The following is a 115343-nucleotide window of genomic DNA, read 5'->3' as shown; positions in this document are numbered from 1 at the left end:
GCGATGCCGGAAAGGGTTTTGCTGTCGTCGCCCAGGAAGTACGTGAGCTTGCCCAGCGTTCTGCCAGTGCCGCCAAAGAGATCAAAACATTAATCAATGCATCCAACGGCCAGGTACAGGAAGGTGTCCAGCTTGTTGATGAGACAGGCCGCGCGCTTGAGACTATCGTTTCGGAGGTGCAGGAGATCAATCGACACGTCAGTGCAATTGTTGATGCCGCACAGGAGCAGTCTTCAGGTCTTCAACAAATCAACACCGCCATTAACGAAATGGATCAGAACACGCAGAAAAACGCGGCCATGGTCGAGGAGACAACCGCTGCGACCCACAGCCTGTCGCGCGAGGTAGCTTCGCTCAACGAGCTCCTGAGACTTTTCAAACTCTCGGGACCAACACATGTGCGAGCTGCCGTTCACCCTTCGGCAGCAGTTGAGAAAGCAGTTGCCTCACCGGCGAGGGCTATTGTCCGCAAGGTCGCCAGTGCTTTTGCGGGGAATGCCGCCCTCAAGCAGGACAACTGGGAGGAGTTCTGATGAATGAACAGTATAGCGCTGCGGGCGGGGTTTGGAGGCCGTCGCCCTCCCGCCTGGCCAGCACTCTCCGTTCGACCAGATCGCGAGGGGCCGGGTAGATCACGATCGTTGAAACAACCCGCCATGCAAATAGAGCGCCAGTGCCATGCAAAGTAGTCCTGAAATCGCCACAGTCGAAACCGCCGGCAAGACCGCTCTGCACAAGCTGCTCATGGCTGGCATCGATCAAGGACATGTGTGGCCGGCCTTTCAACCGATCGTGGATATTCGATCTGGCAACGTCGCTGGCTTTGAAATCCTGGCCCGCTGGGGCGAACCGAGTACCGCTGAAATAAGCCCCATGACCTTCATCCCGCGTCTGGAGCAATATGGGCTGATAGATATCCTTTCGGATGCCCTTATAAGCCGTGCCTGCCGCGAGGCCATCGGCTGGCCAGGCCAATTCTCGCTTGCCTTCAATATCTCGCCGCTTCAACTCACAAACGAGGATTTTCCGCACCGTCTTTCCGAAATCATCGCTACCACTGGTTTCCCGATGAATCGGGTAGAGCTGGAAGTCACCGAAGGGTCGTTGCTCTCCGACGATGATCAGGCTTATAGAACCCTGCATAAACTGAACGCCCTCGGCGTAAAGATCGGCATTGATGATTTCGGGACTGGCTATTCCAGCCTTGCTCGCCTGGAATCCTTCCCCTTTCATAAGCTGAAGATCGACAAACGTTTCGTGAGCACTCTCGACATCGAACCGAGCAAGCGCCGGATCGCGGCGGCAGTGATCGGCCTTGGCCAAAGCCTGGGCATGACCGTTGTTGCCGAAGGAGTCGAAACTGCGGACGAGGAATCCATTTTGCGCAATCTCGGTTGCGATCTTGCGCAGGGATGGCTTTACAGCAAGGGCTTGCCGGCTCACGAAGCACTCTGCAAGCTCAATCGCCGGGGTGTCGTCGACGCAAGCGGCCGATCCTTAGATATCTCGCCGTTCCAGCAATTCCACCAACTTGCCAGCCTCTATGAGCAAGCACCGGTCGGGCTGTGTTTCCTGGACATGGACTTTAGGCACGTCCGCGTCAATGATCGCTTTGGCAGCATACTGGGTCTGACCGGCGTGGAAATTGAAGGCAAGACGATCTATGACCTCTTGGAAGGTGAAGTGCTGGAATCAGTCATCACGGTGCTGATGGAAGCAGCGGCAACAGGTGAACCGGTCATTCGGGAATATGTTGTCGGAACCCGCGACATTCAAGTCATTAATACCAGGGTTCTCGACCTCGGCGGCAAGGAGATCGGCTATTCGATAGTCTCGATCGACGTTACCGAAGAAAATCGGCTCAAGGCAAACCTTATCTAGTCTGAATCGTCCAAGGCCGGCCTTAAACGACAAGGCGAACCACACCGGGTTTGCCGGAGGCCATTTGGTTTAAGTCATGCAGCCATGGCTGGCGCGTCCAGAATGACGTCATGCTACGTTTCGGCTCCGGGGCTCCGGCTGACGGTATGTTTTCGGTGGGCTCCAGGAGGCGTCGGTGGTTGAACCAGCCGCTCTGTTCCAAAATGGCGAATTCCATCGCTTCGAAGTTCCTCCACGGCCCGCGCCAATGGATGACCTGGCCTTAGAGAGACCGTTGGCCGAAACGCCATAGGTTCCCCGGGCATCACGTCGTCCGATGCCGCCGTTTCGGCTATCCGGGCAGGCTGCAACATGAATGGTGTCGAATGCCGTCGATATGGACCTCGGGACTTCGTGAGCCTTCTCCAATTGAGGCCCGGAAGGACGAACCTTAGCCGCCGGGCGGATACCCAGCGGCCGCGTTGCTGTTCATTGGCGGCTAGCTGTGTGTGATCTTGGTACCCAGCACGTTCAGGCATTCGCGCATGAATGCGGCAAGCCCGGTCCAGCCCTTGGCCGAAACCAGGTTCCCGTCGACATGGGCTTCGGTGGGCTTCACGTCGATATAGATGCCACCGACGGCCGTCACCTCAGGCTCGCAGGCGCCGAGACCCGCGACCTTCCGACCCTTGAGCACGCCCGGCACGGCCATCAGGATCTGCACGCCATGGCAGATGGTGAAGATCGGTTTTCCGGTCTCGTGAAAATGGCGAACCATGGCCTGAATGCGCTTGTCGGTGCGGATATATTCCGGACCGCGACCGCCGGCGGCATAGACCGCATCATAATCCTCGACCCGGACTTCGGAAAATGTCTTGTTGATATCGGCATAGTGGCCGAGTTTTTCCGTATAGGTCTGGTCGCCCTCGAAATCGTGCAGCGAGGTCTTGATGCGGTCACCGGCCTTCTTGTCGGGGCAGATGACGTGGACTGTATGGCCCACTGCTTCCATCCCCTGCTGAAACACGAAGATTTCATATTCCTCGGTGAACTCGCCTGTCAGCATGAGGATTTTCTTGCCACTCATGTCATGTCTCCTGTTGTCATTGATTTTGGGTGGTGCCCGGAGCCGGCCGGGCACCGTTTCGGATCAGAATGGGGAATTGGGGAAATAGAACTGATCGGCATTTTCCGGCGTGATCAGCGGCGCTCCGAGCAGGAACGAACCCCGCACCGGTGCCTGTCCGTTGAACTGCGCGGCCGTCATATATATTGCCGACTTGATCATCGATGGCGGGTAAGGTGTCGAGATCGGCGTGCGCACGTTCTTCTCCTTCACCATCTCGATGACCTGCTTCATGCCGTTGCCGCCGAGAGCATATTTGATGTCCTTGCGTCCGGCATTGTCGACAGCCTCGAGAACGCCGAGTAGCATGTCGTCGTCATTGGCCCAGACGGCATCGATCTTCGGATATTTGGCCAGATAATCCTGCATCAGCTTGAAGGCTTCGTCCTGGTTCCAGTTGGCATACTGGATGTCGAGGGTCTTGATATTGCTCTTGTTGACGACGTCAGAAAAGCCCTTGATGCGCTCGTCGTCGATGACAGTCGGGATGCCGCGCAACACAACGATCTGGCCCTCGCCACCCAGCTTGTCTACGAGCCAGTGGGCCGTGTTGGCGCCGACCGCGATGTTGTCGCCGGCGACATAAAGATCCTGCACGCTCGGATCGGTCAGACCACGGTCAACGACGGAAATGAAGGTGCCCTTCTGTTTGATCTGCTCTACCGGGCCGGTCAGTTCCTCGGACGTGAAGGGCAGGATGACGAGCGCATCGAGTTTGCGGCTTGCCGAAAGATCCTCAAGCGCCGAGACCTGCGCGGTGGCCGAAGCCGCCGTCGACAGCACCACGTCGATGTTCGGGAAGGCGGCCTCGATTTCCTTTTCGGCCTGTTCGGCATGGTAGACGACTCCCCCCGTCCATCCATGCGTCGCCGCCGGGATCGACACGGCGATCGTCACCTTCTTGTCTTCGGCCTGAGCGCCGCCAAGCGGCAGGACCAGGGCCAATGCGGCAGTTGATAACAACAGTCCGGCTTTCTGGATAATAGACTTCATTTTCTCCTCCTTTTGAAGTCAGTGCTGTTTTCAGCGGTTGGCAGTAAAGCGGTGCGCCAGCATGGCGATGATGATGATCGCACCCTGTACGGCGGCGACGAGGTATTCCGAGACCATGTCCGAGAGGACCATGACGTTGGCGATGACCTCGAGAATGAGCGCACCGGCCACGGTGCCGCCGATGCGCCCGCGTCCGCCGCGAAGAAGCGTGCCGCCGATCACGACAGCGGTGATGACCTGCAGCTCCCAAAGCTGTCCGGTCGTCGGCGTCGCCGCGCCAAGACGCGGCACGTAACAGATGGCCGCAATCGCCACGCAGACACCTTGAATGACGTAGGCGCCGGTGCGCACCGCCGCGACGTTGACGCCGGAAAAGCGCGCGACCTCGACATTGGAGCCGGCCGATGTCAGGCGGCGGCCATACTTGGTTTTGTAAAGCAGGAACGCGCCGATCATCACGACGACGAAGGTAATGAGCACCGGATAGGGAATGCCGAAAATGCTGCCGAAATAGACCGGCCGGTAGGCGTCGCGCAGACCGCGGTCGATGGGCAGCGAACCGCCATTCGTCATGAAGGTGATGAAGGCGCGGAAAATCCCCATTGTGCCCAGCGTCACGATGAAGGGCTCGATGCGCCCCACCGTCACGATCAGGCCATTGAAAAGCCCGCAGAGCGCACCGACCACCAGCGCCACGCCCGCTCCCATCGGGATGGCCCAGCCGCCGAAAGACGGGGCGAGATGGTTCATCACCATGATCATGGTGCCGGTGACGAAGGCCATCATGGAGCCGACCGACAGGTCTAGCCCGCCCGACGAGATCACAAAGGTCGCTCCGACGGCGATGATGGCGACGAAGGCGCTGCGTGTAACCACATTGATCAGATTGGCCGACGCTACGAAATTGGAATTCACCAGCGCGCCGATGAGGACGATGACGGCAAGCGCTATGAAGGGTGCGAGGTCCGCCCAGCGGATGCGGTTGCCCTCGTCAACGGGTATGATTGTCGTTGTTGCTGTCGCTGCGGTCATATTCGTCCTCCCCGACGACGTCGCGTCCACCGACCGTGGCGGCGTAGACGACATTTTCCTCATTGATTTCAGTGCCGAAAAGCTCGGCGACGATCCTGCCGGCCCGCATCACGAGAACGCGGTCGGCGAGCCCCACCAGCTCCGACATTTCCGACGAGATGACGATGCAGGCCTTGCCTCCCCGCACCATCGCGTCGATGAATTCGTAGATCTGGCTCTTGTTGCCGATGTCGATGCCGCGCGTCGGTTCGTCGATGATCACCACCGAAGGGTCGGTGAGCATGACCTTGGCGAGCAGCAGCTTCTGCTGGTTGCCACCGGAAAGCTTTCCCGCCTCCAGCCGCAGCGAACGGACGCGGATATCGTAATCCGCCACAGCCTCCTCAAGCCGTGAACGCTCGCCCCGCCTGTCGAGAACGGCGCGCGGATTGACGGTGTCCAGCGCCTGAAGCGTCAGGTTAGGGCCAAGCTTCTCCTCCAGAAGCAGGCCCTTTCCCTTTCGATCCTCGGTCAGGTAGACAAGGCCGGCCTCCATCATTGTTCGGACCGAGCGCTGTTTGATGTCCTTGCCGTTGAGGATGACGCTGCCCGCCCGTGACGGACGAAGGCCCATCAGCCCTTCGATAAGCTCGGTACGCCCGGCGCCAATCATGCCGCCGATGCCGAGCACCTCCCCGGGACGGACGCTGAAGCTCGCGGTTTCTGCGCCGTGATCGACTGCCAGATCCGTGACCGAGAGAATGGGTGCGCCTTCCGCAGGCGGGCGTTTGTGGGGATAAAGCATCTCCAGTTCCCGCCCGACCATGAGTTCGGCCATTTCACGCTGGCTGAGGCCGGCGGCCGGCCAGGTGCCGATCATGCAGCCGTCCCGCAGCACGGTGATGCGGTCGGCAAGCGCCTGCACCTCATCCAGGCGATGGGAAATATAAATAACTGCCACACCGTGATCGCGCAGTCTCCTGACGATATCGAGCAGCGCCGCAACCTCGTCATTGGCCAGAACCGCCGTCGGCTCGTCGAGAATGACGACCTTGCGATCGTCGAGAAGTGCACGCGCAATCTGCACAAGCTGGCGCTGGGCAAGCGGTAGTTCGCCGACACGATCGCGCGGGCGGGCCGTTGAACCAACCCTTTCCAGCATTTCGGCCGTGCGGCGGTTCATCGCCCGGTCATCGACCATCGGCCCCCGGCCGACTTCACGCCCGAGAAACAGGTTTTCCGCAACCGTAAGGTCCGCGGCGAGCAGGATTTCCTGATGCACCAGCACGATGCCGGCATTTTCCGCTTCCACCGCGTTGCGAAACTCTACCGGCTGGCCATCCATGAACAGTTGGCCTTCCGTCGGCGCGACGTGACCGGACAACAGCTTCATCAGCGTCGATTTGCCGGCGCCGTTTTCACCGATGATGGCGTGAACCTCTCCGGCGCGGACATCGAGCGTCAGATCCGACAGGACGGTGATCGGGCCATAGGCTTTACAAAGCCCATCGGCCCGAAGGATTGCGACCGCCGAACTTTCCGGCGCCGCCAGGGGTTGGGGAGACAGGACCGCGTTCATTCGAAAGCCGAAAGCAACCGGTCGCGCGAACGTTCGATATGGATGCGCATGGCGTCGACCGCCGCCTGCGGATCACCAGACCGAAATGCCGCAAGCAAATTCTCGTGTTCCTCAAGAGCCTCCTGCGTCACGCGTGTGTGAAACATCAGCCGGAAGATGTGCAGATGGACATGCTGGTTCGACAGCGTACTGCGGATCACATCGTTTCCGGCAATCTTGAGAATCTTGTCGTGGAACTGCGCGTCCGCACGGGCAAAGCGCGAATATCGCGTGTTGCGGTCAACCGGCGCCTCGCCATTGCCCATATCCGCTGCGGAATTTTCAAGCTGCCGCATCGCCTCGGGGGTCATGTTGAGGGTTGCGAGCCTTGCGGCTTCCGGCTCGACCAGGAGACGGAAGGCATAAAGATCCTCGAACTGCTTTTTCGTCCATTGCGGCGCCGCGCTGTAACCGACCAGATGCTCCTTGCGCACAAGCCCCTCACGCTCCAGACGGCTCAGGGCCTCGCGGATCGGCGTTTGCGAGACGCCGATTTCGCGGGCCAGCACATCGATCGGAATACGCGCGCCGGGCGCAATCTCCAGGGACATCAGCCGATGGTAGATGTTGTCGTAAACGCCATCGACCACGCTGCTCGGGCGAAGGCTTGCCGCTTTTGCCTCCCGTTCCGCCGTAAAAGCCACTTTCACTCTCCAATTGCTTCTTGACACGTCGGCATTTGTTACAAATAAGATATCGTATGTCAAATACAATATCGTATATGATCTGATATAGGATTTTAAGATGAAGCTGCAACCGGAACGGCTACGGCGTCTGGCGACGGCCCTGCTCGAAGGGCGGGGCGTCCCGCCCGACAGTGCTCGCCTCCAGGCCGATCTGCTTATCGAGGCTGAATTGCGCGGGTTGCCTTCGCATGGCCTGCAACGGCTGCCGCTCATCCTTTGCCGGCTGGAAAAGGGAATTGCAGACGCGCGGACACACGGGACCGCGACATGGCGCAGGAAATCCTTTCTCAGCGTCGACGGCGAGCGTGGCCTCGGACCCGTCGTCGTAATGCATACGATGCAGGCCATGCGAAGCGTGCTGGGCGAGACGGGAATTGCTGTCGCTGCCATCCGCAACGCCAATCACATCGGCATGCTCGCCTATTATGCGGAGGCCGCCGCAAGGGACGGCCTGATCGGCATCGTCATGTCGACCAGCGAGGCGCTCGTGCATCCCTTCGGCGGCACGCAGGCGATGCTCGGTACCAACCCCATTGCGATCGGTATTCCCTCCGGCGACCGGCCTTTCCTGCTCGATCTCGCCACCAGTGTCGTTTCCATGGGCAAGATCAACAATCACGCCATGCGCGGAGTGCCGATCCCGTCCGGCTGGGCTATGGATGCGGAAGGCCACCCGACCACCGACCCGCGGGCGGCGAAGACCGGGGCGATAGCGCCGTTCGGTGACGCCAAAGGTTACGGGCTAGGCCTCGCGATCGAACTTCTGGTCGCGGCGCTCGCCGGTTCCGATCTCGCGCCCGACGTCCATGGAACGCTCGACGATGTTCATCCGGCCAACAAGGGCGATCTTCTCATTCTTATCGATAGGGCAGCGGGAGATGGCAGCGTCCGGTCGCTCGCGGCCTATCTCGACCGTTTGCGCCTGTCCCGCCCGGCCGATCCCGCCAGTCCGGTCGCAATTCCGGGTGATGGCGCGCGTGAGCGCCGCGCTGAGACGCAACGTGCGGGAATAGAGCTGCCGCGACCGCTTTTAGATCAGCTTATGGCGCTCGAGGCCGCCTGAATTATCGGAGGAGACACGGAATGAACCTTTTCGGCACATTGAGGGCGCCGCGCGAACTGCTTTTCGGCGCCGGGCAGCGTCATGCCCTCGGCAGCATCGCCGCCAGGCTCGGCAAGCGGGCGCTGATCGTCACGGACACGCGCCTCGCGACGGATGACGATTTCCTCCTGCTTGTGCGGCAACTTGAAGATGCCGGTCTTGCAATCATGGTCGACAGTTCCACCCTTCCGGACGTTCCCGTCGATTCTGCCGCAAGCAGCGCCGTGCGTGCCCGTGGCTTCGCACCCGACCTCGTTATCGGCATCGGCGGCGGGTCATGCCTGGACATGGCCAAATGCCTGGCTCTGCTTCTCACCCATGGCGGCAGGCCGCAGGACTATTACGGCGAGCACACCGTGCCGGGGGTCGTGATGCCGTTGATCGCCATTCCCACCACCGCCGGCACAGGCTCTGAGGTGACGCCCGTCGCCGTGCTTTCCGATGTCGAGCGCAGCCTGAAGGTCGGTATTTCGAGCCCCCATCTGATCCCGACCGTCTCCATCTGCGACCCGGAACTCACCCTGTCCTGTCCTCCGGGACTGACGGCAATTGCCGGTGCTGATGCGCTCACGCATGCGATCGAGGCCTTCACGGCGATCCGGCGCGACCCGGTTCCAGGCATCGCGCAGCAGCGTGTCTTCGTCGGCAAGAACGAAATGTCGGATCACTTCGCACTCAGTGCCATAACATTGCTGTGGCAGGGCCTTGAAGCCGCCTGCCGAGACGGCGCTGACCAGGCGGCGCGCGAGAAGGTAATGCTGGGCGCAACGCTTGCGGGGCTCGCCTTCGGCGTGGCCGGAACCGCGGCCGCCCACGCCATCCAGTACCCTGTCGGTGCGCTTACCCACACGGCCCACGGCCTCGGCGTCGCCTGCCTCATGCCCTATGTCATGACGTGGAACGCGCCGGTCATCCGAACCGAGCTTGCAAGGATAGCGCAGGCAGCCGGTCTCGACGGGCCGGAAGATGTCATTCCCGAACTCCTGTCGCTGTTTGCGCGGATCGGCATTCCGTCGACGCTCTGCGAGCTCGGTCTTGAGGAGAACCGGATCGGCTGGGTGGCGGAACAAAGTATCGGCATTACCCGTCTCATACAGAACAATCCACGGCCCCTGAACTCTCAAGAAATGCACACCCTCGTCGCCGCCGCCTATAATGGCGACCGGTCACGCCTGAACTGAATTAACAAGGATCTCCGCCATGACGCTCCACACCAAGATCACCGGTTATGCCGATCCCGCCCTTCATGCCGAGGGCCTTTATATCGGTGGCAAATGGCACAAGGGCGGCTGCATCGCCGTGATGGATCCATCGACGGGTAACAGGCTCGCCGACGTGGCTGATGCCTCCGTCGAAGACGCCATGCGCGCCGTTGATGCGGCGGAGGCGGCCGCCTCCGCATGGCGTGCCACCCCAGCCCGGCAGCGCTCGGAAATCCTGCGCCGCTGGTTCCAGTTGATGACGCAGCACGCCGAGGAGCTCGCCACGCTCATCGCGCTGGAAAATGGCAAGGCGCTGCCCGATGCACGCGGCGAAGTGGCCTATGCTGCCGAATTTTTCCGCTGGTATGCGGAAGAGGCAACGCGTATTCCCGGCGAATTCCGGCACACTCCTTCCGGTTCGCACCACATCCTCGTCGACCACGAGCCGATCGGCATCGCCGTCCTGATTACGCCGTGGAATTTTCCGGCCGCCATGGCGACCCGCAAGATCGGTCCGGCACTTGCCGCAGGCTGCACGGTCATCCTGAAGCCCGCCTCCGAGACGCCGCTCACGGCCTATGCCATGGCCCGGCTAGGCGAGGAGGCAGGTGTGCCGGCCGGCGTCGTCAACGTACTGACCACCAGCAATCCGAGCGGGGTGACGAATGCCATGCTCGCCGATCCGCGTGTACGCAAACTATCCTTCACCGGCTCCACCGGCGTCGGCCGCACGCTTCTCGCTGAAGCCGCCAAGTCGGTGGTCAGTTGTTCGATGGAACTTGGCGGCAACGCACCCTTTCTCGTGTTCGACGATGCCGATCTGGAAGCCGCTCTCGATGGCGCGATGATTGCCAAGATGCGCAATGCCGGCGAGGCCTGCACTGCCGCCAACCGCTTTTATGTTCAGGCGGGCATACATGATGCCTTCGTTGCCGGTCTGACGGCCCGCATGTCGGCGCTCAAGATCGGTCCGGGCTACGATCCGGCGACACAATGTGGCCCGATGATCACCACCAATGCGGTGCGCAAGATCGACAGACTCGTGACGGATGCGATCGCTTTGGGCGCGCGCGCGACGACCGGCGGCAAACCGCTTGCGGAAAACGGCTATTTCTATCCGCCGACCGTGCTCGAAAACGTTCCGACGGATGCCGCAATCGCCCGCGAGGAAATCTTCGGCCCCGTCGCGCCGGTCTACAAATTCGAGAGCGAGGACGATGCCGTTCGTCTGGCGAACAATACCGAATATGGCCTCGCCGCCTATATCTACAGCCGCGACCTCAAACGCGCTTTGGCGGTGGGCAAGCGCCTGGAAACCGGTATGCTCGGCATCAACAGGGGCCTGATGTCCGATCCGGCCGCACCCTTTGGCGGCGTCAAGCAGAGCGGCCTTGGCCGGGAAGGCGGCGTTACCGGCATACTGGAATTCATGGAGGCAAAGTATTACGCAGTGGATTATTGATCGTGCAGGAACAGACGATGACGCCACAGGACCTCTACCGGATTCGTGACTTCGTACCTGACTTTGACGCAATTGCGGCCGAATTCGCGGCGCGCAGCCGGGAGCTTTCGGCCAGGGCGGAGGTGCGGGCCGACATACGATATGGTCCCGGCAGCCGGGAGGTTATTGACATCATCCTGCCGGAGCGGCCGAGCGCCAAAGCACCTCTGCACGTCTTTGTCCACGGCGGGTACTGGCGTTCGGGCGAAAAGGAAAACTATCGCTTTGTGGCAGCGCCCATTCTTGCTGCCGGCGGCGTTGCGGCGCTGATCGAATACGACCTCATGCCCGGCGCGCGGCTCCAGGTGCTGGTCGATCAGGTGCGACGGGGTGTTTCCTGGCTGCAGCGGCACGCCGGCGATTTCGGCGCCGATCCCCGACGCCTCACCGTCAGCGGCCATTCCGCGGGTGCGCATCTCGCCTCGTTCCTGGCGGCGAGAGGCCCGAGGGAGGTGGAAACGGCACCGTTGCCGGCCTTGCAGGGTCTTCTCCTGCTCAGCGGCATCTACGACCTCTCGGGAATACCCGACAGTTTCCTGCGCGACGAGGCGAGGATGACGCCTGCGGAGGCGGAGGCATGGTCGCCGTTGTCTGCGATCCCAGTCGAATGCCCGATGCGGCTCATCGCATTCGGGGCCGATGAAACATCACCCTTCCTCGATCAGGCCGCCAGCCTTCACACGATGCTGCGGGACCAAAGCCAGTCTGCAAGGATCATGGATGTGCCCCACCGCAACCACATGAGCGTCGTGCTCGAACTCGGCGACCCAACTTCGGTGCTCGGCAAGTGTCTCGCCGATATGATCGCGGGTGCCTAGCTCGGGCCTCATTACCAGGCTGTCTCTCCATCTGCCGTCACTCTCGATATTGTAGCGCAGCGAGGCAGGTCGAGAGTGGTGTGGTGAGCAGTCGGTCTACTCGTTAAAGTCGTTCCGTTGCCAGGAATTGACTGAACCGTGCGGACGTCGGAGATGCAAACATCTGCGCGGGTTCGCCTTCTTCCTCGATTTGCCCCTTGTGGAGGAAAACGACCTTGTTGGAAACCTCGCGTGCGAAAGCCATTTCGTGCGTCACCACCAACATGGTCCGTCCTTCTTCAGCGAGTGAGCGCATGACTTTCAGGACTTCGCCGACGAGTTCGGGATCGAGCGCCGATGTCGGCTCATCGAACAGCATCACCCTTGGCCGCTGGGCGAGCGCACGGGCGATTGCAGCGCGCTGCTGTTGGCCGCCGGAGAGATGGCCGGGATAGGCATGCCGCTTGTCGGCAATCCCCACCCTTTCGAGCAGGGCTTCCGCTTCCGCGATACATTCGCCGCGGTCACGGCCCTGCACGTGGATCGGCGCCTCGATCACGTTTTCCAGAATGGTCATGTGTGACCAGAGATTGAAGCTCTGGAAAACCATGCTGACATGTTGCCTGATACGGTCCACCTGCCGTCTGTCCGCGGGCACCGCCTTGTTGCCGCGCTTTTTCATTCTGATGGTTTCACCGGCGATGATGATGTCGCCGCTGTCGGGCGTCTCAAGCATGTTCACGCAGCGAAGCATGGTCGATTTTCCGGAGCCGGACGAACCGAGAATGGAGATCACGTCTCCTTCCCGCGCCTCGAGGTTGATGCCCTTGAGGACCTCGACCGGGCCAAACGACTTGTGGAGATTGCGCACCGAGACAGCGGCCACATTCTTTTCTTCGACGGCGACGGAGTTCAGCTTTGTGCTGGACATTATTCCCTCCTTCATGCGGCTTGCGCCGGTTGCAGACGCAGGTGCGGTGAAAGTCCGTATTCGACAATTGCGACGATGCGTGTGAGTATCAGGTTGATTGCCAGATAGATCGCACCAGCGACGCAGAACACTTCAAAGGCCCTGAAGCTGTCGGCAATCAGCTTTCCGGCCAGTCCCGTTACTTCCATGATCGTGATAACAGAGGCGAGTGCCGTCGCCTTGACCATGAGGACGATCTCGTTGCCGTAACCGGGCAGTGCCTGCCGGAAGGCAATCGGGAAGATGATGCGCCTGAAAAGCAGGAGGCCGGACATTCCGCAGGCGCGTGCCGCTTCCACCTGCTGTGCCGGAACCGATTGCAACGCACCGCGGAAAATCTCGCCGGAATAGGCCGTGGTGTTGAGCGTCAGCGCAATGACGGCGCACCAATAGGGTTCGCGCAGGATCGTCCAGAGACCCCATGCCTGTAACGTCGGGCGAAACTGTCCCAGTCCATAATAGATGAGGAATATCTGCACCAGAAGAGGCGAGCCGCGGAATACGAACACGTAGGCGCTGGCGAATCTCTTGCCGGCCACGCCGCCGAAAACGGCAAGGACAGCGAGGCCTGTTGCCAGCAGCGTTCCCGCCGATATCGAAATCGCCGCCATGCTCAAAGTCAGCGGCAATCCCTTGATAAGTGTCTCGAAGGTCTCCAGAAGGAAGGTGATTTCCATCAGATTGCCCTCCTGAAGCCGCGCATGGTCCGGTTTTCCAATCGCCCGAACAGGATCGAGGAGACCCAGGTGATCACCAGATAAAGGACAAGTGCCGTGAGGTAGAATTCGAACGGTTTGCGTGTCGAGCCGGCGGCTATCTGCGATTGACGCAGGATTTCAACGAGACCTGTGACGGATATCAGCGCCGATTCCTTCAGCACCAGTTGCCAGGTGTTGCCAAGCCCGGGTGTGGCGTAACGCAGCACAAGCGGAACAACGATGCGGCGAAATTTCCGCCATGGCCGCATGCCGACCGAATCCGCCGCTTCGAGTTCTCCGCGTGAAACCGCGCGATAGGCGCCGCGCAGGACTTCTGCCTGATAGGCTGCCGAGACAATGCCGAGGGCAATCGTTCCCGTGAGGAAGGCCGGCATGCCGATGTAACCATCATAGCCGGCAAAGGCGCCGATGTAGCTGAGCAGCGCACCGCCGCCGAAATAGAAGAGATAGACCACGAGAAGATCGGGCACGCCACGCAGCACGGTCGTGTAACAGCCGCCGATCCAGCGCAGCGGGGCGATCGATGAGAGCTTCATGCCGGCAACGATCGTGCCGAGCACCGATCCGGTTAGAAAACCGCACACGGATACGGCGATCGTCACCATCATTGCCGAGGCCAGAAGGCCGCCCCATCCTCCCTGTCCGAAGCCGACAAGCGCGACATAGTTTTTGATTGCATCCATTGGTTCCCCTTTTTTTATAATTCAGGCCAGCCCGGATAGTCGCCGGTGCTGCCATATCCTCTCAAGCTTCGACATGTTCTTGAGGGAGCTTTGTATGTGCGCGCTGGCCGCCTTGGCGGCCGCTTCCGGGTCACGGGCGATAATGGCGTCCGCAATTGCCCGGTGCTCGTCGAGGTCGGTATGTTCGAGATCCACCCAGAGAACTTCGAGCCACAGCGCCAGCCGAAGTTGCTGGTAAATCTGGTCCGTTACCCGGACGAGTGCATCGTTCTTCGTTGCCTCGGCAATGACACGGTGGATGTGGAGGCCGAGGTGAAGGTTCTCCGCCGCTGCCGAGGGCGCCATGGTGTCGGTATCCTTCAGCGCCACCATCTGGTCGATGACGTCCCGCAGGCGGTCCAGATCCTCGTCGGTCGCCTTCTCGCAGGCCAGTTTCGCCGCACACACGTCAATTGCCTCGCGCACGACGAGAAGGTTGCAGAAGCCGGTTATATCGAGATCCGCGACGGTATAGCCGAGATTGCGCTGGCCGATGATCAGGCCTTCTTCTTCCAGCTTCATCAGGGCCTCGCGAAGGGGGGTCCGGCTCACGCCGAAACGCTTGGCGAGCGTGTTTTCCGAAAGGCGCTCCGATGGGCGAAGCTGCCCGTTGAGGATCAGATCCTTCAACTGGCTATATGTCGCTTCCCGGAGCGAAACTTTGGGCTCGTTAACTTTTGCGGACACCGTCGCCTCATTTCTCTCGCCACTGGCGAAGCTTTCCGTCGCTTGCTCTGGTTCGTTTCGGCAAGGCCGGTTCAAATTTCGAGCTTGCATCCAAATTGATGTACAAATATGTATACAACATTGAGCACATCAATCAATCATCTTTTCTCGGTCTTGAGAGATGAAAGTTGCGGCGCTCGTTCGGATGCTGAAAGACGAGTTTCGGGAGGGTAAATGACGGAAATTCTGGACATGGACGCGCTTCGCGCCCGCTTCGGCAAAGCATCCGGCGGGGATGTCTTCGATCCTGAATTCGCGCAGGTGGCCAGGCTCGTTTTTGGTGAGGGCGATAGCCGGCAGGCACCCTATTGCGGGTTGCCGTCGCTGCTGCGCGCGCCCTATCGTCCGGATCTCGCGCCTTCATTCGAAGGGCTGGATGTGGCGCTTCTGGGTGTGCCGATGGACCTCGGTGTCACCAACCGTCCAGGTGCGCGGTTCGGGCCAAGAGCGGTCCGCAATGTCGAGCGCGTCGGTCCCTACGAACATGTTCTGAGGGCGGTGCCGACGGCCCATGTCCGTGTTGCCGATATCGGCGATGTGCCATTTTGCAGCCGTTTCGATCTTGCCTCGTCACATGAAGATATCGAGCACTTCATAGGTTCGATCGTTGCTGCCGGGGTGGTGCCACTGTCCGTCGGCGGCGATCATTCTATGGGATTGCCGATTTTGCGCGCCATCGGGCGCGACAGGCCGGTCGGCATGATCCATATCGATGCCCATTGCGATACGGGCGGCTCCTTCGAAGGGTGCAAATTCCACCATGGCGGCCCGTTTCGGCAGGCCGTGCTGGACGGCGTTCTCGATCCGCGACGGACGATCCAGATCGGCATTCGCGGTAATTCCGAATATCTCTGGGAGTTTTCCTACGCTTCGGGAATGACAGTCATCCACGCCGAGGAAGTGGATGAAATGGGGCTGAAGGCCGTGATCGCCAAGGCGCGTGAAATCGCCGGCGACGGCCCCACTTACGTCAGCTTCGATGTGGATTCGCTCGATCCGGCGTTTGCGCCGGGAACCGGAACGCCGGAGGTGGGTGGCCTCACCTCTGCGCAGGCGCTCGGAATTCTTCGCGGTCTCAAGGGTCTCGATATTGTCGGCGGCGATGTGGTCGAGATAGCGCCGCAATACGATCCCACGACGAACACCGCGCAGGTTGCCGCACAGGTCCTGTTCGAACTGCTTTGCCTGACGGCGGAGGCTTTCACAATCAGAAAAGCACCAGGGAGAAATACCTGAACATTTGAAATTCAACCGCCGAGCATCGATGCGAGGCCAACAAAGGGGAATGATAATGAAAAAAATGAAACTCATCTCTGCCGCGATGCTGCTTGCAGCAACCGGCGCCCATGCACAGTCGGCACCCAAAGAAATCACCATCGCGACGGAAGGTGCTTACGAGCCATGGAACTTCACCGGGCCTGACGGCAAGCTGGCCGGCTTCGAAGTTGATCTCGCCAACGACCTCTGCGCCAAAATGAAGGTCAAGTGCACCATCGTTGCCCAGGACTGGGATGGATTGATCCCGTCGCTCAACGCCAAGAAGTTCGACGCGATCATGGCGTCGATGATCGTCACGCCGAAACGACTCGAAGTTATTTCCTTCAGCAAGCCCTATGCGTCCACTGCTGCGACCTTCATGGTGCAGAAGGATGGACCACTGGCAAAGCTGCCGGGAACCGGCACAACGGTCGATCTGAACGGCGACGCCGCTGCCGTCGATGCCGCCCTGAAGCCGGTGCGCGATGCCATCAAGGGCAGCAGCGTCGGAGCCCAGGTCTCGACCGCCAACGTCGCATTCCTCGACAAATATCTGAAGGATGCGGTGACGACCCGCGAATACAAGACGACCGAACAGCACGATCTCGACCTTCAGTCCGGGCGTATCGACGCCGTCGTTGCCCAGAAGACGGCTTTGAGTGCAACGCTCGGGAAAGCCGAATTCAAGGACTACACGCTGGCCGGCCCGACATTTACCGGCGGCGTCTTCGGCCAGGGCATCGGCGTTGGTCTGCGCAAGGACGACGCGGCACTGAAGTCGATGTTCGACACGGCGATCGACGCGGCAAAGGCCGACGGGACGATCGACAGGCTTGCCCAGAAATGGATCAAGACGACCGTCAACTAAAGCGGGAACGACCTTAACCACGATAAAGGCCCGGCAGGCACCTCAGGAGATTGCCGGGCTGACCGAATGCGCGCCTGCGCCTTGAACGACCGATGGAGAAACCGACGTGACGGCTCTGCTAAATTCACTGGAAGCACGCGATACCGCCTTTGTGCTTCATCCATATACCAATGCCTCCCAACACCTGAAGGATGGCCCGATGGTCATTGCCAAGGGTGAAGGCGTTTATGTCATCGACAATGATGGCAACCGGTACATCGAGGCGCTGGGTGGATTGTTTTGCGCGTCGCTGGGTTTCAGCGAAGCGCGCCTCGTTGACGCTGCCTATCGGCAGATGAAGGAATTGCCCTTCTACCATAGTTTCGGCGGCAAATCGCATGAAACGGCGATTGAACTGGCTGAGCGCCTGATCAAGCTCTCGCCCGTGCCGATGTCGAAGGTGTTTTTCGCCAATTCCGGTTCGGAAGCCAACGACACGGCGATGAAGCTGGTGTGGTATTATCACAATGCAATCGGCAAGCCGGAGAAGAAGAAGATCATCTCGCGGCAGAGGGCCTATCACGGCGTCACGATCGCTTCCGCAAGCCTGACGGGCCTTGCCAACAATCACCGCGACTTCGACCTGCCGATAGACCGGATTCTCCATACGGATTGCCCTGAATTTTACCGTTATGGCCATGAAGGGGAAACCGAAGAGGAATTTGCCAGCCGATGTGCCGCATCGCTCGAGCAGTTGATCCTCAAGGAAGGTCCGGAAACGATCGGTGGCTTTTTCGCCGAGCCTCTGATGGCATCGGGCGGCTGCATTGTACCGCCTGCGACCTATTACGAAAAAATCCAGGCCATCCTGTCGCGTTATGACATCCTGCTTGTCGCCGACGAGGTGATCTGTGGTTTTGGCCGGCTGGGCACCATGTTTGGTTCCGAAAGCTTCGGCATGAAGCCTGATATCATCACCATGGCCAAGCAATTGTCGGCGGCCTATCAGCCGATTTCTGCCGTCATGATCAATGGCAGGGTGCACGAGGCGGTGGTAGCCGAAAGCCAGAAGATCGGCACCTTCGGACACGGCTTCACCTATAGTGGCCACCCGGTTGCGACGGCCGTCGCGCTGGAAACGCTGAAGATCTATGAAGAGCGGGACATATTGGGCCACGTCAATTCCGTCATCCCGCTGTTTCAGCGACGGCTGCACGAGCTTCGAGATCACCCGCTGGTTGGTGATGTGCGCGGGCGCGGCATGATCGGTACGCTGGAACTTGTTCGTGACAAGGCGACCAAGGAGGCGTTCAAGCCCACTGATGGTGTTGCGATCTATGCCGGCAAGCGCGCGCAGGCGCACGGCGTCATCACACGCGCGCTCGGCGACAACTTCTCCTTCTGCCCGCCACTGATCATGACCGAAGCGGAGATCGACGACATGTTCGATCGTTCGACCAAAGCGCTCGACGAAACATATGACTGGGCAAAGACCAGCAATCTCATCTGACGGGGAAAACCATGCGGAACTTTGAACAGCCTGGACGTTCGCTTGTCGTTGCACGCAACGGCATGGCTGCCACCTCTCATCCCCTGGCGACGCTCGCCGCGATTGAAATCCTGAAGGCGGGCGGTGCCGCAATCGACGCGGCGGTCGCAGCCTGTGCCGTTCAATGCGTGGTCGAAGCCGGATCGACGGGTATCGGCGGCGATTGTTTCGCCCTTCTGGCGGCAAACGGCGGCGACAGGATAACGGCCTTCAACGGTTCCGGCCGCACACCGGCGGCGGCCGAGCTCTCCTGGTACAGGCAAAATGGCATTCAGGCGATCGACCGTTCTTCCCCGCATGCCGTGACCATTCCGGGGGCGGTCGATGCCTGGACGCGGCTTGTCGCCGACCATGGGCGCATGTCGATGTCCGAAATCCTGTCGCAGGCGATCGCACTTGCACGGGGCGGATACGCCATCACGCCGCGTGTCGCGTCGGACCTTTCGCACCAGAAGGCCATGCTTCTGCGTGAACCTGCAACGCGCCGCACATTCCTTGTCGGCGACGAGGTGCCTCAGGTCGGAGCCGTGCAGTATCAGCCCGAACTCGCCGACACGCTCGAAGCGCTCGGCCGGCATGGACGCGACGCTTTTTATCGCGGTTCCGTTGCCGAGGAGATGGTTTCTTATCTGCGCGAGAAGGGCGGACTTCACACGAAAGAGGATTTCGCCGAGGCAGCGGGCGAATATGTGACACCGATCAGCGCGGAGTATCGCGGCTGGACGGTGCATGAATGCCCGCCGAACGGGCAGGGCATCATCGCCTTGATGATCCTTAAAATTCTGGAACGGCACAGGCCGGCTGGAGACCCGCTTGATGCCGATAATCTGATGCGGGAAGTGGAGGCGACGCGGCTTGCCTATGCCGCCCGTGACCGGTGGCTTGCCGACCCTGCATCATCGGGCGTACCTACGGATTTCTTGCTGTCGGATGCGCTCGCCGACGAGCTGGCCTCGAAGATCGATCTCAAGCGCCCGGTCGATGCAAGGACGATAGTCGGCGGGGTTGCCCACTCAGACACGGTCTATATTTCGGTCATCGATAAGGATCGCAATTGCGTGAGCTTTATCAACTCCATCTTCCACCCTTACGGCAGCGGCCTGATGGCCCCCAAATCCGGCGTGCTTTTCCATAATCGCGGCCAGAGCTTCGTTGTGGAGGAGGGGCATCCGAATGCGATCGGCGCTCGCAAGCGGCCGATGCATACGATCATTCCAGGCATGGTGACGAAAGACGGCAGGAGCGTGCTGTCCTTCGGGGTCATGGGTGGCCACTACCAGGCCATGGGCCACGCCCAGTTCCTGTCGAAATTGTTCGATTACGGCATGGACATGCAGGCGGCAATCGAGTTGCCGCGTCTGTTTCCGCTGCCGGGAACGGCGAAGGTGGAGATGGAGGAAAATATTCGCCTCAAGGTCGGGGATGTCTTCACGCAGCGTGGTTTCAGCGTACAGCCGCCCAATTGGGCAATTGGCGGCGCGCAGGCAATCTGGATCGATTGGGCTAACGGGTCTTTGCTCGGCGCATCCGACCACCGCAAGGATGGTTGTGCGATCGGTTATTGACCGGCGCTAACCCGCTGGCGGCACGCAAGAACAGACGCGGGCGACGAGAAAAAGCGCCTGCCCAACACTCACAGGTCAATTGGAGGAACAGCAATGTCGAATTCGGCTATAGCCGCCCGCAGGGCCGACGCGATTTCGCGTGGTGTCGGCGTTACCACCCAAATCTATGCCGACAAGGCGCAGAACGCTGAAATCTGGGATGTCGAGGGTCGGCGTTACATCGATTTTGCGGCTGGCATCGCCGTCGTCAACACCGGCCATCGGCACCCGAAAGTCATCGCTGCGGTGAAGGATCAGCTCGATCATTTCACCCACACCTGCCATCAGGTCGTGCCTTACGAAAATTACGTGCGTCTGGCCGAGCGCCTTAATCAGGCCGTTCCCGGCAATTTCAGGAAGAAGACGATTTTCGTCACCACCGGTGCCGAGGCGGTGGAAAACGCCGTCAAGATTGCCCGTGCCGCGACCAACCGTTCCGCGGTCATCGCCTTCAGCGGCGCATTCCACGGCCGCACCTTCATGGGCATGACGCTGACCGGCAAGGTCGTTCCGTATAAGGCCGGTTTCGGCGCCATGATGCCCGATGTCTTTCACGTTCCGTTTCCCGTCGAACTGCATGGCCAGACGGTGGAGGCCTCGCTTTCGGTTCTCGACAAGCTGTTCAAGGCGGATGTCGATCCCAGTCGTGTTGCGGCCTTCATCATCGAGCCGGTTCAGGGGGAGGGCGGCTTTTACGAAGTGCCGCGCGCCTTCATGCAGAAGCTGCGCGAAATCGCCGACAAACATGGTATCCTGCTGATTGCCGATGAGGTTCAGACCGGTTTTGCCCGTACGGGCAAGCTTTTTGCCATGGAGCATTTCGGCGTGGTTGCCGATATCACCACCATGGCCAAGGGGCTTGGCGGAGGGTTTCCGATTGCGGCTGTTACCGGTCGCGCCGAGATCATGGATGCGCCGGGGCCGGGTGGTCTGGGTGGAACCTATGGCGGTAACCCGATCGGCGTCGCTGCCGGCAATGCCGTGCTGGATGTGATCGAAGAAGAAGGGTTGAGCGAGCGGGCAACGCAACTCGGCAACCGGTTGAAACAGAGACTGCAGTCGCTGACCGACACCGTTCCGCAGATAGCCGATGTTCGCGGTCCGGGTTTCATGAATGCCGTCGAGTTCAATGTCCCCGGCTCGGCAGCGCCCAACCCGGATTTCGCCAACAGGGTGCGGGAGAAGGCACTGGAGAATGGTCTGATCCTGTTGACCTGCGGGGTTTATGGAAACGTCATCCGTTTCCTGGCGCCGATCACCATCGAGGACGGGATTTTCAACGAAGCGCTCGGCGTTCTCGAAACGACATTGCGGCAATGTGCTGCGGAGGCCTGACCCATGACCATTTCCGAAAAGCTTCTGTCAAAACTGAAGGACCCGTCGCTTGCAACGGCCAGGGCGCTCATCGGTGACGCGTGGGTCGGTGCCAGTGATGACGGAAAGACCTTCGAGGTGACCAACCCATCCACCGGTGAGGTCATCGCAACGCTGCCAGATATGAGCAGCGCTGAGGCGGCACGCGCCATAGACGCGGCCTATCAGGCTCAGAAGCAATGGGCGAAAAAGACCGGCAAAGAGCGGGCGATGGTGTTGCGCAAGCTCTATGATCTGCTTGTGGCCAATGCCGACGATCTCGCAACGATCCTCACCATGGAAATGGGTAAGCCCTTCGCCGAAGCAAAGGGCGAAATTCTCTCCGGCGCCGCTTATGTCGAATGGTTCGGTGAGGAAGCCAAGCGGGTTTACGGGGATACCATCCCCGGACATCAGCAGGATAAGCGCCTCATCGTCATCAAACAGCCGGTTGGTGTCGTTGCGGCAATCACGCCGTGGAATTTTCCGAATTCCATGCTGTGCCGCAAACTTGCCCCCGCAGTGGCGGCTGGTTGCGCCGTGGTGTCGAAGCCGGCGGCAGAAACGCCACTTTCGGCGCTGTCGCTTGCCGTGCTTGCCGAACGCGCAGGCCTGCCTGCCGGCGTCTTTAATGTCATCACCTCGCAGGATGCGGTGGCGATCGGCAAGGAATTTACTGCCAACGACAAGGTGCGCAAGCTGACCTTTACCGGTTCGACCAATGTCGGGAAGATATTGATGCGCCAGGGGGCCGACCAGGTCATGAAACTGGGGCTGGAACTCGGCGGCAACGCCCCGTTCATCGTTTTCGATGACGCCGATCTGGATGCCGCAGTCGAAGGCGCCATGGTTTCGAAATACCGAAACAACGGTCAGACCTGCATCTGCGCCAACCGGATTTATGTCCAGGCGGGGGTCTACGAGGCATTTGCAGAAAAGCTTGCCGCGAAGGTATCGGCGCTGAAGGTCGGCGATGGTTTCGCGCCGGACGTCAGTACCGGTCCTCTCATTACCGAGAAGGCCATGGCCAAAGTGGAGGAGCATATTGCCGATGCCCTCGGCAAGGGTGCCTCCGTTTCCGTTGGCGGAAGGCGGGATGTGCTCGGTGGCCTGTTTTTCCAGCCGACAGTTCTAACCGGCGTGAATGCCGGCATGAGGATCGCGCGGGAAGAAACATTTGGTCCCATCGCCCCGCTCTTCCGTTTTGAAACTGAGGAGGAGGTTATCTCCATGGCGAACAATACGGAATTCGGCCTGGGCTCCTATTTCTATTCCAGAGACCTCTCAAGAGTGTTTCGCGTGGCGGAAGCGTTGGAATACGGAATGGTCGGCATCAATACCGGGTTGATTACGACAGAAGTCGCGCCTTTTGGCGGTGTCAAGCAATCCGGGCAGGGGCGCGAAGGCTCGAGATACGGCCTCGATGATTACACGGAGATTAAATATCTGTGTTTGAGCATATGAGTCTGGATGTCGGTGATGTTTGGTTTGGTACGAAAACTATCAAAAGCAAGGACGACACCGGAAAGGGCAAACGACAAAAATCGTCCTGTTGGCCATGGTCGTTGAGGCGGGTCCTACAGGTTGTCTAGGGCCACACTACTGGCGCACCCCCTGGCTTAAGAAGCTATTGTTTTTCCCGGGGTTTATCCTTTTCAGCTTCCGCCTCTTTAATTTTGGGACTGCCGGTAAGGAACTTCCTGAAGTCGAAACCTTCAGGAAGATTTCCTGCCGGACTGAAAAGGCTCAATCCTTTGGATATCGTCATATCCAGGATCGAGCGAAAGAGCAGGCGCAGTTTATCTGTGCCATTGCCTCTCGTGGCAGAGGCGCTATCATGACCATGCTGTAGGACGGTGAGCTTTGGGAGGAGTGATACGTGAGACGGATGTGGCCAGACGAATTTGCCTTTCTGCTGGATGATGCGGAAGAGGTTGACCTGCATATTCCATCGGCAGAACATGACGATGGTTCGCCGGGGAAAATGATATCCAGAAAGGCCTTGAAGGCCCGTATCAGCCAGCAGGATTTTGAGAAAATCTGGCCTCTCGCGGAGGCTCGCTATCGGCTGAGCGGCAGGTTTTCAGGCAAGGCGATCACGTTGATCGCCAACAACCCGCATTACCAGAAATGGCATCCCTCCGATGGCGGCAGCGTCGAGAGCGTTTCTGATAGCGGTCAGAAATATACGACGCGCTATGTGGTGGTATATTTTCTTCTGGATGATGTTCGCGAACCTGCCGACGCCTGAAGTCGGCAAGGCCGGTTCCCGCCAATGACATTAAAAGGGCCGCGCAACCCACTTGTTGCGCGGCCCTTTTCTATCTGCTGGTGTGAAGACCCCGCTTATCTCCGATGCGCATCGTTCAGAAGGCGGGCTTTTCCTTCTCCACATTCGCCTTCGTCACAACCGTCAGCGGAATGGGCAGGCGGGCGTCGATCGTCTTGCCGTTCAGCACATCCGCCATGGCGTTGATCGCCAGCAGGCCATCCTCGATCGGGGACTGCACGATGGTGGCGTACATTTCGCCGTTCCGGATAGACTCGAAGGCGTCCTTCTGGCCGTTGATGCCAACAATGGGCGGCGTGGCCTTGCCGGGTTTGGCTTCTTTCCAGGCGTCGATGAAGCCGCGTGCCATGGTGTCGTCATTGGCGTAGACGCCGGTGATCTTGTCGCCGAAGCGGGTGATCAGGTCGCGGCTGGCGACGAGCGCCTTCTGCTGGTCGAAATCCGCATTGACGGTATCGAGAACCTCGATCTTGCTGCCGAGCGCCTTCAGCTTGGCGTTGAAGCCGTCGACGCGGCCGATGGTGGTGCCGTTGCCGGCCTGGCCGGCGATGATGACGATGGAACCCTTGCCGTCCAGTGCCTTCTGAAGCGCTTCGGCCGCCATTTCACCTTCGGAATGGACATCCGGGCCGGTGAAGGAGGTGACGAAAGGTTTGGCTGCGTCATTCATCGGCGAGTTGATGAGATTGACGGGAATGCCGGCCGCCTTGGCCTTTGCAAGACCTGGAATATAGGCCTGCGGATCGAGCGGCCATAAAATGATGCCGGTGGCCTTGCGGGCGATGCAGGTATTGATCTGCTGCACGCCGGTCTGAACGTCGAAATTCTGGCTGAGGCTGAGAACCTCTACCCCGAGTTCCTTGGCCCGCGCATCGATGGCCTTGTTGGCCGGCGTGACATAGGCGTGGGAATCAGCGGCCGTGACGTAACACACCGTCTTGGCCTCGGCGAAGCCGGCCGAGGCGATAAGCGCTGCCATACCGGCAAACAGGGTCTTTTTATTCATGATCACAAACTCCTCCTTAAGTGACATGTCCGGTTAAAGGGATTTCAGTATCGGCATTGCCGGGCGCGGCCTTGCGCGCACGGTGCGGTCGAGCACGACCAGCAGGATCAGGATCAGGCCGTTGACGATCTGCTGGACATAGGCGGGTACGGACTGGAACTCCATTGCCGTGGTCAGCGCTGCAATCGTCAGAACCCCGCCGAGCGTGCCAAGCGCTGAACCGCGGCCGCCTTCCAGCCGGGTGCCTCCCACCACTACGGCGGCAATGATGACGACGGTGATTTCCGCACCGAAGACCGGCGAACCCGTATTGGTCGTCAGGCTTTCGAAAACGCCGGCGAGCCCGGCCAGAGCGCCAGCAAAAACGAAGCTCAGGAACAGCGTCCTGCCGGATGGTATGCCGCTCGCCTCGGCGGCGATGGGGTTCGATCCGACCGCGAACAGGTTGCGGCCTGAAACGGTGCACCTCAGCCAGAAATCGAGCAGCACGATGCCGGCCAGAAACAGGGCGCTGCGGGCCGTGAAGAACTCCGCATAGACCTGCGAAAGCGTGACGGCGAAGGTGATATCGGTGCCCGAGACCGGCTGGCTGCCGGTCACCCAATGCGCCAGGGAGCGGAAAATCAGCATGCTGGCGAGCGTCGCCACCAGCGCGTTAATCTTCAACCCGACGGTGAGAATGCCGTTGAAGACACCCGCGGCGACGCCCGTCAGCACGCCAAGCGCGGCCGCCGGCCATATGCCAAGCTCAGCCTGCAGGGAAATAGCCACGATGCCGGAGAGGGCAAAAACCGCACCGACGGAAAGATCGATCTGGCCGGCGATGAGCAGCACCGTCAGGCCGATGGCGACGATGCCGATCGACGCGCCGCGATCGAGACCGAGGCTTGCGGTGGTGAGGCTGACAAAGCCGGGCACGGTGAACGCCGCGATGACCAGCGTCGCGCCCAATATGATCGCCACCCGATAGCGCGACAGTGCAGACAATAATTCGTTCATGCCACGGCCCTCCGGCGAAGCGCGACGTCGAGCGCAACCGCGAAGGCGATGAGCAGCCCGAGGACGAAGCCCTGAATGGGGGTGGGAACGCCCTGCAGCACCATGACATTGGTCAAGAGCTGGACGAGGATAAGGCCGGCGATGGCGCGCGGCACGGAGCCGAAGCCGCCCATGATCGAGATGCCGCCAACCACGACGGCGGTGATGGCGCTGAACTCATAACCTGTTCCGACCAGTGGACGCGCGCTTTGCAGCGTAAGGCCTAGCAGGCCGCCGCTGAGGCCGGACACCAGCCCGGTGATGACGAAAGCCCCGGCCTTGACCGCCCTGACCGGCACGGTGCTGGCCCGCGCCGCCCGGTAACTGCCGCCGGTGGCGAGTGTCCATCGGCCCCAGATGGTGCTCGACAGGACGAAATGGCCGGCCGCCGCGACGGCGAGAAATACCAGCACGACAAGCGGAATGCCGAGGATGCGACTTTTGACGAAGGCGGCGATAGCAGGATCGGTCCCATAAACGATGACACCGCCGACCGCCGCCTGCACGATGCCGAGAATGATGGTGCCGAGGCCGAGGGTGGCGATGATGGGATTGACGCCGACATAACCGATCAGCAATCCGTTGATGAGACCGCAGGCACCGGCAAGTGCGATGGCCACCAGGAAGGCCGGAACGGCGCCGATCTCCGGCTGCAACGCCAGAGACAGGATCGCGCCGCAGGCGATGGTCGCCGGCACGGATAGATCCGCGAGCCCACCGGTGACGAGGACGAAGGTCATACCGACGACCACGATGCCGACGATCGCCATGGATGTCAGGATATTGATGAAATTGCCCGTCGTGAAGAAAACCGGGCTTGAAAACGAGCCGTACAGTATCACGAGAAGAATGGCCAGCAGGAGGCCACCTCTGGCGAACAGGCCCGCCAGTCGCCCGCCGCGATGAAAACGCGGGGCGACATTGTGCTTTTCGGTGATGGCGGTGATGTCGCTCACGCTGGTTCTTCCCCTGTTGCAAGCGCCATGATGCGCTCTTCCGTCAAGTCTCCGCGTGTCAGCGGGGCGGAGGCGCGTCCGTCGCGCATCACCACCACCCGGTCGCAGACCCCCATCACCTCAGGCAGTTCCGACGAGATCATCACCACCGCCATGCCGCCGGCCACGAGTTCGCCGATGATGCGGTGGATTTCCGCCTTCGCGCCGACATCGACGCCGCGTGTCGGCTCGTCAAGGATCAGCACCTTCGGCCCCGCCGCCAGCCAGCGCGAAATAATCGCCTTCTGCTGGTTGCCGCCCGAAAGCAGGTTGATGCGCCGCTCCGGATCGGGCGGGACGATGGAAAAATCGCGCGTATATTTCGCCGCGAGTCCCCGATCCCTACTCATGCCGATGCGGCCAAGACGACTCAGACGCCGCAGCACCGGCAGGCTGATGTTTTCGCGCACGCTCATGGACGGCACGATGCCGTCGCCTTTTCGGTCTTCGGGAACATAGGCTATGCCGGCCTTGACGGCTGCCGCCGGCGAACCGACGGTAACGGCCTTGCCGTCTATCTCGATGCGGCCTGCCATCAATGGCGCAAGGCCGAAAATCGCCTGGGCGACCTCGGTGCGACCGGCCCCTACCAGGCCGGTCAGCCCAAGGATTTCACCCGATCGAACATCGAAACCGACATCGTGGAATTTGTCGCCGTCGCTCAGTCCCGTGACCTTGAAGGCCACCGGGCCGATCTTCGATGGCGTTTTGGGAAAGACATTGGCAACTTCGCGGCCGACCATGAGGCGGATCATTTCGGCGGCGGTGATGCCGGCGGCCGGTCGGGTGTCGATCATGCTGCCATCACGCAGGATGGTCACGTCGTCGGCGATATCAAGCACTTCCTTCAGCCGATGGCTGATGTAGATGATGGCGATGCCCTGGCTTTTCATCTTGCGCAAAATGGAAAACAGCGCCGCGGTCTCATGCTCGCTCAGGCTGGACGTCGGCTCGTCAAGGACGATGATACGCGGATCGGCGGAATAGGATTTGGCAATCTCGACGAGCTGCTGCTGGCTGATCGGCAGATCACCGAGCCGTGCCTTCGGGTCGATTGCCGCCTCCAGTTCCTTCAGAACCGCAGCCGCCTTGCGCAGCATGGCCTGTCTGTCGACCAGAAAGCGGCGGCGCGGCATGCGTCCGAGATAGATATTTTCCGCAACGGTAAGGTCCGGGACGAGGTTCAGTTCCTGATGTACCATGCGGATGCCGAGTTTCTGGGCGTCGGCCGGCCGGCGCATATGCACCTCCACGCCGGCAATTTCCGTCGTGCCGGTCGTTGGCACGTAGCTGCCACTCAGAATTTTCATCAGCGTCGATTTACCCGCGCCGTTTTCACCGACGACGGCATGAATGCGTCCGTATTCGACCGTGAAATTGACGTTGGACAGCGCCTTCACGCCGGGAAAAATCTTGCTGATCCCCCGCATGCGCAGCGCACTCGCCGTTGCCGCCATGTTCTCCTCCCAGAGCATTCCAAGCTTTGTTACATTAATATAATAGTTATGGCAAGCGGACGCCCGCGTGCCGCCGGAACTTATTTCCGCGCGCCGTTCAGACGGTAGAATCGCGCAGCGTTGCCTCCCAGAACGCCGGCCATCTCGTCATGGGAAATATGGTTCTGCAAAACCGCGCGCAGCGCATTGATGACTTCCGCATAGGAGCCGGCAAGCAGGCAGACCGGCCAGTCGCTGCCGAACATCAGCCGTTTTGCCCCGAACACCGAGACGGCATGTGCGACGAAGGGCGCAAGGTCGTCCGGCGACCAGCTGTCACGGCAGGCCTCGGTGATCATTCCCGACAGTTTGCAGAACACATTGGGATGCTGCGCGACACGGTGCAGGTCATCCGCCCAGCCCTGCGTCATCTCGGTCGCGATAGGCGGCTTCGACAGGTGGTCGATGACGGCGCGGAGGTCAGGCACCGCCTCCAGCGCCTTGGCCACATGGGCAAGATGGCGCGGATAGGTCAGGAAATCGAAAGCGATGTTACGGTCGCGGATCGCGCTGAGACTGGAAAGCACCGCCGGACGCAGAATATAGGCATCATCATCGATATCTTGCAGCATCGGGCGCAGTCCGACGAATTTCGGGTGGGCCGCGAGTGCGTCCAGCTTGGTGGCAAAGGCCGGGTCTTCCATGTCGAGCCAGCCGACGACACCGGCGATGAAATCTTCGCTGGCGGCCAGATCGAGAAGAAAAGCCGTTTCCGCCTCGGTCGCTGCCGCCTGCACGACGATGGTGCGGTGGACGCCGGCGCGCCGCAGAAGTGGGGTGAGATCGCTCGGCAGATAATCCCGATAGAGCGGCTCACCCATCGCCGGCGACATCCAGCCGTAATCGCCGCGTGCGATCCGCCAGAAATGCTGATGGGAATCGATGACGGCGGCATCCATGCGCTTGCCCTTCAAATATCGGCTCGGACACGCTGGATCTGCGTGCCAAGCCCTTCGATCCCGAGTTCCACGATATCGCCGGGCTTCAGCCAGCGCTGCGGCGTCATGCCCATGCCGACACCCGGCGGCGTGCCGGTGGAAATGATATCGCCGGGATGCAGGCTCATGAACTGGCTGAGATAGGAGACCAGAAAGGAAACGCCATAGACCATGGTGCGCGTCGATCCGTTCTGCATCGTCTCACCATTGACCTTCAGCCAAAGCCTAAGATTTTGCGGATCGGCGATCTCGTCTTTCGTCACCAGCCATGGCCCGACCGGCCCGAACGTGTCGCAGGATTTACCCTTGGTCCATTGCCCGGAACGTTCGGTCTGGAACGACCTTTCGGAGACGTCGTGCAAAACGCAATAACCGGCGACGTGGTCGAGCGCCTCGGCCTCGCTCACATATTTGGTGGTCTTGCCGATGATGACGCCGAGTTCGACTTCCCAGTCGGTTTTGGCCGAATTGCGGGGAATAAGAACATCGTCGTTCGGACCGACAATCGCCGAGGTCGCCTTCATGAAAATGACAGGCTCGGGCGGCACCGCCATGCCGGACTCTTCGGCGTGATCGGCATAATTCAGGCCGATGCAGATGAATTTGCCGGTGCCCGCAACACAGGGGCCGAAACGCGGTGTACCCTCCACCGGTGGCAGCTGGTCGGCGGGAATGGCGGCAAGCTGTGCCAGTTTTTCCGGGGCAAGCGTTTCTCCGGCGATATCCCCGACATGATCTGAGAGATCGCGCAGAATGCCGGTCTCATCGATCAGGCCGGGTCTTTCGGCGCCGGCTGTGCCATATCGGACGAGTTTCATGACATCTCCTGCTTAATGGGCTTACATCGTCGCGCCGATGGACCAGGGAACGAACTCGCTGTCGCCATAGCCGAGAAGCTCCGATTTCGTGCGTTCGCCGGAGGCGACGGCCAGTATTCGGGCGAAGATTTCCTCGCCCTTCTGCTGCAAGGTCGTGCCGTCCAGCACGTCACCGCAATTGATGTCCATATCTTCCCCCATCTTGTCGAAGATGTAGGAATTGGAGGCGAGCTTGATCGAGGGGGTGGGCTTGCAGCCGAAAGCGGAGCCCCGCCCGGTGGTGAAGCATAGGATATTGGCCCCGCCCGCCACCTGGCCGGTCGCTGAAACGGGATCGTAACCGGGCGTATCCATGAAGACCAGTCCTTTGGCGTCTACCGGTTCGGCATAGTTGAACACCGCCGTCAGATTGCTCGAGCCGCCCTTCATCGCCGCTCCCAGCGATTTTTCGAGAATGGTCGTCAGGCCGCCCGCCTTGTTGCCGGGAGAGGGATTGTTGTTCATCTCCATATCGTGCCGTCGGGTGTAGTTCTCCCACCAGCGGATGCGTTCGGCCAGCCTCTCGCCCACCTCCGGCCGCTCCGCCCGGCGGATCAAAAGATGCTCCGCGCCATAGATCTCCGGGGTTTCCGAGAGAATCGCGGTGCCGCCTTCGGCGACCAATATATCGGCGGCAATGCCAAGCGCCGGATTGGCCGTGATGCCGGAATAACCGTCTGAGCCACCGCATTGCAGCGCAAGCATCAGTTCCGAAGCGGGGGCGGGAACCCGGCTGACAAGATTGACCATTGGCAGCATCTCGCGGATGGCCGCGACGCCCGCCTCCACCGTCCTGCGCGTGCCGCCGAGTTCCTGAATGGTGAACGTGCGGAAGGTCTCGCTTTCTTTGACGCCGAAAGCATCCATCCAGCGCGGGATCTGAAACGCCTCGCAGCCCAGCCCCACCATCAGCACGCCGCCAATATTCGGGTTCTGCGCCACACCCCATTGGGTACGCTTCAGCAATTCATAGGCCTCGCCATGAATATCCAGCCCGCATCCGGTGCCGTGAACGAGCGATATGACGCCGTCCACATTCGGGAACTGGCCGAGAATGCCCGAGCGATTGATCTCGTCGGCAATGAAGCGCGAGGCGGTGGCGGAACAGTTCACCGAGGTGAGGACGGCGATGTAATTGCGGGTGCCGAAGCGCCCGCTAGCACGCCGGAAGCCATCGAAGCTGCGTCGCTTTTCCGGCTCGACATAACGCGTGGGCTTTGCTTCCTCACCGCTCGCATAACCGCGTTCGAAGCTCTGCATCGTCACGTTATGTTCGTGGACCCATTGCCCCGGCTCGATATCCTGCGTGGCGAAGCCGATGATCTGGCCATATTTGATGATGGGCGCACGGCTTGCGATTGCCCGCACAGCCATTTTGTGACCCCGCGGAATACGATCACGAACGGCAATCTCCGCCGCGGTCTCGCCCGGCGCGATCGGTTCTACGGCGACGATGATGTTATCGGTCTCAGTCAGTTGGATGTAGCGAGCCATGATTTCTCTGCATGAAACAGGCGGAAACCGGAAATTCGATCTTCGCTGTATATTGGAATACTAGTATAATGCAGCATGGTCAAGAGGTGCCTGCAAGGGGTGACGCAAGCATTTTCAGTACGTGAAAACGGGCGCTACACCTGCATCGGCGGCTTCCTCCAAAGAATCTTGATTTCATATTATATTAGTGTAACGATCCGCCAATGCACAGGAGATTGCGATGCGGGCAGGGGATAAACGACGTCTGGGAGCCACGAAGCTTTCCGTAACGGCACTCAGCATGGGCTGCGCGTCGCTTGGCGGGCTTTATACGCCGGTGAGTGCCGCCGATGCGCTGGCGACGCTTCAGGCGGCATGGAATAGCGGCATCCGTTATTTCGATGTGGCGCCCATGTATGGGCTCACCCGGGCGGAGCATCTGCTCGGGCAGTTTTTGCGCGAGGAACCGCAGCGCGATGAGGCGGTCGTCAGCACCAAGGTCGGCAGGCTTTTCGCCAACGACCGGCCAGGTCGCCACCTGCCACCGGAGCCGCCGAAAAATCCGCTGGATCCGGGCTGGCAGAATGGGCTGCCGTTTCGCGAAATCTTTGATTACAGCTATGACGGCATCATGCGCAGCTTTGACGACAGCCAGCAGCGCATGGGTACCGATCATCTCGATATTCTCTTTATCCACGACATTGGCGTCCTCACCCACGGTGAAAGAAATGCCGCGCTCTGGCGGCAATTGACGTCGGGCGGTTTCAGGGCACTCTCGGAATTGCGTGAGGCGGGCTTGATCGCCGGCTTCGGGCTCGGCGTCAACGAGGCGGAGGTGATCGCCGCCGCCATGGATGAGGTTCACCTCGATTGCTGCCTCCTGGCCGGCCGGCACAGCCTGCTGGAACAGGATGCGATGCCGTTGCTTGATCGCGCCCGGCGGCAGGGCACGGCCATCGTCATTGGCGGGGTCTTCAATTCCGGCATTCTGGCGACGGGCACAGCGGCCAACGCCAAGTTCAACTACAAGGATGCGCCTGCCGAGATCGTCCGGCGCACGGAGGAACTGGCGCGGGTCTGTGCCGCTTTTAATGTGCCGCTGGGGGCGGCGGCGGTGCAGTTCCCGCTGTTTCATCCCGCGGTCGCTTCGGTGCTGGTGGGGGCCAAACATCCCGATAAGCTGTTGCAATCGGTCGGATGGTTCGAGACGGACATACCGGAAGAATTGTGGCAGGCCTTGCAGGAAAACGGCCTGCTGGCGCCGATGCCGGTCTTGACCGAAACATGAGGAGCATCGACGCAGGACTGCCATGACGGGACCGGGCACTTCCAAGAGGATGGCGGTGAAAATCAAAAGCCGCCGGGTTCATCGTGTCTTCTTCCATGCACGGCTTGCTTCGAAATCATGAGGGAGGTTGGTTGCGGGCCAGAAACCGGCTAAAGAAATTTCTGCCGGTGAGTCCGGTTTTTGATGGGAGAATACGGACGTGTCAAAAGAAGAGGCGAATGCCGGCCGTTCCTTGCAGGACAAATCCGATTTGACCGGGTTCCTCAATGGCGTGACGATCACGCGGAATATGCCGCTTCGCGACCAGATATACCAGCTCGTTCGCCGCGCCATCGTGACCGGCAGGCTTGCGCCCGGTTCACCGGTCAATGAAATAGAGATTGCCGAGCGTCTCGGCACGTCGCGCACGCCGGTACGCGAGGCCGTGAAACGTGTCGAAGATGAGGGGCTGATCGACGTCCGTGCCCAGGCCGGAACCTTCGTCAGACCCATCAGCCGCGGGCAGGTGCAGGAAGCTTATATCATCCGCATAGCGCTGGAGCGGGAAAGCGTTCGCCGTGCGGCGGAAACCATCAGCGCGGATGCGGTGCAGCGCCTGCGCGACATTATCGATCTCCACGCCCTTTCGGTCAAAAGAGGTCGCTTCGAGGATGCGATCGATCACGATGATGCCTTTCACCGGGTCATTGCGGAGGTCAACGGTTATTCCATGCTGTGGCGCGTGGTGGACATTACCAAGGCGCAGATGGATCGTTGCCGCCTTCTGTCGCTGCCTTCGCCGGGAGCCGGTGAAACGACGATCGAGCAACACAGCGCCATTGTTGACGCCCTGGAGGCGCATGACCCGGAAGCGGCCGAAAGGGCGATCAAGGAACATCTGGAGACCTCGCTCAGCAATACGCTGAAACTGCTCGGCAGTATTGAAGCCAGTGGTCTTGCTGGCGTCTGAAACGCGCCCGGAAGATGACGGTGCCGTGGTCAATCCATGTGGAAGACCTCGGTCATCTGCGTCCACCATTCTTCCGGCCGACGCGTTGGGAATGGCAATTGCAGAGGCTCGCAGATCGCCCACCATTCCTGCATCCGTTGGCCCTTCGCCATCTCCGCCATATCGGCGGAGAAATCATCTCCCGTATATTCCCAATAGCCGAAGAGCAGGTTCTCCGGTTCTTTCAGAAAAATCGAATAATTTGTGATATTGGCGCGGGTGATGGCCTCCAGTACCTCCGGCCATACATTGGCGTGGAGCCTCTTATATTCCTCGACCGTACCGGGCCTGAGGTTGAGGCAAAATCCCATGCGCGTCATCGGAGGTTCCTCAATAGGTCGTCCGGCCGCCGGAAAGGTCAAAAACCGAGGCGGTGGTGAAGCTGTTTTCGCGGCTCACCAGCCATGCGACCATTGCGGCAGCCTCTTCGACCTCCAGAAAGCGACCACGCGGAATTCGCGTCAGCATGTAATCGATGAATTCCGGCGTCAGCGTTTCGAGAATCCGGGTGCGTGCCGTTGCCGGCGTGATCGCGTTGACAGCAATATCGTGTCCGGCAAGTTCCTTGCCGAGAGATTTGGTCAGGCCGATCACGCCAGCCTTGGCTGCGGAATAGGCTGAGAGCTTGGGATTGCCCTCCTTGCCGGCGACCGAAGAAATATTGACGATCCTGCCGTAATTCCTGGCCTTCATGGAAGGGATCACGGTCTTGTTGACATAAAAGGTGCCGTTCAGGTTCACCTCGACGACATGCCGCCATTCCTCGATGTCATAGTCCTCAAGGGTCGCATTGCCCCCGGCAATTCCGGCGGAGTTGACGAGGATCGACACGGGACCGGTCTCGGCTTCGACCTCGGCATGAACGCGTGCAAGGTCGGCAAAATCGGTGACATCAACGACCTTGCCGCTGGCGCTTTCCCCAAGCACGCCGCAGGCCTGCTCGATCGCTGCCTCGCTCATATCCCAAAGGCTGACCTTCGCCCCGGATTCGATAAGTCGCCTTGCAATGGCAAGGCCAATTCCCTGTGCGCCGCCGGTCACCACGGCAACCTGTCCGTCGAGATCAATCCTGTTCATGTCATCCTCCACCTGACTGTGAGAGGAACTATTATACTAGTATTTTGAATTTAAAAAGAGGAAATCACGCTCTCGCTCTGACGTGCGATCAGGGATGGTCTTGCCGGAGGGTGGGCGTGGAAAACTGCCGAGGGCGCGGCCTGACGCAACGTGGCGGCGCAGACAGGTTTCGCTTTATCGAGCAAACGGGGCTTGATCCGGCACCACGGGATGGGCGGTGTCCGGCGTGACTGCGCTTCAGAATCCGTTTGCGGAGAGAAATGCCCTGCTGGCCGCCAGATCGGCAAGAACGCCGCCGGCGTTACGCGGATCGCGCTCCTGCTCGATGGTGATGTAGCCGCCATAGCCAAGTTCCGTCAGGAGGCTGCGGATAGCCGGATAATCGATCGAACCGCGGCCGATCGGGCACATGACGCCCTTGGCGCAGGCGTCGAAGAAGCGGATGTGTTCTCCCGTCACCTCTTCAAAAACCGCGGCGTCGATATCCTTGAAATGAATATAGTCGACACGGCCCCAATAGCGGCGAAGCGTGGCGGCGGGGTCCATTCCGGAATAGGTCATATGGCCGGTATCGAGGCAGAGGCCCGCAAGATCGGCGGGAATATCCTCGATGATCCGTTGCAGCTCGTCTGCAAATTCGATGTAGCCGCCGGCATGCGGATGGATCGTGGCGCGCACGCCATATTTGTCACGCGCGAGCGTTGCGATGGCGCGGATGTTTTCGACCATGCCGTTCCATGCGGCTTCATCGAGGCGCGGCGCGCGGTCTGAATGGCCGGCGGCATAATCGCGTTCTTCATGGCCCCAGTCCATCACTGTCAGGTAGGGGGCAGGAAAACGCTGGCAGGCATGGGTTTCCGGTTTCGGCAGGCGGGTAATCAGTGCGCAGATCTCGTCGGTCTGGCGCAGCAGGTTGTTGCGGTTTTCCGGTGAGACCAGATCATCGAAGATCGTGCCGGCGACGATCTTCAGGCCACGCTCGTCCAGCGCCTGCGAAACGCGGCTGAGATCGAGCGGCAGATAGCCGTAGGGACCAAGTTCCAGCCCGCCGAAGCCGGCGGCCTTTGCCTCGTCCAGCACTTTTTCCCAATCGGGCAGATGGGGGTTCTTGACGTCGTCGACGCCCCAGCAGCAGGGAGCGGTGGTGATGGTGATCGGGTTGGTCATGGCGTCCTCGTGGCGCGATCGGTATCGAGCCGCATTTCTGCGGCCCGGAGCGGGTCTCAGCGGCTGATGGTGGCCTGAAGGGCATCGATGGAGGACTGGATGCCCGCCTCGGTGGACATGGTGAAATCTTCCATTTCCAGGCTGACCCAGCCGTTGTAACCGGCCATGCGCACCACGGAGAAGAACTCCTTCCACCATTGCAGGTCGCGGCCGGCGCCCACCGCCACATAATTCCAGCTGCGGTTGGCGACATCAGTCACCTCTTTCAGCTCCAAGAGGCCGTTGACATCCGCCAACCCGCGTTCGATGCGGGTGTCCTTGCCGTGGCAATGATGGATTGCGCCGCCGAGTGCACGGGCAGAGGCGATGGGATCGGCCCCCATCCACATCAGATGCGACGGATCGAGATTCATGCCGACCGTCGGGCCGACCTCGTTGCGCAGGCGAAACAGGGTTTCCGGGTTCCAGACGAGCATGGCCGAGAAATTCTCGAGTGCATATTTCTCGACGCCGGCTTCCTTGGCGAGCTTCACGAGCCCATGCCAGAGCGGGAAGGCGCGATCTTCCCATTGGTAACGGTCGCGCTCAGGCATCTCGTTCGGCCAGCTTCTGGTGTAGACGAGCCAGTTCGGCACCGTATCGCCAGGCGCTGCCTCCGGCAGGCCGGACATGGTGACGATCTTCGTCACGCCGATTTCGCCCGCCAGCCGGATGGTGTCCTGCATTTCCTTCAGGTGGCGCTTGCCCATATCGCCGGGATCAAGCGGGTTGGCCGAGCAATTCAGCGCAGCGATTTCGAGGCCGCGAGCCTCGATTTCCTTCAGCCTGGACCTGAGAAGCCCCTTGTCCGCCAGAAGTTCGTCGGCGCGGAAATGCGGGCCACTGGACCAGCCGCCACCGGTCATCTCGATGCCTTCGACGCCAAGCGCGACGCATTTGTCGAGCATCTCGGTGAAGGGCAGGTTTGCCATGACATCAGTACAAATCGCGAGTTTCATCGTGTCGTCTTTCTGAAAAAAATGGGGACACGCTTGAGGAGGAGGACGGGAGAGTTGTCCGGCGCGTCCCCAAGCCGATTATGCGAAGTCGATCCAGGCGGCGCCGGCATCGGCCGAGCGGACGCAGTTTTCCAACCAGCGAACACCTTCGGTACCAGCCGTGATGCCGGGATAATGGTGGGTCTTCAGAAAGGCCTTGTCGCCGCGATTGGCCGCGTCGATCGCCTGGGCGATCCAGAGATAGATGTTCGACCAGCTGTCGCCGAGACCTTCGGTATGCAGCGCACCCATACGATCGATGGCGAGGCTTTCCTGTTCCAGATAGGGCATGCCGTGGTGCAGGATGCGGCCGGGCTCCCCCTGAACCTCGTAGATCAGCTGGTCGGGATGGGAATCGGACCATTCAAGCGAGGCCTTGGAGCCGACGAAACGGTAACGCTGTGATCCCATATTGCCGGCATTGATGGAGGAGACCCAGAGGCGACCGCGTGCGCCGTTGTCATAATGCATCAGAACGGTGGCGTGGTCTTCCAGCGGCGCGCGGGTGGGGATGAAGGCCTTGCGGTCGCAGAGCAGGCGTTCCACCCGCATATGGGGCAGGACGACTTCCGAGAGATAATAGAGATGCGTGCCGATATCGCCCAAAACGAAGGTCGGGCCGGCGGTGCGGGGATTGGTGCGCCATTTGACGGCCTCGCCCGCGCCCACATCGTCACCGGCGTTGAAGCCGTGGGTATATTGCAGGTCGATGATGCGGATGTCGCCCAGCATTCCCTTTTTCACCATGGCCGCCATCTGGTGGACGAGCGGATGCCCGGTAAAGCCATAGGTAACGCCAACGATCAGGCCCTTCTGTTCGGCGAGCCGCGCCACCTCGTCGCATTCGGCCACGGTGAAGAACAGCGGTTTTTCGCAGATGACATGCAGCCCGGCCTCAAGGCAGGCCTTGGTGATTTCGTAATGGGTGAAATTGGGAGTGGCGATGGATACGACGTCCACGCCGTCTTCGCGTGCCGTTTCGCCGGCAATCAGCGCCTTGTAATCCTGATAGCAGCGTTCCGCCGCCACGCCGAGATTGACGCCGAAATCGAGGCCCCTTTCGGCATCGAGATCGAAGGCGCCTGCAACGAGCTGGTAGTTGCCATCACGAAGCGCGCCGGTGCGGTGTTTATAGCCCACCTGTCCCGTGCGTCCGCCGCCCACCATGGCCCAGCGCAGCGGGCGCGAAATCAGTCTTTCTCCATTGATCATGTCAGTCGCCTTTTGATTGGATGTTCCGAATGGCCCGTGGCCGCAGGCAAGCTCCGCCTCGGCATCGGTGCCGGTTTGCCGCGCTATTTCTTGAAATAGAGGTCGATATAGTCCTGCATCTTGCTTCGCATGAACCGGCTCGATTCATCTGCCCTGTCCTCCCAGGCGAAAACGCAGGAGGTCATGATGCCGTCGAAGCCGATTTCGGAAAGCGTGCCGAAGAAGTCGTCCCATGGCACTTCGCCCTGGCCGATATTGAGATGCTGATGCACCCGCGCCTGCGTGCCGGGCGGATTGAGAATGTAACGCAGCCCGGAACTGGCCTTATGGTTGAAGGTATCGCCCACATGTACATGGGCGAGCACATCCTTCGCCTCGCGCAGCATCGCCTTGGTGTCGTCGCCGAAATAGAAGGTATGCGGGGCGCAATAGAGGAACTTGACGTTCTTCGAATTGACGGTGCGGATGATATCGAGCGCCGGCTGCAGCGTTTCGCACCAGTCTTCGGGATGCGGCTCGACATGCAGATTGATGCCTTCGCGCTCGAAGATCGGCACCAGTTCTTCCATCGAGCGCCACCAGGCGTCTTCGCAGGCCTCGATCATCGAGCCGGTATGGCAGCAGTAACATGATCCCTTGTCGGGATGTGGTCCGCGGCCGAATTCGGAGTTCATCGTGTCGACCTCGAGTTCGATGGCGATCTCGATGGCGCGTTTCCAGTGCTTTACCGCTGCCTGGCGTTCGGTCTCGTCATTGGAAGCCCAGCGATACATGGGCAGCAGCGAGGCGATGCCGACATCGGCGTCTTTCAGCGCCTTCCTGAACGACCGGATGCGCTCGGGAAAGACGCGCGGCGCCTTGAACCATTCAAGGAAATCGGCGCGTGGGCTGAGTTCGATCCAGTCGTAGCCGAGTTCCTTCACCTTGGCGGGCAGCTCATCGAGGCTGGTGAAACGGTGCATGTGGGGGTCGATGGCGATTTTCATCGGTCTTGATCCTTCTCTACGTCTTAATTGGATGGCTGCTGCGGCGGGTGGCCGTCATGGCTGGCCATGTAATTTTCCACCTCGGCGCCGAGATCGGCGAGCGCCTCGCCGCCGGCCATCAGATCGGTGATTTCCTCGCGGGATTTTTCGCCCTTGCGGAAATTGGCAGCGACCGCACCGCGGATGAGCACGGCGAAATGATCGCCGACGGCGATGGCGTGGGTGACCTGATGGGTGATGAAGATCACCGCGATGCCGCGCTTGCGCGCTTCCAGCACGATGCGCAGAACGTGGGACGCCTGTTTCACGCCAAGTGCCGCCGTCGGTTCATCGAGAATCAGAACACGGGCGCCAAAATGTACGGCGCGGGCTATGGCAAGTGATTGCCGTTCGCCGCCGGAAAGCCCGCCGATCAGCCGGTCGCCATCATCGATGCGGGTGATGCCGAATTCCTGCACCGCCTTGACGGCGATTTCATTGGCCTTCTTGCGGTCGTAGACCCGGAAAGGCCAGAAGCCTTTGGTGGGTTCAGCGCCGACGAAGAAGGAGCGGCCGATGCTCATCAGCGGAAAGGTTCCGCCGAACTGGTGTACGGTGGAAATGCCCATGCGCTGCGCATCGCGCGGCCCGTCGAAATGAACCGGCTTGCCATCCATCAGCACTTCGCCGGAACTGGGCTGGTAGACGCCGGCGAGCGTCTTGATGAGCGTGGATTTGCCCGCGCCATTGTCTCCCAGCAGGCAGAGCACTTCGCCTGCCCGCACCTTCAGCGAGATATCGTGAAGCACATCGATGGGGCCGAAGGATTTGTTGACGTTTCTGAGTTCGAGAATGGGTGTCGTCATGGGCGGGCCTCACTTCTTCTTCGGTGAATAGGTGAGCGCCATGACGCGGAAGGTGTTGTTCATCAGCACCGCCAAAAGCAGCATGACGCCGATGATGAGGCTCGACCAGTTGCGGTCAAACGAGGTGAAATAAATGCCCTGATTGACGATGGCGAAGGTGATGGTGCCGAGAAATATGCCGATGACCGAACCGAAGCCGCCGGTCAGCAACACCCCGCCCACGACGACCGCGATGATGGAGTTGAAGATGAAGGTCATGCCGGCCGAAACCTGGGCGACATTGAACAATATGGCCTGGCAGACGCCGACGAAGGCGGCGCTGACGGAGGAAAGGACAAAAAGCGTGACCGTCAGCTTGTCGGTGGGGATGCCGGCGTTGCGGGCGCTCACCCGGTCGCCGCCCATGGCGAATATCCAGTTTCCGAAGGGCGAATAGTGGACATAGAAGATATAGATCGCCGTTAGCAGCAGCCACCAGACGATGCTGACCTGAAAACTGCCGCCGATGAATTGGCCGAACAGGAATTTGGCAATCGGGCCGGACTGGGCGGGGCTCAACGCCACGCTGGTCGTGCCGGTCAGCAGCACGGAAAAACCGAGGATCAGCCCCTGCACCGCAAAGAGCGTGCCGAGCGTGACGATCAAGGATGGCACCACGGTCCGTATCACCAGAAAGCCGTTGATCAGCCCGACAAGCACCCCAAGGCCAAGCGCGCCGATGATGCCGAGCCAGATCGGCATGCCGTAATAACCGGTGATGATGGCGACGGTCAGAGCGCCGGCCGGGATCATCGCGCCGATGGAAATATCCAGTTCGCCTGAAATCATCAGCAGCCCGACGGGAATGGCGACGATACCGAGATTGGCGGCGACATTCAGCCAGCTTGCGGCACCTGCGGGCTTGAGGAATTCAATGCTGCCGAAGACAACGAAGAAGACAAGAACAAAAACAAGGCCAAGAAAGGCGCCGGATTCCGGGCGGCGCAGAAGGTCGCCCAAAGAGAGATTTTTCACGTCGTTCACTCCACTATTGATGCTGGGGTTTGCTGCGATGTCCCTGCCGCCTTGCCCCGAGCCCGAATTCGGGATCGGGACAGGGCGTGGGTCATCGCTCAGCGCGCACCCTTGGCGACGCCGGCAAGCGTGGCTTCGATGTTGGATTTGTCGACGATTTTGGGTCCGGTCAGGATCGGCGCGGTTGGTAGGTCGGTGCCGAAATCGATGGCCGAGGCAAGCAGCGTCACGGCGAGCAGGGATTGCAGATAGGGCTGCTGGTCGATTGCAAAACCCTGCGTGCCGTCCTTGATGCGGTCGAGGCCGGACTGGTTGAGGTCGAAAGTGCCGAGCAGGGCGGCTTCGGTCTTCCCGGCCTGCATGACGCCGATGGCGGCGGAATCCGCGTCGCCTGCCGAAATGGTGAGAACGCCATCGATCTTGCCGTCCTGAAGCAAGGTTGCCTTGATCGCCTCGGCCACAGCGGTAGCATCGCCGAAACTGGTGGCGGGAAGCGGCAGTTGCTTGCCGGCGCCGCCGGCTTTGGTAATGCCGTCGATGACACCTTTGCAACGCGCCTCCTGATTGGCGGCTCCCGGAACGGTGTTGACGCAGATGACGTTCTTTTTGCCCTGTTTCGCGAAATATTCGCCGCCTGCGACGCCGGCAATATATTCATCGGAGCCGACATAGTTGATCGCGCCGAGTTCCCTGGCCTTCTCGTGTCCTCCGGCATTCATGAGAATGACCTTGATGCCGGCACTGATGGCCTCCCGTATCGCCGGGTCCTCACCTTCCGGGACCCAGTTCGGAATGACGAGACCGTCGACCTTCTGGCTGATGGCGGTCTGGATCAGTTGCACCACATCGGGCGCAAAATTGTCATAGGTCTGCAGGCGCAGGTAATTGACCTTGCCGCCGTTCGCCTCGACCACGAGGCGCGCGTCATCCAGACCTTTTTTGATGAGGTTCCAGAACGCATCGTCATTTTTGCCGCCAACGACGGCGATATTGGCCGCAGATACGCCGGATGCCAGCGCCAGCGATGCGGCGCCCGCTATGAGAAATTTCCTGAAAAATGCCATTGTTTCCTCCCTGTCCGTTCTCCCGACGGACGAAAATGACAGGATGATTTATATCTTTCATTCCTTCGGAAATGGAATTTATATTTCATTTGATGTTGCATTTAATATCATTTCATGTCATTCACGAATGATACGATTGTGAGGCCAGATGAATCGACCGACCATTGCCGATCTTGCCAAAGCCGCCGGCGTCAGCATTTCCACGGTGAACCGGGTGCTGCACGGTTCGAGCGCCGTGCGTGAGGATACGATCGACCAGATATTGCAGGCGGCGGAGGAGATCGGTTTTTATGGTCTTGGCACCATCAGGGACCGGCGCCGCGAGGCCATGCCCCATTTCCGGCTAGGTTTCCTGTTGCAGCAATCCCATCGGCCGCTTTATCGGTTGTGGGCGGAAGGCATTGTTACGGCGGCGCGCCAGAGGACGGACAGTGTCATAGAGCCGGATGTCGTTTTCGAAGATGATCTCTCACCGGAGGCGGTTTCCGCCAATCTTCTGAAGATGGGGCAATCCTGCAGCGCGATTGCGGTCATCACGGCCGATCACCCGCTCGTCAGCCAGGCGATTGACGAGCTACGGAGCAGGAGCGTTCCGGTGGTCACCTATGTGTCCGATCTGTCGGCGGCGAGCCGTGCGGGGTTTGTGGGAACCGACAGCTGGAAACGCGGCCGCACGGCGGCATGGTTTCTCAGCCAGACGGTGAAGGGGGAGGGAGTGGTGGTGCCGCTGATCGGCAGCAACCGCTATCAGACCCAGGATGTCTCGGACGCAAGCTTCCGCTCCTATATGCGCGAAAACACGCCCGAACTTCAGGTGGCCGAAACGCTGCTGACCCACGAGGAGCCGGAAAACGCCTATGTCATCATCCGGGACATGATTGCTGCCGAACCCGGCCTCAGAGGGATTTATGTCAATGGCGGCGGCATATCGGGGGTCCTGCGTGCGCTCCGGGAACTGCCGGCCGAGAAACAGCGCGGCATCAAGATCGTCTGCAACGATATCGGTCCGGAAACGCGCAAGGGCCTGAACGAAGGGCTGATCACCGCCGCGCTTCCACTTCCCCTCGACAAGATGCCGCATCAATTGATCGACGTGATGTTACGGCGTATCGAAAACGGAGATTCGTCCTCCGTCGAACAGCGGATCGTTCCTTTCGAGATACTGACGCCCGAAAGTATCTGGACATAGGAACGCGCTGCCCGCTGTTGGAACAGGGTGAGAGCGATGATGCCTTCAGTTGAAGGCTTCAGTCGCACGGGTTTCTTGCAGCAGGTCACGAACGGCGGTCACCATATCGTTGAGCGGACGGTCGTCACGGTAGAACGGCACCGTCATCCGAACACGCCGGTAGAGCGCATCCGTGCCGGGTGCTCGGCCATCCCGGTCGGGCTGCATATCGTAAGCCTGTGCCGCACACATGATCTCGATCGCGAGAATGGTTTCCAGATTGCCGATAATCGAAAGCGTCTTGTCGGCAGCGGCTGTGGCGTGCGTCAATATATCCTCCTGCAATGCGGAGGTGATGCCGCCATCGAGGCTGGCGGGCGCAGCGAGGCGGCGGTTTTCCGCGGCAAGCGCTGCAGCGGTATACTGGATGATCATGAAACCGGAGCAGACACCGTCACCATCCGCGAGAAAGGCCGGTAGACCGCTCACGAGTGGATTGACGAGCCGGTCGATGCGACGCTCGGAAATCGCCGCAAGTTCGGCCGTCGCCGTTGCCAGCCCATCCATGGCGAGGCCAAGGGCTGCACCCACGGCATGGGCCTGGGAGTGGACTTCAGGCGCCTCCGATGTGCCGGCGACGACAGGGTTGTCGGTGACGCTTGCGAGTTCTCGGTTCACGACGTCGGCGATCTGCGCCACGCTGTCGCGTACGGCGCCATGCACCTGCGGCACGGCGCGCAGGCTCAGCGGATCCTGCGTGCGGGAACCGGCCGACCGGGCGAGAAGCGGGCTTGCCGCCAAAAGACGGCGCAGGTTTTCGCCGACGGCCTGGATGCCGGGCGAGATACGCAAGGCGAGCGGTCCCGCAGCGAAGGGGTCTGCCTGTGCGCCCAGATTTTCATAGCTCATGGCCGCTGCCGCATCGGCCCAGTCAAGCAGGCGGGTGGTGCGGGCAAGCGCGAGGCTGGCAAGGCCCGTGGCGCAGGGTGTGCCGTTGACGAGGCTGAGGCCTTCTTTCGCCCGCAGAACCATGGGTGCCAGGCCAAGCGCTTCAAGCCCCTGCCTGCCGCTGATCAATTCGCCCCGGTGGTGGGCCCGGCCTTCGCCGATCAGCACAAGGCCAATGGCTGCGGCATGGGTGAGATAACCCACCGAACCCTTCGAGGGGATGAGGGGAAGGATATCGCAGTTCAGCAGGGCCAGCAGCGTTTTCACTGTCTCCACCTGCACGCCGGAATAACCATGCGCGAAGTTGTTGATCTGGGCGGCCATGATGGCGCGTGTTTCTTCGCGTCCGAGCGGCTCTCCGACGCCGCAGGAATGGCTGAGCAGGATGTTGCGGGAGAGCGCCTGCTGCTGGGGAATATCCACGATCACATCGCAGAGCGCACCCACACCGGTATTGATGCCATAACCGCGCACGCGCTTTTCGACGAGCGCATCAACGATGGCGCGCGCGCGGGCAATGCGTTGCCAGGCATCATCCGACAGGTGAAGCGTCGCACCCTTTGCGACAGCGGCGATCTGCTGCCAGGTGAGAGGGCGATCGATGGTGATTGTCTCAGCCATGCTGGCTTTCTCCCGCCGCACCCGCGCGGCGTTCCACGAAACGGGCGACGTAGTCGTTTGCGGGGCTGTTGAGGATCTGGTCCGGGGTTCCGACCTGAACCAGCTTGCCATCCTTCAGGATCGCGATCTGCGCACCGATACGAAGCGCCTCGTCGAGATCGTGGGTAATGAAGACGATGGTCTTGTGCAGGTTCTTTTCAAGCTGCAGCAGCTGGTCCTGCATGTCGGCGCGGATCAACGGGTCGAGCGCCGAAAAGGCCTCGTCCATCAGGATGACATCGGTATCGGCTGCGAGCGCCCGGGCGAGACCGACACGCTGTTTCATGCCGCCGGAAAGCTGGTGCGGAAACTTGTCCTCATAGCCCGAAAGTCCAACGGTCTCGATCCACTTCATGCCGATGGGCCGTGCATCCGCCTTGGTCAGCCCGCGTACGCGCTGGCCATAAACCACGTTCTGCAACACGGTGCGGTGCGGCATCAGGCCGAAATTCTGGAATACCATGCTGACGCGACGGTTGCGGAAATCCCGCAGCTCCTTCGCCTTGAGGGCGAGAACATTGTCTCCACCGACGAGAATCTCGCCGCTTGTCGGTTCGATCAGGCGGTTGATGTGGCGCACCAGCGTCGACTTGCCGGAGCCGGAAAGACCCATGATCACGAAAATGCGGCCGGCTTCGATGTCGAGGCTGACATTGTCGAGGCCGACACTGCATCCCGTCTTTGCCAGGATTTTGCTTTTCTCTGCGCCCTGCTGGGCCATGCTCAGCGCAGCTTTCCAGTTGCCGCCGAATATCTTGGACACGTTGCGGATATGGATATCAGTCATTGCCCATTTCCTTCCGGCTGGATCGGCCAAAACCCTGGGTGATGCGATCGAGCACGATTGCGAGAATAACGATGCCGAGACCTGCTTCCAGACCCTTGCCGACATCGAGCGTCTGGATGCCGTTCAGCACCTGCTCGCCAAGGCCGCGCGCGCCGATCATCGAGGCGACGACGACCATGGAGAGTGCCATCATGATCGTCTGGTTGAGACCGGCCATGATGGTCGGTGTGGCAAGCGGCAATTCGACACCGAAAAGGATCTGTCTCGGGCTGCCACCGAAAGCGGTCGCCGCCTCCACCACTTCCCGGTCCACCTGCCGGATGCCGAGATCGGTCAGGCGGATCAGCGGCGGCACGGCATAAATGATGGTGGCAAGCACGGCCGGAACCTTGCCGAGGCCGAACAGCATGATGGCGGGGATGAGATAAACGAAGCTCGGCATGGTCTGCATGACATCGAGGATCGGCAGGGTGATGCGCCGCGCCCATTCGCTTTTCGCAAGCAGGATGCCCATGGGCACGCCGATGACGATGGAGATGAGGCTGGCAATCAGCATCAGCGCCAGTGTCTGCATCGTCAGGTCCCAGAGACCGAGCGCGCCAACGATGAACAGCATGACGGCGACCATGATGACCAGCGAAATCTTTTTCGCGGCAAACCAGGCGAGCATCAGAAAGACCAGAAAAATGGCCCACCACGGCAGCCCGCGCAGGGCCCATTCCACGAAGAGGATCGCCTGCAGGATCGTCTGCGAGATCGCCTTGAAAACGTAGCCGTAGTTCACCACCAGCGAGCGCACGATTTCATTGATCGGGCCGCGGATGGAAATATGGAAAACTTCAGGAAACATCGGTGTAGTCCTCGCGCCTGCCGACTCCGATCTGCGGAGCCGACCCCTGTCCTGACGGGAAAATGCGCGCCGGAAGCCCGGCGCGCCTGCCATCCTTACTTGACGGCGGCTTCGATACGCGCCTTGGCGTCGGCCGAAACCCAGCCACCCCAGATATCGGCCTTGGTCTGCAGGAAGGTCTTGGCAGCGGCGGTCGCATCGACCTGCTTGTCCGTCATATAGGCCAGGCTGGCGTTGATTTCCGCCAGCGGGAAAGTCGCCTTTTCAAGGATCGCCATGATTTCCGGCGCGTCCTTCGCAAAGGTGCTGTTCACGCCATAGGCCACCTCGACGGAGGGGAATGCGCAGCCGGCATCGCGCTTTCCGTCCGCGCTTGTCAGTTCCTTCCAGCAGGCGTTGCTATAGGCGGGCTCCTGCAGCTGGATGAGCTTGTATTTGCCCATGATCGCCGTCGGGCTCCAGTAATAGAACAGCATCGGCTCGCCCTGAAGGTAGCCGGCGGCAATTGCGGCATCAAGCGCGGTGCCGGTGCCGGGACGGAAGTTCACATAGTTTCCTTCGAGCTTGTAGGCCTGAAGCTTGGCGGTGTTGACGCCTTCGCAGGTCCAGCCCGACGGGCAGTTGAGGAACCGACCCTTGGTCGGCTCTTCCGGGTCCTTGAACAATTCGACGATCTTCGGATCGGAAAGCTGGTCGACGCTCTTCAGATCGGGAGCCTTCGCTTCGATGCCTTTTGCGGGGTCGCCCTTGACCAGATATTCCGGCACGAACCAGCCTTCGGCGGCGCCGACAAAGGTCTTGCCGACCGACTTCACCTGGCCGGCTTCGGCGGCCTTGTTCCAGACATCGGAACGGCCAATCCATTCTTCGGCGAAGATCTGCACGTCGTTATTGGCGGTCGCCTGTTCGAGCGTCACGGAATTGCCGGGGATGGAATCGACCTTGCAATCATAGCCCTTGGACAGGATTTCCTTCATGACCTCGGTGATGAAGGCGCCGCTTTCCCAGTCGATACCGGCGAAGGTGATGGTCTTTCCGGCGCTGCAATAGCCTTCCGCCCTGGCGGCGCCGGCATATGCTCCCATGACAAGCGCGGTCGTGGCCAGCGCGATTTTCAGTTTTGAATTCAGCATTGCATTCCCCTTTTGGTTTGATGATTGGCAACTTGCTGGCATGCGTTTTTCAGGTTCGGCCGGGCGCTCCGTTCAAGTGATAAGCCTTGGGGCCGGTTGTCATCGAATCGCTGTGGAAGTCGATGCTCGCCGTAAATCGGCTTGTTGAAAGTTCACTATACAACTTTGAAATATTCGCATGGCGCGGATGCTTTGGAAATATTGTGGCCGCGGCGCATGCGGTGGGCTGGTTTTGGGAAGAATGATCTTGCGGTGGGCAACGAACTGGTTTGGTCGCCCATGCGGCGGCAGCTTTGCCAGGGTGGTTCCCGCCATGGTGCCGGGTGGGCATGCGGCTCTCGCCTCGAACGCCGGCGGCTGACTTGCGGCTGCTAGAGATCGTGTCCTCGCTCGCCATTATTTTTCCCTCAAGTTGTATATGTAACTTCACACATTTACAAAAGACAAGCAAGATAGGATGTGATAATTTTGTGCTCGTACGGATTCTGGCTGCGTTTTGTGCAGTCGCCCGATTTTTAGGAGTTTCAATGCTGCCCGTCACCGAAAGCGAGTTTTCTGTCCCGGGTGATCGCTCCTCCCTGCCGCTCTATGAGCGTGTGAAAGAACAGATCAAGGAAAAGATCGCCAGCGGAGAGTGGTTGACGAACCACAGGATACCTTCTGAAAACGAGATGGTCGACATGCTGGGTGTCAGCCGCATGACGGCAAACCGTGCCCTGCGGGAACTGGCAACCGAGGGTGTGATCGTGCGCGTGCAGGGGCGCGGATCCTTCGTCGCCCCGAAAAAGCGAAGCGCCGGCATGATGGGCGTGCGAAACATCGCTGACGAGATCAAGGAGCGCGGTTCGACGCATCGGCCGAGCCTGATTTTGGCTCAGACGGAGGTCTGCGGGCCGGATCTCGCAACCGCGCTGGAGATCGCTGTGGGAGCGAAGGTGTTTCATTCCATCATCGTCCACCATGAGGATGATGTGCCGATCCAATTGGAGGATCGTTTCGTTAATGCGGAGATTGCGCCGGATTATCTGATGCAGGATTTCAATACGCTCACGCCGAATGCCTATCTGACGGCGGCGGCACCCATTTCCCGGACGGAGCAATTCATCGAGGCCGCATCGCCCCAGCCATGGGAATGTAAATTGATGGCCATCAGCCGGAACGAGCCTTGCCTTCTCGTGCGCCGCCGAACCTGGTCGGCAAGCCGTGCCGTCACATCCGTGCGGCTGTTATATCCCGGTTCGCGATACCGGCTCGAAAGCCAGGAATAGCCCTTAGTCTTGCTAAAATGCTGCGGCGCCTTTGACGATCAGGCCAGTAGCCCGCGCATGATCAGATCCAGATGAATCGACAGGACGGCCCGCCTGTCCAGGCTGCGCCGGTCATCGAAGATCAGCCGGAACACCAATGTTCCCACCATGGGGGACATCACCACCTTGGCGAGTTCAGGGGGGTTGGCCCTGAATCTTTTCTTCGCCACGCCCTCATCCAGGATCGTATCGATGCGCGCGAAGACCGGCACCATCAGCGTGTCATGGTGCTGGTCGATGAGTTCAGGGAATTTTGCGCCTTCCGCGACGATCAGGCGGAACAGTTCGCGCATTTTTCGGTTGTCGACCAAGGCGTCGAACAGGAATTCGAGCAGCGAGCGAAGCTCCTCGACGGGATCGTCGGATTTATGCGTATAGGCCTTGAAGGCCTCCTGAAACGGCAACGAGGCATGTTTGACCATCGCCTCGAATAGCGCCTCCTTGGTCTCGAAATAGACATAGACCGTGCCCTTGGTCACTCCCACCCGTTCGGCGATGTCCTCCACCCGCGTCGCCGTGAATCCCCTTTTGGTGAATTCCTCGAATGCGGCGTCGAGAATTTGCAGCGGACGTTGTATCTTCTGTTCAGCGCGTGTCAGTTTTTCTTTCGCCATGGCCCCGGATCCTTCTTTGTTTTTGGCGCGTGCCCCTTTTGTCCGTCGCGATTGGCGGAAACGAGTGATGGTTGCCTATAGCACCGGCGCAAAAACCGGAATGGATTTTTGTGAAGGCGCACGCATGGTTCAATATGCCGGAACATCGCCGATGCGCCCGCAGGGACGTGCCGGACGACGGGAAATGATCATTCGGGAAGCTGGCCCGATATCCGGCCAAATCCCCAATCAGCGGCATGAGAATTTCATTGACTATTCGGTTAGTCAAATATTATAGGATGAGGCGAAGATCAAGAGGTCACCATGAAAACCATCCTTATCGCGGCGGCGCTTGGCGGCATTTTCGCCCTGTCGTCCTGCAGTAATGAAGAACCGCCCGCCGAAAAGCCGCTTCGCACCGTCGATGTGGTGGCGGTCCAGAAAAAGCCCGTCGATCGCGGCAGCGTCATAACCGGAGAAGTGCGGGCAAGGGTCCAGACGGATCTGTCGTTCCGGGTCAGCGGCAAGATAACCGAGCGGCTGGTGGATGTGGGGGCGCGGGTGAAGACTGGGCAATTGCTCGCCCGCATCGACCCCGAAGAACAGAAGGCCGACATCGATGTTGCCCTGGCTAACCTGCAATCGGCCGAAGCGCAGCAGACGCAGGCGCAGCTTACGTTCGACCGCCAGCAGAGCCTGTTCAGGACGCAGGTGACCTCGCGCTCGGCGGTCGACAAGGCCCAGGAAACCCTGCTCACCACACAAGGGGCGGTGAGATCGGCGCAGGCGCAGCTCGATACGGCGCGCGATGCGCTGTCCTATACCGAGCTCAAAGCCGATGCGGATGGCGTGATCACGGCGCGCAATGTCGAGGTTGGCCAGGTGGCACAGGCCGCCCAGCTCGTCTTCACGCTGGCGCATGACGGGCCACGCGATGCGGTCTTCGATGTCTACGAATCCCTCTTTCTCGAGCGCGATATCGACAATATCGTCAATGTCAGTCTCCTTTCGGATCCTGGCCAAACCGTTGCGGCGCCGGTGCGCGAAATTTCCCCGACGATCGATCCGGATAATGGAACGATCCGGGTCAAGGTCGGGCTGAACGGCAACATGACCATGCCGCTCGGCGCGCCCGTATCCGGCCATTTTCGCTTCAAGCAGGTCGATGCGATCGAGCTTCCGTGGTCGGCAATGACCTCTCAGGATGGTCTCCCCGCCGTCTGGCTGGTCGATCCACGGTCCTCGGAAGTCGCGATGCGCCCGGTTCAGGTCGCCGATTATGAGACCGGTCAATTCGTTGTCACGGAAGGGCTCAATCCCGGTGATCTCGTCGTCACTGTCGGTACCAAATTTCTCCGCACCGGTGAAAAGGTCGCCTATGAAAAGGGGCAGGCAAAATAATGTTCAGGATAAACAGAAGCTTGTTTTTGCTCATTCCGGCCATTGCGCTCTCGTCCTGCCAGGAAAAGCAGGAAGCGGCCGCTGAAGCGCCACGCCCGGTGCTCTCCGTTGTCGTGGAGGAAAAGTCGGCGGATGCGCTTCGGCTGACGGGCACGGTGGAATCACGCATTCAGACCGATCTTGGTTTTCGCGTTCTCGGCCGCATCATCGCCCGCAATGTCGATGTGGCCGATCTGGTGAAGAAAGGCGACGTTGTGGCGTCGATCGATCCGTTAGCACTGGAACTTTCGGTAAAAAGCGCGCAATCCGATCTTTCCAATGCAGAGGCGCAGCTCGCCAATGCGGTGACGACCGAACAGCGCCAGCGTGTGCTGGCAGAAGCCCGCAGCGGCACGGAAGCGGCACTTGAAGAGGCGGAGCAGGCCACACGCACGGCCAACGCTTCCGTCGCCAAGGCCCGCGCCAATCTGGACAAGGCCGAGGAGCAGCTGGGTTATGCGCAGCTGCGTGCGGAATTTGACGGCGTGGTAACCGCCACATCAGGTGAAATCGGTCAGGTCGTTTCCGCCGGCCAGACGGTGGTGACCATCGCTCGCCCGGAAGTGCGCGACGTGGTGGTGGATGTTCCGCAATTTGCGGCACAGCGGCTGGAAATCGGCTCCACCTTCGAGATCGCCCTGCAGCTCGATCCGAAAATCCGCACCACCGGCGTGGTACGCGAGATCGCTCCGGAAGCCGAAACGGCAACCCGTACCCGCCGCACGAAAATCAGCTTGCAGGATGCCCCGCCGACCTTCCGGCTGGGCTCCGTCGTCACGGCGCTCGCGCTTGCCGCCTCCGAACCGCAAATCACGCTTCCCGCGTCAGCACTGTTGAAAACCGAGAATGGCTGGGGCGTCTGGATCGTCAACACAGATACGGCGACGGTGACCTACCGCCCGGTCACGATAGAAGGCGAACCCGCCGAGGGCGGCAGCGTGCGCATCACCGGCGGCGTCAAGCCTGGCGAACGTGTCGCCAGCGCCGGTGTTCACAAGCTCAAGGATGGACAAGCCATCAGGATCGATCAGGAGGTCCGTCAGTGAAGAAATTCAACCTTTCCGACTGGGCGCTCGAACACCGTTCGCTCATCTGGTATTTCATGCTGGTTTTCCTTCTCGCCGGCGTTTTCTCTTATCTCAACCTCGGCCGTGAGGAAGATCCGAACTTCACCATCAAGACCATGGTGATCAGCGCGCAATGGCCGGGCGCTTCGGCGGAAGAAGTGGCCCGCCAGGTGACCGACAGGATCGAGAAGAAGCTCGAGGAACTCGACAATCTCGATTATCTGCGCAGCCAGACGGTGGCCGGCCGCACGACCATCTTCGTGGAGCTGGTGCCGGAAACCAAGGCGCGCAATGTCGAGCCCACCTGGGTTCGGGTGCGCAACATGATCGGCGACATCAAGGGAGAGTTTCCCTCGGGCGTCGTCGGCCCCTTCTTCAATGACCGTTTCGGCGATGTCTATGGCAATATCTATGCCTTCACCAGCGATGGCCTCAGCCAGCGGCAATTGCGCGACCTGGTGGAAGATGCGCGTGCGAAGGTGCTGACCGTCGACAATATCGGCAAGGTCGATGTCATCGGCGCGCAGGATGAGGCGATCTATCTGGAATTTTCCACGCGGCAGATCGCGGCGCTCGGCATCGATCAGCAATCGATCATCAAGACGCTGCAATCGCAGAACGCCGTCACCCAGTCCGGTTTCGTTAATGCCGGGCCGGAGCGCGTGGCGTTGCGCGTCAGCGGCCAGTTCACCTCGGAAGACAGCCTGCGATCCATCAATCTGCGCGTCAACAACCGCTTCTTCCCGCTGACGGAAGTGGCGACGATCCGGCGCGGTTATGCCGATCCACCATCCTCGCTGTTCCGTTTTAACGGCCAGCCGGCCATCGGCCTTGCGATCGGCATGAAAACCGGTGCGAACCTACTGCATTTCGGTGAGGCGCTGGATGCGGAGATGAAGCGCGTCGTTGCGGATCTGCCGATCGGCGTCGATGTGCACCGCGTGTCCGATCAGCCGGCCGTGGTCGATGAGGCGGTCTCGGGCTTTACCTCGGCTCTGTTCGAGGCCATCGCCATCGTTCTCGTCATCAGCTTCATCAGCCTTGGCCTCAGGGCCGGCATGGTGGTTGCCGTCTCCATTCCGCTCGTGCTGGCGATCACTTTCGTCTACATGGAATATACCGGCATCTCGCTGCAACGTATCTCGCTGGGTGCGCTCATCATCGCGCTCGGGCTTCTCGTCGACGATGCGATGATCGCGGTCGAGATGATGGTGGCGCGGCTTGAGGTCGGAGACGATCTCAGGAAAGCGGCGACTTATGTTTACACGTCCACCGCTTTCCCGATGCTCACGGGTACGCTGGTCACCGTTGCCGGCTTCATTCCCGTCGGTCTCAACAACAGCGCGGCGGGTGAGTTCACCTTCACGCTTTTTGTCGTGATCGCCGTTTCACTCATCGTGTCGTGGATCGTCGCGGTGCTGTTTACGCCGCTGCTCGGCGTGACGATCCTGCCGAAGACGATGAAATCGCACCATGAGAAGAAGGGCCGTTTTGCCTCCGCCTTTTCCTGGCTTCTCGGCCGGGCGCTGCGCTGGCGTTGGGTGACGATCATCGCCACGGTTGCGTTGTTTGCCCTGTCCATCGGCGGCATGAGCCTGGTGCAGCAGCAGTTCTTCCCGTCATCAGACCGTGTGGAACTTATCGTTGACTGGAACCTGCCGCAGAACAGTTCGATTGCTGAAACCAACCGGCAGATGGCCAAGTTCGAGCAGGACATGCTGGCCAAGAATCCGGATATCGATCACTGGACGACCTATGTCGGTGAAGGTGCGCCGCGTTTCATCCTGTCCTTCGACGTGCAGACGCCTGACGTCACCTTCGGCCAGACGGTCATTGTCACCAAGGGGCTGGACGTGCGCGACAAGGTGCGCGCCGAGTTGCAGGATTATCTGGACCGTACATTCACCGGCACTGACGCCTTCGTGAAATTGCTCGATATCGGCCCGCCGGTCGGAAAACCGGTGCAATATCGCCTGAGCGGTCCCGATATCCAGAAAGTCCGTGAACTCGGCCAGGAATTGTCGGGCATCGTTGGCGAACACCGGCTGCTGTCCAATCTGGTCATGGACTGGAACGAGCCGACGCGCGTGGTCAAGGTCGATGTTCTGCAGGACAAGGCCCGCCAGCTCGGCGTCTCCTCGGAAGACATCGCCAACGCCATGAACAGCATCGTCGAGGGCTCCACTGTCACCCAGGTTCGGGATGATATCTATCTCGTCAACGTGGTGGCGCGGGCGCAGCTGGCGGAACGCGGTTCCATCGAGACCTTGCAGAACCTGCAATTGCCCGCGACCAACGGCAAGGCCGTGCCGCTCTCGGCGATTGCCAATTTCCGCTACGAACTGGAACAGCCCACCATCTGGCGCCGAGACCGGATCCCGACGGTCACCGTCAAGGCTGCCATTATCGGCCCGACCCAGCCCGCGACGATTGTGGAGCAGTTGAAGCCGAAACTCGAAGCCTTCGAGAAAATGCTTCCCGTCGGTTACAAGCTTGAGATTGGTGGCTCGGTTGAATCCAGCGCGGATTCGCAAGCGCCGATCGTTGCGGTCGTGCCCTTGATGCTGTTTGCGATGGCGACGATCCTGATGATCCAGTTGCAAAGCTTCAGCCGGCTGTTCCTGGTCTTCGCCGTAGCGCCGACCGCGCTGATCGGCGTGGTGGTGGCGCTGCTCTTTTCCAATGCGCCGATGGGCTTCGTCGCCATTCTGGGCGTGCTGGCGCTGATCGGCATCCTGATCCGCAACTCGGTCATCCTCGTGGTGCAGATCGAGCATCTGAGAAGCGAGGGGGTCTCGGCCTGGCGTGCCGTCATTGAGGCGACCGAGCACCGCATGCGGCCGATCATGCTGACGGCGGCGGCGGCCACGCTTGCCCTCATTCCCATATCCCGGGAAGTATTCTGGGGTCCGATGGCTTATGCCATGATGGGCGGTATCGTGATCGGCACGGCGCTGACGCTGCTTTTCCTGCCGGCGCTCTATGTCGCGTGGTTCCGTATTCCGCGCGAGGATGAGAAGCCGGAGGGAGCGGAAGTAAAGGCGTGACAGCGGAAATGGAGTGAGGGCAGGTTTCCTCACTCCCCATAAAAATATCCGCCATCGTTGTTCCCATGGGCAGGATAATGTTAGGAAGGTCGGCTTAGCCGTAAGAGCGGCGGCCGTCCTTTCGTTTATGGGCGGTCGCATGATCTTGCGTATCGAATCCGCATGTCGCGCCTTGTAAAACTCTTCAGGATTTTGCGCCGATATTGCGGATCACATTAGGGTGCAGGAGGGTTTGAAGATGGGCGGGTTGTCGGATTGGCTTGCGGAGGCACAGCCGATCAATCGCAAGAATGCCGCGGAAGCGGTGTTCGAGGATATCCGCTCCGCCATCACCTCGGGGCAGCTTGCGGTCGGTACCCGGTTGCCTGCCGAATCCCATCTGGCGGTGCGATATGGCGTCAGCCGGCCGATCATCCGCGAGGCACTGCGCTCGCTTCAGACGCTGGGCCTGACGCAGACCCGCACCGGCAGCGGCACCTATGTGATGACGCTGGCGCCGCCTTCCGAACTGAATTACGGAGCCTATTCCGCCCGCGATCTGATCGAGGCCCGCCCCTTCATTGAGGTGCCGGCCGCCGGCTGGGCGGCGCTGAGGCGCACGGATGCGCAACTGGCGGCCCTTCTGGATCTTTGCGACCGGATGGAGGCCGAAGAGAGGCCGCATCCCTGGGTGCTGCTCGACGGGCAATTTCACTGCGCCATTGCGGAGGCTTCGGCCAACGGGCTGTTCGCCAAGGTCGTGGCAGATGCCCGCGAAGCCCTTTCCCAGCAGTCCGAGATGGTGAACCTGATGGCGGGCCGCCGTGTAGCCTCGAATTTCGAGCACCGCCGGATCGTCGAGGCGATCCGGCGGAGTTCAGCACCCGAGGCGCGTGAGGCGATGGAAATTCACCTCGGCCAGGTGAAGCAGGTGGTGACGACGATCATTGGCGAAGATCGGCTTCGCCAGCCGTGACGGCCGGCAGGTTGGCAAGATGCCGCGGGCTCAGCGCCTGCTGCAATTGCGCTTCCGTCAGATACCCCCGTTCCAGAACCACCTGCGGCACGGTGCGGCCGCTGGCAAGCGCTTCCTTCGCCACTTCCGTCGCCGCGTAATAACCGATCAGCGGATTAAGCGCGGTGGCGAGACCGATCGATTCCTCCACACGCTGTGCCATGATGGCGGGATTTGCGACGATGCCCTCGACGCAGCGTTCCGCCAGGGTGCGGCAGGCGGCGCTCAGCTGGCTGATGCTCTGCGACAACGCCCGCACGATGATGGGCTCGAAAGCGTTCAGCTGCAGCTGCCCGGCTTCGGCGGCCATGGTGATGGTGATGTCGTTGCCGATCACCGCATAGGCGACCTGGTTGACCACTTCGGGAATGACCGGATTGATCTTGCCCGGCATGATGCTGGACCCTGCCTGAACCGAGGGCAGGGTGATCTCGCCGATGCCGGCGCGCGGGCCGGAGGAGAGCAGGCGAAGGTCGTTGCAAGTCTTCGACAGCTTGACGGCAACGCGTTTCAGCACGCCGGAGAGATGCACGAAGGCACCGGGGTCCTGTGTGGCTTCGATCAGGTCGGCAGCTGTCACGAGCGGCCGTTCGGTCAGCTCAGCCAGATGCTGGCAGGCAAGCGCGGCGTAACCGCGCGGCGCATTGAGCCCTGTGCCGATGGCGGTGGCACCGAGATTGATCTCGTGCAGCAGCGCGGCGGATTCGATCAGGCGGGCCTGATCTTCGCCGAGCATCACCACAAAAGTGCGGAATTCCTGGCCGAGCGTCATCGGCACGGCGTCCTGCAGCTGCGTGCGGCCGATCTTGATGAAACCGGCAAATTCCTGCGCCTTGCGGTCGAAGGCCTCCTTCAGCACGCCCATGGAGGCCGCCAGATCGTCGATTGATTCGATCAGGCCGACATTGACCGCCGTCGGATAGGCGTCATTGGTCGACTGGCTGAGATTGACATGGTCATTCGGGTGAAGACGGGCGTAATCGCCTTTTTCGTGGCCAAGCAGTTCAAGCGCGCGGTTGGCGATGACCTCATTGGCGTTCATATTGGTGGAAGTGCCGGCTCCGCCCTGAATTTCATCCACCACGAATTGCTCGTGCAGCGCGCCGGCGCGAATTTCGCGGCAGGCTTCCGCGATTGCTTCCATACGCTCCGTGTCCAGCAGGCCGAGTTCGTGATTTGCGCGTGCGGCCGCCTCCTTCACATAGGCCAGTCCCCTGATGAGATAAGGGTTGTGGCCAATGGTCACCCCGGTGATCTTGAAGTTTTCCACCGCGCGTGCCGTGTGCACGCCCCAATAGACATCTGCCGGAATTTCCTTCGTTCCGAGCAAATCATGCTCCCTGCGCGTCACGCTCACTTTTTCCTCCACTGGCTTTTAAGCGTTGCAATATCTGTAAAGCTGTCTTACAGATTTTTCGACCTTAATCGTGGTGGGGGAGAAGGTCAATCATATCGAATACCCTTGACGAACGGCATTATCTGCCATTATGAGGGCGAAAATCTGTCATGCAGCTTTACAGCATGCATGCATTCGCTGGCCATATTTCCAGCCTTGGGGACGACGCCAGTTCCACTTTGATTTCCGGCTTATTGCCGATTACAAGCGTTTTATCGGGAGGATAAATCCATGCATTCTGGAAAAACGGCACCCGCCGAACGTGAGGTCTTCATCGAAGAGGATCTCGGTTACCATAAAGCCCTGAAGCCGCGCCAAATCCAGATGATTGCCATCGGTGGCGCCATCGGCACGGGTCTCTTTCTGGGTGCGGGCGGGCGTCTCGCGCAGGCTGGCCCGGCGCTGGTTTTCGTTTATGCGCTCTGCGGTTTCTTCGCGTTTCTGGTGCTGCGCGCGCTTGGCGAGCTGATCATGCATCGCCCGAGCTCCGGTTCCTTCGTCTCCTATGCCCGTGAATTCTACGGTGAGAAGATGGCCTTTGCGGCCGGCTGGATGTATTGGCTGAACTGGGCCATGACCTCGGTGGCGGACGTGACCGCCGTCGCGCTCTATATGAATTTCTTCAAGCAATATGTTCCGTGGCTCGCCGGTATCGACCAATGGGTATTCGCGATGACGGCACTTCTGGTCGTGCTGGCGATGAACATGCTGTCGGTGAAGGTCTTCGGCGAACTTGAATTCTGGTTCAGCCTGATCAAGGTGCTGGCACTCGCGATCTTCCTCGTCGTCGGTATTTATTTCGTCATTTTCGGCACGCCGATCGAAGGCCATGTCACCGGTTTCAGCATCATCACCGATAATGGCGGCTTCTTCCCGAACGGTATTCTTCCCGCCTTCGTGATCATACAGGGTGTCGTCTTCGCTTACGCCTCGATCGAGCTGATCGGCACGGCTGCGGGCGAAACCGAAGATCCGCGCAAGGTCATGCCGCGCGCCATCCGCGCCGTGGTTCTGCGCCTCGTGGTTTTTTACGTCGGTTCGGTGCTGCTGTTCGCGCTGCTTCTGCCCTACACCGCCTACAAGGCCGGCGAGAGCCCGTTCGTGACCTTCTTCGGCTCCATCGGCGTGCAGGGCGCTGACGTGATCATGAACCTCGTTGTTCTCACCGCCGTGTTGTCTTCGCTCAATGCCGGCCTTTATTCCACTGGCCGCATTCTCCACTCCATGGCGGTTTCTGGCTCGGCGCCGGCCGCACTTGCGAAGATGAACAAGAACGGCGTGCCCTATGGCGGCATTGCTGTCACCGCCGTCGTCACGGTTCTCGGCGTGGCTCTCAACGCCGTCGTTCCTTCTGCCGCTTTCGAAATCGCGCTCAACCTTTCGGCGCTCGGCATCATCTGCGCATGGGCCGTCATCGTGCTCTGCCAGCTGAAGCTCTGGCAGCTTTCCAAGCGCGGTGAACTCGTGCGTCCGGATTTCCGCATGTTCGGCGCGCCCTATACCGGCATTCTCACGCTCATCTTCCTGTTCGGCGTGCTGGTGCTGATGGCCTTCGATTATCCCGTCGGCTCCTGGACCATCGCCTCGCTGCTCGTCATAATCCCGGCACTGGTCATCGGCTGGTATCTGCTGCGTGACCGTATCTATCGCCTTGCGGGCGAACGTGCGGGCGCAGGAGCATCGCATTGAGCGGGCAGGGCGAAGCTCCACTGGTGGCGGTCATCGCCACCGGTGGCACCATCGCCAGCCGGCGTGGCGCCGATGGCGCCAGCACCCCCAGCCTTTCCGGCGAGGACCTGCTGGCGCTGGTTCCGCATGTCAACGCCCGGCTGAAGCCGGTCGACCTGATGGCGAAGGATTCGTCCAGCCTGACCCTGGCCGACATGCAGCGCATCAGCGATGCCGTTGGCATCGAACTCAGCGATCCCGCCGTGGCGGGCATCGTCATTCTGCATGGAACCGACGCGATGGAAGAATCGTCGCTGCTGGTGCATCTGCAGCACGCCCTTGCCAAGCCCGTTGTTTTCACCGGCGCGCAATTTACGGCGGATCACAAGGATGCGGATGGGCCGACCAATCTGGCGAAGGCGATAGAAACCGCGCTCGATCAGCGGAATGCCGAACAGGGTGTGCTGCTTTCCTTCGGTGGTCGCTGTCTGCCGGCCTGGGGGCTTTACAAGCTGAGTGCGGATGCGGCGGATGCCTTCCGTTCGGCGCGGCCGCTTATCCACGCCACAGCGCCGAAGCTTGCTGCTCCCGTCACGGATATCAGGGTCGATATCGTCGCCATTCATCCCGGCTGTGACGCGACCCATATCGATGCCAGCCTTGCGGCCGGCGCAAAAGGTATCGTGCTTGCCGCACTCGGTTCCGGCAATGCCAATCCGCTTATCGCTGACGCGGTAAAGCGCTGCGCAGAGCGCCGCGTTCCGGTCGTGGTTTCCAGCCGTGTGCCGGAAGGCCTGCTGGTTGCAAGTTATGGCGGCGGCGGCGGGGGACATGATCTCGTCGCGGCGGGTGCCGTGCATTCATCCACACTTCGGCCGGGGCAGGCCCGTATTCTGCTGGCGGCGCTGCTCGCCGGCAAAAGCCCGGCGGAAACCATCGTATCCGCCTTTGGCGAGCCGCTCTCTCATTAGGAAGCGGTAAGGGTGTCCGTTTCCGCGGGCACCAAAATTCCTATAGGATTCCTATTTTATTCCATCTGTCGCCGTCTCGAACCTTTATGCGGTTCGGGTGCATTCTTCTGTGCGGGAAGGGATGGTGTTCCCTTCTCAGCCAGAAAGAATGAAAAGCGACGTCCCACATGACGGCGCTTTTCTTCCTGTCCGGCTCCCAGATGAAAAAGGAGTCCCATCGATGATGGATCTTGTTCTGATCGGCGCAGCGACGGTGTTTTTCGCCCTCTGCTTTGCCTATACGCGCGCCTGCGACCGGCTTTAGATGGAGGCCGCGATGATATTCGATTATGTCCTGAGTGGTGCCGTCACCGTCTTTGTCGCCGCCTATCTCACCTATGCTCTCATTCGCCCCGAACGCTTCTGATCGGGAAGCGGCGGTTCGAGTGGCGGAGATAAACGGAATCGGATCCGCCGCTCTCTCTTTCTGTCTGAGCATCGGATTATCCGAAAACCGTATGACACTTTTCGGTCCGATGCTTTATTGAAAGTTCAATACCATGACCCTCAATGGATGGTTTCAGGTCCTGCTTTTCTGCGGGATCGTATTTGCGCTGGTGAAGCCGCTCGGCTTCTACATGGCGCGTGTCTTTAATGGCGAACGCACCCTGCTGTCGCCGGTTCTCGCACCCGTCGAGCGCGGTCTCTACGCCGTTGCCGGCACCAGCGAGCGCGAGGAACAGCATTGGACGACCTATGCGTTCTCCATGCTTCTCTTCAACCTGCTCGGCTTCGCCCTGCTTTATGCGCTGATGCGCTTTCAGGCCGTGCTGCCCTATAATCCGCAGGCGATGCCGGCCGTCGGGCCTGAATTGTCCTTCAACACCGCGGTCAGCTTCGTCACCAATACCAACTGGCAGAATTACGGCGGGGAAAGCACCCTGTCCTATCTGACCCAGATGGCCGGTCTCACGGTGCAGAATTTCGTTTCGGCCGCCACGGGCATGGCGATCGCCATCGGTCTCATCCGCGCTTTTTCGCGTGCCTCCGGCAAGGCGATCGGTAATTTCTGGGTGGATATGGTCCGCTCCACGCTCTACGTGCTCTTGCCGCTCTGCATTATTCTCACACTCGTCTATGTGTGGCTCGGCGCGCCGCAAACGCTCGGCGCCTATGTCACGGCGCAGACGCTGGAAGGCGCGCAGCAGACGATTGCCGTCGGCCCCGTGGCGTCGCAGCTGGCGATCAAGATGCTCGGCACCAATGGTGGCGGTTTCTTCAACGCCAATTCCGCGCATCCCTTCGAGAACCCGGACGCCATTTCCAACATGATCCAGATGGTGTCGATCTTCGCGATCGGTGCCGCCTTCACCAATGTCTTCGGTCGCATGGTCGGCAACCAGCGTCAGGGCTGGGCGATCCTTGCCGCGATGGGCGTGCTGTTCATCGCCGGCGTTGCCGTCACCTATTGGGCGGAAGCGGCCGGAAACCCGCTGATGCACGGCTTTGGGCTCGCTGGTGGCAATATGGAGGGCAAGGAGGTCCGCTTCGGCGTGGCGCTTTCGTCACTCTTTGCCGTCATCACCACGGCTGCATCCTGTGGCGCAGTCAATGCCATGCATGGCAGCTTCACGGCGCTCGGTGGTCTCGTCCCGCTCATCAACATGCAGCTGGGTGAGGTGATCGTCGGCGGTGTCGGCGCGGGTTTCTACGGCATTCTGCTCTTCATCGTCATCGCCATTTTCGTGGCGGGACTGATGGTCGGCCGCACGCCGGAATATCTCGGCAAGAAGATCGAAGCCAAGGAAATGAAGATGGCGGTTCTGGCCATTCTCTGCCTGCCGCTCGCCATGCTGGCCTTCACCGCCACGGCCACGGTTCTGCCCTCGGCGGTGGCGTCGATCGGCACGGCCGGACCGCACGGCTTCTCCGAAATCCTCTATGCCTATACTTCGGCGGCCGCCAATAACGGCTCGGCTTTCGGCGGTCTGACGGGTAATACGACCTGGTACAACATCACCCTTGGTTTCGGCATGCTGATGGGGCGTTTTCTGGTCATCATCCCGGCACTCGCCATTGCTGGCTCGCTGGTCACCAAGAAGACCGTTCCGGCATCGGCAGGCACCTTCCCGACCGATGGCCCGCTCTTCGTTGGCCTGCTTGTCGGCACGATCCTGATTGTCGGTGGCCTCACCTTCCTGCCTGCGCTGGCGCTTGGCCCCGTTGCCGAACATCTGGTGATGGCGGCAGGCCAGCTCTTCTGAGGTGATGCCATGAATGACGGCAAGTCCCGACGTAACCGCATCGTTCCCGCCCGCAACGGCGCTCCCGGCAAGAGGAGCGCCACGCCCGGCGGCTGGTGCGCCTCCAATCTCATTCTTGCGATGATGGCGGCTCTGTTCGCCGCCGTCGTCGCCCTCGAAGTTATCACGGGCTGATCGATCCTTATCGGTCGCCCTGTTTCAAACGCTGGAGCCTCTTCATGAGCCAGTCCAAACAAGCGAGCATCCTCGATTCTCGCATTCTCGTGCCGGCAATCGCCGACGCATTCAAAAAGCTCAACCCGCGCACGCTTGCGCGCAACCCGGTCATGTTCGTGGTGGCGACGGTGTCGGTGCTGACAACAGTGCTGTTCATCCGCGATCTCGTCACCGGCGGCGCCAATCTCGCCTTTTCCTTCCAGATCAATCTCTGGCTCTGGTTCACGGTGCTGTTTGCCAATTTCGCCGAAGCCGTCGCCGAAGGGCGCGGCAAGGCGCAGGCGGATTCGCTGCGCCGGACGCGTACCGAAACCCAGGCAAAGCTTCTGATCGGTGATGACCGCAGCCAATACAAGATGGTGGCGGGCACCAGCCTGAAGGTGAACGATGTCGTTCTTGTCGAGGCAGGCGATATCATCCCCTCCGACGGGGAAGTCATCGAGGGTGTCGCCTCCGTCAACGAGGCGGCAATAACCGGCGAATCCGCCCCCGTCATCCGCGAATCCGGCGGCGACCGCTCGGCTGTTACCGGCGGCACGCAGGTTCTGTCGGACTGGATAAGGGTGCGCATCACCGCTGCTGCCGGCTCCACCTTCCTCGACCGGATGATTTCGCTGGTCGAAGGTGCCGAGCGCCAGAAGACACCGAACGAGATCGCGCTCAATATCCTGCTGGCCGGCATGACGCTGATCTTCGTTCTTGCCACCGCGACCATTCCGAGCTTCGCGGCCTATGCCGGCGGTTCCATCCCGATCATCGTGCTGGTGGCGCTGTTCGTCACGCTCATCCCCACCACCATCGGCGCGCTTCTATCCGCCATCGGCATTGCCGGCATGGATCGTCTGGTGCGTTTCAACGTGCTCGCCATGTCCGGCCGCGCCGTCGAGGCGGCGGGTGACGTCGATACGCTGCTGCTCGACAAGACCGGCACCATCACGCTTGGCAACCGGCAGGCGACCGAGTTCCGCCCCATCCCCGGCGTTTCCGAACAGGAACTTGCGGATGCCGCGCAGCTCGCTTCGCTCGCCGACGAAACGCCGGAAGGCCGCTCCATCGTGGTTCTGGCCAAGGAAAAATACGGCATCCGCGCCCGCGACATGCAGAAGCTGCACGCCAGCTTCGTGCCCTTCACCGCCCAGACCCGCATGAGCGGCGTCGATTTTGAAGGCGCCTCCATTCGCAAGGGTGCGGTTGATGCGGTTCTCGCTTATGTCGATGGCGGCGCTCTGCAACATGGCAATGCGGCGCTTGCCCTCAAAACCGAAACGGATGCCACGCGCGCTATCCGCGGAATAGCGGAAGATATCGCCAAGGCCGGCGGCACGCCGCTTGCCGTGGTGCGCGATGGTAAGTTGCTCGGCGTCGTGCAGCTGAAGGATATCGTCAAGGGCGGCATTCGCGAACGTTTCGCCGAGCTTCGCCGCATGGGCATCCGCACCGTGATGATCACCGGCGACAATCCGATGACGGCTGCCGCCATCGCAGCGGAAGCAGGCGTCGATGATTTCCTTGCCCAGGCAACGCCGGAAAACAAGCTGGAACTGATCCGTGAGGAGCAGGCCAAGGGCAAGCTGGTCGCCATGTGCGGCGACGGCACCAACGACGCACCGGCGCTGGCACAGGCCGATGTCGGCGTCGCCATGAACACCGGCACGGTGGCGGCCCGCGAGGCCGGCAACATGGTGGATCTCGACAGCGATCCGACCAAGCTCATCGAGATCGTCGAAATCGGTAAACAATTGCTGATGACGCGCGGTGCACTGACGACCTTCTCCATCGCCAACGATATCGCCAAATATTTCGCCATCATTCCGGCGATGTTCCTGGCGCTCTATCCGCAGCTTGGTGTCCTGAACGTGATGGGGCTTTCGACGCCGCAGAGCGCCATTTTGTCGGCGATCATCTTCAACGCGCTCATCATCATCGCGCTCATCCCGCTATCGCTGAAGGGCGTCAAATATCGCCCGATCGGTGCCGGCGCGCTGCTGTCGCGCAATCTGGTCATCTATGGCCTCGGCGGCATCATCGTTCCCTTCATCGGCATCAAGGCCATCGACCTCGCCATTACCGCGCTCGGTCTCGCCTGAGGAGTAAAGACAATGTTCAAACAGCTTCGTCCCGCACTGGTGCTGATCCTCGCCACCACTGCCATTACCGGCCTTGCTTATCCGCTCGGCATGACGGGTCTGGCGCAGGCGCTCTTTCCCGTTCAGGCCAATGGCAGCCTGATCGAGAAGGATGGCAAGGTGGTTGGCTCGCAATTGATCGGTCAGGCCTTCACCGGCGAGACCTATTTTCACGGGCGCCCCTCCGCCGCCGGCGACGGATATAACGCGGCCTCATCGTCCGGTTCCAATCTCGGCCCGACGAGCGCCAAGCTCATTGACCGGGTGAAGACGGATTACGAGGCCGCAAAGGGCGAAAACCCGGCGGCAGAAGTTCCTGCCGATCTGGTGACGGCATCGGGTAGCGGTCTCGATCCGCATGTCTCACCTGAGGCCGCCTATTTCCAGGTGCCGCGTGTCGCCAAGGCAAGGGGTATGGATGAGGCCGCGCTGCGTGCCCTCGTTGAGCGTCATGTCGAAGCGCCGGAACTCGGCTTCATGGGTGAGCCCGTCGTAAATGTACTGGCGCTCAATATGGCACTTGACGCAGCCGGCTCATAAACTGAAATGGCTATGGCTTCTTTGGAAGCCATAGCCTCGACCACTGGTGGTTAAATGCCTGACGACAATCGCGATATGCCGAGCCGACCGTCGCCCGATGCGCTGCTGGAAAATGCCCGGCGCGAGGCGCGAGGCCGGCTGAAGATTTTTCTGGGCGCTGCCCCCGGCGTCGGCAAGACCTATGAGATGCTGATGTCCGGCCGGGCGAAGCTCGCGGATGGTGTCGACACCGTTATCGGTGTCGTGGAAACCCATGGCCGCCGGGAAACCGAGGCGCTGGTCGAAGGGCTGGAGGTGATCCCCCGCAGGCGCATCGACTATCGCGGTCAGGTCCTGGAGGAAATGGATCTCGACGCCATCCTCGCTCGCCGCCCCGCTCTGGTTCTGGTCGATGAGCTTGCCCATACCAATGCCTCCGGCAGCCGCCACCCCAAGCGCTATATGGATGTTCAGGAAATCCTCGCGCAGGGCATCGATGTCTATACGACGCTGAACATCCAGCATGTCGAAAGTCTGAATGATGTGGTGGCGCAGATCACCCGCATCCGCGTGCGCGAAACGGTGCCTGACAGCATCATCGACCGGGCCGACGATGTGGAAATCATCGATATTACTCCCGACGACCTGATCAAGCGGCTGCAGGATGGCAAGGTTTACCTGCCGCGTACCGCCCGGCGCGCCATCGAGAATTATTTCTCCCGAGGCAACCTGACGGCGCTGCGTGAGCTTGCACTGCGCCGCACGGCGCAGCGGGTGGACGAGCAATTGCTCAACCACATGCAGTCCCATGCCATTTCCGGCCCCTGGGCAGCGGGGGACCGGGTTCTGGTCTGCCTCGACCATGGCGGCAACGGGCCGGGGCTGGTGCGTTATGCCCGAAGGCAGGCGGACCGCCTGCGCGCGCCATGGACGGCGCTGCATCTCGACACGCCGCGTTCACAGCAATTGTCTGAGGCGGAGAAGGACCGGCTGGCCGGCACCATGCGGCTTGCCCAGCAGCTTGGCGGCGAAACGGTGATCCTGCCAGCGCTTGATCTCACACGCGAGATCATCTCCTACGCCAACGCCAATAATTTCACCCACATCATCATCGGCCGCCCGCGAAAATCCTGGTGGCAGAGGATTTTTCAGCGCTCGCTGACGCATGATCTGATCGACCACGCCGGCGATATCAGCGTGCATGTCATTTCCGGCGATAAAAAAGAAGAGAAGCCGGGTCAGGTCGCAAAGCCGGCATTGGCCCAATCGCATCGTTCCATAAGGCCCTATCTCAACAGTACGCTGTTTGTCGGTTTGGCAATCGTGGCCGGCATCGTGCTTGACCAGACGCTCGATGTTAGAAATCTGGCGCTGGTGTTCCTGATGGCGGTTCTGGCCGCTGCCGTGCGCGGCGGCCTGGGGCCGGCGCTTTATGCTTCGCTGCTTGGCGCTTTTGCCTTCAATTTTTTCTTCCTTGAGCCGCGTTACACGCTGACCGTTCGCGATCCGGAAAGCGTCGTGGCGCTGCTGTTTTACCTTGGTGTCGCGCTTGTCGCCTCCAATCTCACGGCGGCCGTGCAACGGCAGGCCGCCGCCGCGCGGGCAAGGGCGCGAACGACGGAAGATTTGTATCTGTTCTCGAAGAAGCTCTCGGTGACCGGAACGCTGGACGACGTGTTGTGGGCCGCTGCTTTCCAGATGGCCTCGATGCTGAAGGTTCGGATCGTTCTGCTTCTGCCGGAAAACAATACGATAGCGGTCAAGGCGGGATATCCGCCGGACGATACGCTGGTGGATGCCGATATCGCCGCCGCCCAGTGGGCATGGGAACACAACAAGGCCGCGGGCAGGGGCGCAGATACGCTTCCCGGCGCCAAGCGGCTTTATCTGCCGTTGCGCACCGGCAGTGGCGCCGTCGGTGTGGTGGGGCTGGACGACGACCGGCTCGGGCCGCTGCTGACGCCGGAACAGCAACGGCTGTTTGACGCGCTGGCCGATCAGGCGGCGCTTGCCATAGAGCGCATTCAACTCGTCTCGGATGTCGACAGGGCAAGGCTCGCGGCGGAAACCGACCGGCTGCGCACGGCGCTCCTGACCTCCATTTCCCATGATCTCAAGACGCCGCTTGCGGCCATTCTGGGCTCGGCTGGAACGCTGAAGGATTTTGCCGAGGATATTCCGCCGGATGCGCGCGCCGAACTGCTGTCGACGATCGTCGAGGAATCCGAACGGCTGAACCGTTTCATCTCCAACCTTCTCGATATGACGAGGATCGGTTCGGGCGCGATGGAGCCGAATTACGGTCTGCATTTCCTCGGCGACATGGTCGGAACGGCGCTGTCGCGTGCGGCGAAGATCGTCGTCCGGCACGAGGTCGTTCTTGATATACCCTCCGACCTGCCGATGCTGAAGGTCGATCCCGTGCTTTTCGAACAGGTGCTGTTCAACCTCATCGACAATGCGGCCAAATACGCACCCGAACACACGATCATTGCGATACGCGGCTGGCGGCAGGGAAAAAATATCTTCCTGTCGGTTGCCGATGAGGGGCCGGGCATTCCGCCCGATGATATCGAGCGGGTCTTCGACAGTTTCTATCGGGTGCGAAAGGCGGATCATGTGCAGGCGGGAACGGGGCTCGGCCTCTCCATCTGCAAGGGTTTCATCGAAGCGATGGGCGGCTCGATCCGCGCGGAAAACAGAGCGGGCCGTAGCGGAGCGCAATTCATCATAGGTCTGCCCGTCGCCGTCGATACGCCGGTGCTGGATCATGATTAAGGCGCTATTGCCGGTGAGAGATGGTCATGCATTCTGCCATGCCGCTGAAGGAGATCGGGAATGACCAATTCCGCCGTTCGTATTCTGATCGTCGATGACGAGCCGCCGATCCGCAAGCTCCTGCGGGTGGGCCTGTCGACGCAGGGATATGCGGTGAGCGAAGCGATGAATGCGAAGGTGGCGGTGGAGCTGGTCCGGGAAGACAGGCCCGATCTCGTTGTTCTCGATCTCGGCCTGCCGGATATGTCGGGGCATGATCTTCTGGAAAAGTGGCGTGCAGAAGGGCTGGCGCTGCCAGTCATCATCCTTTCCAGCCGCACGGATGAGGCGGGTATCGTCAGGGCGCTGGAACTCGGGGCGGATGACTACATCACCAAGCCTTTTGGCATGAACGAGCTTGTCGCCCGAATCCGTGTCGCGCTCCGTCATCGCCTGCAGAGCCAGGGCGAAAGGCCGGTGTTTCAGACCGGTGATCTCTCGGTCGATCTTGTCCGGCGCATCGTCAAGGTGGAGGATCGCGAGGTGAAGCTCTCGCCCAAGGAATATGATATTCTGCGGGTTCTGGTGCAGCATGCCGGCAAGGTGCTGACGCACCGTTTCCTGCTGGAGCATGTCTGGGACGAACTGACCGACGTGCAATATCTGCGGGTCTATGTGCGCCAGTTGCGCCAGAAGATCGAAAAAATTCCGGATCAGCCGCGTTATATACTGACGGAAACCGGGGTGGGTTACCGGTTGCAGGAGGTTTGAGGGCGCCGCAAAGCGACGCCCTCCGATAGTTCAAACGGCGGCGCAGATCGACAGGAATTCGTCCACATCGGCTTCGGTTGTCGCAAAGCTGGTGACCATGCGGATCAGCACTTCGTCCTTGTTGACCTTTTCCGGCATGTCGCGGGGCTCCAGCCAGTCATAGAACTTCGCGCCCTTTTCTGTCGCTGCTTCCGCAGCTGCCTTCGGTAGAATGGCGAAAACTTCATTGGCCTGGGTCGGCCAGGCGAGGCGGGCGCTGTTCAGGGAGCCGAAACCGGCGCGCAGCCGGTTGGCCATGGCATTGGCGTGGCCGGCGAGACCGAGCCACAGATCGTCCTGCAGATAGGCTTCGAACTGCGCGGCGATGAAGCGCGATTTTGAAAAGAGTTGGGCGGTGCGCTTGCGCAGGAAGGAGAAGTCCCGGGCGAGCGACGGGTCGAAGAAGACGATTGCTTCCGCGCACCAGCAGCCGTTTTTCGTGCCGCCGAAAGACAGGACATCGACGCCGCGTTTCCAGGTCATTTCGGCGGGTGTGGTGCCGAGGGCGGCAAGCGCATTGGCAAACCGCGCGCCATCCATATGCAGCGGCAGGCCGTTTTCCTTGGCGATCTTCGATATCGCGTCGATTTCATCGAGCGTGTAGACGGTGCCGGCCTCGGTTGCCTGTGTCATGGTGATGGCAGCGGCGCGCCCATGGTGCACGGCATCCTGCGGATAACGCGCAATGCGTTCGATCAGGTTTTCCGGCAGCATCTTGCCATTCGGCCCCTCGACGGCGACCATGCGCATGCCGGAAAAGAAATCCGGGGCGCCGCATTCATCCTCGATCACATGCGCTTCGGAATGACAGAAGGTCAGGCCGCCGGCGCGGGCGATGCTGGCCAGCGAAAGCGAATTGGCCGCCGTGCCGGTGGCGACGAAAAACACTGCGACTTCGCGTTCGAAGATTTCGTTGAAGCGCTTTTCGATGGAGAGATCGAGCTCGCTGGTGCCGTAGGCGGCGGCAAAGCGTGTGGATTCCCGAGACAGCCGTTCATTGACGGCCGGATGGGCGCCAGCCCAATTGTCTGAAGCAAAAAACATCTCTGAAGGCTTTCCGATAGCTGAGGGTCTGTGTTGGGCTGCGTGAAGCTATGACGGGCAAAGTTCTAGGACCTAAGATCGCGATTGGCAAATCGGGCAATGAAAGCAATGGCCCAGCGGCTCTTTCGACAAGAAAGTTTCGCACAATAGGTCAGTATCGAAACTTCGCTGCAAATCGGGGCATTCACTAATTGGATTCGGACCCTTGCAAAATTCAGTCGTTTCTGCCAAAATCAGCGGGAATTGAGACAGTCTTGCTGTCCTAAATTTGATCCAGCCGGCCTGAATGCGGATTTTGCGGGAAGCAGAAATCCGCATCGAGCCGGATCTTCGCATGAAACCGTGCAAGTAATTTTGCAGGAGGGACAAAAATGACGAACAAGCCGCAGGCGGATATCGCCGCCGCAACCCTGACCACAGACTGTCCCACCGCGGCTGCGGCCGCACCCGTTTCTGCGAAAGCGCGTTTCGCGGGTGGCTTGCCGGAACGGCAGGGTCTTTACGATCCCGCCAACGAACATGACGCCTGCGGCGTCGGCTTCGTAGCCCATATGAAGGGCGTCAAGTCGCACCAGATCGTCAGTGACGGCCTGTTCATCCTCGAAAATCTCACCCATCGCGGTGCGGTTGGCGCTGACCCGCTGATGGGTGATGGCGCGGGCATTCTCGTGCAGATCCCCGACCGTTTCTTCCGCGAGGAAATGGCGGCGCAGGGCGTGACGTTGCCGAAGGCCGGCGAATACGCCGTCGGCCACATCTTCATGCCGCGCGATCCTTCCCGCATCGAGCATTACAAGAAGGTCATCGTCGACGTCATCGGCGAAGAGGGGCAGCAGTTCCTCGGCTTCCGCGACGTGCCTGTCGATAATTCCTCGCTGTCGAAGGCGCCGGATATTGCTGCGACCGAGCCGCACCATGTTCAGGTCTTCATCGGCGCAGGCCGCGATGCCGCGACCAATCATGATTTTGAGCGCAAGCTGTTCCTAATCCGCAAGGTTCTCTCCAACCGCATCTATGATGAGGGCGGCGGCAAGGAAACGCAGGATTTCTATCCCGTTTCCCTTTCCTCCTCCACCATCGTCTACAAGGGCATGTTCCTCGCCTATCAGGTTGGCGCCTATTACAAGGATCTGGCCGATCCGCGCTTCGAATCCGCCGTTGCCCTCGTGCATCAGCGTTTCTCGACCAACACCTTCCCGTCCTGGAAGCTGGCGCATCCCTACCGCATGGTCGCTCATAACGGTGAAATCAACACGCTGCGCGGCAACGTCAACTGGATGGCGGCGCGTCAGGCCTCGGTTTCGTCGGTGCTGTTCGGCGATGACATTTCCAAGCTCTGGCCGATTTCCTATGAAGGTCAGTCGGACACCGCCTGTTTCGACAACGCGCTCGAATTCCTCGTGCGCGGCGGTTACTCCATGGCCCACGCCGTCATGATGCTGATCCCGGAAGCCTGGGCCGGCAACCAGTCCATGTCTGCCGAACGCAAGGCATTCTACGAATATCACGCAGCGCTGATGGAGCCGTGGGACGGCCCGGCCGCCGTTGCCTTCACCGATGGCAAGCAGATTGGCGCGACGCTCGACCGCAACGGTCTTCGCCCGGCACGTTATCTCGTCACCGATGATGATCGCATCATCATGGCGTCCGAGGCGGGCACGCTGCCGGTGCCGGAAGAGCGCATCGTCAAGAAGTGGCGCCTGCAGCCAGGCAAGATGCTGCTGATCGACATGGAAAAGGGTGCGATCATTTCCGATGAGGAAGTGAAGCACGAGCTTGCCGCCAAGCACCCCTACCGCACCTGGCTCGACCGCACGCAGCTCATCCTCGAAGAGCTGAAGCCGGTCGAACCGCGCGCGCTTCGCCGTGACGTATCACTGCTCGACCGTCAGCAGGCCTTCGGCTACACCAGCGAAGATACGAAGCTGCTGATGTCGCCGATGGCGACGACCGGCCAGGAAGCCATCGGCTCCATGGGCACCGATACGCCGATTTCGGCCATGTCGGAAAAGTCGAAGCTGCTTTACACCTATTTCAAGCAGAACTTCGCGCAGGTGACGAACCCGCCGATCGATCCGATCCGCGAAGAGCTTGTCATGAGCCTCGTGTCCTTCATCGGTCCGCGCCCGAATATCCTCGATCACGAAGGTGCAGCCCGCGCCAAGCGTCTGGAAGTGCGCCAGCCGATCCTGACCAATGGCGATCTGGAGAAGATCCGCTCCATCGGCCATACGGAAGACCGTTTCGACACCAAGACGCTCGACTTCACCTATGATGTGGAGCGTGGCGCGGAAGGCATGCCGGAAATGCTGGAACGCCTGTGCGAGCGGGCGGAATCCGCCGTTCGTGGCGGTTACAACATCATCGTTCTCTCCGACCGTCAGCTTGGCCCGGACCGCATTGCGATCCCCGCCCTTCTGGCGACGGCAGCCGTGCACCATCACCTGATCCGCAAGGGTCTGCGCACCTCGGTCGGCCTCGTCGTGGAAACTGGTGAGCCGCGCGAAATCCATCATTTCTGCCTGCTCGCCGGTTATGGCGCGGAGGCGATCAACCCCTATCTCGCCTTTGACACGCTGCTCGACATGCACAAGCACGGCGCCTTCCCGAAGGAAGTCTCCGACGACGAAGTGGTTTATCGCTACATCAAGGCGGTCGGTAAGGGCATCCTCAAGGTCATGTCCAAGATGGGCATTTCCACCTACCAGTCCTATTGCGGCGCGCAGATCTTCGACGCCATCGGCCTGTCGTCCGAATTCGTCGAGAAGTATTTCTTCGGCACGGCCACCTCCATCGAAGGTGTCGGCCTGACGGAAATTGCCGAAGAAACCGTAACGCGCCACACGGCGGCCTTCGGCAAGGATCCGATCCTTGCCAACACGCTCGATATCGGCGGTGAATACGCCTATCGCATGCGCGGTGAAAGCCACGCCTGGACGCCGGATGCCGTTGCCTCGCTGCAGCACGCCGTGCGCGGCAACAGCCAGGATCGCTACCGCGAATTCGCCGGCATGGTGAATGAGACGGCGCTGCGCATGAACACCATTCGCGGCCTGTTCAAGGTCAAGTCGGCGGAAGCGCTCGGCCGCAAGCCGGTTTCCATCGATGATGTTGAGCCGGCGGCTGATATCGTCAAGCGCTTCTCGACCGGGGCCATGTCCTTCGGCTCGATCAGCCGCGAGGCGCATACCACGCTCGCCATCGCCATGAACCGCATCGGCGGCAAGTCAAACACCGGTGAGGGCGGCGAAGAATCCGACCGTTACATGCCGCTGTTGAACGGCCAGCCGAACCCGGAACGCTCCGCCATCAAGCAGATCGCTTCCGGACGCTTCGGCGTGACGACGGAATATCTCGTCAATGCCGATATGCTGCAGATCAAGGTGGCGCAGGGCGCAAAGCCCGGCGAAGGCGGCCAGCTGCCCGGCCACAAGGTGGATGCGACGGTTGCCAAGACCCGTCACTCCACCCCGGGTGTCGGCCTCATCTCGCCGCCGCCGCATCATGACATCTATTCGATCGAAGATCTGGCGCAGCTGATCTACGACCTGAAGAACGTCAACCCGGAAGCCGATGTTTCGGTGAAGCTGGTGTCGGAAGTGGGCGTCGGCACGGTTGCTGCCGGTGTCGCCAAGGCGCGTGCCGACCATATCACCGTTGCCGGTTTCGACGGCGGCACGGGTGCTTCGCCGCTTACCTCGCTGAAGCATGCGGGCTCGCCCTGGGAAATCGGCCTTGCCGAAACCCAGCAGACGCTGGTGCTGAACGGCCTTCGCTCGCGCGTTGCCCTGCAGGTGGATGGCGGTCTGAAGACCGGCCGCGACGTCATCATCGGCGCGCTGCTCGGTGCGGATGAATTCGGCTTCGCCACCGCGCCGCTGATTGCGGCCGGCTGCATCATGATGCGCAAGTGCCACCTCAACACCTGCCCGGTGGGCGTCGCGACGCAGGACCCGGTTCTGCGCAAGCGCTTCAAGGGCACGCCGGAACATGTCATCAACTACTTCTTCTTCGTGGCCGAAGAAGTGCGCGAAATTCTTGCCTCGCTTGGCGTTACCAGGCTGGATGAGATCATCGGCGCTTCCGAGATGCTCGAAAAGGATGAGATGCTGGCGCACTGGAAGGCCAAGGGTCTGGATTTCAGCCGCATCTTCCACAAGGTTGAGGCACCCAAGGAAGCAACCTTCTGGACCGAACGCCAGAAGCATCCGATCGACGATATTCTCGACCGCAAGCTGATCGAGAAGTCCTTGCCGTCGCTCGAAAACCGCGAACCCGTAGTCTTCGAAGTGCCGATCAAGAACGTCGACCGTTCCGCAGGCGCCATGCTTTCGGGTGCGCTTGCCAAGCGTTGGGGTCACAAGGGCCTGAAGGACGATACGATCCACGTCACCCTCAAGGGTACGGCCGGTCAGTCCTTCGGCGCGTTCCTTGCCCGCGGCATCACCTTCGATCTGGTGGGTGACGGCAACGACTATGTCGGCAAGGGTCTTTCGGGTGGCCGCATCATCGTGCGCCCGCCGGAAAACACCCGCATCGTTGCGGAAAACTCGATCATCGTCGGCAATACCGTGCTTTACGGTGCGATCACCGGCGAGTGTTATTTCCGCGGTGTCGCGGGTGAGCGTTTCGCGGTGCGTAACTCCGGCGCGGTCGCGGTTGTCGAAGGCGTGGGCGACCACGGCTGCGAATATATGACCGGCGGCATCGTCGTTGTTCTCGGTGAGACGGGCCGTAACTTCGCGGCCGGCATGTCCGGCGGCGTGGCTTATGTTCTCGACGAGAAGGGTGACTTCGCCACCCGCTGCAACATGGCTATGGTCGAGCTTGAGCCGGTTCCGGAAGAAGACGACATGCTGGAAAAGCTGCACCATCACGGCGGCGACCTCATGCACAAGGGACGTGTGGACGTTTCCGAGGACATGACGCGCCACGACGAGGAGCGCCTTTACCAGCTGATCTCGAACCACTTCCATTACACGAATTCGTCGCGCGCCAAGGATATACTCGACCGCTGGAGCGAGTTCCGTCCGAAGTTCCGCAAGGTCATGCCGGTCGAATACCGCCGTGCGCTTGAGGAAATGGAGCGCATGCGCATGGGCGTGGCGGCGGAGTAATCCGCCGCGTGAGGACACTACACCAACTGGTCTCGCTGATGATCGCGGCCGCCGTTCCCACGGTGGTCTACTGGACGAGCGGCGAGACCGGATTTGAGTTCATCGTATTGGGGGCGGCTTTCGGTTTCGCCTACTGGTACTGGGGCCCGACAGGCGCTCCGCTTTGATGTGAGGACATAAACGTGGGCAAGGTTACAGGTTTTCTGGAAATCGACCGGCAGGTGGGCAAGTATCAGCCCGCATCGGATCGTATCCGCCATTTCCGCGAATTCACCATTCCGATGTCGGATGCCGAGGTGCAGAAGCAGGCGGCGCGCTGCATGGATTGCGGCATTCCCTACTGTCATGGCCCGACGGGCTGTCCCGTGCACAACCAGATCCCCGACTGGAATGATCTGGTTTATAACAACAATTGGGAAGAGGCGATCCGTAACCTCCATTCCACCAACAACTTCCCGGAATTTACCGGCCGCGTCTGTCCCGCGCCCTGCGAGGAAGCGTGCACGCTGAACCTCGAGGATGCACCGGTCGCCATCAAGACCGTAGAACAGGCGATTGCCGACAAGGCCTATGAGCTGGGCTTCATCGTGCCGAAGCCGGCGACGATCCACACCGGCAAGAAGGTCGCCATCATCGGTTCCGGCCCTTCGGGCATGGCGGCGGCTCAGCAGCTCGGCCGCGCCGGCCATGAGGTGCACGTTTACGAGCGTGAATCCAAGCCCGGTGGCCTGCTGCGTTACGGTATCCCGGACTTCAAGATGGAGAAGAACTTCATCGATCGCCGTGTCGAGCAGATCAAGGGCGAAGGCGTCACCTTCCATTGCGGCGTCAATGTCGGTGTCGATGTGACGGTTGAGGCGCTTCTCTCCGACCACGATGCGGTTCTTTATTGCGGCGGTTCGGAAACCCCGCGTCCGGCCGGTATCGGTGGCGCCGATCTGCTTGGTGTTTACGATGCTATGCCCTATCTCGTGCAGCAGAACCGCCGCGTCGGCCGTGAAAACATCGACAGCATCGGCTGGCCTGCCGATCCGATCCTTGCGGGTGGCAAGCATGTCGTCGTCGTTGGTGGTGGCGATACCGCATCCGACTGCGTCGGTACGGCCTTCCGTCAGGGCGCGGTGAAAGTCACCCAGCTCGACATCCGCCCGATGCCGCCGGAAAAGGAAGACAAGCTTGCGGTCTGGCCCTTCTGGGCAACCAAGATGCGCACCTCGTCCTCGCAGGCCGAAGGCGCCATTCGCGAGTTCCAGGTGGCGACGCTTGAATTCGTCGGCGAAGACGGCGTGCTGACAGGCGTGAAGTGCTGCCAGGTGGATGACCGCCGCAAGCCGATCGCCGGCACGGAATTCATCATCAAGGCCGATCTCGCCTTCATCGCCATCGGCTTCTCCGGTCCCTTCACCGACAGCGTGCTGAAGGAGATGGACGGCAAGCTGACGCTTAACACCGACCGCCGCGGCTCCACCAATGTGGTCGCCAACGAAACGGATTACCGGACCTCGGTCGACAAGCTGTGGGCTGCGGGCGATGTGCGCCGTGGCCAGTCCCTGGTGGTCTGGGCGATCCGCGAAGGCCGCCAAGCGGCGCGTGCGATCGACGAGGCGCTGATGGGTGCCACCGTTCTGCCGCGCTAAGCGAATGAATGCGGCATAAGCCGCACGAACCATAACAAAAGGCCTGTTGTCAGATACAACAGGCCTTTTGTCTGACTGGACGACCAAAAAAGCGATTGGGGCGTCGCTTTCATGGGGACGGGCAAGATATCGCGCCTGTGAATTGCAAGGACATTACGCGTTTCCCGAAAAGCAGTTTTTTGCCAGTAATGCGGGATGGGTTCAGCAATAGGGAAGGCTGATGCGGAAGCAGGCGCCACCGGTGGATGAATCGCTGATGGTGATCTCGCCGCCGTGGTAGCGGACGATTTCCTGAACGAGGTTGAGACCGAGCCCGGTGCCCCGATCCTTTGGCCGCAGGCGATGGAATGCGTCGAACACCAGTTCCCTGTCCTCTTCGGGAATACCGTTGCCTTCGTCGGAGATGTCGATCACGCGGTTCGCCGCGATTTTGACGGTGATCGTGCCGCGATTGCCGCCATGTTCGATGGCATTCTGCACGATGTTCATCAGCGCACGCTGCAGCGAGGCGTCGTCGGCAAGGGCGAGGATCGGCTCTTCGTCCGGCTCGAAAGAGAGATTATATCCCTGTGAGATCGCAAGCGGCGCCATATCCGCAACGACGGATCTGCACAGGCCGACGAGATCAAGCGGAATAAGCGGTGCTTTCTGGCCGCCCAGACGTTGCAGGTCGAGCAATTGTTCGGCCAGCACGGCAATACGGCTGGCATCTGCCAAAATCCTGCTGCGGGCCGGGCCTTCCAGCAGCGTTTCAACACGGGTCTGGAGAATGGCGACAGGGGTGCGCAATTCATGGGCGGCATCGAGAATGAAACGTTTGTGCCGTTCATAGCCATCGTCCAGCCGCTGCAATGCGCCGTTGACGGCATGCACGAGTGGCTGCACCTCCCGTGGAATATTGCCATCCGGCAATCGATATCCGCGTTTGTCGATGTCGATGGTTTCCGCCGTGCGCGCGATGGTCGAGAGGGCGCGAAATTCCCTGCGAATGATCCAGGGAATGGTTACGATCGTCACGATCGACATGAGAATGAGAACCGGCATGATCAAGATATTGGAGAACAGCAGGACGGGGAAGGTCATGCTGAACGGCCCGCCTTTGCCGATCATGACGAACTCTCCAGCCGGCCCCGAAGCGCGGCGCACGACAGCTATTCGCACCACGGCGAGATAGGAATAGGACAGTGCCGCGTCGCGTACGTCGGAAATCCTGATATCGCTCAGCTGCTGGTCCATGTTGAATGCATCCGGTACCTGCCCGGCCTTTACGACTTCTCCTTTTTCGCTAACCGCGGTGAACCAGAAATCGGAGGTATTGTTGCGGAGCTGGGTGAATTCTGGTGTTTCTTTGAGAACCAGTTGGCCATCCTTATCCCGCACGATTGCTTTGGCAGTAATCTGGGCCGCCTCGGGGCTCAGCAGGGCGCTTCCAGCCCCGCCGGTCGACAAATAGGTGACGATGGCTGCGGTGACGACGAAGAGGCTGCCGATCTGAAACAGCAGCAATTGAATGGTCAGGCGGCGCTTCAGCGATTTCCTCTTCACGCGGTCGCCCTCAGGAGATAACCGACACCGCGAATGCCGTGAACCTCAAGGCCCGCATCCGCAGCTGCCAATTTGCGGCGCAAACGGGAAATATGGGAATCGAGTGCATTGGACTGGATTTCATCATCGAAATTATAGACGGCCTCCTCCAGCAGCGGGCGCAGCACCGTTCTGCCCTGTCGCCGCAACAATGCTTCGAGGATCAGCAGCTCCCGTCTCGTCAGGGGAAGGAATTCACCCTTGATACGCACTTCGCGGGTTTCGAAGCAGAATTCCAGCCTGCCCAGTCTCGCCGTCATCGTCACGGCGCCAGCCGGCCGGCGCATCAGGGCACGGATGCGGGCAAGCAGTTCCTCAACGGCGAAAGGCTTGGCCAGATAATCGTCCGCGCCGAGATTGAGGCCGTTGATCCGGTCCGCAAGCGCACCCTGGGCCGTCAGCACGATGACGGGTGGGGTGACGGGCAGGAGACGCAGATCTTCGATAAGCTCGATGCCATCACCATCGGGCAATTGCCGGTCGAGCACGACAAGATCGTGAACACCGTCCATGATGGCATGACGGGCAAGATCGAGCGTGCCGACCGTATCCACGATAATATCGAACCGATGGAGTGCGGCGGACAGGGCTGCTGCCATTTCGCGTTCGTCTTCAACAAGCAGCAGGCGCATGAATTCGTCTCGGCAATGTCCGGCTTCGTCTCCCGAAGAGGAAGAACGCGCGTGAAGTCAAAAAACGACGGCGCCGTTGACGCTCTGAGCGAGTGGTGCGGCGCCGTTGGGTCAATATAGCCATGCAAAAGGAGGACGGGAGAAGGCAGGCCACCAACCCCACATTCCTGCAAAGCCATACTTATCCTGCCATGGTCGGATTGCCTAAACATTACGCCTGTCGCGGGCCGTCAGGCCACGGAAAAAGCGTCTATTGTTTCGCCTGCGTGGTATCCGGTATCACGCGGTAGTCATCGATACGGCCTGCCGGGGCATCCGCCATCTCGCCCCGTTTGGTCAGCCTTTCGCGGGGCGATTCCACCACGGATACGCGTGACGGACCAGCCGTCAAAGGGGTATCGCCAAGCAGCTTGTCGCCGCCATCGAGATTGGGATCGGTCAGGCTGATCGGCTGGGTGCGCACCTGTCCCGCATCGATGCCGAGCGCCGGCAGGGAGGTGAGCGCCGGCAAATTGCTGCCGTCGAGTTTCACGAGGTCCGGTCCAGCACTGTCGAGGTGCCTGCGCACGAATTTCTCGACGTAAAAGGCGAGCTTGCGCTTGCCGGCCTGCGTCATGCCGATGCCGTCCGCCTCACGCAGGCGAGCCTGCTGGCCGTTCATATCATAACCGGTAATGACGAATTTTCCGGCCTCGTCGACGAAACCGTCCCATACATCCACGAATTCACCGCCATATTTTTCAACATGGCTGCGATAAAGCCGGTTGAAGCCGACGAGATCGGCCGAAAGCGAGGGCGATTGGAAGGCGGGCACGCCAACCCAAAGCACCGGTACCTTCGGGCGGCCGGCAAGGGTCAGAAGCTCATCGATCCGCCGTTCATATTCCTTGAACCAGACTTCCGTGCCGAATTTTTCCCTGACATCACCGATCTGCATCTGCTGGCGATCGTTCGAGCCCATCATGATGACAATGGTGGCCGGATTGGTCTCGCTTATGAATTGCGGCAGATTGGTAGACCAGTCGTAATAATCCTTGCGGACGAGGCCGGAGGAACCGTTGGCACGCACATCGACGGCGATCGCCGGCGAACTGGCAAAGGCATTGACCAGCTCTTCCCCCATGCCGCCGGCGAGGAAGTCGCCGATGACCAGAACGCGTCTCGCATTTTCAAGCTTGGCGGCAGGCTCCGGTTTTGCGGTTCGCATCTGAACGACCGAGGGAGCTTTCCGTGTTGGCTGTGGGCGGGTGACCGATCTTTCACGCGGAGCGGCCGGAAAATCCCGGCGGCTGCGGGGCTGATATTCGCGGCCTGATCCACCGTCGCGGCCCACGGGCTTGCCAAACAGCATTTCGAAAAGGGTGCGTCGCTGCTCCTGTGCGAAGGTCTCGGAAGGAACGAGCGGCACACAGAGCACGACGGAAAGAATGATGGCGCAGAAACGCCAACCCGTCTTTCCGTTTCTCGCCGCAGGTTTCCTACTCATGACATCAACCCTTCCGGATGCATCGGCGGCGTCCATGACGTCGCCGAATGCGCCGGCACATTATCAATTGCGCAGTGCTTTCAGCAATCGCTGCGACGGCTCGCCGTCCTTTTCCATGCCCATGCGGGACTGGATGGCGCTGATGGCGGCCTTGGAGCCGGAGCCGAAATTGCCGTCGATCTCGCCATCATAATAACCGAGTTCCTTCATGCGGGTCTGGAGTTCGAATTTTTCACGAATATCCAGTGTGCCGTCCGGGCGCGGCCATTTCTGCTGCATGCCACCATAACCGGCGATTTCGTCCGCAAGCAGGCCGACGGCCAGCGCATAGCTGTCCGAGGCGTTGTATTTCTTGATGGTGAAGAAGTTCTTCATCATCAGGAAACCGGGGCCGTTCGCTCCGCCCTGCAGTTTCAGCATGGCGCGATCGGAACCGCGGGTGAAAGTCTTGCCGTTCGGGCGGGTGAAGCCGAGCTTCGACCATTCCGCGATGGTCTTCGTCTGCCCTTCGTAACGGGCGCCGCCACGTGGTACGGCGGTCTCATAACCCCAGGTCCGGCCGGGTTCCCAGCCGTTCTTGGAAAGAAGGTTGGCAGCGGTCGCCAGCGCATCCGGAACCGAATGCCAGATGTCGCGCTTGCCATTGCCGTCCGCATCGACCGCATAGAGCAGGTAGCTGGTCGGAATGAACTGGGTGTGACCCATCGCGCCCGCCCAGGAACCCGTCAGCTGTTTCGGCGTGACATCGCCGGCCTGAAGAATCTTGAGTGCGGCGATCAGCTGGGTGCGGGCGAATTTGGCGCGTTTGGGATCGGAATAGGCGAGCGTCGCCAGCGCCTGCGGAATGTTGTGCAACCGCTCCGGCTTTTCGAGAACCGCGCCGTAATTGGACTCCATCGACCAGATGGCAAGAATGATGTGTTTGTCGACGTTGAAGTTGCGCTCGATCCAGTTGAGTGTCGTCGCGTGTTTCATCTTCATTTCGCGGCCAATCCGCACCGTATACGGATTGACGCGGGAATCGACATAATCCCAGATCTGGGTAGTGAATTCCGGCTGGAAGGTTGCCTTGCGCAGCGCGTCCGGATCCGGCTCGCTGACACCGGCAAAGGCCTTCTGATAGGTCGCCTTGCTAATGCCTTCTTTGGCGGCTGTTGCGTAGAACTGGTTGATCCATTGCTTGAACCCTTGATCGGCCCGGGCCGAGACGGGAGCCAGCGAGATTGCCAGACCTGCAACCATCATGCAGCCGAATTTGCGGACACCTGAAAGGATCATCTTTGTCATCGTCTGTCTTTCGTTCTCTCGAATGTCATTTCGATTGCGAAAACGCATCGGGCGTCGTCATGGATAACAAAAGAACGTCAACAAATTCTTTACCATTAATAGATGGTAGCGTCACCCTTTACAAAACGTTGTTATTTTTGAAATAACAACAGCGTGCGGGGATTGTGATCAAGTTTTATCTCTCAGGAGGGATATGTGGTAGAACAGAAGAAAATTCGGAAGGCCGTATTTCCGGTCGCGGGTCTTGGCACCCGTTTCCTGCCCGCAACCAAGGCAGTTCCGAAAGAAATGCTCACTGTCGTCGACAAGCCGGTCATTCAATACGTCGTCGATGAGGCGGCGGAAGCGGGCATCGAGCATTTTGTATTTGTCACCGGCCGTGGCAAGGCGGTGATCGAAGATTATTTTGATATTCAATTTGAACTCGAACAAATGCTGCGCGAGCGCAACAAGAATGCCGAGCTGACATTGCTGGCCGGCCTTCTGCCCAAGGCGGGCACCGCAAGCTTCACGCGCCAGCAGGTGCCGCTTGGTCTCGGCCACGCGGTCTGGTGTGCGCGCGACATCGTTGGTGATGAACCTTTTGCGGTGCTTTTGCCCGACATGATCATGCATTCGCAGAAAAGCTGCCTCAAAGGCATGGTCGAACTTTACGACCAGACCCGGGGCAACGTCATCGCGGTGCAGGAATGCGCTCCCGACCAGACGCATAAATACGGCATTGTCGGCGTAGGTGATGCCGTCGGCGAAGGCTTCAAGATTACCGAAATGGTCGAAAAGCCGGCCAAGGGTACGGCGCCGTCGAATTTCTTCATCAACGGCCGTTATATCCTCCACCCGGAAATTTTCGATATTCTCGAAAATCAGGAACGCGGGGCCGGCAACGAGATCCAGTTGACGGACGGCATGCTGACGCTCGCACAGTCGCAGCAGTTCGCCGGCTATCATTTCCGTGGCCAGACCTTCGATTGCGGCGCCAAGGATGGTTTCATCCTGGCCAACGTTGCTTTTGCACTGGAACGCGGCGATATCCGCCCGGCGATCGAGGAGCCGATCAAGGCTCTGATCGACGGTCTGAAATAATCGACCGAACACACAGGGAAATCCCGGCCTTCGTGCCGGGATTTTCATTTGGGGCTCATTATCGCTTCAGGACAAGTCCGGCGCCGACACGCAATTCGTTGCTGTCATAAACCGGCGTCCACTGGTAGCTGACGTCAGCGGTCAGGTCGAGATAGCGGTTCAGCCCCCAGGTCAGGCCGGCGCCTGCCGTATATTCCACGGCATCCTCCGTGTTGGAAGAGGGGAATGTGCGATGCACGATCTGCCCCGTCAGGCGCGCGACCAGATTGCTGCGCAATTCGTGGGTCAGGCCGGCATCCAGCCGATAGGAAACCCAGCCGCCCTGTGGACCGCCGGCGAAGTCCTCTATCGTCGTACGCAGGCCGAGATTGACGTTCGTGCCGCGCTGGGGTGACCAGTTAAGTTTGCCATCCAGCGTCAATGCGCCGATCGAGGCCAGGCGATCATCGTCATATTGCTTGCGCAGATAACCGATGGCGGCTTCGCCGCGGGTCTTCTCGCCAAGATCGACTTCCGCGCCGACCTTCGCCCCATAGGCATTGGAGGAGCGGGCATAGCCCGAATTGTCGAGACGCCTGTCATATTGGGTCGTCCCCACATTAAGTTCGAGGAAGGGGATCAAGGCCGGTGATAACTCATAGCCGATGCGTCCGCGCAGGTTCGCGCCGTTCTGGTCGCGGTCGCTGAGGCTGATCGGCTGGCCGTCGATACCCTTGGCATCCGTATAGACCGTGCGGGAAAGATCGAGCGCTGCCAGCCCGCGCAGCTTGCCGAAATCGCGTTCTATCGAGGCGCCGGCGGTGAAGCGGTGTTCGCCGCCCTGCACGGCGGCGCCGGTCAGGGCGTTGGGGTCCGTCGTGTCCTCGCGGCTGAATTCATAACCCGCCTTGAGATTGGCGGTTGTTTCCGCGCCGAGATCGAGCCGCAGATCGGCCTCAATCCGTGCCCTTGGCTCTTCGCCATCCTTTTCGCTGCCGAAGTTTCTCTCCCAGGCGCCATCGCCCGTCACCGTCAGCGCGTGGCGGGACCAGTCGCTGGTCAGCGTACCGCGTATGCCTGTCGTCAGATAGTTGCGTCTGGAAGGGCCGCCGGTATTCGTCTGTTTTTCCGTGTTGATCGTCTGGCTGATCGAAGGTCGCAGAACCAATGTGCCGAGCCGGATGCCGGGCGTTTGCCCTGGTTCGGTTGTCATTCGCGGGTTTTCACCGCCATCTACCGTCGGTTCGTAGGGGTTCTCGGCATCGGCATAAGGTTGGCCAGCTTCGTCCGGTTGTTCGTAAATCGGATCGCCGGGATTGCTCGAGGGACGCCAGAGTTGCGGGACGGGTGCAGGCGCAGGCGCCGCCTGCGTCGTGCCTGTGGTCGCCCCTGGTTCCGTTGTGGGTGTGGCTGATAATGTCCCGTTGCCGGCGGGAACAGCGCCCGGCAAGGCTGTCGCCGCAGTCTGCGCGAAAGCGCTCGGGGAAAAAAACGTGCAGGCGAGCAGCAGGGTTGCTGCTTTCCGCGACGTCGGCAGACGTGTGGCGGTGCCCTTCACACTCATTCCTTTTCACCCGGCGAATTTGGCCGATGCCGGATCGAAGATTTGCCAATGCCTCGCCTCAGCCCAAATGAGGCCGGTGAAATGACATTGGCGAACCAGGGACCAGACAGGCGACGCAAGTTTTAACATCGCTTTAACAATAGGTTTTTTATGGTTAACAGTTGATAAAGATCGCCAGGATTTCAGCGCGTCCGCAGGGGCGAAATATCGGCGAGACCTGTCGGCCGTCTTGGCAGCCTGATTTCACCGATTTCGATTGCTGTTGGAAAATGGTCATAAGTGCAAAATATTTCTAATATGAGAAGATTAAAACGTTTCAATTTGGCGCGGAATCGCCCTATGATTTAGAGGAGCTGATCCTCTTTTGCTCAGCAAATCGTATTGAATTTATTTTGTGTGACGCCTCGATTTATGAATCCCGTTTTGAACATCAAGCAGGTCGGTTTTTATTGTTGGGATATTACCAACGACCGTTTTTATATGGATGAGATATGCGCTGAATTCTTCGGGATTTCGCTGAGGCAGGCGATGCAGGGCATCAGCATTTTTCAGATGCTCGAAAAAGTGCATCTGGATCATCGAAATCGCGTGATCGAGACGGCACTGACGACCCTGAAGGCGGCGAGTTTTTATAATCAGGAATATGCCGTTCACCGTAGCGATGGCTCCGTCTTGTGGGTAAGGACGCTCGGGCGATATCTGGTCGATGAGGAGAACATCCCCTTCAAACGGCTTGGAACGATGGAGGAGATTTCTCCACCGGATCTGCGCCATTGATCCCGAAGCTGCCGCACAATTTCGGGCCGCATTTGCGAAAACCTGGCGCTGACCGGCTGAAGAGTGGACTTATTCCGGCTGAAAGAGTAACAGTCGGCCATGATTACGCGCGCCGTCAAACTGGTTGAAGACAATGCCATCGAATCCGCCGTGCGGACGATTTCGATGGAGCGGGCTGGCCTTGCCGCCCTTGAGGATGCCCTGAGGAACGGTCTTTCCGACCCCTTCTGCAAGGCGATCGAGACCATCGGCCAGTCGAATGGCCGCCTCATCATCACCGGGGTCGGTAAAAGCGGCCACATAGGCGCAAAGCTTGCGGCCACCTTTGCCTCCACCGGAACGCCTGCCTTTTTTGTGCATGCGGCGGAGGCCAATCACGGCGATCTTGGCATGATCGGCGGCGATGATGTCGTGCTGGCCATTTCCAAGGGCGGCGAAAGTGCGGAACTGCGCAGCATCATCAATTATTCGCGCCGTTTTTCCATTCCGCTGATCGCGCTCACCTGTTCGGAAACTTCATCGCTGGCGCAGGCCTCCGATATCGTGCTTCTGGTGCCCAATGAGCAGGAGGCCTGCCCGCTCGGTCTTGCGCCCACCACCTCCACATTGATGCAGCTGGCGTTGGGTGATGCCCTTGCGGTTGCGCTGCTGGAGGCGCGCAATTTTACCGCCGGCGATTTCAAGGTGTTTCATCCCGGCGGCAAGCTGGGTGCGAGCCTCACGCTGGTCAGCGATATCATGCATACCGGTGATCGTGTGCCGCTGGTCAGCAAGGGAACTGCGATGCCGGAAGCGGTGGGCGTTCTCTCGCGCAAGCATTTCGGCTGCGTCGGCATTCTGGACGAAGATGGGCGCCTGTGCGGCATCGTCACCGAGGGCGACATGGCGCGCAACCTGTCGCGCAACCTCGCCGAATTGACGGTTGACGATATCATGACCCGCACCCCGAAGACCGTCAAAAAATCCGTTCTTGCGACCAGTGCGCTGGCGACGCTGGAAAAATTCCACATCGGCGCGCTGATCGTCGTTGATGACGACAACCGGCCGGTTGGGCTGGTGCATTTCCACGATCTCTTGAGGATCGGTGTGGCCTGAGGCCATCGCTGCCCCTGAAAACCTATCGGTCGATCGGCTCGATTGTCAGGGTGCGCCCGCGTGCAGACGCGATCCTGACACGGGTTCCGGCGGGCAGGTCTTCGCCATTCACCGGCCACCAGGTGTCGTCCAGCCTTATCCGGCCGCGCCCTTCGACAATCGGTTCCTGAAGGGTCGCCGTGCGGCCGACAAGGCTTGCCTCCCGCTGGTTCAGGAAAGGCTCATCGCTTGCCGCGCGGTTTCGGCCGAAATATTTCCGGCCGAGCAGGGCGAAGATGACGGATAGCGCGGCAAACAGCACCAGCTGCAATTGCCAGGCCCAGAATGCCGCATCCCATAAAAGCAGCGAAAGCGCGCCGATGACCAGCGCGGCAAGGCCGATCCAGATCAGGAAAACGCCGGGGGCGATGAGTTCGGCGGCGAGCAGCACGAAGCCGACGATCCACCAGCTCCAGGGTCCCAACTCAGTGGCAAGCCGTTGCAGCATCGTCACTTCTCCGATGAAGAGCCGAAGGGATTACCGGGGATCGTGACGTTGATGCTCTGGCCGGAAGGTCGGGCCGGCGGCACGGAGCGGGACGATGTGGAGGCGGCGGGCGCAGTCGGCGCATCGCCCTTGTTGCCGAACACTTCTTTCGCAATCGTGCCGATGCCGCCGAGAGAGCCGATCAGCGCCGAGGCTTCCATCGGCATCAGCACGATTTTGGAATTCTTGGCGGTACCGATCTCGGCAAGCGCTTCGGTGTATTTCTGGGCGACGAAATAGTTGATGGCGTGGACGTTACCGGCAGCAATGGCTTCCGAGACCATGCGGGTGGCGTTGGCTTCGGCCTCGGCCAGACGTTCGCGTGCTTCGGCATCGCGGAACGCCGCTTCGCGCTGGCCTTCCGCCTCCAGAATGGCGGATTGTTTTGCGCCTTCCGCGCGCAGAATCTGGGCATTGCGGGCGCCTTCGGCTTCCAGCACCTGCGCGCGTTTTTCGCGCTCGGCCTTCATCTGCCGCGCCATGGAATCGACGAGGTCCTTCGGCGGTGCGATGTCCTTGATTTCGATACGGGTGACCTTGATGCCCCATGGTCCCACCGCCTCGTCCACCACGCGCAGGAGGCGATCGTTGATCGCGTCGCGGTTCGACAGCAACTCGTCGAGGTCCATCGAACCCATCACCGAGCGGATGTTGGTCATGGTAAGGTTTTCGATCGCCATTTGCAGATTGGATATCTGATAAGCGGCCTGTGCGGCATTGAGCACCTGATAGAAGGTGACGGCATCGGCCGAGACACTGGCATTGTCGCGGGTAATGACTTCCTGCGTCGGGATGTGGAGCACCTGCTCCATCACATTCATTTTCGAGCCGATGCTTTCGAAGAACGGTACGATGAGGTTCAGGCCGGGTTCGAGCGTGCGGGTGTAGCGCCCGAAGCGTTCAACCGTGTAACGATGCCCCTGCGGCACGGTCTTGATGCCGGCAAACAGCACCAGAATAACCAGAACAACCGCCGCTATGACGACGATGTCAAAACCGCCCAATGCAATCATCACTTTCCTCCTAGGATCAGAACGTCCGGGATTTATCCCAACAACCTTATGGCAAGATTACACCCAGCCTTGCAACTCCCGTCTTGCAACCTTTTCGAGAACATTCATGCCCTCGGCGCTGTCGTTCAGGCAGGGAATATGGGTGAATTTCTCTCCGCCATTATGCAGGAAAATTTCGCCGGCTTCACCGGCGATTTCTTCCAGCGTCTCAAGACAATCCGAAACGAAGCCGGGATTCATGACGGCAATGCGCTTGATACCCTCGGAGGCCAGTTTTTCCACGGTCTTGTCGGTATAGGGCTGCAGCCATTCTTCCGGCCCGAAGCGTGACTGGAAGGTGATCATGAAATCCTTCTCGGTCCGCCCCAGAGCCTCCCGCAGCAGGCGGGCGGTTTTCTGACAATGGCAATAATAGGGATCGCCCTTTTTGAAATAGGATTGCGGAATACCGTGGAAGGAGGTGATCAGCATCTCCGGCTCCCAGTCCAGCGTCGCCAGATGGTTTTTGACGGAAGCGGCGAGCGCCTCGATATAGGCCGGATCGTCGTGGTAGGGTGGCACGGTGCGGATGGCCGGCTGCCAGCGCAGCTTCATCAGATGTTCGAAAGCCTTGTCGTTCACGGTTGCCGTGGTCGATGCCGCATATTGCGGATAAAGCGGGAAGAGAAGGATTTTTTCACAGCCCTGTTCCTTCAGCGCGTCGATTTTCGAGGCGATGGAGGGCTGCCCGTAACGCATGCCCCAGTCGACCACGACGTTGGGCAGGTCCTTCAATGTTTCTGCCAGCAACTCGCCTTGGCTGCGTGTATAGGTGCGCAGGTAGCTTTCGTTGCGCTCGTGGTTCCAGATTTCCTCATAGGCCTTGCCGACCTTCTGCGGGCGCTTGTTGAGGACGATGCCGTAAAGGATCGGATACCAGTAGAGACGCGACCATTCGATCACGCGCTTGTCGCTCAGAAACTCCGCAAGATAACGGCGCATCGGCCAATAGTCCGTACCGTCAGGCGTGCCGAGGTTGACGAGCAGGACGCCCACCTTGCCAAAAGCTGTGCGGGGATGGTTTGCGGGGAGTGCGGATAGTTCTGTCGCCATGAATGATACCCTGAAACTCGGACTGGTTGTGTGAGGAGCGGTTCCGCCTGGGAAGGGCGAAACGCTCCATCGTGTGTTTTATGCATGCCGGACGCACACCGCGACGGGTTTTGCCGGAAATGCCCAAGCTATACGCTCAGGCCGCCAATTTGTTCACGTGTTCTAGACGAAATTTTTCAGGATTAAACCACCAGCGGAGGCTATTTCGGGGGCAGGGGGAGCCGCGGGTTATCCTTTGTCGGCATGCGACGCGTAGTGATTTGTTTTTTAAGGGAAAATAAGAAGCCGGCCCCGATGTTCGGGGCCGGCGTCATATCTGCGGCAAATTGCCCTGTCCGTTCACGTCCGGCTTATTGCGCCGGCAGCTCCAGCTCTTCGCCGATTTCGATGTGGTTCGGCTGCTTCAGCGTGTTTGCCTTGGCAATTCTGGTCCAGAGAGCGCCGTCGCCATATTTCTCTGCTGCGATCTTCCAGAGGGAATCGCCCTTCGCGACGACGTATTTGCTGACGGCTGCAGCGGCTGCGGCCGGTGTTGGGGATGCCGGCGCGGTTGCAGCGGGTGCAGGCGCCGCGGCGGTGGCGGGGGCCGGTGCGGCGGCTGGCGCGGTTGCAGCAGGTGCCGCCGGCTTTGCCGGAGCCACATAACCGGCAGGCGTCACTTCGCTGATGCGGCCGTCCGTATAGGGCTTATAGGGGCTGTTGGCGGTGATGTAGGCCGCGACCGCCTCTTCGAGGTTGGGGCCGAAGTCATAGGCGTTGATCGCCTTCGTCGCAAAGACCTTGAAGCCGTCGCCGCCGGTGCGCACGTAATTATTGGCCGCGACGATATAGGTCTTGGCGGGATCGAGCGGCACGAAGGAATCGCCTTCCTTGACCTCGACCGAAACGACGCGGCTGCCGGCCGGCTTGGAACGGTCGAAGGAATATTTCATGCCGGAAACCTGCATGAAGCGGCCCGCGCCATCGTCGATCTGGCTGACGCCGTTTTCGAGGGCAGCGCGAATATCCTCGCCCTTGAGCTGGAAGGTTGCAACGGTGTTCTGGAACGGCAGAACCGTCAGCACTTCACCCATCGAGACATCACCGCCATCGATGGAGGAGCGCAGGCCGCCGCTGTTTGCAAAAGCGATGGTGACGCCCTGATCCTTGACGCGCGCCAGCGTCGCATCGGCCACCAGATTGCCCATGGAGCATTCCTTCACGCGGCAAACCTTGCGGTCGCCCTCGATCGGGCCTTCCGAAGTGCCGACGACCTTTGCTTTCAGGGCTTCGATCGGCGCCTTCAGCTCATCGATGCGCTTCAGCGTGGCTTCATCGGGTTTGAAGGCGGAATCGATGAGGATCGGGTCGCCCTTGCTTTCCTTGACCACGCCATTGTCGTCGAAGATCACTTTGAGGTCGCCGAGATATTTGCTGTACTGCCCGGCCTGAACCACCGGAACCTTGTAGCCGCCGGGATTGTCGACGACGGTCGGATAGGGGCCTTCGGCCTTCTGGTCGGTGTTGGACAGCAGCGTATGGGTATGGCCGCCGACCACGACGTCGACATCAGGGATTTTGGCGATGAATTCGAGGTCACGCGGATAACCGACATGGGTGAGCGCGATGATCTTGTTGACGCCGTCCTGCTTCAGCTTCTGCACCTGTTCGCTGATCTTGGCGACATCTTCGGCGATGGTGATATTGGGACCGGGCGTTGCCAGTTCCGCCGTGTCGTTGGCAACCGCACCGACGATGCCGATTTTCTGTCCGCCGACCTCAAGCACGATGGACGGCTTGACGCGGTCGCCGATTTTCGAGGCGGCGGTGGCCACCACATTGGCGGTCACGACGGGGAACTGCACCTTGTCGAGGAAGCCGGCAAGCCCGTCCTCGCTATCGTCGAACTCATGGTTGCCGACGGTCATGGCGTCGAACTTCATGGCGTTCAGCACTTCCGCTTCCACCGTGCCCTTGTAGGTGGTGTAGAACAGAGAACCCTGGAAATTGTCGCCGGCATTGAGCAGGAGAACGTTCTTTCCTTCAGCCTTCAGGGCATCACGCGTCTGGTTGATGGCGGTCAGAAGGCGGGCTGCGCCGCCGAAGCATTCGTTCTTGCCCTCTTCCTCCGCCGAGCAGGTCGAGTCGAATTTGTTGATCGATTCGATACGGGAGTGAAAATCATTGATGTGAAGAATGTTGAGTTCGTAGTCGGCCAGGGCCGCCCCAGCCGAAAGCGTCATCGCCGAAACGCTCAGCATGCCCAGTCTCAGAATTTTCTTCATGGTCCCTCTCTCCTCTTCAAAGCGGAAGCCCGGACCGGTCGATCATCCTCCGGCCGTGCTCATTCCTAATCCGAAAACATGTCAGTCTTTCAAAGCGGGATGTTTCCATTTAGCGACAGCCGCCGCAAGCGAAATTATGACAGGTTCGCAATAAAGGAAAACGCACGCCTGAGGCGTGCGTTTCAGAATATCATCTTATTGAAAAGGCGAGGTTATCAGCCCTGACGTGTCAGCGAGAACTGGCTGTTCGTGTCCGTCGTGCAATTCAATTGTGACGGGGAGACGAGAGCGCAGTTGACGCGCGACTGCGTGTTGCGCACCAACGAGGTCATGTTGATCTCGTAAAGCGTCGGCGAAATCGTGACATAGGTGCCGGAGGCCAGCAGCGTGTTGGTGTCGGTCGAACGGGTGGAGAAGGCGCCGTTCTGGAATGTCGATACGATGCCGTTCCTGTCGATCCAGCGGCCGTCGACGGCCGGCCCGCGTGCCAGTGAAGGCGCCATCGAGGTCTGCTGCGAGGGACCCGGCGCGACGCATGAAGACACCGCGATGGCGGCACCAAGCAATGCAGCGCTTGTCTTGAAGTTCATGAGCCTGTTCTCCTGCGATTCGATGAAACCTTCCGTGCTTCGACCATGCCGTGAAGCGTTGCTTATTTCAAGGCAACGTTGTTCGCTCTCCCCGGTTCCTGTCGTCGCGTAAGGAAAGCCCGGCGTGACAATATGTGACGCCGATCCCTCAGCGCACCAGTATGTTGCGGAACTGCCAGGGATCGGACGCATCGATATTGTCGGGGAACAGGCCCGGGCGACCGTCGATCGGCGTCCAGTCGGTATAATGGCCCTCGACCGGGCCGAGATAGGGGCGCTGTACCTCGAGGCAACGGCGATAATCCATCTCGTCGGCCTCGACGATGCCGGCTTGAGGGTTTTCGATGGCCCAGACCATGCCGGCCAGAACCGCCGAACTGACTTGCAGTCCGGTCGCATTCTGGCTGGGGGCAAGCGAGCGCGCCTCCTTGAGGCTCAGCCGCGAACCATACCAATAGGCGTTCCTGTCATGGCCATAAAGAAGAACGCCCAGTTCGTCGGCACCGTCGACAAGTTCGTCTTCGCCGAGCACATGCTGGATCGGCTGAGGGTTGCCGCCATTGCCGAACAGTTCATGCAGGGACAGGATGGCGTCGTTGCAGGGGTGATAGGCATAATGGCAGGTCGGCCGATAGGTCACGTCGCCATCATCGTTGCGGACGGTGAAATAGTCCGAAATCGAGATCGCCTCATTGTGGGTAACGAGGAAGCCATATTGCGCTCCGAGCCCCGGGCACCATGTGCGCACCCGCGTATTGGCGCCGGGCTGATCGAGATAGATCGCCGCCTTGCTTCCCTTCTTCTGCTTTTTCGCGTTTTTCGGCATCCAGTTTTCATGCGTCCCCCAGCCGAGTTCGGCCGGCTGAAAACCTTCGGCGATGAAACCTTCCACGGACCAGGTGTTCCAGAAAGCGCCGAAGGGCTTCGGCTCCTTCGCCCGCTGGGTGTCACGCTCGGCCACATGCACGCCCTTGACGCCAAGCTGCTTCATCAGCCTTGCCCAGCCTTCCCGGTCCTGCGGCTGCGGCTCCTCGATGTCGAGGCCGGTGTCCTTGGCAAGATTGACGAGTGCCTGCTTCACAAACCAGGACACCATGCCGGGATTGGCACCGCAGGTGGAAACCGCGGTCGTGCCGCCGGGTTTGCGCGCCCTTTCCTTCAGCATGGTCTCGCGCAGCGAATAATTGGTTCTGGCGCCATTGTCGGCATCGGCGTCGAAATAAAAACCGGGCCACGGTTCTACGACGGTGTCGATATAGAGCATGCCATGCTTGCGACAGATCCGCATCAGATCAACGGAGGCGGCATCGACAGAAAGATTGACGCAGAAGCCCTGACCTTGCACGCCCTTGAGAAGCGGCTTGAGAACTTCCTTATAGTTCGCCTTGGTCAGATGCGTCTGGACGTGACGGATATTTCTCTCCGCCAGAAATGCAGCGATGTCCTCGCGCGGATCGATGACGACGAGGCGGGTTCTGTCGAAATTGAAATGACGTTCGATCAACGGAAGAGTGCCGCGCCCGATGGAGCCGAAGCCGATCATGATGATGGGGCCGTCAATATCACCGTAAATCGGGTAGTTTGCGTCCGTCATTCGTCAATTTTCCTTTTTCAGCCAATAAGTAAGCTAGATCATAAAAGCGTGCCACAATAAAGGGCAGGTGGATGACGGAGATATGACGATGGCGGGGGAGAGATGGGCGCCGGCGTTCTTTCCACCGCATTCTGCCTCTTCGCATTTGAGGGAGTGCGTCTATAATCGAGGTATTCTTCTCGTTCATAGGCCCAAAGGTTTGGGGGACTTTGGTCGGATGACGACGGGAAATTTTCGCCAGCGCAGGGAGCCGCCTGTTGAATGATCTTATCGAGCGTGTCGCAGCGCTTCAGGATGCCACTCCCGTTCTTATTGCCCTTTATGATTCCGGGGACCGGTTGCGCCATGCCAACCCGTCGTTTCGGGAAAGCTTTCAGCTTGCCGCCGATGATTTCCCGACCTGGGCGGATATCATGCGGCTGAACCACCGGCTGCGCACCGGTGTCGTCATCCGCAACAATGATTTCGAGGGATGGCTGCTCTCGGCGCAGTCCCGGCGTGGCAAGCTGCCCTATCGTGCCTTCGAGATGGACCTCTATGACGGCCGCTGGTTCTGGATGACCGAGACGGTGCAGCAGGATGGCTGGATGCTCTGCGTTGCAAGCGACGTTACCGAATTGCGCCAGGGTTACAGAACCCTGCGGCAGGACCGGGATCTGGCGGTGCGCGCATCGCAGACGGATGAATTGACGGGCACGGCGAACCGTCGCTTCGTTTTCGCCAAGCTCGCCCTGCAGGTGGAACGGGTTTCCAAGGGGCTTGAAGCGCCCTTTTGCCTGTGCACGCTCGACATCGATTTTTTCAAGCAGATCAACGATCGTTTCGGTCACAGGAGCGGCGATGCGGTGCTGCGCGATTTTGTCGGCATTGCCCATTCCGTCATTCGGCGGGTGGATTGTTTCGGCAGGATCGGTGGAGAGGAATTCATGCTTGTCCTGCCGCGCAGCACAGTGGCCGAAGGCCGGGAGATCGTCGAGCGGCTGCTGCAGAAAGTGCGCCTTTCCAGGCCTCTCTCGGAATTCCCGGATTTCTCCTATAGCTGCTCGGCAGGCCTGACGGCATATCGGGTAGGGGAAAGCGCAGACGATGTGTTCATGCGTGCCGATCAGGCCCTTTATGCGGCCAAGGAGAAAGGCCGCGACCGGCTTCTGTCGGTAACGGCCTAAACAAGCTCCGCTGCAATCAAACCATGCAGCGAATTGCCGACGAAAAGCTTTCGGCCGGCGATATCCTCCGGCTTCAGCGCCTGTCCGCGCGCCTTGCGTTCGCGGATCAGATCGGCGCGTAGCACGCCCGGCAGAATGCCGCTGTCGAGCGGCGGCGTCAGCAATTGCCCATCCGGCATTTCGATGAAGATGCTGGTCGAAGATCCCTCGCACAGCTCACCACGCTCGTTGAGCAGCAGCACCTCGTCTGCCTCTTTGGCCGAAAATTCGGCGCGGGCGGCATCATAGGGCTCGCGGCGTGAGGACTTGTGGCGATAGAAAGTATCGGCGGAATCGAGTGTAGTCTGTCTGGCAATGCGGACGCGCCAGACGGTGTTTTCCTGCAATGGCTGGAATTCGGCCGTTTCGATATCCAGCTCGCCCTTGTAGTTCATGACCAGCCTGACGCAGAGCGGGTTTTCACCACCCACTTTCTTTTCCAGCACCTGAACCGCATTGACGGGCGCGCGAAAACCAAGCGCATCAGCGGAACGCAATAGCCGGCGCATATGCTGGTCGATGCGCTGAAAGCCGGTTTGCGGCTCCCAGCGCAGGGTTTCCCTCAAGGTCAGATCGGCGGGTTTGCGTTTCATGGCCATGCTCGTCGCCTGAATTGTTTACCGGTGGCTTTGCCGGCAATATCAACCGGCAAACCTGTCCGAAACAGGATAACTCTGCCGGCGGAAGAGATTAAGCCTGTTTCTTGTCCAGCGCTTCCAGCTCGTCGATCAGCCCTTCGATCATCGAAAGCCCCTTGTCCCAGAAGGAAGGATCGGTCGCATCGAGGCCGAAGGGTTTCAGAAGCTCCGAATGATGCTTGGTGCCGCCGGCTTTCAGAAGTTCGAAATATTTCTCCTGAAAGCCCGTCTCGGCCTTCTGGTAGACGGCATAGAGCGAGTTCACCAGGCAATCGCCGAAGGCATAGGCGTAAACATAGAAGGGCGAGTGGATGAAATGGGGGATGTATGTCCACCAAGTCTCGTAGCCTTCGGAAATCCGGATAGCCGGGCCGAGGCTTTCGGCCTGAACGGAGAGCCACAATTCGCCGATCTGTTCCGAAGTCAACTCGCCCTCTTTGCGCGCAGTGTGCAGTTTGCGCTCGAATTCGTAAAAGGCGATCTGGCGCACGACCGTGTTGATCATGTCCTCGACCTTGCGGGCGAGCATGGCCTTGCGTTCCCTGATGTCCTTGGTGTCGTCGAGCAGCTTGCGGAAGGTCAGCATTTCGCCAAAGACGGAAGCGGTTTCGGCAAGTGTCAACGGCGTGGCGCACATCAGTGCGCCCTGCTGGCCTGCCAGCACCTGATGCACGCCGTGGCCAAGCTCATGGGCGAGCGTCATCACGTCGCGTGGTTTGCCGAGATAGTTGACCAGCACATAAGGATGAGCCGAGGGCACGGTTGGGTGGGCGAATGCGCCGGGCGCCTTGCCGGGGCKGGCGGGGGCGTCGATCCATTCTTCATCGAAGAATCTGCGGGCAATATCGGCCATCTCAGGGGCGAAATTGCCGTAGGCGGAAAGCACCGTGTCCTTTGCCTCATCCCAAGGAATGATCGTGTTCGATGTATCGGGAAGCGGCGCGTTGCGGTCCCAATAATTCATCTGCTCCATGCCGAGCCATTTTGCTTTCATGGCATAATAACGATGCGAAAGGCGCGGATAGGCCTTCTTGACGGCTGCCGCCAGGGCATCGACCACCTCCCGCTCGACGCGGTTGGCGAGATGACGGCTGTCGGCGATATCCTCGAACTTGCGCCAGCGGTCGGAAATATCCTTGTCCTTGGCAAGCGTGTTGGTGATGAGGGTGAAGACCCGCAGATTGTCCTTGAAGGTGGCGCTCAGCGCTTCGGCCGCCTTCCTGCGGGTTTCCGGCTCCGGCTCCTGCAGCATGTTGAGCGTCACTTCCAGCGGAAGGCTTGCGCCATCAATGTCGAAATGCAGATCGGCCATGGTTTCGTCGAACAGGCGGTTGAAGGCTGCCGCGCTGGTCATCGATTTTTCGAGGAAAAGCTGTTCCAGCTGGTCATCGAGCTGGTGCGGCTTGTCCTTGCGCAGATCCACCAGCCAGGGGCGGTAGTGACCGGCCGCGGCATCATTCGCCATGCACGCATCCATCACGGCATCGTCAATGCGGTTGAGTTCCAGCGTGAAGAACAGGAGATGGGCGGAAATATCCGTCAGTTTCGCCTGGGCATCGCCGTAAAGCTTGCCGTTTGCCGGGTTCGATGTATCGGAAAAATAGGTGAGCCCGGCAAAGGAGCCGATGCGGCCGATAAGATCGTCCAGCGCTTCATAGTCCTTCAGCGCGGCGCCGATGCCCTTTTCGCCCGTTGCCTTCGCCGCAGCTTCAAGCTTGCCCTTCCATTTCTCCTCGAAAGCCGTCGCCATCGATGCCGCCTTGTCGAGATCGCCCTTATATTCCGGCGAATCCCCCGACGGATAAAGGTCCGAGAGCTTCCAGCCGGGCAGATCGCCAAGCGCCGGACCGGCGATTTCGGCAAGGGAGAATACGGGTTGCGGGGTGGCGAGGTTGAGGGTCATCGAACGTGTCCTTCTGATTATGCGTGCGAAGCATATGGGGACCTTGTTTCCCGCGGCAATGGATAAAATGCAAGCAATTCTCAAAACTGGATGTTCAAGTCTCCCATGCCAGAGTGCGGAATAAGGGACCGCATGAAGCAGGTCCATAAACCGGAAACCGGAGCTAAAAATGACCGCGCATGTTCTCGTGATAGACGATGATCCCGTCCAGCGCCGCCTGCTCAAAAATGCGGTGGAACGTTATGGGCATATGGCCTTGCTTGCCGAAAACGGCAAGGCGGGGCTGGAATTGCTCAAGCAATATAGTGGTGAGATCAACGTCATCGTCCTCGATCTGATGATGCCGGAAATGGATGGGCTTACCTTTCTGAAGGCCGTCGGCGAACTCGGCACCGATGTTCCCGTCATCGTGCAGACAGGACAGGGCGGCATCGAGACCGTTGTGCAGGCCATGCGCGCCGGCGCCTTTGATTTTGTCGTCAAGCCGGTCTCGCCGGAAAGGATCGGCGCCGCCATCTCCAATGCGCTCAAGCTGGACAGGAGAGAGGCAAAGGCCCGCACGGGCAGGCGCGGACGGAGCAATGCAGTGAATTTTACCGATATCGTTTCCGCAAGCCCCGCAATGCTGAGGGTCATTGAGCTCGCGCAGCGCGCCGCCCAGTCCAGCATTCCCGTGGTGCTGGAAGGCGAATCCGGCGTGGGCAAGGAAATGGTCGCCCGCGCCATCCAGTCGGCCGGTGACCGGGCGAACAAGCCGTTCATCACCGTCAATTGCGGTGCAATCCCGCACAATCTCGTGGAAAGCATCCTCTTCGGCCACGAGAAGGGCGCCTTCACGGGTGCTACGGAAAAACATGTCGGCAAGTTCATGGAGGCGGATGGCGGCACGCTGTTCCTCGATGAAATCGGCGATCTGCCGCTCGACGTGCAGGTGAAGCTTCTGCGCGCCGTTCAGCAGGGCGAAATCGAAACCGTCGGCTCCGCGCGGGTGCAGAAGGTCAATGTGCGGCTGATTTCCGCCACCAACAAGAACCTTATCGAAGAGGTGAAGGAAGGCCGCTTCCGCGAGGATCTTTATTATCGTCTCAACGTCTTTCCGATCACCATCCCGGCGTTGCGCCGCCGCAAGGAAGACATTCCGCATCTGGCGCGGGTTTTCGCCGAACGCTTTTCGGCGGAACAGAAATTGCCCAATTCCGTCGGTCTTAATGCCAGCGCGCTGGCGCTGCTGACGGCCTATGACTGGCCGGGCAATATCCGCCAGCTCGAAAACGCCGTTTTCCGCGCCGTGGTGCTGTCGCAGGGCGAAGAATTGTCGGATTCCGATTTTCCGCAGATCGCGCTGCAGCTGCCGGAGTTTTCGAACGGCGATGATGGGGACGATGTCATCCACTCGCCATCCGGGTCGTCGTTGAAGCTTGCGGCCTATTCGCCACCCCCGCCGCCGGCTGCCGAAAGCCATGCCGTCATCGACGAACAGTCGGATATTTCCACCACCATCTATCGGGGCGGAAACCTGATCTCCAGCATGGACGATTCGGGCAATATCCGGAAACTGGCCGAGATCGAAGAGGAACTCATCCGTTTCGCCCTTCGTTTTTATCGGGGTCAGATGAGCCAGGTCGCAAGAAAGCTCGGCATCGGCCGCTCGACGCTTTATCGCAAGCTCAAGGATTATGGCATCGATCCGGATGATCCGCTTCGAGATGCCGCCTGAGGCCCAAACCGCTTATTCCAAGGCAGATCGTAAAATTCGTTAACTTCTGAGCAAGGATATCCGCTTACCGTCTATAAACCTCTTGTTAGTGGCTGATTCACTATGTAGAGGAAGGTTGTATGTGTGTGGCAATTTTGCCATCGTGTCACCGTATTTGACGTTCATTTGAGGCAATGTGACAGAAATTGTCTTCCAGGCGGGGATCGAATTGCCATATCTGCATCGGAATAACGCGCTTTCGACTAGGATCGCGCGCGGCTTGATCAAGGATATATGCACGAAGCTGTCGGCGCGCGCTGTCACCTTTGCCTGCCTGATGCTCGCCGCAATGCCTTTCGTAGGTGTTTCGGCGACGGAAGCCGCCGCCGAGACGCGCAGCCTCAAACTGTATTATATCCATACACGCGAGAAGGCGGTCATTACCTTCAAGCGCAATGGCAGATATGATCAGAAAGGCCTGCAGGAACTGAACCGCTTCCTGCGTGACTGGCGCCGCAACCAGCCGACGCGAATGGACCCGCGACTTTTCGATCTTGTCTGGGAAGTCTATCGCCGCAGTGGCGCGACCGATTACATCAATGTCGTTTCGGCTTTCCGTTCGCCCGAGACCAATGGACTGCTGCGCACGCGCACCAAGGGCGTTGCGGAAAAAAGCCAGCATATGCTTGGCAAGGCCATGGACTTTTACATTCCCGGCGTGAAGCTTGCCCGCCTGCGTGAAATCGGCATGCAGATGCAGATCGGTGGCGTCGGCTTCTATCCGACATCGGGCTCTCCCTTCGTGCACATGGATGTCGGCGGCGTTCGCGCCTGGCCGCGCATGAGCCGTCAGGAGCTCGTCCGCATCTTCCCGAACGGCAATACGCTGCATCTTCCTTCCGACGGCAAGCCGCTTCCAGGTTATGAGCAGGCGCTCGCCGATTACAAGAAGCGCGTCAGCTCCTCCTCCATTCAGGTTGCTTCCAGTGCCGGTGCCGGCCCCGCTTCTTCCGGTGAGGGCAAGCGCAAGACCCTGTTGCAGGCTCTCTTTGGTGGTGGCGACGAGGATGAAGATCCCGATAGCATCGCAGCGCCGGAGCCCGCAGAACGCCCGGCTGTCGCTCGCCCGGCGGCACCGCAGCAGGCGGCTCCCGAGCCTGAACCCACTATTGCCGTTGCTTCGGCACAGGCACTTCCCGGCGTGAACGATGCGCCGCTGCCGACGGCTCGTCCCGCATTTGGCAACCAGCCGCCAGCCAATACCGGCCTTGCGACTGCCCTTTATTCTCCGGCCCGCAATGCCGCGCAGGATGCCCTGCAGGCGGCGACGACGCCGACGCCGACCTCAGCTCCGGCCGAGCGCCAGCAATTTGCTGATCTCGCGGAAGTCTCGGTGCCTGTGCCCACACTTCTCGGCCCGCGTGGCATGAAGGGTGATGCGGAAGAGTCGATCCTGACGGCTTCTGCTGATGGTGCGACGCCAGCCGCGACCGGCGAACTCGCCTCCGTTCCGGTTCCGGCCAATCGTCCGGCCGTGGCGGAAGCCCTGCTGGCGGCGGCCAATGCCGATCCGGAAGGCGAAGACGATCTTGCCGAGGCGCAACAGGATACGCTTTCGCCGACCGTGGTTGCGGCTCTTGAACAGAGCGGTCAGGCTGCCCGGTCGCAGGTCCAGTCCGCCGCCATGCCGACAGCCGCGCCGTTCCCGGCTGCCGTCAACCACAAGGTTACCGTCGCGCCTGCCGAAACCGCCAAGGCTGAGCCGCAGCAGGGCTTCGGCGATGCCTTCGATCTGAAACCCGCCATCAATGGCGGTCTCAGCGCCGGCATGCCGACCAAGGGTTCGCGCCCGAGCAAGCAGGATGCGGCCGTTTCCGAGCAGGCGATGGTGGGCGGTGGTCGCTTGACGCAGGATCTTATTTCGGATTGGGCGCTCAACCAGAACAAGGGTACGACCGGACGCTCGGTAAAGGCGCCACGTGTTGTCGCCAACCGTATGCTCAGCAATGCCATGTCGGCTTCCGCCACCTCGGCGAGCTTCAAGCCGGGTGCAGTGGCCATCGAATCCAGCCGCTTCAGCACGCCGGTGAAGATGCACTGAGCCAGTTTTATCAGATGGCCGAAAGGCCAATAAAAAACCCGCCGGCGACGGCGGGTTTTTTCATGCGGTATTGTGAGCGGCGTCAGACGCCGCTCTGGCCGTCCGAGCCGATATAGGCGATGCGTACCATATTGGTTGCGCCTGGGGTGCCGAGCGGCACGCCGGCGGAGATGATGATGCGATCACCCGGCTTGCCGAAACCTTCGGAAACAACGATGCGACAAGCGCGGTTCACCATGTCGTCCAGATCGCTGGCATCGCCGGTGACGACGCAGTGCAGGCCCCAGACGACCGACAGGCGGCGTGCGGTCTGGATGATCGGCGACAGGGCAATGATCGGCACCTGCGGGCGTTCGCGCGCGGCGCGCAGGCCGGTCGTGCCCGAGGACGTATAGGTGACGATCGCCGCAAGCTTCAGCGTTTCGGCGATCTGGCGGGCAGCGAGCGAAATGGCGTCGGCACCTGTCGGCTCCGGCTGGGCGCGCTGCGCATAGATGATGTTGGAATAATAGGGGTCCTGTTCCACCGTGCTGGCGATGGAGGCCATGGTGGAAACCGCTTCGACCGGATAGTCGCCGGAGGCGGATTCAGCCGACAGCATAATGGCATCGGCGCCTTCGAAGACGGCGGTGGCGACGTCGGAGACTTCGGCGCGGGTCGGCACGGGGGCGGTGATCATCGATTCCAGCATCTGCGTGGCGACAACGACCGGCTTGCCGGCGCGGCGGCAGGCGCGGGTCAGCTGCTTCTGAATGCCGGGAACGGCTTCCAGCGGCATTTCCACACCCAGGTCGCCACGGGCGACCATCAATGCGTCGGAAAGCTCGATGATTTCTTCGATGCGCTCGACAGCCTGCGGCTTTTCGATCTTGGACATCAGGCCAACGCGGCCGCGCGCGATCTTGCGCACTTCCGCCAGGTCTTCCGGGCGCTGAACGAAGGAAAGGGCAACCCAGTCCACTTCGTTGGTCTCCAGAACGGCATCGAGGTCGACGCGGTCCTTGTCCGTGAGAACACCGACGCCGAGCAGGGTGTCGGGCAGGCTGATGCCCTTGCGGTCGGAAATGCGGGTGCCGGAAACGACCGTGGTGACGATGCTTTTGCCGTCGCTCTTTTCAGCGCGCAGGTGCAGCTTGCCGTCATCGATCAGCAGGCGGTGGCCGGGCTTCACCGCCTCGAGAATTTCAGGATGCGGCAGGAAAACGCGGGTGTTGTCGCCGGGGGTGTCCTTGTTATCAAGGGTGAAGGTCTGGCCCGGAACCAGATCGACCTTCGTCTCGGCGAATTTTCCGACGCGCAGCTTGGGACCCTGCAGGTCGGCCAGAATGCCGATGGGGCGGCCGGTACGGCTCTCGACGGAGCGGATGCGCTGAATGAGCGTCCGCATCACGTCGTGGCTCGCATGGCTCATGTTGATCCGGAAAAGATCGGCGCCAGCAAGATGCAGCTTTTCGATCATGGCCTCTTCGGAAGAGGCCGGGCCGAGAGTTGCAAGAATTTTGACTTTGCGGTTACGCTTCATCAGTTTTGATTTCCCTGTGTGCCTGGCGTATCGGAAAGCTGGACCATCCAGCTGCCCTGTCTGCCCGTGTCATATTCCTTGAAACCCATTCTCTGGAAGCTGCGGGCATAACAATCATCTACGCCGGCGATCTTGAACTCGTTCTCCGCCACGCACATGTTGACGTCACCAGTCCAGCGGCCGCCATGGGCGGCATCTTCGGCATAGAGATAATAATAACGTGACTGCAGCTCACCCTCGATCAGCGTTGCGCAGGTCGAAGAGGGAACCTGCCACCAGCCTTCGCTGACCCAGCCTTCCTGAGCGCGGTAGCCGATTGCGACCCCCACGAGATTCTGCGTGCTATTACACACGCGAAAATCCGCATGGGCGGGTGCCGCCATCATGAACGGGGTCAGAAACAATGCCGCTGCGGAAAAAAGACGGGCGATATGCCGAAAGTGGCGAGGAAGAGCGAGAGATGACTGAGTCACGGCTTCCATCCGGATTCCATGGTTATAATGAACACACTTCTTGGCGTGGCCGCCAAAGAAAGTCAACGCGAGTTTAATCGATTATATTGTTCGTGGGATCATGAGTGCGATAAGGTAGATGGCTGTTCTTTCGCCGCAACTTGCGCCCGGCCTCAAGCCATGCCATCAAGCTTCTCTCCTCAATCCTGCCCCAGAAAATCATCGATGAACGACTTCATACCCTATGAAATCATAGAAGGCGATTATGACAAAGGCATGGTTCTTCTGGCGGACCATGCCATGAACCTCCTGCCGGCACACTACGGCAATCTTGGCCTTCCGCAAACCGCTTTTCATCGCCACATCGCATTTGATATCGGCATAGAAGGGCTGACGCGCTCGCTTGCCGCGCGCCTTGGCGTGCCGGCCGTGCTCGGGCGGTTCTCACGGCTGCTGATCGATCCGAATCGCGGCGAGGACGACCCCACCCTCATCATGAAGATTTCGGACGGGGCGATCGTCCCCGGCAACCATCCGATTTCGGATGAGGAATGGCAAAGGCGCATCGAGATTTTTCACCGGCCCTATCACAATGCCGTGGACCGGGTGCTGACCGGCGTGGCGCAAGCTTCTGAAGAAGCGCCGCTCGTCCTGTCTCTGCATTCCTACACGCCGTTCTGGAAAGAAACGCCGCGGCCATGGCATGCGGCCGTTCTGTGGGATACGGATCATCGTGCGGTCGATCCGCTTCTGGCGCATCTGCGCGCCACCGGCGACATCCTCGTTGGCGACAACGAACCCTATGACGGGGCGCTCAAGGGCGATACCATGTATCGCCATTGCATGATGAAGGGCATACCGCATGCGCTGCTGGAGGTTCGGCAGGATCTGATCGCGGATGAGAAGGGGATCACCGAATGGTCGGACCGGCTCGCTCCCATTTTCGCCGCAATGAATGACGATCCCGTTTTACATGAATATCAGCTGTTCGCCTCTCGCACCGGCCCCTATTGAGCCTGGAGTTTTGCCATGACGAATGAGAACGACAACAGGCAGATCGAGTTCGAGGCGGCCGCCTTCCGCCGCCTCCTCAAGCACCTTCGTGAGCGCCACGATGTGCAGAATATCGACCTGATGAATCTCGCGGGCTTCTGCCGCAATTGTCTTTCCAACTGGTATCGGGAAGCCGCCGAGGAAGCCGGCGTTGCGATCAGCAAGGATCAATCCCGGGAAATCGTCTACGGCATGCCCTATGAGGATTGGAAAGAGAAATATCAGGCGGAGGCGAGCGATGCCCAGAAAGCCGCCTTTGAGCAGAACCGACCCAGGGAATAGCCCCTTATCGACGGAAACGACTTGACTGGACGCCTTTCAGTGGGCAGTTCACAGGGCTGAATTTTGCCGCCGGCTGGCGGCGACCGGCGAAGGCTTCGCCCGGATATAACGAACAGGGCTCAGATGCGGGCCGCCAATAAAGGATGATATGATGGACGAAACCAGCACCACAGAAACCGTCGCCGCCGCAGAACTGCGTCAGTTCATCGAGCGCGTCGAGCGCCTCGAAGAAGAAAAGGCTGCCATTCAGGGTGATATCAAGGATGTCATGGGCGAGGCGAAGGGCCGTGGTTACGACACCAAGGCGATCCGCACCATCATCCGTCTGCGCAAGAAGGATGCCAATGAGCGTATCGAGGAAGAAACGATTCTCCAGACCTATATGGCCGCGCTCGGCATGGAATGATCGGCTGAAAATGCCTCAATGAAAAATCGCCGCTTTTGCGGCGATTTTTATTTGTGCTTTTGTCAAATTCAGCCGCGCGTGCCCGCCAGCTTTTCCGAGAGGTCGGCGGCTTCCTTGCGGGCGTCCTTGTCTGCGGGGTAAACCGCCAGATAGCGTTCCCAGGCCTTCAGTGCCAGCTCGTCGCGGCCGGAGGCTTCGAGGATGTTGGCGAGGCTCGCCAGCGCCGGAAAATAGCGCGGCTCCTTTTCCAGAGTCAGGTTGATGTCCGCCATTGCCTTGCGGGTGTCGCCATCGGCGAAATGCACCATGGCGCGGCGATAGGGTGCCTGCACATAGGTCGGGTCGAGCAGGATGACCTGGTCGAGAAAATCATAAGCGGCTGCGTTCCGCTTTTCGTCTGCGGCTTCGCCGGCCCATTGCATCAGGAGATTGACGGTCGCGCTGCCGGAATCATTCCATTCGGAGGCGATCTGGTTGGCGATGCTGCGCGCCTTGACCGCATTCCGCTCTTTTTTCAACGATGCGAAAAGCGTGTCGATGGTCTTGGCGGGGGAAGGCGCGGCCTCTACCGCTGCAGCAGGCTGTCCGTCCGCCGCATGACCAATGGCGACCACTCCCGAAATCGGGAGGCCGGAAAGCAGGAAACCCTGAGCGAGGATGATAGCCGTGCAAAAACGATTTGGGCGCATGGGTTAAAGCTTAACCCGGCTGCGCCCAATATCAAATGCAAACTTCTGCACTGTCAACAAAGTGATCCGCGAGATTGATCGCGAACCGCAGTCGCGATCAATCAGCCCTGACGAGCCTTGAAGCGCGGGTTCTGCTTGTTGATGATGTAGACGCGGCCCTTGCGGCGAACCAGGCGGTTATCGCGATGACGGGCCTTAAGCGCTTTAAGCGAATTCTTGATCTTCATTTTACTGGTCCGCAGTTTTGCACGGTTTCTGCCGTGCTTATTCAAACAATCAAAAGCGCGCAACGGGGCGCGCTCTTTTCGGTTGGCAGGCAGATACCCGTTTGAGCCATGCCTGTCAACACTTGGCCGCGTCTTTGCCTTAAAAGACTAGGCTTTTCCTGTGTGCAGAAGCTCGGTCACATGGCCCATCTTGCGGCCTGGCCGTGCTTCCGTCTTGCCATAGAGATGCACGAGACAGTCTTTTTTCGAAAGCCATGCCGGCACATCGTTGATGTCGTCACCGATCAGGTTGGTCATGACACAATCGGAATGGCGATCCGTGCTGCCGGGGGCAAGGCCCGAAACGGCGCGGATATGCTGTTCGAACTGCGAGATCACGCAAGCCGCTTCCGTCCAGTGGCCGGTATTGTGAACGCGTGGCGCCATCTCATTGGCAACCAGCGAACCATCCGGCAGGACAAAGAATTCGATGCCGATGACGCCGACATAATCGAGCGCGGCGAGAAGTTTTTCCGCCGATTGTACGGCAACAGCCCTTGCGGCATCGGAAAGGGCGGCCGGCACCGTCGAGGTGTGCAGAATGCCGTTCAGATGAACGTTTTCGGCCGGGTCGTAACAGGTGACGGTGCCGTCCTTGAAACGGGCGGCGATGATCGAAATCTCCCGTTCGAAGGCGATGAAGCTTTCGAGGATAAGCGGCACGCCGCCAAGGGCCGCAAAGGCGCCTGTAAGGTCATCGCCGCCCTTGAAGAGACGCTGGCCCTTGCCGTCATAACCCATCCGGCGGGTTTTCAGCACGCCCTTGCCGCCAAACGCAGCGAGAGCGGCTTCCAGCTCATCCTGACTGTCCACGGCGTGGAAATCGGCGGTCGGAATGCCGCAACCGTTGAGGAAACGTTTCTCCGTCAACCGGTCCTGCGAAGCGCTGAGCGCCTGCGCCGGCGGATAGACGGGCACGGAGGCGCTGAGTTTTTCGGCGGCCGCGACAGGCACGTTTTCGAATTCGTAGGTGACGACATCGCAGCGGCTTGCGAGCTCCGCAAGCGCCTTTTCGTCGTCATATTCCGCGACGATCTGGTCATTGCAAACCTGCGCGGCCGGACAATCGGCCTGCGGCTCCAGCACGATGGTGCGGTGGTTGAGGCGGGCTGCGGCCATGGCGAGCATGCGGCCAAGCTGCCCGCCGCCGATGATGCCGATGGTCAGGTTGGTCGTCTTTGCCATCACGTTTTTCGTCACTGGGTGCTATCCATGGGATATTCCGCGACGGCTGCCGACTGGCGGGCGCGCCAGGCATCCAGCCGGTCGGCGAGGTCCTCGTCGCTGAGCGCCAGAACCGCCGCGGCCAGAAGGGCGGCATTGATGGCGCCGGCCTTGCCGATGGCAAGCGTGCCGACGGGAATGCCTGCGGGCATCTGCACGATGGAATAGAGGCTGTCCTGACCGGACATGGTCTTTGACTGTACAGGAACCCCGAAGACCGGAAGCGGGGTCATGGCGGCCGTCATGCCCGGCAGGTGGGCGGCACCGCCCGCACCGGCGATGATGACCTTGAAGCCCTCGTCCTTTGCGCCGTTGGCAAAGTCATAAAGCCGGTCCGGGGTGCGGTGGGCGGAAATGATGCGGGCTTCATATTCCACGTCGAGCGCATCCAGCGTATCGGCGGCGTTCTTCATGGTTTCCCAGTCGGACTGGCTGCCCATGATGATGGCGACGGGGGGCGTTTCTGCTGTCACGTAATCTCTCCGGCTCAGGCGATGATATCGGGAATGACCTGGTCTTCCAGCTGGGTCATCTTGTCCTTGACGGCCAGCTTCTTCTTTTTCATGCGCTGTATTCTCAGCGCATCGCAGCTGGTCTGGATCATCGCGTTGATCGCCGCGTCATAATCCTCATGCTCCTGGCGCAGCCGCGCCAGCGTGAGCCTGATGTCCGCCTGGTCCTGATCGGGCATCTCGTCATCCCCATTTTATGCCGCCGGATCGGCTCCGGCGTGTATGTCATCCGTTCTGGAGGCTCTATCATCAAATCGCGGTAACGGGAAGTTATCCCTTGCGACCAAATTGCCCACTTATTGCCTTCATTTCGCCTTCGACAAGCGGCGCGATCCGTGTCACATTGCCGTCGTAAACCTGAAACTCCAGCGATGGAGAGCTGGAGGTAGGTTCAAAAAGGAAGGACGTGCCGCATGACCATTCAGGCTCATATTGCATCGCTCGAAAAGAAACACGGTGCTCTGGAGGAGGAGCTCGAAAGTATTCTTGCTTCCCCGTCGTCTGACGATAGAGAGATCGCGGACCTTAAACGTCGAAAACTGCGCCTGAAGGATGAACTGCAGAGGCTCAAAGCCTCGACAAGACATTGAATTATGCCAGGCCGCCGGCCCTCGATGAATGAGGGGCGGGCGGTCTGAGCCTCTCAAGCTCTGGCGGCGAAAACCTGCTGCCAGAGCTTTTTTATTGCCGGATTTTAGAATGGCAGCCCGTCCCACAGCAGTTTCAGCGCCGCAATCAACGCCATGGCATACATCAGCGGGTAAAACACGGCCGGTTTCAGATATTTTACCACCCTTGCGCCGGCAAGCGTCGCCAGCATCGCCACCGGCAGCAGGGTGGCCGAGGTCTTGAGGTTCGTTGCGTCGAGCGCGCCGAGAGCGAAATAGGGGATGAGCTTGATTGCGTTCATGATGGCGAAGAAACGCACGCTCATGCCGGTATAGGTCTTGGGATCGAGCTTCAGCGGCAGGACATAAATCTGAAAGGGCGGTCCACCGGCATGGGCGACGAAGCTCGCATAACCGGACAGGCTGGACCAGAGTGTCGCGGCGGCCGGTCTTTGCGGTTTGGCCGGAATTTCCTGGCCTTTGCGGCTCTTGAAGCTCTCGTAAAAATAACGCAGCACGAACAGGATCGTGACCGAGGCGACGACAAGCCGCATGGCATTTGCGGAAATGAGGCTGGATGTCGCCCAGCCGAGTGCGATGCCGGCGATGGCGCCGGGCAGCATGATGAGCAGCGTTTCCCGGTGATTGTGCCCTCGCCACGCCCAGAGAGCCACGATATCCATGACGATCAGGATCGGAAGGAAGATCGCCGCCGCCTGCACGGGCGAAACGGCAAGTGCCATCAGTGGCACGCCCATCAGTGCCAGCGCGCCGCCAAGCCCCCCCTTGGAAAGGCCGACAAGCACGACTGCGGGGATGGCGACGAGATAAAAATGAAAATCGGTCAGCATGGATGTATGGTTGATCCTTTCGCCGGTCCGGTTTATCGGATTTGTCATATGAAAACGAGTGCAGATCGCGCCATAAGCGTCCTCTGCCTGAAATGGACGAAACGATGAGCATTGTTGAAGACCGTTGCCGCCTTGTCCTGATCGTTCCGCAAGCGGACGATGTGCAAAAGCAGGTGACAGATGTGGAAGACGCGCTGCGGGGCGGCGATGTCGCTTCGGTCATCATTCCGCAATATGGTCTGGATGACGCCGCCTTCCAAAAACGCGCGGAACTGATCGTGCCCGTCGTCCAGAAGGCCGGGGCGGCAGCGCTCATCGCCGGTGACAGTCGGGTCGCCGGTCGGGTCAAGGCGGATGGCCTGCATGTGGTCGGCAATGCCGAGGCGCTTGCCGAGGCGGTGGAAAAATTCACGCCGAAGCTGATCGTTGGCGGCGGCACTGCGGACGACCGTCACAAGGCGCTGGAGCAGGGCGAGTGCAATCCGGACTATGTGTTCTTTGGAAAGCTGGAAGGCGATATCAAGCCGGAGGCGCATCCCAAAAATCTGGCACTTGGCGAGTGGTGGGCGTCGATGATCGAAATCCCGGCCATCGTCATGGGCGGCACGGATCCGTCGTCGGTGCTTGCCGTTGCCGAAACCGGCGTGGAGTTCGTGGCGATGCGCAGCGGTGTTTTCGACAATGCCAGCGGCGCTGCCCAGGCCGTTTCTGAAATCAACGCCCTGCTTGACGAAAAAGCGCCACGGTTTGACGGTTGATACAGGCGATGATCATGCGCTCCGTTCACCTCTGCCTTTCCGTTTCGCTGCTGGCGCTTGCTTTCGGCGCGCCGGCGGGTGTCGCTTTTGCCCAGTCCGGGCCGCAGAGCGAAAGCAATGCGCTTTCCCGCCAGCTGGAAAACGAGGCTCAGCCGACCCGTCAGGGCAGGGTGCAATCCGAAGAGCAGAAGGACTTGCAGCCTTCTGCAGGCGTGAATGTCTATCAGCGCATGGGCGCGGATCTGCCGGCCCTGCCGCCGGAAAAGGAATTCAAGGGCCGGGTGGACGAAGCCTATGGCCATTTCCAGCGCGGCGAATATGTGCAGGCGCTCGACAAGGCACTGAACCGTGCCCAGAACGGCGATGCGGCTGCCCAGACGCTGGTAGCGGAAATGATGTCGCGGGGTCTCGGCATCGCCCGCGACGAAAAGACCGCCACTTTCTGGTATCAGCAGGCGGCTGGCGGCGGCGATCCCGTCGCCATGTTCAAATTCGCGTTGATCCTGATGGAAGGCAAATTCGTCACCCGTGACAAGGCAAAGGCTGACGATTTCATGCGGCGTGCGGCGGAAGCCGGCAATGCCTCTGCCCAGTTCAACTGGGGCCAGATTCTGGTTTCGGAAAATCCCGGTGCCAAGGGGCTCTTGATGGCCTTGCCGTTCTACGAAAAATCCGCCGATCAGGGCATTGCCGACGCGCAATATGCGGTCTCGCAAATCTACTGGACGGTCAAGGATGTGCCGGCCGAGAAGAAAGCCAAGGCGCGGGACTGGCTGATGCGGGCCGCGAAGGCGGGTTACGATACGGCGCAGGTCGATCTCGGCATCTGGCTCGTCAATGGTTTTGGCGGCGAGCGCAATCTGGATGAGGGCTTCCGCTGGCTTTATGGCGCGGCACAACGCGGCAATGTCGTGGCGCAGAACAAGGTGGCGCATCTTTACGTGCAGGCGCTCGGCACCCGGCCGGATCCCGTGGAGGCGGCCAAATGGTATGTGCTTTCCCGCCGCGCCGGTCTGAAGGATCCGAGGCTCGAGGACTTTTATCTCGGCATCACCGACGAGCAGCAGAAAAAGGCGATCGAAGCGGCAAATCGTTTCCGCCCGACGTGATGCAACTGCCTTTCCTTCGTCGCCGACATTCTCATTCGGGCTTTTTGCCTTGAATTTCCGCGCGTTTTGTGGTCTTGAACCGCAAACTTTCAATTCAAGAAAATAATGACGTGCCTGCCCGTTGCACTTCGGGCGGCTCGCAAGCTTTCCAGGAAACAACATCGATGGCCCGTTCAGCCCTTCTCAATGTCATGGTTCAGGCCGCCATCAAGGCGGGTAAGTCTTTGTCGCGTGACTTCGGTGAAGTGCAGAACCTTCAGGTTTCGGTCAAGGGACCGAGTGACTTCGTGTCTCAGGCAGACCTCAAGGCCGAAAAGATCGTGCGCGAGGAGTTGATGAAGGCCCGCCCGACCTACGACTTCCTGGGCGAGGAAGGCGGCGAGGAAAAGGGCACGGATGGCGCGCATCGCTGGATCGTCGATCCGCTTGATGGCACCACCAACTTCCTGCACGGTATTCCGCATTTCGCGGTATCCATCGCGCTGGAGCGGAACGGTGAAGTTGTTGCCGGCGTGATCTTTAACCCGGCCACCGACGAGCTTTACACCGCCGAGCGCGGCGGCGGCGCGTTCCTCAACGATCGCCGCATCCGCGTTGCCGCGCGCAAGGCGCTGACCGATTGCATCATCGGCTGTGGCGTGCCGCATCTTGGCCGTGGCAATCACGGCAAGTTCCTGGTCGAGCTTCGCCATGTCATGGGTGAGGCCGCAGGCATTCGTCGCATGGGCGCGGCTTCGCTGGACCTCGCTTATGTTGCGGCGGGCCGTCTCGATGGTTTCTGGGAAGCGGACCTCTCGCCCTGGGACATGGCGGCCGGTCTGGTGCTGATTCGTGAAGCCGGCGGTTTTGCTTCCGATGCCAAGGGCGGCGCGGATATCTTCGGCAGCGGCAGCGTTGCTGCCGGTAACGAATATATCCACAAGGCGCTTGTTGAGGTCGCCAATCGCCCGGTGCCGGGTCGCTGATGCATTTTCGGCAGATAACCTGCCGTTTTCTGCAAGTTTTAGACGCCCGGTGAATTTTCGCCGGGCGTTTTCGTTTTCCATTGCCGGCTGCTCATCCAGTTTCCTGAAATGCCTGTGACGAAAGACCGGCTTTTCGCTTCAAATCGTCGCAATTTTCAAATAGCTTCCGCTTGATACGTGACCAGAGGGAATGCGAACGTTATGGCGGATTCGGAGCTGCTCGATCTTGGTGTCGAGAAACCGGTGACCACGCGGCAATACAGCCACAAGCTGTCCAGCCCCACACCCTTTCTCTGGACGATGGTTCTGTTTCTGATCCTCGTCGGCTTTCTGGCGGCCATTCTCTATCGGCAGGCGCACACCGCCTTCATGACCAATCCGGGGCTCAACGGCTTCATTCTCGGCGTGCTCGCCATCGGCATCATTCTGGTGTTTACGCAGACCATGAGCCTGCGGTCTGAAGTTCGCTGGTTCAACGCTTTCCGCGCCGCCGGCAGCGTCGAAAAGGTCGGCCGTGCACCAAAACTGCTGGCACCGATGAGCACGCTTATCGGCAAGCGCGGCGAAGTCCGGCTGTCCACCGTCACGCAGCGCACGATCCTCGATTCCATCGCCACACGTCTTGATGAATCGCGTGACACATCGCGTTATCTCGTCGGCCTGCTGGTGTTTCTCGGCCTGCTCGGTACATTCTGGGGTCTGATCGGCACCATCGGCGCCATCAGCAATGTCATCCAGTCGCTCGATCCGAGCGCGGGCGACAGCAACGATATTCTGAGCTCGCTGAAGGCTGGTCTCACCGCGCCGCTGGCGGGCATGGGAACGGCGTTCTCCTCCTCGCTGCTCGGTCTTTCGGGCTCGCTGATTCTCGGTTTCCTCGATCTTCAGGCCGGTCGCGCACAGAACCGATTTTATACCCAGCTGGAAAACTGGCTTTCATCGGTAACGGATACGTCGGCGGAGGGGCCGAGGGAGTTCAAGGCCGCTGAACCGGGCGCCGTGGTCAGCACCGAGCGCTCGCTGGCGGCCATGACCAGCCTTGCCGAAGGAATTCAGGGCCTCGTCAAGAATATGCGCAGCGAACAGCAGATGCTGCGCGACTGGATCGAGGCGCAGCAGGAAGAATCGAAATCGCTCCGCCGCACGCTCGACCGGCTTTCGACGCGTATCGACAGCGAGACAAAATCCCCCGGACGCACCCGGCACGATAACGGGAGCGAGTAGCCATGGCGCTTGCGCGCAACCGCCGCCGCGACAGGGGTGTGGATTATTGGCCGGGTTTCGTCGATGCGCTGTCGACGCTGCTCATGGCCATCATGTTTCTGCTGACGGTTTTCGTGCTGGCGCAATTCGTGCTGTCGCGGGAAATTACCGGCAAGGACGAGGTGCTGACCCGCCTCAATAGCCAGATTGCCGAACTGACCGAACTTCTCGCCATGGAAAAGGGCAACAAGCAGGATATCGAGGATGCGCTTGCGAGCCTGCAATCCACACTTGCGGCTTCGGAAAACGAGCGTTCGCGCCTGCAGGCGCTTCTCGACGCGGGATCGGGCAATAATGCCAACGCCAATGCCCGGATCGGCAGCCTGACCGGCGAGCTGGATGAGCAGCGGCAGGCGAATTCCCGCGCCTCCGCGCAGATCGAATTGCTGAACCAGCAGATCGCGGCTCTGAGGGCGCAGATCGCTTCCGTCGAAGCCGCCCTGCAGGCATCGGAGGCCAAGGACGCCTCGTCTCAGGTCAAGATCGCCGATCTCGGCCGTCGCCTCAATGTCGCACTGGCTCAGCGCGTGCAGGAATTGAACCGTTATCGCTCGGATTTCTTCGGTCGGCTGCGTGAAATCCTTTCGGACCGCGAAAACATCCGCATCGTCGGTGACCGTTTCGTCTTCCAGTCGGAGGTGCTCTTTCCTTCCGGTGGCAACGAACTCAATCCGGAAGGGCAGGCGGAGATGGAGAAGCTGGCGGTTGCGCTGCTCGATCTCGCCAAGGAAATTCCGGCGGAGATCAACTGGGTGCTGCGCGTGGATGGCCATACGGATAATGTCCAGCTTTCCGGTTCCGGCCGCTACCGCGACAACTGGGAGCTTTCTTCTGCCCGTGCGACATCGGTGGTGAAATTCCTGATTTCCAAGGGCGTACCGGCAAACCGGCTGGTTGCCGCCGGTTTCGGCGAATATCAGCCGATTGCCGAAGGTGGCTCACCGGAAGCGCGCCAGCAGAACCGCCGTATCGAACTCAAGCTGACCGAGCGCTGAATCACGGCCCCGTCATGACCGTTGCCTTCTGGCGAAAGTAAATTTACGTTCGCGTAAAAGTAATTCCGTCATATCTGGGAGGGGCTGATGGAACGCTATGATGTGATTGTCGTCGGCGCGGGGCTTGCGGGGCTGGTGGCGGCCACTGAGGCGGCCGAGCGTGGTTTCAGCGTCTGTGTCGTAGATCAGGAGGGGGAGCAGAACCTCGGAGGCCAGGCCTTCTGGTCGCTGGGCGGGCTGTTTTTCGTCGATAGTCCCGAGCAGCGCCGGATGCGGGTGCGAGACAGTCTCGATCTTGCCCGGCAGGACTGGTTTGGTTCGGCCGGTTTCGATCGCCCCGAGGACCTTTGGCCGCGTCGCTGGGCGGAGGCCTATCTTGATTTCGCGGCCGGCGAGAAACGCGAATGGCTGCATCGCATGGGCATGCGCTGGTTTCCCGTGGTTGGCTGGGCCGAGCGCGGCGGCTCTTTGGCGGATGGTCACGGCAATTCCGTTCCGCGCTTTCATGTCACATGGGGCACCGGTCCCGGAGTACTCGCGCCCTTCGTCAAGAAAGCACAGGACATGGCGGCAAGCGGTCGATTGACTTTCTGCTTCCGCCATCAGGTCGACCGTCTGGAAACGACCGATGGCCGGATCGCTGGCATTTCCGGCGTCGTGCTTGCCGCTGATCCGGTTCTTCGTGGCCAAAAAAGCAGCCGCGATGCCGAGGGTGACTTCCGCTTTTCCGCCTCCGCGGTCATCGTCAGTTCCGGCGGCATCGGTGGCAATCAGGAACTGGTGCGGCGCAACTGGCCGGTGGAGCGTCTGGGCAGGCCGCCGGAAAATATGGTCTGTGGCGTGCCCGCGCATGTGGATGGCCGCATGATCGGCATTACCGAAACCGCTGGCGGGGCCGTCATCAACCGGGACCGCATGTGGCACTATACCGAGGGTGTGAAAAACCACGATCCGATCTGGCCGAACCACGGCATTCGTATTCTTCCTGGCCCGTCATCTTTCTGGTGCGATGCCGATGGAAACCGGCTCGATGCTCCCGCCATGCCGGGCTTCGATACGCTCGGTACGCTGAAGATTCTGGGTGAGCGCGACAGCAGCCACAGCTGGTTCATTCTGACAGTCAGAAGATGATAGCCAGTTCCCGGGCGGTTTGTCTCAAACACCGATCGATCGCTTGGTAGGCTGGCGCTGCAAGGCGTCCAGGTGTGGCTTGACCCACACTCCGATCGACCAGCGTGTCTTTCCCTGGACCTGTCGGCCGCCCGGGAGCGCCTTGCGGTGAGGCTTTGCCTCGGCATTTGCTAGTGACCCAAGAAGGGCCTGACCGCGTTGGTCACATGACTGTCCTGTCCATGCATCTGACCGTG

Annotated in this window: 103 protein-coding genes and 2 pseudogenes (1 of these 105 running past the window's edge); 50 read left to right on the top strand and 55 right to left on the bottom strand. The window is 60.2% G+C overall.

All coding sequences use genetic code 11. The features are described from left to right. Together QD336_RS18060 and QD336_RS18055 are read left to right on the top strand one after the other, a co-directional pair. Positions 1 to 533 carry the 3' end of a methyl-accepting chemotaxis protein gene (locus QD336_RS18060; protein WP_499171586.1) on the top strand. It extends 1399 nt beyond the left edge of the window, so only the last 533 of its 1932 coding nucleotides appear in the window; the start codon falls outside the window, past its left edge; the stop codon is at positions 531 to 533. Positions 534 to 678: 145 nt separating this feature from the next. After that, on the top strand, positions 679 to 1881 hold the full coding sequence (locus QD336_RS18055; RefSeq protein ID WP_499171584.1) for an EAL domain-containing protein: 1203 nt from the start codon (positions 679 to 681) through the stop codon (positions 1879 to 1881). A gap of 74 nt (positions 1882 to 1955) precedes the next feature. Here the strand turns inward: QD336_RS18055 and QD336_RS18050 are convergent. The 6 genes and pseudogenes from QD336_RS18050 to QD336_RS18025 form a co-directional block, all read right to left on the bottom strand. Further along, a pseudogene (locus QD336_RS18050) lies at positions 1956 to 2140 on the bottom strand (IS3 family transposase); the annotation flags it as partial. Positions 2141 to 2359: 219 nt separating this feature from the next. Next, positions 2360 to 2947, bottom strand: a complete 588-nt coding sequence (locus QD336_RS18045; protein WP_269346469.1) for a DJ-1/PfpI family protein — start codon at positions 2945 to 2947, stop codon at positions 2360 to 2362. A gap of 63 nt (positions 2948 to 3010) precedes the next feature. Then, positions 3011 to 3979 (bottom strand): substrate-binding domain-containing protein, encoded by a 969-nt coding sequence (locus QD336_RS18040; RefSeq protein ID WP_269346471.1) that lies wholly within the window; start codon positions 3977 to 3979, stop codon positions 3011 to 3013. A 30-nt stretch (positions 3980 to 4009) separates the two neighbouring features. Next, positions 4010 to 5011 carry an ABC transporter permease gene (locus tag QD336_RS18035; RefSeq protein ID WP_499171583.1) on the bottom strand — a complete coding sequence of 334 codons (1002 nt, stop codon included), beginning with the start codon at positions 5009 to 5011 and terminating at the stop codon, positions 4010 to 4012. Next, positions 4971 to 6569: a sugar ABC transporter ATP-binding protein gene (locus tag QD336_RS18030; protein WP_499171582.1), complete on the bottom strand. Its 1599-nt coding sequence runs from the start codon at positions 6567 to 6569 to the stop codon at positions 4971 to 4973. The genes QD336_RS18035 and QD336_RS18030 overlap by 41 nt, the downstream gene beginning before the upstream one ends. Next, positions 6566 to 7258, bottom strand: a complete 693-nt coding sequence (locus QD336_RS18025) for a GntR family transcriptional regulator (RefSeq protein ID WP_421404659.1) — start codon at positions 7256 to 7258, stop codon at positions 6566 to 6568. Before QD336_RS18025 ends, QD336_RS18030 begins: the two co-directional genes overlap by 4 nt. A 94-nt stretch (positions 7259 to 7352) precedes the next feature. On the opposite strand from QD336_RS18025, the gene QD336_RS18020 reads away from it, so the two are divergent. From QD336_RS18020 to QD336_RS18005, 4 genes are read left to right on the top strand one after another with little or no spacing between them, the layout of a single operon-like run. Further along, complete coding sequence (locus QD336_RS18020) at positions 7353 to 8357, top strand: Ldh family oxidoreductase (protein WP_499171581.1); 1005 nt, start codon at positions 7353 to 7355, stop codon at positions 8355 to 8357. A gap of 20 nt (positions 8358 to 8377) precedes the next feature. After that, complete coding sequence (locus QD336_RS18015; RefSeq protein ID WP_499171580.1) at positions 8378 to 9577, top strand: iron-containing alcohol dehydrogenase; 1200 nt, start codon at positions 8378 to 8380, stop codon at positions 9575 to 9577. Between the two features lie 19 nt (positions 9578 to 9596). Further along, the gene (locus QD336_RS18010) at positions 9597 to 11060 is read left to right on the top strand and encodes an NAD-dependent succinate-semialdehyde dehydrogenase (protein WP_499171578.1); all 1464 of its coding nucleotides are present in this window, start codon (positions 9597 to 9599) and stop codon (positions 11058 to 11060) included. Positions 11061 to 11077: 17 nt separating this feature from the next. Continuing rightward, on the top strand, positions 11078 to 11917 hold the full coding sequence (locus tag QD336_RS18005) for an alpha/beta hydrolase (protein WP_269346482.1): 840 nt from the start codon (positions 11078 to 11080) through the stop codon (positions 11915 to 11917). 103 nt (positions 11918 to 12020) lie between these two features. Here the strand turns inward: QD336_RS18005 and QD336_RS18000 are convergent, their stop codons facing one another. From QD336_RS18000 to QD336_RS17985, 4 genes are read right to left on the bottom strand one after another with little or no spacing between them, the layout of a single operon-like run. Then, positions 12021 to 12827: an ABC transporter ATP-binding protein gene (locus tag QD336_RS18000; protein ID WP_499171577.1), complete on the bottom strand. Its 807-nt coding sequence runs from the start codon at positions 12825 to 12827 to the stop codon at positions 12021 to 12023. Positions 12828 to 12838: 11 nt separating this feature from the next. Continuing rightward, positions 12839 to 13543: an ABC transporter permease gene (locus tag QD336_RS17995; RefSeq protein WP_499171576.1), complete on the bottom strand. Its 705-nt coding sequence runs from the start codon at positions 13541 to 13543 to the stop codon at positions 12839 to 12841. Further along, positions 13543 to 14268: an ABC transporter permease gene (locus tag QD336_RS17990; RefSeq protein WP_269346487.1), complete on the bottom strand. Its 726-nt coding sequence runs from the start codon at positions 14266 to 14268 to the stop codon at positions 13543 to 13545. The genes QD336_RS17995 and QD336_RS17990 overlap by 1 nt, the downstream gene beginning before the upstream one ends. 21 nt (positions 14269 to 14289) lie before the next feature. Then, positions 14290 to 14994, bottom strand: a complete 705-nt coding sequence (locus tag QD336_RS17985) for a GntR family transcriptional regulator (RefSeq protein ID WP_499171575.1) — start codon at positions 14992 to 14994, stop codon at positions 14290 to 14292. Positions 14995 to 15207: 213 nt separating this feature from the next. Between QD336_RS17985 and speB the strand changes: the two genes are divergently transcribed. The 6 genes from speB (at position 15208) to QD336_RS17955 (ending at position 23107) form a co-directional block, all read left to right on the top strand. After that, positions 15208 to 16269, top strand: coding sequence for an agmatinase (gene speB, locus QD336_RS17980; protein ID WP_499171574.1), 1062 nt, complete (start codon positions 15208 to 15210; stop codon positions 16267 to 16269). Between the two features lie 49 nt (positions 16270 to 16318). Continuing rightward, on the top strand, positions 16319 to 17158 hold the full coding sequence (locus tag QD336_RS17975) for a lysine/arginine/ornithine ABC transporter substrate-binding protein (protein WP_269346491.1): 840 nt from the start codon (positions 16319 to 16321) through the stop codon (positions 17156 to 17158). A gap of 106 nt (positions 17159 to 17264) precedes the next feature. After that, positions 17265 to 18647 (top strand): aspartate aminotransferase family protein, encoded by a 1383-nt coding sequence (locus tag QD336_RS17970; RefSeq protein WP_269346493.1) that lies wholly within the window; start codon positions 17265 to 17267, stop codon positions 18645 to 18647. Between the two features lie 11 nt (positions 18648 to 18658). Next, positions 18659 to 20251: a gamma-glutamyltransferase family protein gene (locus QD336_RS17965; RefSeq protein ID WP_499171573.1), complete on the top strand. Its 1593-nt coding sequence runs from the start codon at positions 18659 to 18661 to the stop codon at positions 20249 to 20251. A gap of 93 nt (positions 20252 to 20344) precedes the next feature. Next, positions 20345 to 21625 (top strand): 4-aminobutyrate--2-oxoglutarate transaminase, encoded by a 1281-nt coding sequence (locus tag QD336_RS17960; RefSeq protein ID WP_499171572.1) that lies wholly within the window; start codon positions 20345 to 20347, stop codon positions 21623 to 21625. A gap of 3 nt (positions 21626 to 21628) precedes the next feature. After that, positions 21629 to 23107 (top strand): NAD-dependent succinate-semialdehyde dehydrogenase, encoded by a 1479-nt coding sequence (locus tag QD336_RS17955; protein ID WP_499171571.1) that lies wholly within the window; start codon positions 21629 to 21631, stop codon positions 23105 to 23107. 163 nt (positions 23108 to 23270) lie between these two features. Here QD336_RS17955 and QD336_RS17950 read toward each other — a convergent pair whose 3' ends face one another. After that, a complete protein-coding gene (locus QD336_RS17950) occupies positions 23271 to 23588 on the bottom strand; it encodes a hypothetical protein (RefSeq protein WP_499171671.1) in 318 nt (105 codons plus the stop codon). Between QD336_RS17950 and QD336_RS17945 the strand changes: the two genes are divergently transcribed. Further along, the gene (locus QD336_RS17945; RefSeq protein WP_269346775.1) at positions 23532 to 23894 is read left to right on the top strand and encodes a hypothetical protein; all 363 of its coding nucleotides are present in this window, start codon (positions 23532 to 23534) and stop codon (positions 23892 to 23894) included. The two genes, QD336_RS17950 and QD336_RS17945, sit on opposite strands and share 57 nt — an antisense overlap. Positions 23895 to 24009: 115 nt before the next feature. Here the strand turns inward: QD336_RS17945 and QD336_RS17940 are convergent, their stop codons facing one another. From QD336_RS17940 to QD336_RS17910, 7 genes are all read right to left on the bottom strand, one after another. Further along, a complete protein-coding gene (locus tag QD336_RS17940) occupies positions 24010 to 24939 on the bottom strand; it encodes a sugar ABC transporter substrate-binding protein (RefSeq protein ID WP_499171570.1) in 930 nt (309 codons plus the stop codon). Positions 24940 to 24972: 33 nt separating this feature from the next. Further along, positions 24973 to 25938 (bottom strand): ABC transporter permease, encoded by a 966-nt coding sequence (locus QD336_RS17935; RefSeq protein ID WP_499171569.1) that lies wholly within the window; start codon positions 25936 to 25938, stop codon positions 24973 to 24975. Continuing rightward, positions 25935 to 26933, bottom strand: coding sequence for an ABC transporter permease (locus QD336_RS17930; RefSeq protein ID WP_499171567.1), 999 nt, complete (start codon positions 26931 to 26933; stop codon positions 25935 to 25937). The genes QD336_RS17935 and QD336_RS17930 overlap by 4 nt, the downstream gene beginning before the upstream one ends. Then, complete coding sequence (locus tag QD336_RS17925; protein WP_499171566.1) at positions 26930 to 28429, bottom strand: sugar ABC transporter ATP-binding protein; 1500 nt, start codon at positions 28427 to 28429, stop codon at positions 26930 to 26932. The genes QD336_RS17930 and QD336_RS17925 overlap by 4 nt, the downstream gene beginning before the upstream one ends. Positions 28430 to 28509: 80 nt before the next feature. Then, positions 28510 to 29382, bottom strand: a complete 873-nt coding sequence (locus QD336_RS17920; RefSeq protein ID WP_499171565.1) for an amidohydrolase family protein — start codon at positions 29380 to 29382, stop codon at positions 28510 to 28512. Then, positions 29379 to 30224, bottom strand: coding sequence for a fumarylacetoacetate hydrolase family protein (locus QD336_RS17915; protein WP_499171564.1), 846 nt, complete (start codon positions 30222 to 30224; stop codon positions 29379 to 29381). Before QD336_RS17915 ends, QD336_RS17920 begins: the two co-directional genes overlap by 4 nt. Positions 30225 to 30245: 21 nt before the next feature. Further along, the gene (locus QD336_RS17910) at positions 30246 to 31757 is read right to left on the bottom strand and encodes a UxaA family hydrolase (RefSeq protein ID WP_499171563.1); all 1512 of its coding nucleotides are present in this window, start codon (positions 31755 to 31757) and stop codon (positions 30246 to 30248) included. Between the two features lie 214 nt (positions 31758 to 31971). Here QD336_RS17910 and QD336_RS17905 point away from each other — a divergent pair, with 214 nt between their 5' ends. Together QD336_RS17905 and QD336_RS17900 are read left to right on the top strand one after the other, a co-directional pair. Then, on the top strand, positions 31972 to 33024 hold the full coding sequence (locus tag QD336_RS17905) for an aldo/keto reductase (RefSeq protein WP_499171667.1): 1053 nt from the start codon (positions 31972 to 31974) through the stop codon (positions 33022 to 33024). A 199-nt stretch (positions 33025 to 33223) separates the two neighbouring features. After that, on the top strand, positions 33224 to 33973 hold the full coding sequence (locus QD336_RS17900; RefSeq protein WP_269346506.1) for a GntR family transcriptional regulator: 750 nt from the start codon (positions 33224 to 33226) through the stop codon (positions 33971 to 33973). A gap of 29 nt (positions 33974 to 34002) precedes the next feature. Here the strand turns inward: QD336_RS17900 and QD336_RS17895 are convergent, their stop codons facing one another. The 9 genes from QD336_RS17895 to QD336_RS17855 form a co-directional block, all read right to left on the bottom strand. Then, positions 34003 to 34332: an L-rhamnose mutarotase gene (locus tag QD336_RS17895; RefSeq protein ID WP_499171562.1), complete on the bottom strand. Its 330-nt coding sequence runs from the start codon at positions 34330 to 34332 to the stop codon at positions 34003 to 34005. Positions 34333 to 34342: 10 nt separating this feature from the next. Further along, the gene (locus QD336_RS17890; RefSeq protein ID WP_499171561.1) at positions 34343 to 35089 is read right to left on the bottom strand and encodes an SDR family NAD(P)-dependent oxidoreductase; all 747 of its coding nucleotides are present in this window, start codon (positions 35087 to 35089) and stop codon (positions 34343 to 34345) included. 237 nt (positions 35090 to 35326) lie between these two features. Further along, the gene (locus QD336_RS17885; RefSeq protein WP_499171560.1) at positions 35327 to 36256 is read right to left on the bottom strand and encodes a sugar phosphate isomerase/epimerase family protein; all 930 of its coding nucleotides are present in this window, start codon (positions 36254 to 36256) and stop codon (positions 35327 to 35329) included. Positions 36257 to 36312: 56 nt separating this feature from the next. Continuing rightward, on the bottom strand, positions 36313 to 37254 hold the full coding sequence (locus tag QD336_RS17880; RefSeq protein ID WP_499171559.1) for a sugar phosphate isomerase/epimerase family protein: 942 nt from the start codon (positions 37252 to 37254) through the stop codon (positions 36313 to 36315). A gap of 78 nt (positions 37255 to 37332) precedes the next feature. Next, positions 37333 to 38505, bottom strand: a complete 1173-nt coding sequence (locus QD336_RS17875; protein ID WP_499171558.1) for a Gfo/Idh/MocA family protein — start codon at positions 38503 to 38505, stop codon at positions 37333 to 37335. 83 nt (positions 38506 to 38588) lie between these two features. After that, positions 38589 to 39491 (bottom strand): sugar phosphate isomerase/epimerase family protein, encoded by a 903-nt coding sequence (locus QD336_RS17870; protein WP_269346514.1) that lies wholly within the window; start codon positions 39489 to 39491, stop codon positions 38589 to 38591. Between the two features lie 23 nt (positions 39492 to 39514). After that, positions 39515 to 40336 (bottom strand): ATP-binding cassette domain-containing protein, encoded by an 822-nt coding sequence (locus tag QD336_RS17865; RefSeq protein WP_499171557.1) that lies wholly within the window; start codon positions 40334 to 40336, stop codon positions 39515 to 39517. A gap of 9 nt (positions 40337 to 40345) precedes the next feature. Beyond that, positions 40346 to 41350: an ABC transporter permease gene (locus tag QD336_RS17860; protein WP_269346518.1), complete on the bottom strand. Its 1005-nt coding sequence runs from the start codon at positions 41348 to 41350 to the stop codon at positions 40346 to 40348. A 98-nt stretch (positions 41351 to 41448) separates the two neighbouring features. Next, complete coding sequence (locus tag QD336_RS17855) at positions 41449 to 42414, bottom strand: substrate-binding domain-containing protein (protein WP_499171556.1); 966 nt, start codon at positions 42412 to 42414, stop codon at positions 41449 to 41451. 148 nt (positions 42415 to 42562) lie between these two features. Here QD336_RS17855 and QD336_RS17850 point away from each other — a divergent pair, with 148 nt between their 5' ends. After that, a complete protein-coding gene (locus tag QD336_RS17850) occupies positions 42563 to 43603 on the top strand; it encodes a LacI family DNA-binding transcriptional regulator (RefSeq protein WP_269346522.1) in 1041 nt (346 codons plus the stop codon). A gap of 45 nt (positions 43604 to 43648) precedes the next feature. Here QD336_RS17850 and QD336_RS17845 read toward each other — a convergent pair whose 3' ends face one another. From QD336_RS17845 to QD336_RS17830, 4 genes are all read right to left on the bottom strand, one after another. Beyond that, positions 43649 to 45151, bottom strand: coding sequence for an HAL/PAL/TAL family ammonia-lyase (locus tag QD336_RS17845; protein ID WP_499171555.1), 1503 nt, complete (start codon positions 45149 to 45151; stop codon positions 43649 to 43651). Further along, on the bottom strand, positions 45144 to 45977 hold the full coding sequence (locus QD336_RS17840; RefSeq protein WP_499171554.1) for a quaternary amine ABC transporter ATP-binding protein: 834 nt from the start codon (positions 45975 to 45977) through the stop codon (positions 45144 to 45146). Before QD336_RS17840 ends, QD336_RS17845 begins: the two co-directional genes overlap by 8 nt. Next, a complete protein-coding gene (locus QD336_RS17835; RefSeq protein ID WP_269346527.1) occupies positions 45970 to 46827 on the bottom strand; it encodes an ABC transporter permease in 858 nt (285 codons plus the stop codon). The genes QD336_RS17840 and QD336_RS17835 overlap by 8 nt, the downstream gene beginning before the upstream one ends. A 95-nt stretch (positions 46828 to 46922) precedes the next feature. Further along, entirely contained in the window at positions 46923 to 47960 is a 1038-nt protein-coding gene (locus QD336_RS17830; RefSeq protein WP_499171553.1) for an ABC transporter substrate-binding protein, read from the bottom strand. Positions 47961 to 48487: 527 nt separating this feature from the next. Between QD336_RS17830 and hutC the strand changes: the two genes are divergently transcribed. Continuing rightward, a complete protein-coding gene (gene hutC, locus QD336_RS17825; protein WP_269346531.1) occupies positions 48488 to 49228 on the top strand; it encodes a histidine utilization transcriptional repressor HutC in 741 nt (246 codons plus the stop codon). 38 nt (positions 49229 to 49266) lie between these two features. Here the strand turns inward: hutC and QD336_RS17820 are convergent, their stop codons facing one another. Beyond that, the gene (locus QD336_RS17820; protein ID WP_499171551.1) at positions 49267 to 49881 is read right to left on the bottom strand and encodes a TetR/AcrR family transcriptional regulator; all 615 of its coding nucleotides are present in this window, start codon (positions 49879 to 49881) and stop codon (positions 49267 to 49269) included. A gap of 67 nt (positions 49882 to 49948) precedes the next feature. Between QD336_RS17820 and QD336_RS17815 the strand changes: the two genes are divergently transcribed. The 5 genes from QD336_RS17815 to QD336_RS17795 all read left to right on the top strand — a co-directional run bounded on the left by QD336_RS17815 (position 49949) and on the right by QD336_RS17795 (position 56369). Then, positions 49949 to 50158 (top strand): hypothetical protein, encoded by a 210-nt coding sequence (locus QD336_RS17815; RefSeq protein WP_499171550.1) that lies wholly within the window; start codon positions 49949 to 49951, stop codon positions 50156 to 50158. A gap of 26 nt (positions 50159 to 50184) precedes the next feature. Next, entirely contained in the window at positions 50185 to 51261 is a 1077-nt protein-coding gene (locus tag QD336_RS17810; protein ID WP_499171549.1) for an efflux RND transporter periplasmic adaptor subunit, read from the top strand. Beyond that, positions 51261 to 52346 carry an efflux RND transporter periplasmic adaptor subunit gene (locus tag QD336_RS17805; RefSeq protein ID WP_269346537.1) on the top strand — a complete coding sequence of 362 codons (1086 nt, stop codon included), beginning with the start codon at positions 51261 to 51263 and terminating at the stop codon, positions 52344 to 52346. The genes QD336_RS17810 and QD336_RS17805 overlap by 1 nt, the downstream gene beginning before the upstream one ends. Further along, the gene (locus tag QD336_RS17800) at positions 52343 to 55414 is read left to right on the top strand and encodes an efflux RND transporter permease subunit (RefSeq protein WP_499171548.1); all 3072 of its coding nucleotides are present in this window, start codon (positions 52343 to 52345) and stop codon (positions 55412 to 55414) included. Before QD336_RS17805 ends, QD336_RS17800 begins: the two co-directional genes overlap by 4 nt. 238 nt (positions 55415 to 55652) lie before the next feature. Then, positions 55653 to 56369 carry a FadR/GntR family transcriptional regulator gene (locus tag QD336_RS17795; RefSeq protein ID WP_269346540.1) on the top strand — a complete coding sequence of 239 codons (717 nt, stop codon included), beginning with the start codon at positions 55653 to 55655 and terminating at the stop codon, positions 56367 to 56369. On the opposite strand, the gene QD336_RS17790 is transcribed toward QD336_RS17795, so the two are convergent. Beyond that, on the bottom strand, positions 56338 to 57765 hold the full coding sequence (locus tag QD336_RS17790) for an aspartate ammonia-lyase (RefSeq protein WP_499171547.1): 1428 nt from the start codon (positions 57763 to 57765) through the stop codon (positions 56338 to 56340). The genes QD336_RS17795 and QD336_RS17790 overlap by 32 nt on opposite strands. A gap of 270 nt (positions 57766 to 58035) precedes the next feature. On the opposite strand from QD336_RS17790, the gene QD336_RS17785 reads away from it, so the two are divergent. The 9 genes from QD336_RS17785 (at position 58036) to QD336_RS17745 (ending at position 69075) form a co-directional block, all read left to right on the top strand. Continuing rightward, positions 58036 to 59493, top strand: a complete 1458-nt coding sequence (locus QD336_RS17785) for an amino acid permease (protein WP_499171546.1) — start codon at positions 58036 to 58038, stop codon at positions 59491 to 59493. After that, positions 59490 to 60443: an asparaginase gene (locus QD336_RS17780; RefSeq protein WP_499171545.1), complete on the top strand. Its 954-nt coding sequence runs from the start codon at positions 59490 to 59492 to the stop codon at positions 60441 to 60443. Before QD336_RS17785 ends, QD336_RS17780 begins: the two co-directional genes overlap by 4 nt. A gap of 316 nt (positions 60444 to 60759) precedes the next feature. Beyond that, complete coding sequence (gene kdpF / locus QD336_RS17775) at positions 60760 to 60849, top strand: K(+)-transporting ATPase subunit F (protein ID WP_006313429.1); 90 nt, start codon at positions 60760 to 60762, stop codon at positions 60847 to 60849. Between the two features lie 133 nt (positions 60850 to 60982). Beyond that, positions 60983 to 62686 carry a potassium-transporting ATPase subunit KdpA gene (gene kdpA, locus QD336_RS17770; protein WP_499171544.1) on the top strand — a complete coding sequence of 568 codons (1704 nt, stop codon included), beginning with the start codon at positions 60983 to 60985 and terminating at the stop codon, positions 62684 to 62686. A 9-nt stretch (positions 62687 to 62695) separates the two neighbouring features. Beyond that, the gene (locus tag QD336_RS17765) at positions 62696 to 62860 is read left to right on the top strand and encodes a hypothetical protein (RefSeq protein WP_499171543.1); all 165 of its coding nucleotides are present in this window, start codon (positions 62696 to 62698) and stop codon (positions 62858 to 62860) included. 44 nt (positions 62861 to 62904) lie between these two features. Next, entirely contained in the window at positions 62905 to 64989 is a 2085-nt protein-coding gene (gene kdpB, locus QD336_RS17760) for a potassium-transporting ATPase subunit KdpB (protein ID WP_499171542.1), read from the top strand. 12 nt (positions 64990 to 65001) lie between these two features. Beyond that, positions 65002 to 65568 carry a potassium-transporting ATPase subunit KdpC gene (gene kdpC / locus QD336_RS17755; RefSeq protein ID WP_499171541.1) on the top strand — a complete coding sequence of 189 codons (567 nt, stop codon included), beginning with the start codon at positions 65002 to 65004 and terminating at the stop codon, positions 65566 to 65568. 54 nt (positions 65569 to 65622) lie between these two features. Continuing rightward, positions 65623 to 68325, top strand: coding sequence for a DUF4118 domain-containing protein (locus tag QD336_RS17750; protein WP_499171540.1), 2703 nt, complete (start codon positions 65623 to 65625; stop codon positions 68323 to 68325). A gap of 60 nt (positions 68326 to 68385) precedes the next feature. After that, complete coding sequence (locus tag QD336_RS17745; protein WP_499171539.1) at positions 68386 to 69075, top strand: response regulator transcription factor; 690 nt, start codon at positions 68386 to 68388, stop codon at positions 69073 to 69075. Positions 69076 to 69105: 30 nt separating this feature from the next. On the opposite strand, the gene QD336_RS17740 is transcribed toward QD336_RS17745, so the two are convergent. Then, positions 69106 to 70158 (bottom strand): threonine aldolase family protein, encoded by a 1053-nt coding sequence (locus QD336_RS17740; protein ID WP_499171538.1) that lies wholly within the window; start codon positions 70156 to 70158, stop codon positions 69106 to 69108. Positions 70159 to 70529: 371 nt separating this feature from the next. Here QD336_RS17740 and gltB point away from each other — a divergent pair, with 371 nt between their 5' ends. The 3 genes from gltB to QD336_RS17725 are packed head-to-tail and all read left to right on the top strand — an operon-like array spanning position 70530 to position 76912. Continuing rightward, entirely contained in the window at positions 70530 to 75275 is a 4746-nt protein-coding gene (gene gltB, locus QD336_RS17735; RefSeq protein ID WP_499171536.1) for a glutamate synthase large subunit, read from the top strand. Positions 75276 to 75283: 8 nt separating this feature from the next. Beyond that, positions 75284 to 75442: a hypothetical protein gene (locus tag QD336_RS17730; protein ID WP_499171670.1), complete on the top strand. Its 159-nt coding sequence runs from the start codon at positions 75284 to 75286 to the stop codon at positions 75440 to 75442. A 15-nt stretch (positions 75443 to 75457) separates the two neighbouring features. Further along, a complete protein-coding gene (locus tag QD336_RS17725; protein ID WP_269346565.1) occupies positions 75458 to 76912 on the top strand; it encodes a glutamate synthase subunit beta in 1455 nt (484 codons plus the stop codon). A 201-nt stretch (positions 76913 to 77113) separates the two neighbouring features. On the opposite strand, the gene QD336_RS17720 is transcribed toward QD336_RS17725, so the two are convergent. From QD336_RS17720 to QD336_RS17705, 4 genes are all read right to left on the bottom strand, one after another. After that, positions 77114 to 78457: a sensor histidine kinase gene (locus tag QD336_RS17720; protein WP_499171535.1), complete on the bottom strand. Its 1344-nt coding sequence runs from the start codon at positions 78455 to 78457 to the stop codon at positions 77114 to 77116. Then, complete coding sequence (locus QD336_RS17715) at positions 78454 to 79128, bottom strand: response regulator transcription factor (protein ID WP_269346569.1); 675 nt, start codon at positions 79126 to 79128, stop codon at positions 78454 to 78456. Before QD336_RS17715 ends, QD336_RS17720 begins: the two co-directional genes overlap by 4 nt. A gap of 250 nt (positions 79129 to 79378) precedes the next feature. After that, complete coding sequence (locus tag QD336_RS17710; RefSeq protein WP_499171534.1) at positions 79379 to 80614, bottom strand: SGNH/GDSL hydrolase family protein; 1236 nt, start codon at positions 80612 to 80614, stop codon at positions 79379 to 79381. A 63-nt stretch (positions 80615 to 80677) separates the two neighbouring features. After that, entirely contained in the window at positions 80678 to 81901 is a 1224-nt protein-coding gene (locus tag QD336_RS17705; RefSeq protein ID WP_269346573.1) for a lytic murein transglycosylase, read from the bottom strand. Positions 81902 to 82096: 195 nt separating this feature from the next. On the opposite strand from QD336_RS17705, the gene galU reads away from it, so the two are divergent. Beyond that, positions 82097 to 82984, top strand: a complete 888-nt coding sequence (gene galU, locus QD336_RS17700; RefSeq protein WP_499171533.1) for a UTP--glucose-1-phosphate uridylyltransferase GalU — start codon at positions 82097 to 82099, stop codon at positions 82982 to 82984. A 58-nt stretch (positions 82985 to 83042) separates the two neighbouring features. Here galU and uppP read toward each other — a convergent pair whose 3' ends face one another. Then, on the bottom strand, positions 83043 to 84527 hold the full coding sequence (gene uppP, locus QD336_RS17695; RefSeq protein WP_499171532.1) for a polysaccharide biosynthesis protein UppP: 1485 nt from the start codon (positions 84525 to 84527) through the stop codon (positions 83043 to 83045). A 411-nt stretch (positions 84528 to 84938) separates the two neighbouring features. Here uppP and QD336_RS17690 point away from each other — a divergent pair, with 411 nt between their 5' ends. Both QD336_RS17690 and QD336_RS17685 read left to right on the top strand, forming a co-directional pair. Continuing rightward, the gene (locus QD336_RS17690) at positions 84939 to 85304 is read left to right on the top strand and encodes a PAS domain-containing protein (protein WP_331284202.1); all 366 of its coding nucleotides are present in this window, start codon (positions 84939 to 84941) and stop codon (positions 85302 to 85304) included. A gap of 99 nt (positions 85305 to 85403) precedes the next feature. Then, entirely contained in the window at positions 85404 to 86399 is a 996-nt protein-coding gene (locus QD336_RS17685; protein ID WP_499171531.1) for a KpsF/GutQ family sugar-phosphate isomerase, read from the top strand. A gap of 22 nt (positions 86400 to 86421) precedes the next feature. On the opposite strand, the gene QD336_RS17680 is transcribed toward QD336_RS17685, so the two are convergent. The 6 genes from QD336_RS17680 to QD336_RS17655 all read right to left on the bottom strand — a co-directional run bounded on the left by QD336_RS17680 (position 86422) and on the right by QD336_RS17655 (position 93478). Continuing rightward, on the bottom strand, positions 86422 to 86886 hold the full coding sequence (locus QD336_RS17680; RefSeq protein ID WP_499171530.1) for an NfeD family protein: 465 nt from the start codon (positions 86884 to 86886) through the stop codon (positions 86422 to 86424). 2 nt (positions 86887 to 86888) lie between these two features. Next, positions 86889 to 87938, bottom strand: coding sequence for an SPFH domain-containing protein (locus QD336_RS17675; protein ID WP_499171529.1), 1050 nt, complete (start codon positions 87936 to 87938; stop codon positions 86889 to 86891). Positions 87939 to 87995: 57 nt separating this feature from the next. Then, positions 87996 to 89030 (bottom strand): ferrochelatase, encoded by a 1035-nt coding sequence (gene hemH, locus QD336_RS17670; protein WP_499171528.1) that lies wholly within the window; start codon positions 89028 to 89030, stop codon positions 87996 to 87998. 350 nt (positions 89031 to 89380) lie between these two features. Beyond that, positions 89381 to 91294 (bottom strand): 5'-nucleotidase C-terminal domain-containing protein, encoded by a 1914-nt coding sequence (locus tag QD336_RS17665; RefSeq protein ID WP_499171527.1) that lies wholly within the window; start codon positions 91292 to 91294, stop codon positions 89381 to 89383. A gap of 215 nt (positions 91295 to 91509) precedes the next feature. Beyond that, positions 91510 to 91884, bottom strand: coding sequence for an outer membrane lipoprotein Omp10 (gene omp10, locus QD336_RS17660; RefSeq protein WP_269346588.1), 375 nt, complete (start codon positions 91882 to 91884; stop codon positions 91510 to 91512). A gap of 148 nt (positions 91885 to 92032) precedes the next feature. Beyond that, positions 92033 to 93478 carry a homospermidine synthase gene (locus tag QD336_RS17655; protein ID WP_499171526.1) on the bottom strand — a complete coding sequence of 482 codons (1446 nt, stop codon included), beginning with the start codon at positions 93476 to 93478 and terminating at the stop codon, positions 92033 to 92035. A gap of 257 nt (positions 93479 to 93735) precedes the next feature. Between QD336_RS17655 and QD336_RS17650 the strand changes: the two genes are divergently transcribed. After that, on the top strand, positions 93736 to 94644 hold the full coding sequence (locus tag QD336_RS17650) for a GGDEF domain-containing protein (RefSeq protein ID WP_499171525.1): 909 nt from the start codon (positions 93736 to 93738) through the stop codon (positions 94642 to 94644). Here the strand turns inward: QD336_RS17650 and QD336_RS17645 are convergent. Further along, positions 94641 to 95276, bottom strand: a complete 636-nt coding sequence (locus QD336_RS17645; protein WP_269346779.1) for an aminotransferase class IV family protein — start codon at positions 95274 to 95276, stop codon at positions 94641 to 94643. The genes QD336_RS17650 and QD336_RS17645 overlap by 4 nt on opposite strands. Positions 95277 to 95373: 97 nt before the next feature. Next, on the bottom strand, positions 95374 to 97224 hold the full coding sequence (locus QD336_RS17640) for a M3 family oligoendopeptidase (RefSeq protein ID WP_499171524.1): 1851 nt from the start codon (positions 97222 to 97224) through the stop codon (positions 95374 to 95376). Between the two features lie 169 nt (positions 97225 to 97393). Here QD336_RS17640 and QD336_RS17635 point away from each other — a divergent pair, with 169 nt between their 5' ends. Together QD336_RS17635 and QD336_RS17630 are read left to right on the top strand one after the other, a co-directional pair. Further along, a complete protein-coding gene (locus tag QD336_RS17635) occupies positions 97394 to 98941 on the top strand; it encodes a sigma-54-dependent transcriptional regulator (protein WP_269346595.1) in 1548 nt (515 codons plus the stop codon). A 175-nt stretch (positions 98942 to 99116) separates the two neighbouring features. Then, a complete protein-coding gene (locus QD336_RS17630) occupies positions 99117 to 101021 on the top strand; it encodes a peptidoglycan L,D-endopeptidase MepK (protein WP_499171522.1) in 1905 nt (634 codons plus the stop codon). An 82-nt stretch (positions 101022 to 101103) separates the two neighbouring features. Here QD336_RS17630 and pyk read toward each other — a convergent pair whose 3' ends face one another. Then, positions 101104 to 102543: a pyruvate kinase gene (gene pyk, locus QD336_RS17625; RefSeq protein WP_269346599.1), complete on the bottom strand. Its 1440-nt coding sequence runs from the start codon at positions 102541 to 102543 to the stop codon at positions 101104 to 101106. Beyond that, positions 102543 to 102929, bottom strand: a complete 387-nt coding sequence (locus tag QD336_RS17620; RefSeq protein WP_442864979.1) for a DUF1036 domain-containing protein — start codon at positions 102927 to 102929, stop codon at positions 102543 to 102545. Before QD336_RS17620 ends, pyk begins: the two co-directional genes overlap by 1 nt. Before the next feature lie 291 nt (positions 102930 to 103220). Between QD336_RS17620 and QD336_RS17615 the strand changes: the two genes are divergently transcribed. From QD336_RS17615 to QD336_RS17605, 3 genes are all read left to right on the top strand, one after another. Continuing rightward, positions 103221 to 104009 carry an N-formylglutamate amidohydrolase gene (locus QD336_RS17615; protein ID WP_499171520.1) on the top strand — a complete coding sequence of 263 codons (789 nt, stop codon included), beginning with the start codon at positions 103221 to 103223 and terminating at the stop codon, positions 104007 to 104009. Positions 104010 to 104024: 15 nt separating this feature from the next. Beyond that, positions 104025 to 104330: a DUF1244 domain-containing protein gene (locus tag QD336_RS17610; RefSeq protein WP_499171519.1), complete on the top strand. Its 306-nt coding sequence runs from the start codon at positions 104025 to 104027 to the stop codon at positions 104328 to 104330. 148 nt (positions 104331 to 104478) lie between these two features. Next, positions 104479 to 104736 (top strand): DUF2312 domain-containing protein, encoded by a 258-nt coding sequence (locus tag QD336_RS17605; RefSeq protein ID WP_006314683.1) that lies wholly within the window; start codon positions 104479 to 104481, stop codon positions 104734 to 104736. A gap of 68 nt (positions 104737 to 104804) precedes the next feature. Here the strand turns inward: QD336_RS17605 and QD336_RS17600 are convergent, their stop codons facing one another. The 5 genes from QD336_RS17600 to QD336_RS17580 form a co-directional block, all read right to left on the bottom strand. Beyond that, on the bottom strand, positions 104805 to 105425 hold the full coding sequence (locus QD336_RS17600) for a tetratricopeptide repeat protein (protein ID WP_499171518.1): 621 nt from the start codon (positions 105423 to 105425) through the stop codon (positions 104805 to 104807). Between the two features lie 101 nt (positions 105426 to 105526). After that, positions 105527 to 105652: a type B 50S ribosomal protein L36 gene (ykgO, locus tag QD336_RS17595; RefSeq protein ID WP_003497670.1), complete on the bottom strand. Its 126-nt coding sequence runs from the start codon at positions 105650 to 105652 to the stop codon at positions 105527 to 105529. 147 nt (positions 105653 to 105799) lie between these two features. Continuing rightward, positions 105800 to 106876, bottom strand: coding sequence for a 5-(carboxyamino)imidazole ribonucleotide synthase (locus tag QD336_RS17590; RefSeq protein WP_499171517.1), 1077 nt, complete (start codon positions 106874 to 106876; stop codon positions 105800 to 105802). An 11-nt stretch (positions 106877 to 106887) separates the two neighbouring features. Continuing rightward, complete coding sequence (purE, locus tag QD336_RS17585; RefSeq protein ID WP_499171666.1) at positions 106888 to 107355, bottom strand: 5-(carboxyamino)imidazole ribonucleotide mutase; 468 nt, start codon at positions 107353 to 107355, stop codon at positions 106888 to 106890. 47 nt (positions 107356 to 107402) lie between these two features. Further along, entirely contained in the window at positions 107403 to 107606 is a 204-nt protein-coding gene (locus tag QD336_RS17580) for a YdcH family protein (RefSeq protein WP_003497661.1), read from the bottom strand. A 234-nt stretch (positions 107607 to 107840) separates the two neighbouring features. Between QD336_RS17580 and QD336_RS17575 the strand changes: the two genes are divergently transcribed. Continuing rightward, positions 107841 to 108017 (top strand): YdcH family protein, encoded by a 177-nt coding sequence (locus QD336_RS17575; protein ID WP_003506164.1) that lies wholly within the window; start codon positions 107841 to 107843, stop codon positions 108015 to 108017. A gap of 104 nt (positions 108018 to 108121) precedes the next feature. On the opposite strand, the gene QD336_RS17570 is transcribed toward QD336_RS17575, so the two are convergent. Further along, a complete protein-coding gene (locus tag QD336_RS17570; protein WP_269346627.1) occupies positions 108122 to 108886 on the bottom strand; it encodes a sulfite exporter TauE/SafE family protein in 765 nt (254 codons plus the stop codon). A gap of 104 nt (positions 108887 to 108990) precedes the next feature. Here QD336_RS17570 and QD336_RS17565 point away from each other — a divergent pair, with 104 nt between their 5' ends. From QD336_RS17565 to QD336_RS17540, 6 genes and pseudogenes are all read left to right on the top strand, one after another. Continuing rightward, complete coding sequence (locus tag QD336_RS17565; RefSeq protein ID WP_499171516.1) at positions 108991 to 109644, top strand: thiamine phosphate synthase; 654 nt, start codon at positions 108991 to 108993, stop codon at positions 109642 to 109644. Between the two features lie 8 nt (positions 109645 to 109652). Next, entirely contained in the window at positions 109653 to 110753 is a 1101-nt protein-coding gene (locus QD336_RS17560; RefSeq protein WP_499171515.1) for a tetratricopeptide repeat protein, read from the top strand. A 164-nt stretch (positions 110754 to 110917) separates the two neighbouring features. Next, complete coding sequence (locus QD336_RS17555) at positions 110918 to 111718, top strand: inositol monophosphatase family protein (protein WP_269346632.1); 801 nt, start codon at positions 110918 to 110920, stop codon at positions 111716 to 111718. Positions 111719 to 111919: 201 nt separating this feature from the next. Next, positions 111920 to 112942 carry a flagellar motor protein MotA gene (locus QD336_RS17550; protein ID WP_499171514.1) on the top strand — a complete coding sequence of 341 codons (1023 nt, stop codon included), beginning with the start codon at positions 111920 to 111922 and terminating at the stop codon, positions 112940 to 112942. Between the two features lie 2 nt (positions 112943 to 112944). Next, on the top strand, positions 112945 to 113976 hold the full coding sequence (locus QD336_RS17545; protein WP_499171513.1) for a peptidoglycan -binding protein: 1032 nt from the start codon (positions 112945 to 112947) through the stop codon (positions 113974 to 113976). Between the two features lie 87 nt (positions 113977 to 114063). Then, positions 114064 to 115095: pseudogene (locus QD336_RS17540) on the top strand (FAD-binding dehydrogenase); the annotation flags it as partial. Positions 115096 to 115343: the final 248 nt, after the last annotated feature.

It is taken from the genome of Rhizobium sp. BR 250 (genome assembly GCF_047445855.1).
Classification (GTDB): Bacteria; Pseudomonadota; Alphaproteobacteria; order Rhizobiales; family Rhizobiaceae; genus Agrobacterium; species Agrobacterium tumefaciens_I.
The sequence above is the reverse complement of the archived record's forward strand: the minus strand, read 5'-3'. Positions and strand labels throughout refer to the sequence as shown.

Bases quoted from the DNA above. Each gene is read 5' to 3' on its own strand.
- QD336_RS18055 (WP_499171584.1), top strand. From the start codon at position 679: ATGCAAAGTAGTCCTGAAATCGCCACAGTCGAAACCGCCGGCAAGACC.
- QD336_RS18045 (WP_269346469.1), bottom strand. From the start codon at position 2,947: ATGAGTGGCAAGAAAATCCTCATGCTGACAGGCGAGTTCACCGAGGAA.
- QD336_RS18040 (WP_269346471.1), bottom strand. From the start codon at position 3,979: ATGAAGTCTATTATCCAGAAAGCCGGACTGTTGTTATCAACTGCCGCA.
- QD336_RS18035 (WP_499171583.1), bottom strand. From the start codon at position 5,011: ATGACCGCAGCGACAGCAACAACGACAATCATACCCGTTGACGAGGGC.
- QD336_RS18030 (WP_499171582.1), bottom strand. From the start codon at position 6,569: ATGAACGCGGTCCTGTCTCCCCAACCCCTGGCGGCGCCGGAAAGTTCG.
- QD336_RS18020 (WP_499171581.1), top strand. From the start codon at position 7,353: ATGAAGCTGCAACCGGAACGGCTACGGCGTCTGGCGACGGCCCTGCTC.
- QD336_RS18015 (WP_499171580.1), top strand. From the start codon at position 8,378: ATGAACCTTTTCGGCACATTGAGGGCGCCGCGCGAACTGCTTTTCGGC.
- QD336_RS18010 (WP_499171578.1), top strand. From the start codon at position 9,597: ATGACGCTCCACACCAAGATCACCGGTTATGCCGATCCCGCCCTTCAT.
- QD336_RS18005 (WP_269346482.1), top strand. From the start codon at position 11,078: ATGACGCCACAGGACCTCTACCGGATTCGTGACTTCGTACCTGACTTT.
- QD336_RS18000 (WP_499171577.1), bottom strand. From the start codon at position 12,827: ATGTCCAGCACAAAGCTGAACTCCGTCGCCGTCGAAGAAAAGAATGTG.
- QD336_RS17995 (WP_499171576.1), bottom strand. From the start codon at position 13,543: ATGGAAATCACCTTCCTTCTGGAGACCTTCGAGACACTTATCAAGGGA.
- QD336_RS17990 (WP_269346487.1), bottom strand. From the start codon at position 14,268: ATGGATGCAATCAAAAACTATGTCGCGCTTGTCGGCTTCGGACAGGGA.
- speB (WP_499171574.1), top strand. From the start codon at position 15,208: ATGACGGAAATTCTGGACATGGACGCGCTTCGCGCCCGCTTCGGCAAA.
- QD336_RS17975 (WP_269346491.1), top strand. From the start codon at position 16,319: ATGATAATGAAAAAAATGAAACTCATCTCTGCCGCGATGCTGCTTGCA.
- QD336_RS17965 (WP_499171573.1), top strand. From the start codon at position 18,659: ATGCGGAACTTTGAACAGCCTGGACGTTCGCTTGTCGTTGCACGCAAC.
- QD336_RS17960 (WP_499171572.1), top strand. From the start codon at position 20,345: ATGTCGAATTCGGCTATAGCCGCCCGCAGGGCCGACGCGATTTCGCGT.
- QD336_RS17955 (WP_499171571.1), top strand. From the start codon at position 21,629: ATGACCATTTCCGAAAAGCTTCTGTCAAAACTGAAGGACCCGTCGCTT.
- QD336_RS17945 (WP_269346775.1), top strand. From the start codon at position 23,532: ATGTGGCCAGACGAATTTGCCTTTCTGCTGGATGATGCGGAAGAGGTT.
- QD336_RS17950 (WP_499171671.1), bottom strand. From the start codon at position 23,588: ATGCAGGTCAACCTCTTCCGCATCATCCAGCAGAAAGGCAAATTCGTC.
- QD336_RS17940 (WP_499171570.1), bottom strand. From the start codon at position 24,939: ATGAATAAAAAGACCCTGTTTGCCGGTATGGCAGCGCTTATCGCCTCG.
- QD336_RS17935 (WP_499171569.1), bottom strand. From the start codon at position 25,938: ATGAACGAATTATTGTCTGCACTGTCGCGCTATCGGGTGGCGATCATA.
- QD336_RS17925 (WP_499171566.1), bottom strand. From the start codon at position 28,429: ATGGCGGCAACGGCGAGTGCGCTGCGCATGCGGGGGATCAGCAAGATT.
- QD336_RS17915 (WP_499171564.1), bottom strand. From the start codon at position 30,224: ATGAAACTCGTCCGATATGGCACAGCCGGCGCCGAAAGACCCGGCCTG.
- QD336_RS17910 (WP_499171563.1), bottom strand. From the start codon at position 31,757: ATGGCTCGCTACATCCAACTGACTGAGACCGATAACATCATCGTCGCC.
- QD336_RS17895 (WP_499171562.1), bottom strand. From the start codon at position 34,332: ATGACGCGCATGGGATTTTGCCTCAACCTCAGGCCCGGTACGGTCGAG.
- QD336_RS17890 (WP_499171561.1), bottom strand. From the start codon at position 35,089: ATGAACAGGATTGATCTCGACGGACAGGTTGCCGTGGTGACCGGCGGC.
- QD336_RS17885 (WP_499171560.1), bottom strand. From the start codon at position 36,256: ATGACCAACCCGATCACCATCACCACCGCTCCCTGCTGCTGGGGCGTC.
- QD336_RS17880 (WP_499171559.1), bottom strand. From the start codon at position 37,254: ATGAAACTCGCGATTTGTACTGATGTCATGGCAAACCTGCCCTTCACC.
- QD336_RS17875 (WP_499171558.1), bottom strand. From the start codon at position 38,505: ATGATCAATGGAGAAAGACTGATTTCGCGCCCGCTGCGCTGGGCCATG.
- QD336_RS17870 (WP_269346514.1), bottom strand. From the start codon at position 39,491: ATGAAAATCGCCATCGACCCCCACATGCACCGTTTCACCAGCCTCGAT.
- QD336_RS17865 (WP_499171557.1), bottom strand. From the start codon at position 40,336: ATGACGACACCCATTCTCGAACTCAGAAACGTCAACAAATCCTTCGGC.
- QD336_RS17855 (WP_499171556.1), bottom strand. From the start codon at position 42,414: ATGGCATTTTTCAGGAAATTTCTCATAGCGGGCGCCGCATCGCTGGCG.
- QD336_RS17850 (WP_269346522.1), top strand. From the start codon at position 42,563: ATGAATCGACCGACCATTGCCGATCTTGCCAAAGCCGCCGGCGTCAGC.
- QD336_RS17845 (WP_499171555.1), bottom strand. From the start codon at position 45,151: ATGGCTGAGACAATCACCATCGATCGCCCTCTCACCTGGCAGCAGATC.
- QD336_RS17840 (WP_499171554.1), bottom strand. From the start codon at position 45,977: ATGACTGATATCCATATCCGCAACGTGTCCAAGATATTCGGCGGCAAC.
- QD336_RS17835 (WP_269346527.1), bottom strand. From the start codon at position 46,827: ATGTTTCCTGAAGTTTTCCATATTTCCATCCGCGGCCCGATCAATGAA.
- QD336_RS17830 (WP_499171553.1), bottom strand. From the start codon at position 47,960: ATGCTGAATTCAAAACTGAAAATCGCGCTGGCCACGACCGCGCTTGTC.
- hutC (WP_269346531.1), top strand. From the start codon at position 48,488: ATGCTGCCCGTCACCGAAAGCGAGTTTTCTGTCCCGGGTGATCGCTCC.
- QD336_RS17820 (WP_499171551.1), bottom strand. From the start codon at position 49,881: ATGGCGAAAGAAAAACTGACACGCGCTGAACAGAAGATACAACGTCCG.
- QD336_RS17815 (WP_499171550.1), top strand. From the start codon at position 49,949: ATGGTTGCCTATAGCACCGGCGCAAAAACCGGAATGGATTTTTGTGAA.
- QD336_RS17810 (WP_499171549.1), top strand. From the start codon at position 50,185: ATGAAAACCATCCTTATCGCGGCGGCGCTTGGCGGCATTTTCGCCCTG.
- QD336_RS17805 (WP_269346537.1), top strand. From the start codon at position 51,261: ATGTTCAGGATAAACAGAAGCTTGTTTTTGCTCATTCCGGCCATTGCG.
- QD336_RS17795 (WP_269346540.1), top strand. From the start codon at position 55,653: ATGGGCGGGTTGTCGGATTGGCTTGCGGAGGCACAGCCGATCAATCGC.
- QD336_RS17785 (WP_499171546.1), top strand. From the start codon at position 58,036: ATGCATTCTGGAAAAACGGCACCCGCCGAACGTGAGGTCTTCATCGAA.
- kdpF (WP_006313429.1), top strand. From the start codon at position 60,760: ATGATATTCGATTATGTCCTGAGTGGTGCCGTCACCGTCTTTGTCGCC.
- kdpA (WP_499171544.1), top strand. From the start codon at position 60,983: ATGACCCTCAATGGATGGTTTCAGGTCCTGCTTTTCTGCGGGATCGTA.
- QD336_RS17765 (WP_499171543.1), top strand. From the start codon at position 62,696: ATGAATGACGGCAAGTCCCGACGTAACCGCATCGTTCCCGCCCGCAAC.
- kdpB (WP_499171542.1), top strand. From the start codon at position 62,905: ATGAGCCAGTCCAAACAAGCGAGCATCCTCGATTCTCGCATTCTCGTG.
- kdpC (WP_499171541.1), top strand. From the start codon at position 65,002: ATGTTCAAACAGCTTCGTCCCGCACTGGTGCTGATCCTCGCCACCACT.
- QD336_RS17750 (WP_499171540.1), top strand. From the start codon at position 65,623: ATGCCTGACGACAATCGCGATATGCCGAGCCGACCGTCGCCCGATGCG.
- QD336_RS17745 (WP_499171539.1), top strand. From the start codon at position 68,386: ATGACCAATTCCGCCGTTCGTATTCTGATCGTCGATGACGAGCCGCCG.
- QD336_RS17740 (WP_499171538.1), bottom strand. From the start codon at position 70,158: ATGTTTTTTGCTTCAGACAATTGGGCTGGCGCCCATCCGGCCGTCAAT.
- gltB (WP_499171536.1), top strand. From the start codon at position 70,530: ATGACGAACAAGCCGCAGGCGGATATCGCCGCCGCAACCCTGACCACA.
- QD336_RS17715 (WP_269346569.1), bottom strand. From the start codon at position 79,128: ATGCGCCTGCTGCTTGTTGAAGACGAACGCGAAATGGCAGCAGCCCTG.
- QD336_RS17710 (WP_499171534.1), bottom strand. From the start codon at position 80,614: ATGAGTAGGAAACCTGCGGCGAGAAACGGAAAGACGGGTTGGCGTTTC.
- QD336_RS17705 (WP_269346573.1), bottom strand. From the start codon at position 81,901: ATGACAAAGATGATCCTTTCAGGTGTCCGCAAATTCGGCTGCATGATG.
- uppP (WP_499171532.1), bottom strand. From the start codon at position 84,527: ATGAGTGTGAAGGGCACCGCCACACGTCTGCCGACGTCGCGGAAAGCA.
- QD336_RS17690 (WP_331284202.1), top strand. From the start codon at position 84,939: ATGAATCCCGTTTTGAACATCAAGCAGGTCGGTTTTTATTGTTGGGAT.
- QD336_RS17685 (WP_499171531.1), top strand. From the start codon at position 85,404: ATGATTACGCGCGCCGTCAAACTGGTTGAAGACAATGCCATCGAATCC.
- QD336_RS17680 (WP_499171530.1), bottom strand. From the start codon at position 86,886: ATGCTGCAACGGCTTGCCACTGAGTTGGGACCCTGGAGCTGGTGGATC.
- QD336_RS17675 (WP_499171529.1), bottom strand. From the start codon at position 87,938: ATGATTGCATTGGGCGGTTTTGACATCGTCGTCATAGCGGCGGTTGTT.
- hemH (WP_499171528.1), bottom strand. From the start codon at position 89,030: ATGGCGACAGAACTATCCGCACTCCCCGCAAACCATCCCCGCACAGCT.
- QD336_RS17665 (WP_499171527.1), bottom strand. From the start codon at position 91,294: ATGAAGAAAATTCTGAGACTGGGCATGCTGAGCGTTTCGGCGATGACG.
- omp10 (WP_269346588.1), bottom strand. From the start codon at position 91,884: ATGAACTTCAAGACAAGCGCTGCATTGCTTGGTGCCGCCATCGCGGTG.
- QD336_RS17655 (WP_499171526.1), bottom strand. From the start codon at position 93,478: ATGACGGACGCAAACTACCCGATTTACGGTGATATTGACGGCCCCATC.
- QD336_RS17645 (WP_269346779.1), bottom strand. From the start codon at position 95,276: ATGAAACGCAAACCCGCCGATCTGACCTTGAGGGAAACCCTGCGCTGG.
- QD336_RS17635 (WP_269346595.1), top strand. From the start codon at position 97,394: ATGACCGCGCATGTTCTCGTGATAGACGATGATCCCGTCCAGCGCCGC.
- pyk (WP_269346599.1), bottom strand. From the start codon at position 102,543: ATGAAGCGTAACCGCAAAGTCAAAATTCTTGCAACTCTCGGCCCGGCC.
- QD336_RS17620 (WP_442864979.1), bottom strand. From the start codon at position 102,929: ATGATGGCGGCACCCGCCCATGCGGATTTTCGCGTGTGTAATAGCACG.
- QD336_RS17615 (WP_499171520.1), top strand. From the start codon at position 103,221: ATGAACGACTTCATACCCTATGAAATCATAGAAGGCGATTATGACAAA.
- QD336_RS17610 (WP_499171519.1), top strand. From the start codon at position 104,025: ATGACGAATGAGAACGACAACAGGCAGATCGAGTTCGAGGCGGCCGCC.
- QD336_RS17605 (WP_006314683.1), top strand. From the start codon at position 104,479: ATGATGGACGAAACCAGCACCACAGAAACCGTCGCCGCCGCAGAACTG.
- QD336_RS17600 (WP_499171518.1), bottom strand. From the start codon at position 105,425: ATGCGCCCAAATCGTTTTTGCACGGCTATCATCCTCGCTCAGGGTTTC.
- ykgO (WP_003497670.1), bottom strand. From the start codon at position 105,652: ATGAAGATCAAGAATTCGCTTAAAGCGCTTAAGGCCCGTCATCGCGAT.
- QD336_RS17590 (WP_499171517.1), bottom strand. From the start codon at position 106,876: ATGGCAAAGACGACCAACCTGACCATCGGCATCATCGGCGGCGGGCAG.
- purE (WP_499171666.1), bottom strand. From the start codon at position 107,355: ATGGGCAGCCAGTCCGACTGGGAAACCATGAAGAACGCCGCCGATACG.
- QD336_RS17580 (WP_003497661.1), bottom strand. From the start codon at position 107,606: ATGCCCGATCAGGACCAGGCGGACATCAGGCTCACGCTGGCGCGGCTG.
- QD336_RS17575 (WP_003506164.1), top strand. From the start codon at position 107,841: ATGACCATTCAGGCTCATATTGCATCGCTCGAAAAGAAACACGGTGCT.
- QD336_RS17570 (WP_269346627.1), bottom strand. From the start codon at position 108,886: ATGCTGACCGATTTTCATTTTTATCTCGTCGCCATCCCCGCAGTCGTG.
- QD336_RS17565 (WP_499171516.1), top strand. From the start codon at position 108,991: ATGAGCATTGTTGAAGACCGTTGCCGCCTTGTCCTGATCGTTCCGCAA.
- QD336_RS17560 (WP_499171515.1), top strand. From the start codon at position 109,653: ATGATCATGCGCTCCGTTCACCTCTGCCTTTCCGTTTCGCTGCTGGCG.
- QD336_RS17555 (WP_269346632.1), top strand. From the start codon at position 110,918: ATGGCCCGTTCAGCCCTTCTCAATGTCATGGTTCAGGCCGCCATCAAG.
- QD336_RS17550 (WP_499171514.1), top strand. From the start codon at position 111,920: ATGGCGGATTCGGAGCTGCTCGATCTTGGTGTCGAGAAACCGGTGACC.
- QD336_RS17545 (WP_499171513.1), top strand. From the start codon at position 112,945: ATGGCGCTTGCGCGCAACCGCCGCCGCGACAGGGGTGTGGATTATTGG.